This window comes from Microscilla marina ATCC 23134, from assembly GCF_000169175.1.
Taxonomy (GTDB): domain Bacteria; phylum Bacteroidota; class Bacteroidia; order Cytophagales; family Microscillaceae; genus Microscilla; species Microscilla marina.
The window spans coordinates 1-115,343 of sequence record NZ_AAWS01000004.1; the positions used below are offsets into that span (position 1 = coordinate 1).

Sequence of the window (115,343 nt, forward strand, 5' to 3'; positions counted from 1 at the left end):
ACTCTGCGGCATGAGGCAAGATCAGGCAAAGCGTTTACCATCGCGGGTCGGCTGCGAAACGGTCAGCGTGCTTATCAAACCTCCAATATGCTTATCCAGGCTATACAAACCTGATGGTATTTGTTTTCTGGATTCTTTGCGGGTTTGCTACATCCTCATCAAGCGTGAGTATGTTTTCAGAGACTATTTTTGATGCCCGGCTGAACTGCTTCTTTATTCCTGTCTCGCTTAGCTGAAATACATCATTTGCCAGGTCATCTATGACCTCGAATGCATCGCTGGTGTGGTTAAAGGCCGCTTTACGGATTTTGGAGCTTATCTCGATCAGCCGCCGCTTTATTGCCTGTTCTACCAGAATGTGGGCATGGTACTCAATATTGGCGGAGGAATTCACCATGGAGGTCAGCTTCATGACAAAAGTGGGACCTCCTGCCATTTCAAGTTTACCTGTTTGCCTTAGTTGCTGAGTTACCGTGAGCATATCTACTGGATTGGCTTGAGCAAACAGCTCCAGTATTGCCTGATAAACCTCCTTGTGGGCAGGCTTGTAAAAGTAATCGGGTTGCAGCAAGTCAATGACCTGCATGAAGGCAGGTTGTTCAATGAGTATCGCTCCGAGTACCGCTTCTTCTATATCGATTGCTTGAGGAGGAACCTGTCCTTGTACTACCATTGTTTTTTTGGCCATGGGTTTTGATCAGTTTTTGAGTGATTATTTTTTGAGTTTTATGCTAATACCAGTCTGGTCTGGTGGCGGGCTCAAAGTCCTGTTGGTAGGAGGTATACATTATTTGCCCCATTTCCTTCTTTCGTTGATAGTCTTGTTTTTTTTGAACTCTATCGAGGTCTTTCGACCAGTCTCTGCCATAGCCATTTCCTTCAATTGTGAGCCAGTTTTTGAGGCTGTAGTTGGTAGTGACCCCGTGGGTTTGAATAAAGCGTTGATACATTTGCAGGTTTTGCCGCATTTGTTGAATGCTCAGGTCACGCTCCTGTTGAATGTTTGAAATTTGCTGCATAAGGTTTTCCAACTCCTTTTTGGAAGGCAAAATGTTAAAGGCTTCGTAGGTTTCTTGTGCCAGATGATAGGTCTCGTGCTGTCTGGCAGTATCTTTTGCCGCAGTATTTTCTGGTTTTTGCTCTGCCTGATCCGGAGACGCTTGCGTTGTGTCTGCTGGAGCAGCTGACAGGGCATTACGGCGAACCGTGGCTTCACTAATCAAACCTTCCTGAATAAGCGACAGGTTATCACTGAAATATTTTTCCGCCATTGTCACAGTGCTGCCTTCCTCAGTAAATATTTGAATGACTTCTTCTTTGGAAGGTACCGGATTTACCAGGTGTTTTGATTCCTGCTGACCAGATGGTGCGGGTTTGTTTTCGGTCATTTCTGTGGCAACAGACTGATTCTTTTCGCTTACCTGAGTTGATTTTTTTTCTGAATAAACCTCTTCTTTTACGGGCGTAGCCAATGCTTTTTTTTCCAGGACACTTAACCTTTTCAGGAGCGACTCATTGGTTTTAGCGGTTTCTTTTTGCCGTTCCAGTTCCCTGGCTTCCAGGGTTGCCATTCTTTTTTCCATAGCTGCCACTTTGCTCAGGAGCACCTGAGTATTTGCGCTGGCCTCCTTTTGCCGCTCCAGCTCTCTGGCTTCCATTGCCTTTACGTTTTTTTCCAGAGCAGCTAAATCCTTGTTCAGTTTTTCATGGTCATTACCTCCTGCCTGAGTATGTTCTTTTTTTAACAAAACATTTTCCTCCCTCTCTTCTTTTTGCACAGCAGTGAATATTTGTTCTTTACTTTCAAAAATTTCTTTTTCTTCTTTTTCTTTAGAGAGAGTATAGGTTTTAATTTTATTATCATTAACTATATTATTATTAACTATATTATTGGGTGAATCACCGTTCACATCCGGGGTGAACAGTGAAGCATAATCCTGGTGAACTATTGGTCGCCCCTCCAGAAGGTTTTGCACTATAAGGGTGAACAACTGATCACTTGTGGCGTGATCAATGGTTTGCCCCTGACTGACTTCCACTAATAGGGTGATTAGTTGTTCCTTTCGTTTTTTAAGGTTGGGCAAGTCAGAGGCTGCCAAAATACAGGTATTGTCAAACAGTTTTTTTGCGACAGGAGAAAATGCATAGTAAGCCCCTACTTTACTTCGGTTACGGTGAGGGATCAGAAGCCCTTTTTTTACCAGTTTTTCAAACTTCTTCTGCATGCCCCGTTTACTTGCGATTTCCAGTGTAGGCAAGTCATTCCGGCATTTTTCTGGTCTAAGCCAGTAATACATGGTACCATCTTCCTCGAAAGACTTATTTTTACCACTTTTGGCAAAGTCGTATGCCCAGCCAAGAATCGTCTGCTCGTCCAGTTTAAGACTGATGCCTTGCCGGATAACTGCCTCAAAATCGAGGTTGATTCGTTTTTTATAGGTATTATCTGTTTGTTTTTGATTTTTCATTGCTAATTATTTAAGGTAAATTGAGACAGTACATCAGGAGCCTTTGAATAGTTTTTGGGTGATAGGAGAAAAAGCATAATAAGCACCTATCCCCTGCCGATTGTAGTGGGGAACAAGCAGGTCTTGCTTTACCAGTTTTTCGATGATTTTCCGGATTCCTCTATCAGTCTTAATTTTGAGGGTAGGCAGGCCATCCCGAAATCCTTTTGGAGTAAAACAATAATACCTGATGCCATCATCCTCAAGAGGTTCAAGAGTGCCATCCCAGGCAGCTTCATAAGCCCAGGTCAGAACCACATGCTCAGAGAGCTTAAGGTCTATGTTGTTTTGAATAAGCGCGTGAAAATCAAGAGTTAAATTTTTTTTGTAAGGCATTGTTATTTAGTTTGATAAATTAATTTTTATTTGTTTTAGTATTTGTGCAAGACAGCTTTCGCTGCTTTTTCGTCTTCATTGCTGAGGCCTTGCTACGTTGCCGCCTGTCTGCTTTTACCTGGGTTTCCAAGGCTTTTTTTTCCAATAGTTTACGATCCCGGCAAGATAAAAACGCCCGTAACTTACGTTTGCTGCGGGCAATTTTCTTTGGTACATATATCCAGGTATTATGGTCTACCTGTACCTTGATTTTGCCTCGTAACCTCTTTTGACGGATTTGGGCAAGTGCTTTGGCTTTACGTCGATCTTCCCAGGTAATTTCCCAGCTCATGATAAATATTTTTAGTTGGTTACTTAATTTTTCCCGGTTACGCAGAACACCGATAACCGTACTATTACTGTTCTCTGTGTTACAAAGCAATAGTCGGTGGTGTCCGCATACCGATAAAACCTTTGCTTTATGGAGCGAGCATAAAACAAGGTTCATATAGTTACAAGTGATTTTTTTTGCCCAGGAATTTTGGGCATAGTAATACGTCTTATGAGCAATCCAGCCGTGATAACAAGTCTTAGGTCTCCCTTCGTCTTAGATACAGTGAACAGTTCAGATATCTGGAAAGAAAAGGTCGCACCGGGTTGAAACAGTGCTTCCTTTCTTAAGCTCTTTTTTCAGGCATTTATAAATTAAATTATCCCTGAAAAAAGCTTTCGTCATCTTCTTCTGATTTTCCTTCATTTTTTTGGCAAGCTCGTTCACGACGAAAGTTTTCTGCTTTACGTTTAAAATGAAAGAATATTTTTGATCTGATCTTTCCTTCGAAACTTTCGGGAAACTCAAAAAGAGTGAGCCGTTTTCCTTCAAAAACAATGGTTTGGATAGGTAAATCCTCTGCCTGAGGATATCTTTCTTTGAAGTCACGGTAGAACAAACTACCATTTAAGTGCTTAAGGTCAGTAATAGTGAAATCTTTGATATTACTTTCAAAAATCTTTTGAAGCACAGTAGTGCTCTTAGGAGCACTCTTTTGCGGGCGCTTCTTTGGCTTATTCATTTAATCTTACTTTGGATAAACAATTTATTGAACTACTGGCTTGAGGTATCTATCGAGTTCTAAAATTGGTTTTGCCGGGTTGCCTAAGCAGACACCTGACTACATTTATCTTTTTGTTTGAAGTAAGAAATTATCCGGGTTTCTATTTGATGAGCAAAACTTGCCGGGAATTTAAAAAGTCTGATCTGTTCGTTTCCAAAAGTGATCACTTGAACAGGTAAGGAGTCTGGTTCCTGCCACACATTATAGAGTAACCAGGCATTTAAGTTGCGAAGATCACTGGCAGTAAAGTTGTCAATATTACTTTCATAAATTTTTTGCAGTATGGTCACTTTTCTTGCTATACGCTTCCTTGTGCGTTTGTTGAATTCATTCATAATTTGATCTGTTTATTTATTTGTTATTTGTTATTAAGTAAGTTGCTTGTGGGTAAAAAGACAGAACTGACTCAACAGTTTACTACCTGAGCCAGCCTGAATTCTACTTTATAGTATTTTTACAATTAACTCCTATTATTTTTTTGCAGGCGTTTTTTCACGCAATACATTAAGGTCTTTTCCTTAACGAGATGCAAATATTAAAAACAAGATTTTTACTTACAAACATTGTTTAAAATATTTAATAAATTTTTTGAAAATTAATTTTTATCAAAAATGATAGTAATAAAAAATGCGATTAAATTTTGGAATGTAAGGTTAAGTTCATATTATTGCAGGATGTTTGGGTTCTTTCATTTGGGGAGTTATACAACAATTAATGTTTTTGTGTAATTTTCCTTATGCTCTACGAGCGTTAGCTCCACCTATTTTCAATAATTCTTTATATATATTCACTCCAATTTGTTGTCAGTTAGCTTGCTTGACATCAAATTCTTTCTCAAAGAAACCCCACTTTCTTATTCCTTAGCTTAATTCAAAATGTTTCCAAAAAAACATTCAGGGCACTTTTATGCTTTTTTTTTTTGGGAAGATGGCAGAATTATAAGTCTGAACCTCTTTGTTTGCTCTGACAGTAATCAGCTGCACTTCTGTGCAGATATAAGCAAAAGAGGTACAACAACTCTCTGGTTGCCTGTTTGGTAAATTGTATGGGTTTGTTGTAGGCAATCAGACTAAAAATTCGCTCATTTTGAAACAAGGCTTCTATTGCTATTTTCTCATATATGATATTTTGTGGAAGTAAATGGAATTGCTATATTTGCACTAAAATAAAATATATAACAATTACCAACATTAAACATTACAAATGGGAATAGATATAGGTTTTAAAGAAAGGTTACTTAAAATTATACAAGACTTAGGGTATAACAGAAAAACATTTGCTGAAGAAATAGATGTACCCATCACAAGCGTTTATCAATACATCAGAGAAAAAAGCGCTATCAAGCCTTCGCTTATTTTTTTTATTAAGTTTTTAGATCGGTTTCCGAATGTGAATGGCAACTGGTTACTCACAGGTCAGGGAACTCCCCTCCTGAGCATGGATGGGAGCAGGAGTAATCAAAGTGGGCTGGTAAAAAATCTAAGAGAGCAGGTATTGACACAACAAACGCTTATTGATACGTTGTTTCAGGAAAATACTTATTTGAAATCAGAACTGGACGCAGTCAAAAGAGCCAATGAAAATTCTGGCACTCAAATTAAAGGCTAAATTTTGGATGAATAGTTTTAGTTAAAGTAAGTGTAAAACCTTCTCTGCTTCGATCGGAGAAGGTTTTTTTATGAAACTTCTCCTCTTATATATACTCTCGGATATTTTTATGCTTCCTTTGTTTCCAGATTATTCAACAATCTTTCTGCCTCATCAATTTTCTGCTGTGCTTCCTGAAAAAGCTGGCTGCTCTCCCGGAAAAGAGCAATCCCCTCCTTTAATAAAGTTTTTACCTGTCCATGAGGGGCATGGTACTCCATCATTTCTGTCGCGGTTAATTGAAATATTTGAGCAATGCTGGTAATCTCATCGAGGTCGAATGCCTGAGTACGGCCATTTTCCAGTCTCTCATAAGACTGTTTGCCCCAACCCAGCTTAGTCGCCATTTGTTGTTGGGTAAACCCATGACTTTTGCGCAGTTGTTTGACTATTTTCAGTAGTTCCTTTTTTTCCATTTTGCTAAAATACCCGGTTTTTATTTTCTATACATCAGTAATTGATGCTTTTTTATGTGATAAGTAGTCGTTTTATTTGCAAATAGTCTTTAAATGACTATTTTTAAATTATTGACACATAACTAAGTGATGTTTCTTCAAATTCTTGCCTGCATTTGCGGGTAAATCAATACCTGACTAACTATGAATAAAAATACTTTTTTACAAAAAATCAAAAAAGCCAATTCAACTTCTGAGTTAAATACTAAGAATCCTTATGATGAGAAACATAAAAGCTCTCAGTATAAGGAGTATTACCAGAAGGCAGACGCCTACATGACAGGCAAGTCGTACCTGGAACGGCGAGTGGTGTGGTATAAACTAGGCAAAAGCTTTCGCTTGTTTTATCACCCGGTTTCGGTTGTGCTTGCCCTTATTACAGCTGTTTTACTTGCTACCCGCCATCTGGATTTTAAATCGTTGGGGGTTATTACTACCCTGTTGCTACTCCTCACATTGGTATGCCTTATCATAATTTTTGGAGCTTTGGAATGGGGCAAGAAAGAGAAGGCAACCGATGTGTTTTACAAGCGGGCAAATGGAAATGAAGTACCACTAATACAATGGGGGTATCTGAGTTTATTTGTGATTTCATCACTTGTAGTGAGTGCGGTAGGTGGAGCTTTGATTGGAGATTCACAGATTGACCAGTCCAAGGCTATTGCCGCTGCTGAGACCCAAAAAGTGCAGCAGATCAAAAAGAAAAACCAACCTCGCCTGACTCAGCTTAGTAATACCATTGCCGGGCTCGAAAACCTGTCGGTAAATGCCCAACTCAGGCGTTGGGGGCTGACAGTAAAAGAGCAGGAAAACCTGGAGGCGGGCAAAGCAGAAAAAGTGGCGCTGGAGAAAAAACAGCTGGATGAAATCACTCAGGTAAAAACTAAATATGAGGCAGCAACCAGCACCAATGATCATTACCGGACAATGGGCATGGGCATTGGTTTTTCGCTGGTGCTGCTAATGGAACTACTCACGATTTACGCCTATTACTTTCATAGTGTTTTTATGAAACGGGTACAGGAAGAAGGGAACGAATATGATATTTTGAATTCTAAGGAAAGTACAAGTGATGACCCAGGCAGCAAACCTTCTCCGAAACAAATTACCGAGGCAATTGTGGCTGGCATACTTCAGGTGGCAAATGCAGGAAGCAAGGCTGGTTTATACCCTACTGGCGGTGTTACATTACCTGATAACCACCCCAGTCATTCAAGCATTAAAACAACGGCAAGTGACATCAACAGTGATGCAACAGTTGAGGCAGTTAAAACACCTAAGGCAGATAACGCCCCGGTTGACAGTGAAGATGGTGTTGTATCAGTCACACCTGATGCAACAGTTAAACCACCTGAAACAGAGGATAACAGTTGTACCAGCCAAAACAGTTTAAACGGTATTAAAACACCTGTAAACAAAGACGTGAACACTATCAAAACAGGTAAAAACAGTCATGGCAGTCATACCAGTCAAAACAGTGTTAAAACACCCATCAACGAGGGTATGGGCACCGTCAAAACACCTAAAAAAGAGGATAACAGTGATGGCAGTTACACCAGTCAAAACAGTTTAAACGGGACCCACATGCTCACTGGTGTTGTACCCGTTAAAACGGTGTCTAAACACCCTAAATCAAAAACCAGGAAAGCAACTGGTGTAACTGGTACACCTGTTAAGGCAGGCGCAAAGAAAACCAGTAAAAATGGCTATTATATTCCACCGGAGTGTTTTGACAGGTACTACCAGGGACGCGACCGAACCGACGACCCTTATCGGAAATTAAGGTGGTATGAAGAGGTGTTGCCTGATTTGATAAAGGGAGTAAAGTATGCCGATATTCTACAGAAAAAATATAAAGTGTACGACTTTTGTCAGGACAGGTATGTAGTGAAACACATTAGTGATACTACGCTGAGGATTACACTGGTGAAGGGTTTGAAAAGTTTAGCTGACTCTGAATAGTACAAAAAACAACCCTCTTCTTTTTGATTAAGGAAGGGGGGAGCTTAAGAGATAATGACTTTTCGGGGGTAAAGTTATTTAGTTATAGGCAACTGCAAGCACTCCTTGGGAGCTAAGCCCATAAGAGTCACGTAAAACAAAGGTTTTTGCGGTATGATCAATGTTTGCCTGTACCGAAGAATTATCCCTGATGCCAAACCTTATGATGAGTTGGCTATCCCCAAAGTCATAGATTTCGAGTTTTCACAACCCAAATTCGGTGGCTTTGGTATCACTTACTCCACCCCTCAGTTGATCCACATCAATTTGTAAACTCATACGTATTTTGTTAATGATATTAAAATATGATATTTATTCTAGCATAGAATAGATCAAAGTCTTACTTTTGCTACTGAAATTACTATATCTAATGCCTCAGGTTTTAGATATCCTGGCAGGGAGATAGAGGTATATTTTTCTGTCAGGTTTTTGTTTATGCCAGCCCATTAGAGCAATTAACTGCCAGGGCTTCAACCTGAATCCCACCACACCCGCATCTTTTGAAAAATAAGCCGCCTCATTTTTATCACCCTTAATCACTCCATTAAGCCCCTTTACAGCAAATATTACACACTATACCAGTAACCTGTCTGATGTCTCAGTTGTCGGACTTGCCTTCTCTTGTTGCAAAAACACAAAATAATAATCAATTAAGTCTTGGATGTACTCTTTGGTTTTTTGCCCACTAACAAATCTAATTTACAGGTTTTCCATTGTTTGGTTGGTAGTTGATTGGCTTACTTACTGATTTAACATTTCATACTTTTTAGCTTTCTCCTGCGTAGTTTGTATCTGCTGCTTGCCCACCCCCGCTGCGACTGCCTTACGAAGTACTTCTTTCTCGCTGATTTGAAACTCCCTGAATACGGTTTGCCAGGCGTCAGGGTTTTTCCAGTGTTGTCGCTCTTTTTCGCTGAGGTTTTCGGCCAGTAAAATCACTACCTGATTGCCTGCGGCAAACAAGCATTCGATGAGTTGGCGGGTAAAAGCCAGTGGATCAGTGGTAGTTTTGGTTTTCTGAGTGGCTTTGCCGCCACCATCAATTATTGCTTCATTGGCGGCAAGAGATACCACAGGTAGCCCCTGGCAAGTAGCCCAGGATTTTTTCCCCGAAAAGGGCAATCCTACCGTGCAGTACAAAGTAGGCAACGGGGGTTGATCTTGTTTTTTCATGGTGATTTAATTAAATAAAGTAACTGGCAAAAATGCCTAAAAAGTGCATAGTGTCGCTGCCTTCCTGATTGTCTATATCAAGGGCATTTATTAGATTTAACTCTGTGGGTGACATATCCGCCATTACATGGCTTACTGGCTGAAAAGTGCTGATGCGGTCATCAGAACGGTAAATAATCGTTTTAATTCTTTTGGTAGATTGCGGAGCAAAATTGCTTTGTGCAAACCCTGTTAGAAGCTTTGAATATTCGGGTAAGGAAACGAGTGACAAGTAACCAAATAAACTTACTCTAAATGGATAGCGGTTTTCTATAAGTTCCACTTCTATGCAAAGTGGCTGCTTCAGCTTGGCGTCAATTTCTTGCTTAATTGGTAGCCCAATCTTAACCCAAGCTTCATAATTGGTTTTATCAAGGTATTCATGAGTTGGGAAGTATTTGATTAACTTTCCCCCAGTTTTGTAAATTTCAATTTGAATGCTTAAATCGTAATCCTCATGCCCGGCATACAATTGCTCTACATTAGCTCCTATCTGCTCATCAATATCGTACAGGATTGCCTTGCCCAAAAGAAGGGCATTGGCAGGTATTTGCCCCTGGACTACTAAAAACTCCAAGGCATCTTGCCACTTGTTAGGTTGGCAATAAAACTGGAATACATCTCCTTCATAGTTGCCGCCAAAAGGCGGAGGGAAGTTGATCACAATATCCCCTGAGATGCGCCATTTTTTGCCTTGACAGATAATTTCGGTTTGGTCGCTCTGGTTGCCAGTCCGCTCTGCATTGAATATGAGACTGTCACCGAGTGGCTTTTTCAGGTCGAAACCTGCCACTATGCCTTCTTCAGTGCCCAAGGCAACCCTGGTATGCCACAACTCTTGATGCACCACCTCGGCTTGATCCAAAGAAGGATTTACCAACTTAAGTCTTCTAATCTTGTGGGGAGCGTGTGCATTGCCGTTGGCATAAATCACTGGGTTGCCTGGGCGACTGGTTTCCTCAATTGCCCAGCCGTAATTTTCTGCATCCGGGATGCTTTGCTCTTGCACTTCGAACACTTCACTGTTGTGGAGCATCATGCCTGCGGTATTGGTAGCAAACCCTGCGTCATCTTCGCTGATTTCGCAGCCTTTCAAAATATAGGACTTACTCAAGTCAAGCCCTAATGCAGTAAACATGGCTGCCTGCCCTTCTTGCTGAGCTTCCTGCAAATGGAGCAAATCGTCCAGCGAGTCGGGGTGCCCGCCCGTAATGAGGTCTAATATTTTTGCCATAGTGTGTCTCTTACTCTTTGATAATAATTGTGTAGGTCTTATCTGGTAGCTTGTATTTATCGATAAAAGCACTTACATGAAGCTGTTGGTCGGCCGTTAGCGCCGGAGCTTGGACTACAAAATCGAACTCCCCCTGAAACTCGCCCAAAGTGTAGCTAAACTTGGGAAGGAGGTTTCTTTGGGTAATTTCATTCAGCGAGTAACGATAATATTGCAAACTGGAGGCTTCGCTGAGGTAATAGATATAGCGGCGATTTCTCTGATACGTTTGGTTGATGATCACTACCTCCTGACTCAGCCCCAACCTTCGGTTGAGCTCTTCTTCGAGCACCATCGTTTGGTTACTGATGGCGATTTCCAGCTGGGTAGCTACTCTGAACGCCACAAACTGCTCATACAAGGTTTTGATGGGGGTAAGCATTACTTGCAGCCAAGCCAAATGCCGTGCTTGCTCCTTTTTGAGGTACGAAGGCACTAGCCAGCGCACAAACTTGTTCCAGTCAATGGTCATGCTTTTATTTACTTATTTTATAAAGGAGTTTTTAAGGTGAGATGGTCTTTGAGTGGGTGTGCATTGTCCAGTTTGATGTATCCGGACTTGGGTATATACACCCGGTTTACTGGAGTGTAAGTTTCTCCACTTGCCTTTGCTTCAAATAATGTAATGACGACATCTTCTACTCCGGCAACTGCCTGAACTGCATCTACAATTTTAGATTTTAGTATTTTACCGTCAAAGGGCAGGTTGGCTAAGTGCTGTTTGATAGCGGTTTCTATGCTTGTTTTGAATGGAGCAGGTTCCAGCAAGGGATTGTAGTATACTTCCAGGCTAATTTTAATCGTATCGCCGGGCAAGCTGTTGACCACCACATAAGCCCCTGGCGGTTGGAGACGGTCAATGTAGGCTCTGGCCGCTGCCAGTTCGCCTGCCGAAAGTTGCCCCGGCTGTCCGTCCACTGTTTTGGCTACTTTGAGCGTGGCAACGTTGTCATTGCCGCTGGCCACCGAAATGGCGGCTTGGCTGATGATTTGTTTTTCGGGAGATACCTGGGCATAACCCAGTGCTCCGTTGGCATTCCTGATGAGATCATCGCCGTACTGAAATTTCGTTGCCTGTAGCACAAACCACTCTGCTGAGCCAAATATGCTTTGTGCGAGCCGGGCTTCTACTTCTGCCTTGTGTCGATCAAAGAGTTGCTCCAGCGTCCAGACTGCCATGGCCACCACATAGAGCCAGAGTCGCCAGATCGCAAAGTTAGAAGGAGAGTCCAGGGCATCGAGCTTGGGTTCGGCAGCCTTGGCCGCCAAAAGTTCGTTGCGTATTTGAGTAAGAGTTCTTGCCATGCGTTTGCTATCTTAATTTCCTGTTTTTACAATTACCGCCTGGGGCAACTTATTTTGAAAGTATTTGACCAAGGGGTAGTCACGAATGTCTACCTTGTCAGGGTCATACCTGACCTTGGTGCCCGCTGCAATCTCCTCATCCAGCGAAAGCGTGGGGTTATCGTCCAAAAGCACAAAAAATGCCTGGGGGTTTCCATAGAGTTGCAAAGCAAGGTCTATGATATTTTGCCCCTCGTAAGTGGTATAAGTTTGAATCATTACAATTTATCAATATCATCGCTTTGCGCTAACCATTTAACCATTAGCGAAGCGAAACCATTCAACCATTCAATTACTCCACCCCGCTTCAATTCGTACCAACTCGCCTCCTATTTGCTCGTCTATGTCAAAGCGTACAGATTCTATAGTTTGCCCGTCCAGTTCCAGTTGGAGCTCAATCTCAGCCCGCATTTCACTAAAATCACGGTTTTCATCATTTAGAAAAGTGTCCAAGCCAATACCCGCTTGGGGCGCAGCCCGCAAATCGCCCTTGTTTGCCAACAGGTTATGCGCCTGATGCTGTAGGGTGGCATCGCCCAGGGCAAAGTCACCGTTTTCAAACGTGAGGTCTCCATCCACTTCCGAGAGCAGCACATCTATCGCCTTGCGCCACTTATTAGGGTCAGTTGTCGCCATCGCCGTGCATTACTTTTTTGTTGATGATCGAATCTTTTAATACCCCGGTCTGTTTGCCCGCCACAGCTCCCTTGAGGGAGGCTTGCAATGCCGAAGGGCTGCCATTGCCAGGTTCTGGAATGGGTGGTCCCGAAAGTACTTGAACCAAGCCATCCAGGATTGCCTTGTTCTTGTTCCACTCGGTTTTGAGCTCTTTGATTTTGATCAGTCCACCTGCACTGTCTCCATTGAGCGAAAGCTGATCGGCAGCCAGCTTCAGGGTCAAATCACCTACTTTAAATTGGTGGGCATCCTGGCTCAGGTTTACTTCCAACTCACCGTTTTTGTAGCTCAAACCTGCTTCGCTCAACTCGGCAAAGCTGTCTTCGCTAAACCGGATGATTAGCTTTTCTACTTCCCCAAAACTGGTCACATAAGCCTCACTTTCCGAGGCTTCGAGCATCGATACAATCACCGCACTGCCTATTTTGGGAATAAAAACTACCCCGCCAATCACTTCACTGTTTATACTTGCCACCAGACGTACATCGGGCAGGGGAGCCTCATCCCCCAAAGGCTGCACTTCGCAAGTGCGGGCACCTTCGTCTACCTCTATCACCGTACCCCGGATGTTTTTGCTGTCAGTGGGTAAAGCCTCCATAATCCGCCTGATAGAAGCAATAAAAGCGTTGATCTGTTCGTCCATAGTTTAGTTTACTGCGCCCTCCTTCCAATTTTGACGGCTCGCTTGAAGCCCCCGGTTTTGCTGACCGTGGTTTTTACTTCATCTACAAAATACAATCCTTCGCGTTCGGGGTAGTCAGCATCCCGGATTTGGCAACGTGCCGAATGCACCACGTGTGGAATACCCAGGGTTTTGATTCCCCCCTTGTAGCCCTCGTAGCGGTACAGCTTGACCTTCTCGTTGGCAATTTTTTGCAAGGTATCCTTGTCTGCAATAGGCTCAGGCGAAATCCAGGTTCTCAGCTCGCCTTCTTCGCTACCTGCGTACACTTCCAACTTTTGGTTGTTTTTGAGGTAAGAGGTAGCCTTGAGTCTGATCTTGATGTCCTCCTTGCGGCGGTATTCCAACTCGGTAGCAAGTACGTTTCGCTGTAAGTCATACACCACAGGTGCTTCATCTACCCCAGTAGTAGCCGCTACATCCTCTGAATAAGGCAAGCCCACGTACAACTGCTTGCCCCGAAAGTACATCGCCAGCCCGTAGTTGTCTTTGAGCTTTTGCAACACTTTGGCGGCGCTGGCATTGGCCACCCGAAAGGGGGCAAGGGCTACTTCAGGCACCTCTTTGGGGTTCACAAACTCCACCTCAAAGCCCTTGATTGCTTCTTCAATTACTTCCTTCAAAGTGGTTTGCTTCCAGGTTTTGTTGAGGTTGGAGCGCTGCAAATGGTAGACCTCATCCACGCAATGCATCTCGAAGGGTTGGTTGGGGAGCAGCCGGGCAATGTAACCTTTGAATTCGGTATGCAGTTCGCCGTCATAGCCCAGTTTGATTTCTACTCCATCTCCTTCTTTGAGCTGCTTGTTGAACTGACCCCGTAACCTGCCCAACTTCAGCACAGCCATATCACCCAGGTTTTTCCACGAACTGGTGATTTCCAGCGAGGTAAAGCTGTCTAACAGGTACTGCGTGCCACCAGCAGCAGGGGTAAATATGACTTGGGTGTTGAATGTGAGCATGGGGGCAAAAAACAGAACACAGGAGTGAGCTCACAAGAAAAGTTCGTCAAATAGTGGAGTTTGCTCATGTGGTTGCGGAATAGTTGCATAATGATGAAAAGTGTAAAGGTGGTTCCATTCAAAAACTGCATATAGCAAGCAAAAAACAGACGCGCTACATCAATGAAAATCTACGAGTTTGCTCTCAAAATGCGGGACCTGGCAAGTTCCAAAGTGGAAAAGCTACACAAGCTGGCTGGCAATACCAGGTCTAAGGTAGAACAGCTCGGAGCTCAGGCAAGTAAGGCAGCGGGCAAGTTTCAGCAACGCTTCCCGGCGGCAAGTCAGGCGGTCGCTGCTGTAGGCAATGCCACCTCAAGGGTCATCCGCAAAATGGGCAAACTTCGTCAGGTAGTGGCTTCGGGAGTGAGCACTGCCTTTAAAGGGCTCAAAAAAGCCATGCTTGCTATAGGCGTGGCAGCTACCCTTGCTTTTGGAGTGGCAGTCAAAGAGAGTATGGGCTTCAATGCCCAGATGAGCCGGGTGCAGGCAGTGACTGGAGCTGCCGGGGCTGATATGCAAATAATGCGCAAAAAAGCCATGGAAATGGGTAAAAGCACTAAGTTTAGCGCCAAAGAAGCGGGTGAAGGTTTAGAGGAACTGACCAGGGCTGGTTTTACTGCCAAAGATTCGGCGAGTGCCTTGGGTGGAGTGCTTGACCTGGCGGCGGCTTCGGGGGTAAGTCTTGGTAAAGCCGCCAAAACTACTTCAGGCATTGTCAATGGTTTTGGTTTTGAGGCAGGCAAAGCTACTTATGTAGCGGATATTTTGGCGAAAACGGCCAGTTCTTCAGCCACCGATATTGAGGGGCTGACCGAAAGTTTTACTTACCTGATGTCTACTGCTAAACCGCTGGGCATTACTCTGGAAGAGTCAGCTGCGGCCATTGGCATTTTGGGAGATGGCACGCTTACAGGTTCTATGGCAACCACTACCCTTGCCTCAGGGTTGAGCAGACTTGCCAAACCCACCCGCCAAATGCGCACATTAATGAAAGGACTGGGCATTGAAATGTTTGACTCCAAAGGTAAATTTATTGGGCTGGCCAGCATGACCCAGGAGCTTGAACGGGTCACCGCCAATATGACTGACAGGCAAAAGCAAGCGACTTTATCTACTCTTTTTGGCGCCAACGCGCTTAAAAACTTTTCAACTTTACTTGACACCCGAAAAAAAATACAAATTGATGCCACCAATGCCACCCAGGTAGCGCTGATGAAGCGACTCATTGGGGAAAAACGTTTGCAGGCTGCCCTCAAAAATGGAGGAGAGACTGTACTCAAAGGAGCGGAGGCACTCAAGGCGTACAATCTGATTCTGGCAACTTCTGAAGGTACTGCCAAAAAAATGGCCAAAACCATGGAAGATAACCTGGCGGGGGATGTGACCAAGGCAAAGTCGGCTTTCAGCGGCTTGATGATTGAAATTGGCGACCGCTTTGACCCTTTCCTGCGCCGGATGACCCAATCAATGACAGGGGTGCTGAGCAACCTGGGCGAAAACTTCGGAATGTATTACAAAACCCTCAGCGATGCTTTTGCACCTTTACGTAAAGCCTTTGGGCAGTTCAAGCGCGATTTGTTGGGGGCACAAGGTAGTCTGGGCGACTTTGGCAATGCTTCACTTGGCGTAAAAGAAGTGGTACAGGGCATTGCCCAGGCAGTCAGCTTTGTCTCGCCTTTTATTGCCACGATGCTTGCTAATATCTCAGGGTTGATTGGTCGCCTGGTCACTACCTTTGCCCCCATGAAAGATCATATTCAACAGCTGCTTGGTGGGTTGCGCACCAACCTGCTGATGGTCAGCCAGGATGTATGGAACATTGCGGGCAACCTGATTGGGGCACTATCACCCTTGATTGAGGTGGTGCTCAATGTGGCAAATACGATTATGGACAACTTTGGGCACATCTGGAAGGCAATCACCGGGGTGGTAAATATGGTACTGCCTTTTGTCTACCAGCTTGCCGATTCCTTTCGGGCAAACGTGGATGTGGGGGGCTTGCTGGATAGTGTCATGAGGGGCGTCACGGCAGTGATCAATGGTTTGCGCCCAGTGCTTCGGGTGATTTTACGTCTGCTCACTCCTTTGGGCAAGCTCTTTTTGTGGATTGGGGGCATTTTGCTCAAAGTGGTAGGGGTTGCCTTTGAAGGTTTGGGTACCACTGTGGGCAAAGTATTTGGTGGCATAGGCGATTTGTTCAACTGGTTGATTGACAAGTTTAGCTGGGTGTTCAACAAGATCAAACAAGGGCTGCGCCTGATTGGGGTGATGTCGAAAGAGGCAGACAGCGTGAGTCAGAAACAAAAGGATAAAATCCAGCAAGATAAAAAGCCAAAGCCTAAAACTATTGCCGAAGAACAACAGGAAAAGGAAGAAAAAGAGCGTAAAAAACGGGTTAAAAAACTACAGGATGAGATAGACCAGTTCAACGAAGACCGCAAGAAAAAAACGGTGGATACGATGACTGGTGCGGCTTTCAACACCTTGATTGCCCCCACTAAACAATCTGGTAAAACCACCAGGGCAACCCCGGAAGGCAGCAGTGGGGCAAGCACCACCAGTGCCAGTGGCATGAGCAAAATCACAGGCGGAGGCAGCAAACAGGTCAATATCAATATTAATGTGGGAGCGATTAATGGCATTGCCAATATTGAAAACGTGAACAGTTTAGACTCTAAAGGTCAGGAGGTGCAACAATCAGCCGATTTTATTGTACAGGAGATTGTCCGCAAGATCAATGGGGCAATGATGGTGCAGGAGGGGTAGGCCAGCTTTAATAGTGAGCTATGCCTGGTACTTTTCACCTGTAACTTTATTGATAAGAAAAAATGGTATATCAAACAAATCAGCGGTATACAAGTACGTTTGCCGTGAGGTGTGTAATATGTCAACTCTTCGCCCGCATTGGTACGGTCGCCACCTCCTTGTACCAGCGAGGGCTGAAAGAAACAAATGCATTCCCCACTCGCAGAGAATGCATTTTATATAATCTGACTGCTTTGCTGAAAGATGTAAAGCCAGGCAGACTTATTCTTAAAAAAGCCATAGACAAATGATTTGGCTTTCACTTTCTAACAATCAATATTTCGTTTGCTTCATAACCGCATTATTAAATGCTCGTAGAAAAAAGGAACGCATTAAAATGCGCACTAGTGGGGTATTTACCTAGCGTTGTTTGAAATATTAGTTATCATACTAATTTTCGTAATCAAATCTATTTTGTTTTTTTGAGAGTTAACATCTTCATATTTCAACTCTTGAAAGTCGTTATTATCTTCATTGAATACTGTAAGTAGCAGATGATAACAAATCTCATTTAAAGGCAGTATCAATATTTTAACACTGTTTTGCTGGTATTTAAAAGAACAAAACGGAATATGAAGCTCCCAGTCGCTTAACTTAAAGACTTGAAGTTCTTCTTCCAAAAGCATTAACTCTTTATTGACTAACTCTATTTCACTTTTCACAAATTCTTTGCCTGCACTTGTAACTTTATACTCTGCCATTTGATCGTTAGAGTTAACTTGTTCCAAGTACTCGTGTTGTAAAAAATGAGTTAAAAAGAATCCTGGTGATATGTCAGACTTAAAAAGGTATAAAACTGTTCTATCAAACTTATACAGCGAAAAGGAAGAATCTAATGTTATAAAATAGCATAAAATGCCCTTTTCCATTTTTTTTATAGTATCGCTCATCATATCAGTTGAATGGTGGCCTCAACCATACATCTTGACTACTTAGTAAATGTAATGGAGCCTCATCAAGTTCTGCATCATCCTCAAAGTGTTTTACATAAGCATAGTAAGGCATGTTACTCAAATAAAATATATTCGAGGGAACACAGTTTGCTTTTTTGGTAAAGAACTCCATATCATTAATACATGAAAGTTCATTTTTTATACTGTCAATTTCTTGTAAAGCTTTTGCCAACCTAGAGGCATTATGTTTCCAAACATCATACTGTTTGGCTCCTGTCTTAGGATTACAGGGTAAAAATGCTAGATGATTTACATTTATGTCAAAAGATAAACTAAAGGTGCTTTCTAAAATGATAGAAATAATATTATCAAAATGAAATGACTTATTTTGACTGTCATAAATGTAGCCATTACAGGTTATTTTTATTGAAATATCTTTATAAAGGTTTTCATGAAGCTTCAAATAATTTTGAGTAAAGTTTTGCCAATCCTTAACGTCATTAAAACCTTTGGGTTTGCTCAATCTTATGCTATTAGCCAATTCATGATTTTTAAGTATTTTAATTACTTTTCCTAATAGTATAAAATTTTCCTTAGTGTGTTTTTTATTCCTTGTTGGTTGCTTGCTCAAAGGTTTATCAACAGTAAAAGACCAGCTATAATAATCATCAATGTATGGGTTGTCTTTATTCAACAATGTCATAAGTTATGCTATCTTTAGTTCTTATTTTAATAACCACTCCCGAATATCCAGGATCGTTTTTTAACCCTTGTATATTTTTATAATATGAATCACCATAACTATCCAGTTTTTGTAAATCACTCAAGGTGTGATTTCTAAACTCAAGCTTTACCTCCCTGTAATAAGTTCCAACCTTTGTTGCTTCCTTTACTTGGCCAATGGCTTTTTTTACTTTTTTCAGAGTATTAGTTAGTACTCCAAACGATTTATATTGAATAGCATGATCAGTGCCCAAATTATCAAAGTTTCTCATGACAAAATCAAGGTCACCATCTGGGGTATTGACCTCAAACTGTAGTGTTTTTCCCTTGTTTATAAATTGCTTTGTATCCGTCGTAACCTGAACAAAAGAATGGTATGCTGGTATAACCTCAGCTTGGATATTTTTTTTCATTGCCAACTTAGAAATTAAATCATCGTATCCGCTAACACCAATAAAATCGTTTTCTACTATTTTTTGAGCGACAGAGGTTCGAAGAGTTAATGGTATTTCTTCGTTATTTAGGTTATTTATTGCTTGTTGGAGTTTTTTACCTCTCCATTTAAATCTATTTGCCATTGAGTTTAGTTGGTTGGCAGCTTCGTCAAACAAGTCATACCCATTAGCATTATGCACCAACACCCCAGCCTTCCCAACAAAATAGTTGTGGTGCTTGGCGACCGAAAAATTGTAAACCCTGGCATTGGTATCTACCTTGACCAGACTATCCAATGCCAACCTGCGTGAACGGAACAAGTGTAAACTGTCACCCTGGCTCAAATTGCCTGACTTTACCCATTTGCCCGCCAGATAAAATGGGTGGTCAGGCGTAGTTTGAATAATTTCGTTGCCAAAATATAAATTTATAAGTTTTTGGGTCTGCCTTACAAACACTTTGGTTACCCGCTTCAATTCTTGCCTACCTGTTTTTTCATTATGGCTCCATACCCAATCGCCCACTCGGATGTCCTCTATTTTTTTGTAGCCTGTACGAGTGATGAGCTTGTTAATTTTGACGGGAATGTACCTGAAGAAATAACTATAGGAGATAAAAGCCTCACTGAAAAGGTAAAATTGATTGCTTTGCTGGATGAAGACGAAAAAAATGTAGTCTTCAAAATGATTGATGCTTTCTTGACTAAAAAGAAGTTCAAAGAATTTTTTGAACAACAATTGGCTTCTTAAAATAACAAAACCAAGTACAATGGCTTGGCTTTAACTTTCTAATAATCAATGTTTTAATAAGACTGTTTTTCCAAAACAGGAATGCGAGACGCATTCAAAAGATAGGCACAAGTTACGCTTCGCTAAACTTGCGCCAGGTGGGGGGGGGAAATCTATAAACTTACTCTTAAACCTTTTGTTGTTGGTAAAAAATAAATTTTCTTATTTTCTTCTGATTGATATATCAAACCACTGTCAATCAATCTTTTAATGCGTTTTTGAACTTGTTCAATAGCTTCCTTTTCATACAACTTGGTTAAAGATTGTCCATAAACCTCTGTTAATGTTATTTTTTCATTTCTCTTAATTATTCCAAGTATTGTCCCGTCCATCCAAGTTGTTTGACTTATTAAAAAATGTAGTTTGCCCTTGGCAATTACTACTTTTTTAATAAACTCTAACAAGTATGCAAAAGCTCCCATAAGATGATCATAATCACTTACACCATAGATTGTTTCCCCAAAAATTGTCATTTGGTGGGGTATAATTGCTGGATTTATTTCTTCAGGGGGTATAATAGGTCTATTATCTAATAAGGCTTTTAATTTCTTTTCAACAGCATTTTTGAATTGAGACACTTTTTCTTTTTCTAGAATTGAATCTTTTTCCAGAGGCTCTTCAACATTGGTAATACTAACAAGTATTTGATGGAGCATTTTAAAGTACTCAGTTGAACTTGAACCTGAGGGTCCCTCATAAGGTAATGTCACATTAGAATCGATTTGTATTTGCTTTTCTGTGTTCATGCTTATTTAGTCTAATTTTTCAAAAATCACTCTCACATCTGTCTTATCCAAGTCATTTACACTTACAACTTTATACCCATGTCTTTCTGCTATTTTACCTGTAAAGGTACTTCGTGCTGCTTCAACTTTATCGCCGCTTTTAGCAAAATTTTCCAAGTAAGATTTCAAATTCTGAGAATATCCTCCATAATCTTTATATAGTTCAATATTTTTTGTCCAACGTGCCTCAAATTTTATAAAATGCTTTTCTAAGTTTTTAAAAGCATCATCAAACATTTTAGTACCTAAACCTTTTACTTTTAAGTCTTTTACTGCCTGTGGAACATTGAAATTCAAATGTAAAACTCCATCTTTTACATAAGCAGTGCCCATATTTTTTGATACTACTTTGGGACGAAATCCTTTATGTGTTTTAAAAGAATAAATTCTACTTGTAGTATTTCCTCCATTATTCAAAAACAACCTACCCACATCCAAACCATCTCCATTCATTATATGAATTTTGTCAAGCCTTCCTCCAATTTTCATCCATTTTGCATATCCACCTGCTTGTTCAATTTCATCCAAATTGTCTATTACTTTTCTCATCCACCTGGGTTCAGTTCTTATTGCATCAGCTACTTTTGCATCATACAACACCCTCCACCCCTCCACCAACTCAGGCTTTGCCTCAAATTTAGCCAAAACAGCATCTACATCCTTAAAGTCATCTAAAAACTTCGCCTTGTCATTGCCCAAGGCATTGATTTTATCTTTGAGTGGTTGACTGTTGGTGCGGGCAAGCAAATCATCATACCCATTAGCATTATGCACCAACACCCCTGCTTTGCCCACAAAGTAATTATGGTGTTTGGTGACCGAAAAATTGTACACTTTAGCACTGGTATCTACCTTGGCAATACTATCCAGTGCCAACCTGCGTGAACGGAACAAGTGCAAACTGTCACCCTGGCTCAGGTTGCCTGCCTTTACCCATTTGCCCTCCAGATAAAAGGGATGCTCAGCGGTAGTTTGAATGAGTTCGTTGCCTACATAAAGGTATACCAAGCGCTCAGTTTGTCTTATAAAGGTTTGGGTCACCTGTTTCAACTCTTGTTTGCCCGTTTGCTCATGATAGCTCCACACCCAATCACCTACTTTGATGTCTTCTATTTTTTTGTAGCCCGTGCGGGTGAGTATCAAGGTGCCTGCCACAAAACAAGTGCGCTTGCCATTGGGTTGGCAGTGCACCAACTCTTCGCCTGCATTGGTGCGTTGCTTATAAATCACAATGTTCATCTCTGTGCCATCGGGCAAACGAGCTGCTATGGGTTGGGTAGCCTCCCCTCGTGCCCTCAATGCTGCCAGGTCTCCAGCAGGTTGGGTACGCAAAGCCCTGGTTACTTCCAGCTTACCTTCAGAGTTTAATTGGGCAAGGGTTTTATCTGCTTTTTTAATTTTAAAAACCCCACTTTCTTTCACTAATTTAATCGCCTTATTACTCAATTTTTTGGTCACCAGGTTGAGCTTGGTGAGGGTGGGGGCTATTTTGGTAGTCAGGTTATCCAGTTGTTTGCCCGTAAACTCAATAAAACCATTGATTGTTTTAGGAGCCCCTACATAAATAGACAGCAGGTCTACCAACACCTTGCCTTGGGTATAGTTGGTAACAAAATTGTTGCAAGTGGCTTTGCTATACTCTTCTTTTACGAGCTTCCAAACTCCCTTTTTCCTGAGCTTGTTCATCGCTTGCGCCATCTGATTACGTATTTTGGGATCGCTAAAATACCCCGAAATCAGGGAAATCATCTGGGTAAAGCCCTTCAGCTGCCCCAGCATACCATTGTATACCCCGGCAAAAAAAGCAAAATCTTCCTGTAATTTGGTGCGAAGCCTTTGGTCTTCAATCATCCCAAACATATTTTTAAAAGCAGGAGCGTAAGCATATTGGCAAGCTTTACAATCACCCACCTTTGTTTTTACACACAAAGGGTTCCAGTAATGGGGTTTTATTTCTATGCTATCAATAAGTGACGTTACCGCATCGGCAAAGCCTCTTAAATAGAAACAAAATTCGTCTTTGACTGCTCCTGCCGAACCAGCCGCATATTTTGCCCAGGCAAAAATTGCCGAATTGGTACCAAACAAGGCTTTATATTGTTCTTTTACCTCGGGGCTGGATAAGGGAAAGGCTTTGCCCGCTTTTTCTGCTTTGATGATGTTAGGGCTGAGTATGGTGTGGTTATTCGCAATGTATTGGTGGCGCACAATCAAATCCTGTATGCTGTATTGATACTTTGGCGACTTGCCTGTGTAGTCCTTTGCATAGCGATTATAACCTTGGGGGATTTTTTTGGTCTTAGTTGCCCACACAGTATACATTTTACCCGAATAAGCACCTCTTATTTTACCCGGAAGGGTAGTATACTTTCTTCTGAGTTCGGTTTCGCTTGTATAACCTTCTTTGAGTATTTCCTGAATGATATGATAAGCACTGCCGCCCAAATGGTGAGCTCCGGTGTTGTCAAACTTTTGCTCAAAGTTTACCAGGTTGAGATTTTCATTTTTGCCAATGGTGGTAGTAAGCAGGTTAGCAAACTTAATCAGTTTTGCCTTGTGTATGCCAGCGGTTTTGACATATTTAAAGTAGAGCAACATGCCCCAGCCAGCCGCTAAGCGAGGCTGAGTATTTTGGGCACTTGCCAACAGCTTATCAAAATCACAACCTGTTTGCTTGACAGTGGTTCGGCTGTTCTGTACGTCAAAGTGATGGGGGTTTATCGCTCCCTTGATATTGCTGCGATTACTTGGGGTGGCAAGCACGTTGTTCCAGTAAATGTCTTCATAACAAACCGTTTTTACTACTTGCAAGTCTTTTAGCAAACTCCAAAAGCCACTCATATCAGCCGAGTTGATGTAGGCCGAGTTCAAGTAGGGTTTTCTGTATTTACGGGCTCTCAGGCGCTTATTTTTCTCTAAGATAATGTTTTGAGTAGGAAACCAGTTTTCGGGTTTAAATAATGCAGGATTGAGTCTGGCTTTACTTCCTGTTTTTACCCAGACAGGGTACTTTGCTGGGTTTTGTTCCGACAACTTGACGTGCTGAGCTGCCAGTCCTTTCAGATAATAGCCTAAAAACTCGGCACCACTACCACAGCTTGTCCCATTGGCAGGTCTGATAAGTGCCACATACTTTTTGCCATTCTTGCCAATAAACCCTTTGAGACTACCGTTGCAGCTTAACCAAAACTGCAAAGATTTTTTTTGCATATTGCTTACACTAATGGCCTTGCCAGAGGGAGTCATTACCCCGTCATAGGTTTCTTGGGTAAGCGCAAGATTTGCCACTAATTCATTATCAGATACTTCAATGACCCTGGCACTCGCCCAAGCCCCAGTTTGTCCGGTATTGCCCACCCCCAGTACCTCCTCATACTTCGCTATCAGCTCAGAACTGGGGTTATCCAGGGCAACCTCTTTGGCAAAATTGCCCAACGACTGATGTACCCGGTATATCAGTGCCCGCGCATAGTCATCTTTGGTGTTGACATTTGTCGCCTTGTTTTGCAAGTCAGCCCTGAAATCATTCGCCGTAATTTTGTGTTGCGCCAAACTACCACCTACGGAAAGTCCGGTACTTTGCAGATAACTGGTTTTGATGCCCACCTTTTTGCCTTTGATCGACTTCACAAAATTGATCGTGAGCAATACCGTGTTTTCGTCCAACATCGATTGGGCGTACACCTTTTCTGTAAAGTCTTTGGTTTCCTGATTAAACCGGGTGGCGGCGTTGGGCTCTTCTACCATATCGGGGCTGCGGGTAATGATCACATACAGCGCTTTGCCCGTTTGCTTTTTCAGCAAGTCTTGCAGTTGCTCTATCTTGGTTTTGGTGTCCTCACTTACATAGTTTAAGCGGTCAATCAAATAGTTAGAAGCGACAGTCCGTGCTTTGAGGGTGTTGTGGGTAACTGCCCGATTAATTAGTTTGACCGAAGCTTCAATGTGGGCTTTTTGCAACGAATCGCGGTCGTTTGCCCAGGCTATAGTGCTTGCCCAGATGCTTGATAAAACAAAAAGGAGGAGTACCCGATGAAGTTGTTGTTTGAATGAATGCATGGTATGTATATATGCTTAAAATATCGTTGGTTTATTTCTTTGATTCCTTCTCGTAAATCTCTTTTACTAAATCATCAATGATCTTGTTTACTTCAGTCTCTATCTTGGCTTTGACCAACTTTAGCTTGTTTTGTGACAAGTCTTCCAACAGTTCTTCGCCCAAGCTCTCCATACTTTTCTTTACTTTTTCCAACAGTGTTCCAAATTTGCCAGGGTCATTGATATAAACCAGAATTTGATCGAATCGAAGCTTTTCAAAATCAAACTTTTGGTACACCACTAGCAGCGTATTTACTTTTTCGTCAAAGGCTTTGGCTTTCTTGGTTTGGCTTATTGCCACGTGGGTGGTTTCAGGAAACAAGTCATTGTTTACCTCAGTGCCAGTAGTTTGTCCAGAGGGTGCCAGAGTGCTGTCAGTGCCGTTTACCTTGATCCTAAAACCTTGGTCTTCTATGACTACTTCTGCCCTTAGTTTTTGGTAAGCCAGCCAGTCTTCTTTCTTTTGGGCGGCTAGTTTTTCCTTCTCTGCTTTGCTTCTCCCTCGCAAGGCATCGAGTGCCTCCTTCAACAAATCCTTCAAATCTCTCAATAACTTCTCCAACGTATTTTTCACCATTTTAGCCGCGGCACCCAACACCTTCCCACTACCATCCTTGAGTTTTTTTGCCGCTTCAGTTAACTTCCCATCCTTCCAGTCTTTCTTCCCATCCTCAATCGCCTTTTTACCAATCTGGATGGTTTCCAGTAGCTCGGCTTTATCGGGACCATTGTAGTTTTTTACCCACTGTTCTACTTTTTTGAGTACCTGGTCTATTTTGCCCATTGCCTGGTCTATCTTGTCCAGCCCTCTTTCTATCTCGTCAAATAAATTGTTGATTTCGCCCGTAAAGCTCAGGTATTGGTCGCGCCACTCGTCGGGTATGATTTGAGTGCCCGCCCCAGTGGTGGTCAATTCCCCATCGATGAGGCGTTTGTCGGTGTTGATCTTGATGCGGTCGAAGCGGGCAAAAACCCTGGCTCCCTGAAAAAACTTGATGTGGGTGTAGGCTCTGCCCGCAAACCAACCTCCCCCCAAAGGTTTGACTTCTACCAGGGTAAATTCAAAGTCAGCCGCCATGATCTTGTCGCCTACTCGCAAATTTGAGATCGGAGTTTGATTGCTGAGGTCTACCACCAGGGGTTTGCCGCATTGTACTCCGGTAGGCTTGGGAGTGGGCATTCTAAAATCTACGGTGGCGGTTTCTTCGCTGCCAAAGGCGTTGCAGTTGGCGGTAAGTTTGAACGAATAGGATACTCCAGGTTCCATATCGTTGATTTGGGTGCGGTTAGAGAGGGCACGTTGGGTGTACCATTTATAGGCGTCGCCTTCGCGTTTGAAGTGTACGGTATAACCCGTGTGGTCGGGCAAGGCATCCCAGTCGAGTTGTACCTGGTAGGGATTGAGGGCAGTTGCCTTTAAGCGAATCGGGATGGGGCAGGGTTTGCCATAACGAAATACCCGAATCTGGCTCACTCCATCGTTGATAAACAAAGTTCTGCCTTGGGGATCTCGCGCTTGGATGCGAATGGCGTACCATTTGCCCAAGCCCAGGGCAGGTTCGGCTTGCATGCCATAGTTGTAAGTCAGGCTAGTTGTGCTGGCACGAAATATTTCGGGACCCAGACAATTGAATATTTCGCCTTGAGATATTCGGCTGGCGGCTTGGTTATTTGTGTTCAAGTCACTATATTGGTTTTGACAATTGGGGCGTAGCTCATTCAATACTAACTCATACTCAGGATTGAAAGGAGTGTTGGCGGGTCTTGTCCAACTGATCGGAATGGGTTTTAAGCTTTGATTGCTTCGATTGGTCTGACTCATCATTAGCGGAAAATTCAGAATGGGTGGCTGCAAAGCAAATACCCTTAGTGTTTTCTCCGATAAAATATCTACATTGGACACCGACACAGCAGGGCGGTAACGATCTACAAATGAGAAGGATAGCTTGTAAATACCATCAGGGATTCTTTTCGTCTTTAAATACTGTTGCCGAGAATACCCCTGAAAATCTAAATTGTTTACATCGAAGTAATCCGCCAAATCTGAGCCATTCATTGTTTGGCTAGGTCCCAAATCGAGCAAGGGCAAATAGTTAGCCCTGGTTTGAATGACAATTCCCCTCCCATCCATACTTTCCAATTTGATACGTAAATAACCAGAATACGAGGTGACCCCATTTAATATAAGATGCAGGGTAAGGGCGCTAGAATAGCTATAGGAGTGTAAAAAGGGGCTATGAGGCGGACTGACTGTGGCGATTAACTTGACGCTATAGTTTCGTTGAGCAGTGGTGTGACCGCTGGCTCCTAAAAGCAAAGCTCCCACAATCAGGAGGCACTTGAATAAATGGATGCGCATTACCTTGGTTTGGTTTAAGTAGTTGGTTTTGAGCTTTAGCCATTAGCTTTTTTGTTCCTGACTTTTAGGCTCTATCGAACTTTAGTTGTTAGCCTTTTCTTTATCTTGGCTATTGACTGAAAGGCTATCGATTAGATATACCCATCTCAGTGGTGGTTTTGGACAGTTTTAACAAAAAACATTTTGAAAAATATGGAAAGGCAGGCATTACTTGTTCAAAGATAGTCATTTTAAGTAGGTTTACGCTCACAATTTGCCCTTGAAACTGTCGGGGTAAGGTTTAGTTGATTTTCTTAGTTTTTGGAAAATTCCAGACAAAACCAATGCTGTTAAGCAAGTTTATTCGACCTTTAGACAAGGTCCCCTTTTTGAAACAAGCCCTTTGGTAAGCTGCCCAGACGTTTAAACTGCCCAATACTGAATCTCTTTTAGGAATATTGAAATGCCCATGTTCAGCCTTAAATGCCTTCAACTGTTTAAACCTTACTTCCCACGCCTGTTCTAATACAGGGGTTTTTCCTTTATATGACCAAGCAAAATCAATATGGTCAAGCAACGCTTTCCGGTTTGGTTTAAGCTTTCCTTTTTTTAAGAGCGCTCTTTGCGTACCTACCCAATTTCTCAATACTGGTTTGTCTGTAGGTACTTGAAAATGCCCCTCTATGCTCTTAAATTCCTTGAGCTCATTAAATCGTTTTGTCCAACGATTTTCCTCGTCTAATAATTTTGCCTCAGCTCCATCATTTGGACTCACTCCAATCTCCTGAAGAAGATTTACTTTGTCTGAATCCAGCTTGTTTTTTCTAAGACGATGCCTTTGTGTAGTAGCCCAATCTGCGAGCTCTTTTAACTCCTCTGAACTATGAGGTACCCGAAAATGTCCATGTTCAGTATGAAAAGCCTTAAGTTTTTCCAGCATCTTTAGCCAACCTTTCTCAGTTTCTTTACTTTCCCAATCAAAGCCAATGCTGTTGAGTAACTCTATATGTTGTTGGCTTGCCAGGCCTTTTCTATAGTAATGCCTTTGGGTAACTAACCAGGTACACAAGACAGAAAGTTCCTGACTAGTTCTGGGTACCCTAAAATGCCCATGTTCCGCATAAAAGGCTTTGAGTGCCTCAAACCTTTCAAGCCAACGTTTGTCTCTAACCACCGAAGCCCTGGCTTTGTCTTCCCTTGACCACTCAAAACCAAGCCCATCAAGAAGAACCTTGCGATGGGGCAAAATCTTCCCTCCTTTAAACCTCTCTCTCTGGGAAAGAACCCAATGTGCTAAAGTTTTAGTTTCCTTGATTTCTGAAGAAGGGTTACAATGCCCATGCTTGGTCTGAAATGCCTTTAGCTCAGCAAATCTATCATTCCATAAGTCATCATATACAGGCAAGCTTGACCATTTTTCTTTTAATGACCAGGAGAATCCGATGCTATCCAGTAATTCAATACGTTTTTTAGATAGCTTGCCCTGTTTACGGCGCCCGCGTTGTTTGCTCTCCCAACAACTTAGCTTTATCCCTTCTGGAGTTTGACGGCTTGCCGTAATATGCCCTGTTTTTTTAAAATAAGCCGACAGCTTGTCAAAAGTTGTCATCCAACCCCCCTCTTTTTTGGACAGATGACTGTATTTTGCTGAAATTACCTGCTTCTGCACTTGCCAGGTAAACCCCAACTTGTTCAACAACTCTTTTCGCCACGAAACCATTCTCATCTTATTGATTCGTTGAGCAGATACCCAATTTCCCAAGGCTTTGTTTTTCGCCCATCCAACGGGTACTCTACAGTCTCCGTATATTTTTTTGTAGGCCTTCAGCTCCAGGTAACGCACGTACCATTGCTCATCGCGCCAGTCCCAACTATAGGGTTTGTCAAAAGGATAAGTCCATTCTTTATCTTCCATAAGACCTAAAATAAACAATATTTTGGAAACACTCAGGTTTTGGGAAGTGTTTTCATCACTGATTTTAGCTTCAAAAAAAAGCCTGTAACCTTGACCACAAGCTTTTTTTAACTGTATCGGCTGCCAAGAAAAAAGCAAGAAGAAGCAACTGTATTCAAGGAGTAAAACCCCAACTTACTATTCGTTCAAGCTGACACAGTAAAAATTAGTTACTCTTTACTTCACCACCACCTTCAGCATTTTCTGGCTGGTGGGGGTTTGCACCCTCACCACGTAGACCCCCTGGGTCATTTCGGGAATGCGGAGTGACCAATGGTAGTCGGTTTTTCCACTGCCTTTGATCGGTTGCGGGTAACGCCAACGGTTGCCCGAAGAAATATTGAAAATCTCTACCGATACTGGGGCAGCTTGCGCCAAAGAGACCCCAATATTTACCTTGCCACCAGTCACCGGGTTGGGTGATACCTGGGCAGTAATCTTTTGACCTGCTTTGCCTGACTGGGCAAAACGCTTCCCTTCGGGTTTCACCACCGTTACCTGGCGTTCGAACACGTCTTGGCAACCCCCTAGCGAGGCATACAAACGCACCGTGTAAGTTCCTTCTTTGGGAACAAGTAAATTTTGCTTAGGGTTGGTCACGGTACTTTCCAACAAAAACACGTCTTGATCGAGCCCCTCGATGTCCCAAAACAGAGTGGTAGGTGCCGGGCGGCAAATCTCAATGAGCACCACCGTATCGCCTACCACCGCATCGGAAGGCATTAGAAAATCAGCTTCGAAAGCGTTCGCCGAGTTTGCCAACTTGTACTCGCCGCTGCCACTGCAACCTGCGGTGGTAGTCACGGTCAGGAAATAGGTATCCGCCGTGTTTACGGTCACCTGGGGCTCGCTGCTGCTAAAGTTGCCACTCGCCGAAGTCCAGGCGTAGGTGGCAATGGTGTTGCCCGCCGGAATGGTCGGTTTTAAGGTCACACTTTGCCCGGCGCATACCGTGCTGCCTATCCCCAGGTCTACGCTGATTGGCAGGGGATTTTGGAGCACAAAAGCTGCCTGTCGAGTACAACCCTGAGCATCGGTCACTACTACGGTGTAGGTGCCCGCACCTAGGTTGTTAAAAGAAGTGGCTCCCGCAGTTAGCCCCTGGTCCCAGGCAATTTGGTAAGGTTCGGTACCTCCGCTGATGGCAATTGCTAAACCGCCATTGGTTCCGTTGTGGCAAGTAGGGTCCCCGCTCGTTTGACGGGTAATGAGCAAAGGTTCGGGACCCGGCACCAGCACCCGCTCGAAACGGATACAACCCTTGGCGTCCTGGGTCTGAAAATCGTGGTAACCCTTGGCTAGACCACTGAGCTCTAGGGTAGTCGCGTCTTGCCAGGCAATCTGCCCGGTTTCGCTGCTATTGACCCAGCTCACCTGGATAGGAAAGTCACCCGAAACGCTGAAAGTAGCCTTGCCATCTTTGGCTTCGGCACAGCTCACCGGGACAATGTTTTGGTTGGTCACCGTAGCAGCATCGGCGTTGGATAACTGCACCACCTGGGTCACCGAACAACCCAAGGCATCGGTTACAATCATTTCATAGGCGCCTCCTTCGGCATTCGTCAGGCTTGCCGAAGTACTCCAGGTTTTTAAGGTGCCCAAGGTTGCTTCGTATTTTTTCCAGGTGTAACTATAAGGCATCGTGCCTCCGGTCGCTACCACCGTTGCGCTGCCGTTGGGCAAACCACAGGTAGCCGTGGTGATACTCGTAATGTTGGCTTCCAGCTGAGCGGGTTCAGTAATGGTAAAACTCAAGGTTTGCTGGCAACCCTTGTGATCAGTCGCCTTTATGGTATAACTCCCCGCTGCCAAACCCCGCAAGGCAATCTTGCCTTGGCTTGTCCAATCGTACCAGTCGGTTTCGGCATAGGGTGCCCCATTGACTAAGATGGTATAAGGCTGGGTGCCCGCATCGTTGCCCCCTTTGGCTTCAAAAATATATTCCCCGTTGTAGCCTCCCTGACAACTGACGTGGGTAATTTGCTGCTGAGTCAGCGTAAGCGGCAATGGTTCTTTAATGGTGACGGTGGTGCTGATTGTACAGTTTTCACCGTCACGGGCGTACAGGGTGTGATCTCCTGCGGCAAAGCCACTAAAAGCCGCTGATGCCTGGAAGTTAGTGCCGTCTTTGGAATAGGTATAGCCACCCCAGCCCCCGGCTACCGCCAGGCTCAAACGACCATCGTTGCCCCCGTGACAAGACACTGAATCTACTGTAAAAGAAGCGACCTCAAAGGCAAAAGCCACCGCAGGTTCGTCTATGGTGGTAGTTGTTTCATACCAGCCCCCGGTCACAAAATTGTGGCAACCTTTGCTGTCTTTTACCCGGAGCGTGTAGGCACCCGCCGGGCGGTTATCCAAAGTAGCCGTGCCTTCAGTCGCTCCCAAAGTAATTTCTCCGGTAATGGGGGTGCCCGTCCCGTCTAGCCATTGAATGGTGTAGGGCTTGACTCCACCACCAATGGTAGCAGCAATGCTTCCGTTGCTTTCACCTTTACAAGTGACCCGCTCAGGAGTAAGCGTGGTAGTGAGCACGGAGGGTGCCTGTAGTTGAATGGGAAGACTGATATATTCGCAAGTTTTACTGTCTACTACCCGAATGCTGTAATTGATGCTTCCCCCCTGGAAGTTTACCGGGCGTAAACCCGTAAACAAAGCCGAAGTACCCGTTTGGGTGGCTATCTTGGAGCCGTTTTCGTTGAGTTCTATGCTGTAACTGCCGTTGCCTCCCGTCACATTTTCCACCCTGATTTGTCCGTCTTCACCATCGGCACAGGTGACGTGGTAGGTAGCAAAACGGAGTACTGGGGTAATCGTTGCCGTCAAAGTTTCCGGGGCGGTGAGGGTCACACTGCCCAAGACCTTGGCAGGTTGGGGGCAATTGTTTTGGCTGATTTCTACGCTGTACGCCCCTTCGGTAAGTCCGGTGAATACTACTGAGTCGCCTACGGTGACCCCGGTAAGTGAAGTGGTACCAAAACCTATAAAAGTAGGAGCATTGACCACCACTCCTCCTTGTTTGAGTACCAAAGTATAAGCGGTATTGGGAGCGATGGCGTTGCCTGTGGTTACTTTAACACCCAGTCTTCCATCGCTGCCACCTTTACAGGAAATGGTGTGAGTACTGCCCGTTTGTTTGATCCCCGCCAAGGTACCCGCCACGGGGACCAAGTTGGTCAAGGTTTGAGGAGTGGTAATGTCGTAGTTGCCTCCACTACTGCACGAATGACGGAGGGCAAAGGTGTAACTGCCTGCGGGCAAGCCAGTAAAAGTGTGTCCTCCCGAAGCATGGGTAATGCCGTTAGCGGTGGCGTGGGCAGTGCTTGCCCCGTCTTTGTAGGCTTCTATAGTATAGGTACCACTCTCGTTGCCTTGGGTAAAACTCACTCCGATACTACCCGTGCCTCCTTCGCACACAATGGGGCTTGCTACAGCAGAAGTAGCCACCGTAGTAGGCGGATTGGATAAGGTAATGGACCCAGGGTTGGGCAAAGTAACCAAAGTGTTGGCTCCGCAACCTGATTCTCTAATTTCAAAATGGTAGTCTGCCGCATCGAGCCCACCAAAGGTATGGCTGCCCGTTGACAGGTTGGGGCGGGTTTCTACCAAAGCACCGTTGCGGTATTTGAGCAAGGTGTATTCATAATCACTGGATTGCGCAGCAGCTCCCCCACCTGCGGTGAGTACAATTTGCCCATCAGCCGCGCCAATGCAACTGGGGTCGCGTCTTTGGGTGGTTTGTTCAGTCAAGGTAACTGGAGCGGGGGATTTGATATTGATAAGGTATTTTTCAAAACAATAGCGTTGACCTCCAATTACATTTTCTATTGCCAGGGTATAGTCTCTTGAAACCAAACCATTAAAAAACTCATTAGAAGATGGATTTGCAATATTCTGTACAGAAGTTGGCCATGAACTACTAGGCAAATCAGAAGAATTAAAAACTGGTTGATTCCCTCCTGGCACACTATATACAACAAAGTTACCATCGGCTAAACTATAATAATAATTACCTACTACATTTTGATTAAAAGTTACATTAATTTTACCATTGCCTACACTAGCACAAGTGCTGTGAGTAACATTGATTGCCCCCACAGTCACTCCATTGATCTTAAGTGGAATCGTTTCAGTAGGCACCCAAGTCGCACTTTGAGCACTAGCGTAAGAGTCAGGGGCTGCTTGAGAAACATACACAGGCAAAGCAGGTCCAGCGGGAGCCACCAACTTACCATAACGGAAACCCCTTGCCCGGTAAAGGATATTTTGTGCACTCACCACCGTTGGCGCATTGATCACCAAAGAGGGCGTAGTCGTATAAGCTGTCCCTCCGCTGGTATGGGCAGCATCTACCCAAGTAGCTCCGCCATCGGTAGATTGTTGCCAGTGATATTGGTCAATCTTATCATTGTCTCCCATATCTAAGTCCAAGGTAAAACTGCTCCCTGAACACACCGTGTTGTTATCAATTTCGGGCTCATGCATTAATTGAGGCGTCCACCTAAAAGCAAATACCCGGTTGCTACACTCATTGGTATTGAGCGGTACTACAGTTTGATCATAAAGTACTCCAGCATCGTAATCGGAAAGGGTGGTTACTTCGGCAGTATACTCACACCCTCCGTCTTGCACCAAAGGGTCAGGGTAGAAATGCCCTTTAGAAACTCCGGGTAGCTTATTTTCTCCATTGAACACTATAGTATAAGATTCAGAGGCACCTATGCCGGAATTAGTAACGGTAATATTGCCCGCAATTTGGGCTTGGGCAGTGAACTGAATGCCCACGGAGAGTAAAAAAAAGGTGATAAAGTGCCTGAATGTCGTAATTGTAAATTTCATGATAGATGGATTAAAATAGGTAATCGTTGTATCGTTTGATCAAAAAGAAAAAACAGAAGCCAGCGACAAATGCTGGCTTCTTGCTTCTCAATATTTTCATTTATTTGGTAGGGTCAAATTCCCAAAAAGTCTTACCAGTAAAATCGCCTACTCTTATATAAACTTTATCATTTATACTAAAAAACTCAGAATAACTGGGTTTACTAACTAGACCATCTAAGCCCCTTTTCTTATTCCAAACATCATTAGTAGGGTTATACTCCCAAATTACATAGTTACTCGTCCCGTTATCTCCAAAGTATACCTTACCATTTGCCACAACACCTTTGTTAAAAAACTTACCAGTAAAATCTTTAAGAGATGTCCAAGAATCATTCGTTGCATCATACTTCCACAGCTTATTATCTGTTGAAAATATATAAGCAACATTACCAACCACAAAAGTTTCTTGAATTTTAGACGTTGGTAAGGCATTCTTCTTTGTCCAAACACCTAAATCAACCTCCCACAAATCGGTAGAGTTTGTCTTAGCTACATAACCTTTGCCTCCAACAGAAAAACCTACTTGATTGGGATAAGATGATGTACCCCCAAAATCAGTAAACTGAGCCCAAGTGTTATCAGCAGGCTTGTACTGCCAAAAGTCATTTTTATCAGTTGAAGTCTCATCCCTTCCCAAACCGACAAAAGCAATATTCTGAATAACAAAAGATACTGCTGCCGATCTTTTTCCACCAGGATAATTGGCTTTTTGAGTCCAAGTGTCATTAGCGGGGTCATACTCCCATAAATCATCTAAAGTACTGGAAAACCCAGAAGCTGATCTTCCTAAGCCAATATACCCCTTTGTGCCTATACTAAAACTAATACCAGTGATCCTGGCACCTCCCTGAAAATCCTTTTTCTGTGTCCAAGTACCCAACAAATAAGTAAAATCAGTGGTAGAAGCAGCGTCCAATCCCTTGATACTGGCAGTGATTTTATTAGCGCCTTCGGTTACCCCAGCAGGTACCACTACTTTTATTTCAGTTTCGCTTACGCTCAGTATGGTAGTAGCGGCGGTAGTGCCAAATTTAATGCTTGTTTCGGCGGTGGTGGCGTTAAAGTTGGTACCCTTGATAGTGATGGTATCGCCTTGGCCAGCTTCGGTGGGGGTAAACTCAGTAATGGTGGGGCTGTTGGTAGTGGTAAAAGATTTGTCTTCGCCATACACCGTTCCTTGAGCATCGGTGGCGTAGGCGCGCACGTGGTAGGTTTTGCCCTCAGTAAGACCAGTCACGGCGTGCTCAAATGCCCCTGCTTCGGTTTTTGCTCCCAGCGAATGCTTGCCCGCCGAGTTGAGGTCAGGACTGGCTGTTTCACCCCAGACAAAACCGTGGTCGGTAATGCCTCCATCCCCTACCGTCAAAATGCTTCCCTTGAGGGTGACCGATGTAAAATCTACCGAAGTAGGAATAAAAGTACTCAGGCTCGTCTGGGCAGGTTGTTGAGGGTCTTCCTCTTTTTTCTTACAACCAACAGTGAATAAAAATAAGGCTGCCAACAGCAAAGGCAATTGTTTTTGGATTAATCGCATGGAAATTGAATTTATAAATTCGGATTTAAGTGAAAGCTTTCTTGATATACATACCCAAATCATACAAGTGATTTGGACATTTTTTAATAAAAAAAATAAATATAGAGGCAAATATCGCCATTAAAGGGATAGTTGGACAAGGATGAAGGTCTTTTGTGGAAAGGAAAAAGGGTTAAGAGTTCAAAAATAACTCATCGAGGCATAAAATTGAAGCCTTTTTGTACCATAATATGTCAGGCGTAGGTTTTGTTGATTTGTAAAGAAGAGAATAGCCTTATTTGGGGTTGTATGAGTGGCTTTTGCTTTGAAAGTACACGATTGGCAAACAAATTCACAAAATGCAAACACCCCATCAGCTACTCAGAGAGCTCATAGGGTGTTTTTATTTATTACAATGTATTCTCCACCCCCTCAATCCCCCGAAAAATCTCTATGGCCAGCGGCACCACTACCGCGTTTCCGTAGCCTTTGATCGACTCGTTTCGGAGGCGAGGAATGGTAATTCCGTCCACAGGGGCGGGAAACCCATCATCTCCGCCACAAACCGGGGATTGAGTTTGCCAATTGGGGCGGAACCTGTAGTCTTGCCTTGGGGCAGGGTAGGTATATCTCCATTTAGGTTGGCAACGGACAACAGTTTCATTGCTGCCATTCTGCCCAGGTTCAAACTGTAGCTGTTCTTGCCATCTTTGCTCTGCCGTCTGCCGTTGGGGGTAAGGGTACAGAGGCTGCCTGGTTCCTGGGTAGTGGGGGTGGGCAGCAGCGAATGAAACATGGCATAGTCTAGTATACTGTTGGGGCGTAGCTCGCCTGCCATTCGGCTCGTCATGGTTTTGGCTCCCATTTCCTTGAGGCGTGCCACCCGTTCGGGATGATCGCGCTGCACTACGGTGGGTGTAGGCCAAAAACCAGACCCGGTCTCTTCGGTGGGGCGCTTCGATGGCACAAGCCGGAATAACCATCGGTTGGACGCTATAGCCGAGTGCTTCGAAGTCTTCACATATTCGGTGGATAACGGCTTCGGCTTCCATTGTTCGGTGTATTGTTTCGCCCTCAGCATTGGCCCCGCTTTCCAGGTGAGTAACACGCGGCTGGAGTACCATCGAGGCGATTCCAGCAACATTTTCACCCAGCACCCAAGTGGGTCTGATTTCTCGTATAGCGCGAAGCATTTCTGGCCAGAGGTAACGGTCGTCGTTAATTCCTCTGCGTTTTCCGGCCTGGCTGAATGGCTGGCAGGGAAACCCTCCGGTAAGGAGGTCGATTTGTCCGTAGTGGGGGGTAAAGTTGGTTTGTCTGATGTCTTCATAGTGGGTGGTGTCTGGCCAATAGTGGCGGAGAATGGTTTGACAAAAGGGGTTGTTTTCTACGGTGAAAACATTAACCCAGCCCATCCTTTCGGCAGCCAAATCGAAGCCGCCCATACCACTAAAGAGGCTGGCGTGTCTCATAAATAAAAATGGTGTTTATACTATTGGTTTTCAGTATATTACTAGTAGTTTATACGTACACCACAGCTACCAACTATTGACTGAACGCTGTGGACTATTTATCTTGAATCTTCAGGAAGCTGACTGGTATCAGTAAAAGGAGCCGCTTTATCTTGATTGAGCCTCAACTCCACTGCCTCGTCTGAAATACATTCCAGCGTGTAAGGCTTAAACTCAATGCCCCCTTCGGGGTCGCCAAAGCGCGCCGACAAGATGGCAAGCTCCCGAATGCCAAAGGCGCTCAGGAGTTCATTGTTTACCTTGAGGCTGCTGCGTTTTTTTATCAGTTTCATTAGTTTGCGTAGTTCATCCAGCGGAGCACTGCCTGGCTGCTCACTTACCAAAAAGCCCCGGATGGTAAGTTTAAAATTGTCCAGCCCCATATCCTCCAGTACATTGGTTTCGGCATTCACCATTTGGTTGATCACAATGGACTTAGAGGTACTTACCTCAATGAGCGGCTCCAAAGGAAAAGCATAATCATCCAGCTTGAGCGGCATCATAATAGGGGTGCTCAACAAGCTTTGTTTTTTACCCTTGCCCAAAAGTGCCGAAGGAGTATAGCTTTCTACCAGCTTGCCTGGCTTAGTTAATCCTGGGTACACGATAAAACGCCCGAAGGCTCTTTGGTACAATTGGTTTAAGTCGTAGGTCATTTAGTCGGTAGTTAGGAGTCGGTAGCTTCTATAGCCTCAAGCTTTTAGCGACAAGTCCTTAGATACCGATGTATATCGGTGCTTCAAGTTTGAGGCTGCTCTACAAGCAACTTGCTAATTTTGTAGAACGCTGATTTTTAGCGTCTTATAAAATCGGTAGATAGAAGTTTTTTAGCTTATGCGATTATTAAATTTGCAATAGTAGTAGTTATAAAATTAGTGGCTTCTTGAAGAACAGCCTTAAGCTAAAAGCTAATGGCTGTAGAAGCTCCCGACTGACTCACATTCACTGCGGTTTGCTTGCGTTCTTCGTCTCTAATGTATTCCAACAGGGCAATTTGCCGGGCAAACTCGTCGTCTGAAAGCGAATCTATCTCGGTGCTGCTCAGGGAAAAATAGTACCGCAAAAAGCCCTCGTGGATAGCTTCCCATTGCTCCATGTCCACTTTTTCGCCTTTGATGCGGTACTCGGCTACTTTTTTACCAGCTCAACTATTTTCCGGGTTTTAAGTTCCTGAATTGCAGCAAGTACGCCCATATAGGCAAAGTCGTCCTGGCGGAGCTCGTTCAGGTCGCCTTCCTGCCAAATCATTTCCAGCAAGTGCATTTCAGTGCCAAAAGGTTTGTTGGCGGTGTTGCGTTTTTCGGCTTGTTTGCGTTGTTTGCGGCTAGGTTTTGCCACCTTACCCACAAAGCCCTTGACCTTAAGTTCGTAGAGGTTTTCGTCTGCCAGGAAACGGGTTTCGGCATCGGGTATTTCTACCCAGGGCTCAAACTCATTCAGGGCAGCTTCATACAAATCTTCGTTCACAAGCCAGGCTTCATTGCCCGCCAGCCAACAGCTTTTGAAAAGTAAATCTTCAAAATCAATGGTGGTTTTGCCTTTGCGAAACTGGGCAATGGCCACCCGCATAATGGGCAAATCGGGGCGGCGCAACCAAAGTTTGTGTTCCTCGCCATCGTTGGCCACCAGTACTTCGCCAAAGGTAGCCTTCCACTGTGCTTCTTCTTCTACAGTGGGTGGGGTGGTACGGTACTTTTGTTCTTGATGGATAAAGTGCTCTATAGTATTGGTTTCTTGGTTCATTATTATTTTTTGAGAGAAAAGTAAACAATAATGAGCTTGTATTAGGCAGAGTTTTTTGTAGGATTGCATAAAAGCAAAAGCCTATAGTAAAACTGGTATATATAGAGGTTTAGTTTATATGGATAGTACAATGAGGAAGCCAAGAACTTATTTTATTTAGTTCTTTTTGCGGAATAGGATTTTGAGCTACATTTAAATACTTCAAGGCAGGTAATTGCTTAATTTCTATGGGTAGGAAAGTTAGGTTATTCCGGTTCAGGTTTAATTCCTGAAGTGCCTCTAACTTTCCAAGCTCTGCTGGTAAAGACTCTATTTGATTATAGGGTAAGTGCAATGTACGTAGTTTTTTTAACTCAAAGATTTCTTGAGGCAGGTAACGAAATTGATTAAGACTGGCAGATAACACTTTCAGGTTTTGCAACTTAATTATTGTTGATGGTAAAGCTGTTACTTGGTTGTTACCTATATACAAGTCCCTTAAGTTTTGTAAATCACCTATTTCTGGTGGCAATTGATTGAGTTGATTAGCGAATAAAGCCAAATTTTGCAAATTTTGAAGGTGTTTGATTTGCGCTGGGAGGTAATCTAAACGAGTGGAGATTACTTCTAGCTTAGGTTGATTAAGTGCTGCAATATGTCTGGTTTTAACAGGGCTCCTTAAGTTTTTATCAAAAAAACATCTCCATAAAACCAAATAGTCATTCAAGTACTGTTGTAAATCAAGTTCAGGCATACTTTTGCCCATTTCGAAAGCAAGTTTTATATTGACTTCATCGGGTGAATGTAGTAGTTGTAAAAACTTTTCCTTAAGATCGGGATTGTTAGCATGAGTATTCATAAAGCAACATTTAATATGTAAAGGTATTTTAATTTTTTTTGAATAACAGACATTATCATGACTCATTTTTTACTAATATAATTCAGCTAGTAGTCGGGGGGTGAAGACACCATCCGAGACAATGAGATCATTGTTTGTGTCTCAAATACAATCAACTTATATACTCAGTCGTGATAACGTTAATAAAACACCTTTACATCTTACTTGCCTACTGCCTGCTAATCTTCCCAATACTAATGGGCAGTTCTACCTCCATAAAGTCATCGCCTTGTTCCATTGTAAGTTCATACTCAGTTACTTCTACATTATTCAGGATGTGGGTGACTACCAGCCCGTTCTCGGCGTATACCAGGGTAATATCAAAAGGATCGAGGTCGGTCAGGTCGGCTCCACCGTTCTGGATGGCGGCTTTTTCTAAGGCAATCACTTCCCGAAACAAAAGCTTGATACTGCCCTCGTATTCTTTCTTTCCCTTGGCACGGGCAATCGGGTCTTTACCCCGCCCGTGAATGTTTGCCTTGCTCTTAGATACTTTGTATTTAAAGCCGCGAAAGCCATCTACAATTCGTCCAAACAGGGTGATCGTTACATCTTCCCAGCCTATTTCAAAGGGGAGTTGTGAAGAGTTATTCGCCATTTTTTAAATGTTTAAAATTGTTTATTGTAGCGGTGTTGTATTGCACGGCTTTGCCCAACCATTGAACCATAGAGCGTAGCGAAACCATCCAACCATATTTTACTCAGGATTTACAAATCCCAGATCAATGGTGATTTTTTGCGCCATACCCACGGGTTCAATGTCAATTTTCACTTTCAGCTCGGCAGTGGCAATCACGTCCTGGTCAGGGTCAATCAAAGGAGCAACCGAAGACACCTCCCCGTTGTTGGTCATCTGCAAGTCAAGGGCTTTTTTAATGTCCTGCTCAAACGCTTTCACCTTTGCCACAGGCAACTTGCCTTGTTCCAGCTGAAAATCGTCCAAGAGTTCCTGCACATACACATTGTAGGCAATGCGGGCGACTTTGTCGGCAACCCTGCCTCGGCCAATGCTATTATAATCGGTGGTGAGCGCAATGGCCACCGGGTCGCCGTTGAGGTAATAACCCGCTCGGTTGGCAAAAGCCCGTGGTACAATATAGCCGCGTTGGTGCAACAAGTTGAGGTTGCCTTGCCCATACTGTTCTACCGTTTTTTTGGGCGTGGTAGCCGTCACAATATACGCCTGCTGAATGCCCAAGTCGCCGTCTTTTACCCGCCCAATATTGCGTTGCACAGGTACCCCGGCTACCTTGCCCAGCACCAAACCCAACCAACTGCCTTCGTAGCTGTCGTCGTGCCAACCCAAACACACCGACACCCGGTTGGCGGTTTGAGTGCGTAGATTACTCACCGCTGAAGCGTTGCCCTGAAAGTCGCGCCCTTCTACTATTACCTGGACAGGTTGGTGCAATGTCTGTTGGTTTTTTATCAGTATTTGGGCATTTGCCAAAGCTGCCAGCACATCGGGGTCAAGTTCCTCGCTGGGGCTTGCCGTATAAGCCACATCGGGCACCCTGCCCACCCCCAACAGTTTGATGTTGCCCTGCTTTTGATTGAGCAAATCAGGGGCATAGTTGCCTGCGGTGTCCAGCATTTCTACCATGGTCACCGTTTTTGGGGCAAGCATCAAATACAGTTCTGCCCCTTCGCCCGCCTGACGGTAAAAATCTACACAATGGGCGTATACTTTCAGCGAATTACTGGTGTCATACTCGGCGGTAATGCCTTTTTTCTGCACCTCTTTGATCCCGAAAAAGGGACCAATGACCACTCCCAAATCAAACCCTGTATCCCCGGAAAGGGGCACGGCAACGCCCGAAAGAAGCATTGCCGCCACCCCGTCGTTGCTAAAGCCTGCCCCACCGAGTTGCCCATCCAGATAATTGATCGAAACGTCTGGTAAATTACTCATAGTGTTAGTTTTGTTAGTCAATAGTTGGTAGTTTTTAGTTGGTAGTCGGGAGTCGGGAGTCGGGAGACGATAGTTAGTAATGTAGTGCAAAAGTGATGAAGCTTCAACCTGTGAACTTTATACCTAAAAAAATCAACGTGCTATAAAGTTGGTTACCTGCTTAAAAAACAGCCTCAAGCTAAAAGCTAATGGCTAAAAGCTTAAGGCTGTAGAAACTCCTGTCTACCAACTCCCAACTCTGGACTATTTCTACTTCTTTGCTTTCACTCCAGCCGTACCACTTTTGCGTACCGTCGTAGCCGTTTTTTTAGCCTCGGCTGCCTTTTCATCTGCTTTTACTTGCTGGGCAAGGTTTTCAGCAATGTCTCCTTCTTCTTCTTCCTCCTCTTTTTCTGGTGGCAGCTTGCTTGTCCCGGTCTTTTTAGGGGTGGCTTTCGCCGAAGCTTTTGTTGCCCCAGGGGTGGCTTCTTCTTCCTCTACATCTTCTATCACTCCAAAGGCTTGTTCCTGGCGACCTTCGGCATATTCGGGGTTTTGAAACCGAAAAATGCGGGCGTGGAACTTATGCGAGTGTTTGACGGCCAGGCTTCGCCCTCCAGGGTCATCGGCAAAAATGTTGGTATCCGAAAGCACCAATAAAGTTGGGCGTTCGTGATAGCGTTTAAAGGCTTCGGGCAACATTTCCCGAAGCTCTTCTTTGTTGTATTGTTTGATTTGTGTCATGTTTAAGTTTTTAAAAAAATTGTTGAATTGCTGGGGTTGTTGAATTGTTCGCGAAACGCAGTAGAATGGCTTCGCCCAACCATAAAACCATAGAGCCATAAAACCATTTAAAATGGAACAATGAGCGCAGTGATAACAATTGATTTTTACCCCACAATTGCCCCTACTGCACGGTTGGCTTTGGGCAACGCCACAAAGTACAGGCGGAAACCCACTTCGTGCTGACGCAAACGAGGGTTGTTTTCAGAGCGTTGCCAGTACATTTTTACCTCCCGGTCGCGTGCCTTAAACATCTCAGAGTTTACAAAACCCACGCTGGCAATGCGGTCGGTGCCAGGGTTGTACAGACTGCCAAAAGCTTTCTTGATGCCACTGGTGGCATAGTAAGGCAAAGAGGTATATTCGCCGATCATAAAGCCATACAAACGAAGGGGTTGCCCCTCGCGAATGTTTGCGTATTGGTCGCGAAAGCTTTCGTGGGTAGTGATCAAATCCTGGATGTGGGCAGGCGAAAGAATCAATTCTCGGCCTTGCTTGGGTACATTGTTATCATCCCAGCGTCGCTTAAGGTGAGCCACATCGCCAGGCACCATGCGGTTACGGGTAATCCCATCTTCGCTTACGGCTTCGCCACTGGTAACAATCACCGGAGTGCGCGCGGTATTAATTGCCGGGGCAAAAGCGTGAATGGCTTTGTCGCCCGTTGCCTCGCGCATTGATTCGGTGTGTTTGGTGGTGGTTTCGCCCATTTTATCGATCGAAATGGCGTACAAGGTATCGTCCGACACCGAGGTGTTTTCGGTGTCAAACTTGTCCAGGCTGATAGCCACATCCGAGTCTACATCGTTTACCGTAGCAATGGGGTAAGTACTGTTGTTAATGAGCACCTTGGGGTCGGCTCCCAATTCGGTGAGGTGAATCACTTTGTTATTGACCAGATCGCTGCGATCCGGAATGCGATTCATAAATGAAGTATCCTTTCTGAACTTGCGAATTACTTCCCCCGTCCAGATTTCCTTATGAACTCCTGCCATAAAATTTTGAATATTTAGTGTAAATGTTTTGAAATAATCGGAAGTCTGATAAAGCTCCTGACTCCCGACTCTTGACTAAAAAACTATACTAGGATTAAAGTGATTTTAGGATTTATAGGATTAGCTGAAGCTGAGCACAGCAAAGCTGTAGCTTCGGTTGATTAATGTTGGTATTCAGACAATTAATCAAAGTCCATCCTCAAAACCATTTTTGTTTAAGTATAACTTAGAGCACTGGCTCGGTACCGTATTCCTTGCGGAACAGTTCTTTGTAAAGCACTGGGTTTTCGTTTTTGATCAGCATCAGTTTTTCCGGAAACTTGTTGGACAGTTCGCTAAAGCTTAACTCCTCAAAACCAGCATTTGCCCCGGCTTCGTTGCTGGTACCCATAGCCTTGATTTTGTTCACCAGGTTGGGGTGGGTAGGCATATCGGCAAGCGTATCGCGCACCATGTCATAGTTGTCATAGGCGTGGTTAAGCCATTTTTCCTTTTTTACCGGAGCAATTTTCCCTTCTTTGATGGCATTCTCTACCAAGGCAATGGCTTCGTGTTTTTTCATTTCGGCTACCTCGTCGTGTAACCTTTTCTTTTCGTTTTCCAGGTTTTCGACATTGGTTTTGTAGCTTTCAATTTTGAGGTCAAGCGATTTAAGGCGTTTGATCTCGTTGCGAAGTCCTTCGACATGGCCAAGAATACCGTCGCGTCCGGCATCGGTGGGTAGCCCACAGGCATTGAGGACAGCGGTCAGGTCGCCTTTATAGCCCAGCACCTCATTACGAAGTTGTTCTGCCTGTTCAGATGTTAAACTCATAGGGTGATTTGTATTTGTAGGTTCAGGTAAAAATTTTATGGGGTATTGATTGAAAATATCAAAGAGGCTTGCCACATCGTTTTCGGCGGCAGCCACCGATGTAGCCATGCTTTTCTTTTTGGGGTGCTCAAACACTTCATCCACAAAGCCCTGGCGTTTTGCCTCAGCTGCACTCAGCCAGGTAGTTTGATTCATCATGAACGATAAATCTTCCACTTTTTGCCCGGTGCGGGTAGCAAGCAAAGTGAGCAACATTTCTTTGACCTGCATCAAGGTTTCGTGTTGCCCTGCCTCGTTGGGGTCAGTGCTGTTTTTACTTCCAATAAAAGGGTTGTGGAGCATCAATTTGGCAAAATTGCACATGCCTACTTTTTTGCCGCATACCGCAATCAGCCCCGCAATGCTCAGGGCAAGCCCATCGACATAAGTATCAATGCGCACATTAGGCGTACTTTGGTTGATGTTGAGAATGGCAGCGCAAATAGACAAGCCGTCAGTGATTTTACCACCGGGCGAGTTGATGCGTACATTGAGGCGGCGGTACCTTCGGGCAAGCGAGTACAGTTCTTTTGCAAACCGTTGCCCGGAGATACCCTTGCCTTCGTCATCAATGCCGATTTTGTCGTAGAGCAAAATATTGGCAACCTCTCCTGCGGCGTTCCGAATGTCAAAATATTTGTATTCTTCCATACAGTTTCGTTTAGCTCAGTGCCGTAGCCGTATCGGTGTCAATGTTGTATGTAATCGGTTTCCAGGGGGCATCCCCATCTTCCTGGGCGGCAAGCGCGGCAAACTGTGAAGTGCTCACCGCAGCTAATTGCACTGCCCCACCCGTGGCATCGGTCACCGTGGCAAGCAGCCCCGGTGCGAGCGTGCGCACATCAGGATTGCTGCCCGTGGTGTTGGTCCCATTTTTCAAGTCCAGTATTTCGGCGCGACTGCCTGCCACGTGGCAATCGCCTGTGTATCTTAAAGCCATCAGTTTTTTTGCTTGTTTGGTTTGGGCAGCTATTAAGCAAGGAATGAGCAGGCTAAAAAGAGGGGTTTTATAGGAGTGTAGGTTTGCTGGGTTGGGGTGATGGGTGGCAAGGGTGGAGATAAATTATAGCGTATAAAAAAGGGGCAAAAGCCCCCTTCTTTACTCCACAAATAATTCCCTCGCCAAGTCATACGCCTGGGTGATATAGCCCCGGCTTTCTATCCAGGCGATGGGTGTTTTATCGGCTTTTTGGGCAAGGTGGTACAGTTGAATCTGATACCTTATGGAGAATTGACGATAAAAAGTAGCGTACACCTCCTGGGGTGGTATTCCCTTCGCCAAAGCGAAAGACTTGATGAGGTGGTCAAAGGCACGGCGGGTATCTACAAAAAGGGTTTGCGAAGGAGCTTTATTGATGGCGGCAAGATAGGTCTTGGCATCTTCTCTTTCTTGTTCCAAATCGCTGATCCGTTCCTCATGGTCAATCAGGGTTTCCACGCTTTCTTTGAGAATCTGAAGTTTGTTCTTGCCCCTGGTCAGTGCTTTTAGTCGTTTTTCGCACTCCAGAAAATACAGTCTAACTTCGCGCCCTTTTTCAGTTTGGGCAAGCATGGCAAAAGACTTGGCGCAGTCAATCGTCAATTGATAGGTTTTGATCTTGCGGGTTACTTGCCTTTTACCTTCCTTTTGAACTTTAACTTCGCGGTTAAAGTTGAAATCTATCCCCTGAGTGAAGTTTTTCTGCAACATTTGTTCGGCTTTTTGTTTGGTAGAATACCCACACCATTGCCAAAACGCCTCAAAGTCTACCGGAAAGGTTTGATTGCTTTGTAGGTAAAGCGTAATCTCATTCATTAAATCTTTCATTCGTTTTTAGTTTGATTTGTCTTGGTTATTGATCAGTTGTTTTACTTCATTGCCCAGCGCAGTGATTCTATAAATCTCGCTGCCAAACATTTGTAGTTGCCGGGCTTTGCGCCACAAGCTTTGCAGTTGCCCGTGAAGCACCGCCAGGGTATGTGCCGGGTAATCCTTGAAGTTGGCCTGTTGCGCTTCAAGCGCTGACAACTGGTGGCAGATGCTGGTGGTCTGACGGGTAACATTCATCAAATCGGGCTGAGGTTGGGCGCGGGTTCCGGTGCCCTGCGTTTTTTTACGTTTGGCAGTCAGCCACTCCTGGTATTGCTCGCCCGTTTTGGCAAACACCAAACCCTGCCAGCCATTGGCAATCGACTTCCCGATAAGTTCCAGAGCAAAGGCTTCTTCAAACCCCGCCAGCTTGTCCAAAATGCGTTGCACACTGAGCATCGATTTGTAGGGCTTTTTGATCTCTGCGCGGTACTTCAGCCAGTCGCCCCACGCCTGTTTGAAAGTATCCGAAGCAAAAGGCAGCTTGACTTTTGAGGCAAGGCTTGTTTTTTTAGGCGTTGGCTTTTTGGCTGCCTTAACTTCTGCCGTTTTAGGCGCCTGCTTCTTTTTAGGTGGTACAGTCGCTTTTTCTTTTTCAAGCAACCCTTTCTCTTCTATAGAGATATTGTTAGTTGACTCATTACTGATACCATTATGTGGACAAGTTGGCATGGTTGGGGGCTCTTTTTGGCATGGGGGTGTGGTTTGAACCTCGCCAAATTGTCCTTGAACCTTGCCAGTTTGTCCCTCAACCTTGCCAAATTGTCGAGGTTCCAGCCGGGAAAAATTGACCCGAAGCTGGCGGTGATGCCCGTCAAATCCTGATAAAATCAGGTAGTTGTCTTTGACAAGCTCCGAAATATACCTGGCCGCCGAACGCTTGCTAATATTCAGGGTCGCCGCAAAATGTTCATTGGAGGCAATGCAGCCCAACGGACGTTGCTCCAGCAAAGAAATTTCCACGAGCAGATTTTTTGCCACCGGGTTGAGGTGCTTGTCCAGCCAGATGCTGGCGGGATAAAAGAAGCCCTCAAATGCCGGGAGGCGGGCAGGATTCAGTTCTTTTACCGTGGTGAAGTTCTTTGAAGTTGTTTGTTCGCTTGTTTTCATGGAAGTAAGTGGGTCAGTTAGTCAGTCAGTAAATAGAAGTTGTGGTTAAAAAAACTCCCCAACAATGATTCGTTGGGGAGGGATAACAGCATCCTATGCCACCACCATGGCATACGTTTGCCTGAGCTCACTCAGGTACTGCCCCAGACTGCTGCGTTCGTGGTGTTCACAAGGAATCAGATAAGGAATCAAGCCTTCCAGTTCGCCGCTGTATTGCCAGTAACTAATCAGCATTTCAGCTTCGTCGTGGGTGAGCTCGTCGCCCCTGCCTTCCAGGTGCATGGCTTCTGTATAAGCCCTTCGCTCATAAAAAGAAGTACCCGCCCCGGCAAAATCTGCTACTGACCAAATACCCGGAGTGGGCTCAAAATCCATGCGCCAGACTGTTCCCTGGTGCACATAATAAAGCGCGTTGCCATGGCGCCCCACATAATGGTACCTGGCGTGTTGCAAACGATGGTAAGGGTAGAGTATCCCGTTAAAACTCAGGTGATTGATGACAGGCTTTTGCCAACGCTCTACCATACACGAATGACGGTGGGCATCATAACTTTGTACCTGCCCTGCACCCAGTGCCGGGTAAGTCACATCCTCTACCCACAAACCTAACATCTGGTTTGGGTTTCTTGTGGAAATTGTTGAATTTTGCATATTGATCCAATTTTATAGGTCCCCGCTTTGAGTGCTTTCGGTCTGGAAACTAAAAGGCACTTTGGCGGGGATTTTTATTTGTAATTGTGTAGTACAAATATAATCAATTGTAGTGGGTAATCGTAGGGAAACGAGGAGAAAGAGTGGGTGGTTTTTATGAAACTATATTTAATTTAATGATCCCTCTCCACCTGTTTGAAATTGGTGGGCTTTATGTGTACATTTACGCTCTTTGGATTATTTTATTGCGGAATATTACCTTGCGCAGCTTGTACGCCACTGATCAAGCTATTGATCATACAAAAGTCAGATACATTTACATGGAAAGTACCTACGAATCGGACATAGAAAAAAAGTTTATAGAATTGCTCGTTGGGCAAAAGTATACGTACCGCAACGACATTAGAACTAGAGAAGCACTAGATCAAAACTTTAGAAAAAAGTTTAACGCCAACCATTATGTAACCCTCAGCGACGATGAGTTTACCCGCTTAAGAAGCGACCTAATCAGTGCTGACGTGTTTAGGGCGTCTAAGTTTTTGCGCCAGCAACAGTACTTTGAGCGTGACGACGACACGCCTTTATATTATAATCTGGTGAACACCAAAAAATGGTGCAAAAACGAGTTTGAGGTGGTAAACCAATTACAGATGAAAACCACCGAGAGCCGCCACCGCTACGACGTGATTTTGTTGGTAAATGGGTTACCTTTGGTGCAAATAGAGCTTAAGCGGCTCGATGTGTCGCCGCGCAAGGCAATGAAGCAAATTGTAGACTACAAAAACGATCCTGGCAATGGTTACACCAACTCGTTGTTGTGCTTTATGCAATTGTTTATAGTGAGCAACCAAACCAATACTTATTATTTTTCCAACAACAAAAACGAGCATTTTAATTTTAATGCCGACGAGCAGTTTTTGCCTGTATACCAATTTGCCAACGAGCAAAATAAAAAAATAACCCACCTCAAGCCTTTTACCGAACGCTTTTTGAACAAGTGTACCCTGGGCGAAATGTTGAGCAAATATATGGTGTTGGTAGAAGTGGAGCAAAAGATATTGGTGATGCGCCCCTACCAAGTGTATGCCGTGAAAGCTATAGTTGACTGCATTGAACAAAACCGAGGCAATGGCTATATCTGGCATACCACAGGCAGTGGAAAAACCTTGACTTCGTTTAAGGCGTCTACGCTGCTCAAAGAAAACCCCGACATAGAGAAGTGTTTGTTTGTGGTTGACCGCAAAGACCTAGACCGCCAAACCCGTATGGAGTTTAACAAGTTTCAGGAGGGCAGCGTAGAGGCTAATACTGACACGGGCAAGTTGGTGAGGCGGCTGTTGTCTGAAGATTATGCTGATAAGGTGATAGTAACCACTATTCAAAAACTAGGGCTTGCTCTGACGGGTGCCACCAAAAAAGACTACAGGGAGCAACTCAAGCCCTTGAGTCAAAAGCGTTTGGTGTTTATTTTTGACGAATGTCACCGCTCGCAGTTTGGCGACAACCACAAGGCGATCAAAGAATTTTTTCCGAAGGCACAATTGTTTGGTTTTACGGGTACGCCCATTTTTGAAGAAAACGCCACCTACCGAACTATAGAAGGGGAGCAGGCTTCTTATAAAACCACAAAAGATATTTTTGAGAAAGAGCTGCACAACTATACCATCACCCACGCTATAGACAACAAAAACGTGTTGCGCTTTCATGTAGACTATTATACCCAGGAAGGCAAAGATGCCCAACCTGGTAACATATTTAGCCGCCAGGTGATAGCCGATGCCATTTTAGAGAAGCACGACCGTGCCACGGGCAATAGACGTTTTAATGCTATTTTTGCCACGGCGTCTATCAACGATGCCATTGCTTATTATGAGCTGCTCAAGGCAATGCAAATACAAAAACAAGCCGTAGACCCTGCCTATAAGTCGCTCAATATTGCTTGTGTGTTTTCGCCCCCTGCCCAACTTGCCAGCGACAAAAACAAAAAAGATATTCAGCAGATTCAGGACGACCTGGAACAAGAGAAGGCAGACAACCAACAAGAGCCCGAAAAGAAAAAGGCGGCACTGGAGGGCATCATTGCCGACTATAACATTCGCTTTGGCACTAACCACCATATCAACGAGTTTGACTTGTACTACCAAGATGTTCAACAACGGATCAAAGACCAACAGTATAGCAATAGAGACTATGCTCAAGACCAAAAGGTAGACCTTACTATAGTGGTAGATATGCTCTTGACGGGCTTTGACTCTAAATACCTTAATACGCTTTATGTAGACAAAAACCTGAAGTACCACGGGCTGGTGCAAGCCTTTTCGCGCACTAACCGTGTGCTAAATGATACCAAACCCTATGGCAATATTTTGGACTTTAGGGGGCAGCAAAGTGCGGTAAATCAAGCTATTGCTTTGTTTTCGGGTGAGCACAAGCAAAAAGCCAAAGAGGTGTGGATGGTAGACGCTGCCCCCACCGTGATAGATCATTACCAAGAGGCGGTGGCAAAGTTGGGCGATTTTATGGCAGGGCAAGGGCTGTCTAACGAACCCCAAGAGGCTTATAACCTCAAGGGCGACGGGGCGCGCATTGCTTTTGTGAAGAACTTTAAGGAGGTGCAAAGGCTCAAAACCCAACTAGAGCAATATACTGACTTGAGTGAGACACAAAAAACGCAGATTGAACAAATATTGCCTACCGATAGGTTACGCGAATATAAAAGTGCCTACCTGGAAACCGCCAAACAACTAGATAAAAACCAGCGCGAAAAACCCGACAAAGAAGAAGCCGACAGCTGGCAAGAGTTTGACTTTGAACTAGTGTTGTTTGCTTCGGCGATGATAGACTACGACTACATTATGGGCTTGATTGCCGATAGCACCCAAAACAAGCCCAACAAAGAGAAAATGAGCCGCGAGGAGATCAAGCAATTGTTGAGGTCGCAATCTAACTTTATGGACGAACAAGAGGTGCTAGAGGCATACATAGATAGCCTGGATTGGGGGCGTGGCTATAGCCGACAAGAGCTTACCGAAGGCTATGCGGCATTTAAGGCAAGCCAACAAGCCGAAGAGCTGGCGGGCATAGCGGTAGAGTTTGGGCTAGAAGTGGCAAACTTGCGGGCTTTTGTAGACGAGGTAATGAACCGAATGATATTTGATGGCGAACGCTTGACCGACTTGTTGGCTCCCCTAGAGCTAGGCTGGAAAGCACGCCGCAAGCAAGAGATTGCTTTGATGGAGAAGCTAGTACCTTATTTTAAAAAATTAGCCCAAGGGCAAGAAATTTCAGGATTATCGACGTATGAAGATTAAAAAAACAAACCAACCACTAGTGCCCACTTTGCGTTTTCCTGAGTTTGAAGAGGATGGAGAATGGGAGGAGAAGAGGCTGGGAGACATTACAATTCTGGTATCTAAAAGGAATAAAGATAACAAGAAATTGCCTGTTTACTCTATTAATAACAAGGAGGGTTTTCTTCCTCAAGAAGAGCAATTTGAAGGAGTAATTAGCAGTAAAAGAGGGTATGATATTTCATTATATAAAATTATTGAACGAAATACTTTTGCTTATAACCCTGCAAGGATTGATGTAGGCTCTATTGGGTTTAGTGGAGACCTTTACAATATTATTATCAGTTCATTGTATGTATGTTTTCAAACGGAAGATAATATTGACAATCATTTTCTTTGGCAGTTTTTTAATACATATTACTTCAATACGACTGTTAGAAATAATGTGGAAGGTGGCATAAGAAACTATCTTTTTTACGAAAACTTTTCGAGAATACCTGTAGCTATACCCAAGAAACTAGAACAACAAAAAATAGCTGACTGCCTACGCTCATTAGATCAATTGATTGTGGTGCACGAAACCAGACTTGAGAGTCTCAACAACCACAAAAAAGGTTTGATGCAACAGCTTTTCCCACAGGAAGGCGAAAAAGTGCCGCGTTTGCGTTTTCCTGAGTTTAAGGGAAATGGGGAGTGGGAGGAGAAAGAGTTGGGAAGTATAGCTAAAGTTACTACTGGAAATAAAGACACTAAGAATAAAGTTGACAATGGACAGTATCCATTTTTTGTGCGGTCACAAAATGTAGAACGCATAGATTCATACTCATTTGATGGAGAAGCAATATTAACTTCAGGTGATGGTGTGGGGGTTGGTAAAAACTTCCACTACATCATAGGCAAATTTGATTTTCATCAACGTGTATATGCTATCTACGATTTTACTGAGGTAGTTCTAGGTAAGTATATATTCATGTACTTTTCTCAATACTTCTATGATAGGGTAATGAAAATGAGTGCAAAAAATTCAGTTGATTCTGTAAGAAAAGCAATGATTACAGAAATGCCCATTAAATTCCCATCACCCAAAGAACAACAAAAAATAGCCGATTGTCTATCTTCTTTAGACACCTTAATAGCAGCAGAAGCGCAAAAAATAGGGGCTTTGGGCAAGCACAAAAAAGGTTTGATGCAACAGCTTTTCCCTGAAATAAACCGCTAAGTATTATGAGTAATCAATCATCTAACAACAACCCAATAAAGGCAGACTTAACTGAAGTAGCCAAGGCGATTCAACACCGACTCAATAGTAGAGATTTAGTGCTCTTGTTTGCCTACAATGGCACAGGCAAAACAAGGCTGTCGATGGAGTTTAAAAATTTGAGTAAAAATAGACGTCAAAACCCTGAAACCAACACCTTGTATTTTAATGCCTATACCGAAGATTTGTTTGTTTGGAACAACGATCTTGATGGCGATACCGAGCGTTATTTACAAATGAACAAAGATTCCAAATTTTTTGATGGTTTTGAAGATTTGGCGCTAGAGGTGAGGATAGAAAAGTATTTACAAAACTATGTAGACTTTGACTTTAGGATAGACTACGAAGATTGGCGGGTGATATTTAGCAGGAACGAAATAACAGATAACAACGCACAGGAAGAGGGGGAAGAAGCCAACAACAATGAGGAAGTGAATGATAGCGAGGAAGAACAAAGTCAGACAGTAGACTTTATCAAGGTATCGCGAGGTGAAGAAAACCTATTTGTATGGTGTATATTTTTGGCAATTGCCGAGATAGCCATAGAAGACCACGAGCTGACAAATGCCTATAGTTGGGTGAAGTATATTTATATAGACGACCCCATTTCGTCGCTTGACGACAACAATACTATAACCGTAGCTACCGACCTAGCCCAATTGCTTGGAAAAGCCAAAGAACGGGGCAAAGAACAAAGCAATCCAAGTCCTGTAAAAGTGGTAGTGTCTACCCACCATGCTTTGTTTTACAACATCATGGAAAAAGACTTGAGGGTAAGAAAAACCAACTACTTCTTGCATAAAAAAGCAGGGGGCTATCTGCTACAGGGTACCGATCAAAGTCCGTTTTTTCATCATGTGGCATTGCTTGCCGAACTCAAGCACGTAGCCAGCACAGGTAACATCAAAACTTACCACTTCAACGGTTTGAGAACCTTGCTAGAGAAAGTCGCCGCCTTTTTTGGTTATCGACGTTTTCAACAATGTATAGAGTATATGGCACAAGACGAGGACGAAGTATTGTTTAATCGTGCGGTACAACTCATGAGTCACGGGGGCTACTCAGTATATGAGGCTAAAGAAATGGTAGAAGACAACAAAAAAATATTCAGAAAGGTGCTTACCTCATTTTTAGACAAATACGAGTTTGAGGTGCCCAACATATAGGTAAAGGAGACTAATTAGTTGGGAGTCAGTAGTCAGGAGCTTTTACAGCTTTAAGCCAAGTTGGTTAGTCAGTAGTTAAGCCTGTTACTGCAAGTATTGTATTTGCAAATATGATAGAAGCTATTGATTGTTACCTCCCAGCTACCGACCCTCGACTACCAAATTTATAAACAGCTAAAAATCAACGTACTATAAAATAGGGTAGTTGCTTGTAGAGCAAGGTGTAAAAACCTAGAACCCAGCGCCTAGTTCCTAGCACCTTGAAGTAGCTCCCAACTATAAACTAAAAGCCAAGTTTGTAGAAGCTCCCGACTCCCAACTATAGACTAAAAGAAAAAATTATGACACAACAAGAACAACATAACCAATTGGGCAGTACCCTTTGGAAAATAGCTGATGAGTTGCGCGGCGCCATGAATGCCGATAGCTTTAGAGATTATATGCTCTCGTTTCTTTTCTTAAAGTACCTATCGAGCAACTATGAAGAAGCCGCCAAGCGAGAACTAGGGAGCGACTATCCAAAGCTAGACGGAGAAGAAGATACCCGTACTCCGCTCAGCATATGGTATGCTGCCAACGCCGACGATGTGCCTGAGTTTGAGGCGCAAATGCGCAAAAAGGTGCATTATGTGATAGAGCCCATTTACCTTTGGAAGAGCATCTCGGAGCTTGCCCGTAGCCAACACGAAGATTTGCTAAAAACCTTGAAAGAGGGTTTTAAATACATAGAAAACGAATCGTTTGAGAGCGCCTTTCAAGGCTTGTTTTCAGAGATTCACCTCGACTCAGAGAAGCTAGGCAAAAACACCACTGAGCGCAACAAACGTTTGTGTACTATTGTGAGCAAAATAAGCGCAGGCATTGCCGAGTTCTCTACCGATAGCGATGCCTTGGGCGATGCCTACGAGTATTTGATTGGGCAGTTTGCGGCAGGTTCGGGCAAAAAAGCGGGCGAGTTTTACACGCCCCAACAAATCTCTGGTATTTTGTCTGAGATAGTGACCCTAGATTGCCAAAACCCCGCAGCGGGCAAAAAGAAGAAGCTAGAGCATGTGCTTGACTTTGCTTGCGGGTCGGGTTCGTTGCTATTAAATGTGAGAAAAAGAATGGTGCAGGCAGGGGGTAGCACGGGCAAAATATATGGGCAAGAAAAAAACGTGACCACCTACAACCTGGCACGCATGAACATGCTCTTGCACGGAATGAAAGACACCGAGTTTGACATCTTTCACGGCGATACTTTGCTCAATCAATGGGGTGTACTCAATGAAATGAACCCCGCTAAAAAGCCAAAGTTTGATGCTATAGTAGCCAATCCGCCCTTTAGCCTTCGTTGGGACTCTAGCAGCGACCTAGCCGAAGACTTTCGTTTTAGGGGCTATGGCTTGGCGCCCAAGTCGGCAGCCGATTTTGCTTTTTTGTTGCATGGTTTTCATTACTTATCAGACAATGGCACTATGACAATTATATTGCCGCACGGAGTATTGTTTAGGGGCGGAGCCGAAGAGCGCATTCGTACCAAGCTGCTCAAAGACAACCACATAGATACAGTGATTGGTTTACCTTCTAACCTGTTTTATTCTACGGGTATACCCGTGTGTATATTGGTGTTAAAAAAATGTACCAGGGCAAACGATGTGCTCTTTATCAACGCCAGCGAGCACTTTGACAAGGGCAAGCGGCAAAACGCCCTCAACGAAGACCACATTGCTAAGATTATAGACACCTACCAACACCGCAAAGAAGAAGAACGCTATTCGCAGCGGGTGACTATGGCAGAAATAGAAGAACAGGGCTACAACCTCAACATTACCCGCTATGTGAGCACCGCCAAGCCAGAGCCCAAGGTAGACCTCAAAGAAGTAAATGCGGAACTACGGACAGTAAACAAGGACATAAAAAAACATACCGATGCTCATAATGAGTTTTTGAAAGAATTGGGCTTGCCGCCTGTTTAAGCTAATCGATATTTAATCATAGCCTAATAAATATTATTTGAACTGTGAGGAATCAGACTAGTTCATACTCTAACTATCAAGAAGTTTACCTTGGGGAGCAGTAAACCTTAAATATTTGATACTTGCCGATCTTTGAAAATCGGGCAAGTATCAAATGTAAATTACAATGTAAAATGAAAGAAGTAATAAATCGCCTCGTTATAGAGCCTGGGAACAGTGCTTTTCAAGGCTTCGCTCAACTCGTGGAGACACCATCTAAGACGATGACGGTGCTTTTGAAAAAAAGCTGGGTAGAGTAAATATTGAGCATAACTCCTTGTGGGGTCACCACAATGGTATTCCCTCACTCAAAGTGGGCTTGTTTTTACGCTTGTTGTCTTTTACAGCTATTAAGCAACAAAAGATGTAGTTTTTGGATTGAGCATTCGTTGATGCTTTTGATCACATCAGTAAGCCAAACCTGTAGGGTTATTCCTGCCATTTTGCAAAATCCTATCAGCGAATAGAATAAAGCAGTGTGTTTGGCGGAATTTTTTGACCCTCCGCAAAGAGATAGCTCTTGTACATCCCCTCACTGAATAGGATATTTGAAATATTATCTTCGAATTCTCAATGAGTGAATTTTAGTCTAAAGAACTCTGAGCACTCGAATTAAAATTTTGCCCTGTATTACTAAACAAGAATATTAGTAACGAATAACCTTCTGTTTAAGAGTAATTTTACTTACTTTTAAGCATTTTAAAAACCATCCTTCTTTAGTTTTCTACCATGCAAGAAATATTAGATGCTTACTGTGACTCTAACAATGGTCTATTACTCCTTGATCCGCCTACTGGATTTGGCAAAACTTATCATGTTCTTCAATGGATTTATAATAACTACGAAACATATTGTAAAGGGGGGGAGAAAATCTTTTTCGTGACTAACTTAAAAAAGAACTTACCTTACAAAAACTTGGAAGAGCTGTTTACAAAACAAGGTAAGAAAGAAAAATTTGAACAAGATGTTATTTTTATAGATTCAAACCTTGATTTAGTTTTAAAAAACTTTCCATTGGTTGAAAATGAGATTAAAGATTTCTTCGCAGAAGAAAGTTTTGATGAATTGGATCACTTATCAAAAAAAATAAAAATACTAGAAAAACCAGATGTCAACCCAGAAACAATTGCAATTCTAAAACAAGAAATCCAAAAAAACTTAGAGCCAAAGGTACGTAAAGCTATCATTAAACGCTTAAATAATAGATTTGGAAGCAAGAAGAAGAAGCTAAAAGCAATTAATGAAACGAAGAAATATGGCTGGATTAAAAAGCTATACCCACAAGTAAGGAGCTCAGAAGCTAAAATCTTCTTTTTGAGCATACATAAATTTTACCTTAAAAACTCGAGTTTAGTCGAACCTGCTTACCATTTTATAAATCATGATATCACCAAAAATGCACTAGTTTTTATTGACGAATTTGACGCTTCAAAAGATATCTTGATGAAAATTATGATTGATGAAGCTGTTGGGCAAAAAGTAGAAATTATAGAGTTGTTTAATAATATAAAAAGAAATTTAGATGCCCATGAACTTCCTGCCAACTTACTTCAAGAATCAGAATGGCGGCAAGAGTTAATGAACAAATACCCCAATGTTCAACCGCTAACAAAAATGGTCAAAGAACTCGAAGGAGTTGCCACCGAGAACTTTACAAACTATAACCTTGCTTTTAAATTCAAAACAAAACAAACGTCACAAAGAAAAAGAAACCTTATATTTCAAGATTTTGAATATCATACCATTGCTGGAAAAGGCAAGTATTTTAACCTATTTACTGACTCTAGTCATAAATATAACTATTTAGAGTTACTTGTTGATAAGCCAGAATCGTTTGAACATGATATAGTAGCCTTGATTAACAGGTTACGATTTTTTTTGAAATCATTTAAAAACCTTGTGAAATCCTTATCGCATAATCTTTATAAAAATAGAATAGAGAACAGGGAGCAAAATGACAATGAACTTAGTCTCCATTCAGCCATCAGATCAGTATTAGATGCCTTTGGTCTAGAAGGAAGGCAAAGACATTTTTTTGAAAACTACATATTAAATGATCAAGATAAAGACTTCAATGCAATTAATTTTTCAATAGAAGAATATGACCTAACTATTTATTCAAATGGGTTTAGGTATTATGATTTTGTAGATGATGACGATCATGCGTTAAGAACCAAGATTTTGTTTTTCAACTATGAGAAAACACCTGAAAAGTTTCTTCTAAGACTTTGTGAAAAAGCCAAGGTCATTGGCATATCAGCCACCGCCAATATTAAAACTGTAACTGGTAATTATGACATCGATTACCTGAAACGAAAACTGGATGCTAGGTTTCATGAATTATCTGAAACCTACAAAAACTCATTGAAAAGTGCTTTTGCTATACAAAATGAAAATTACAGTAAGGTCAATATTTACGTGGAATTTATTGAAATAAATAAAGATTCACCTTTTGATTGTTTTAAAGAAATATTTATCGATAGAGATACAGCCAAATTTCACTACAGCAAGATACAGTTTGAAATATCGCCAGATGACAATTATTATTTATTAAATAGGTATTATCGTATCCTAAAAGCTTTTAAAGTCTTTGCAGAAAAAGATGAAATCAAAGGTTTTTTATGTCTTTTGAATAAAATCCCTAAAGAAGGTGATACCAAACTTAACCTTGATATTTTACAAGAAGCGTTTTCCGATATAGTTAAACTCCTCAGTAAAGAGTCATTCTTTACCAATAACACTTCCACAAATAATAAGCTCAACACTTGTGTTGTTGCTTATGGCAGCACATACGAAAGGAGTAAACAACTATTCAAGGAAATATTGGAACAAGGAGGAAAGGTATTTGTAATTTCTGCCTATCAAACAATGGGAGCAGGACAAAATATACAATACAAAGCTCCTGATCCTGATAATTTAATGAATGTAAACAGTAGGGCGCTTGAAAACTGGAATAAAGAGTTTGAAACTGATTTTAATGGTCTTTATTTAGATAATCCTACCAATTTGATGCAAAATGTACAAGAGGGGATATCTGAAAACGATTTTGCAAAGTATGTATTTCAATTAGAGTTTCTTTTGGAAGTTGGAGAAATATCTTTTGGTGATATGTTATATGAAATCAAACGAGCGTTCGGCTATTTATTAGGTAAAAATCAAGCTAATACTTACATAAAAAGAATAAAAAACAACGAGTTTTCACAAATCAAAAATCACTGTCGTAAAATAATTATACAAGCCTTAGGCAGAATTTGTAGAACTAACTTGAAATCATCTAAAATTTATATTCTGGCTGATAAAAAAATAGAAGGAGTTGTGGCTGGATTTGACATAGAAAACAACTTAGTCCTTAACGAGTTTAAAGCGTTAGTGGAAGCAGCCCAAGTTATTGATCAACCAACTTCCGAGCTTGAGAATTTGGCAAAAAAAGCGACCAATACTAACTTCAGGGTAAGGAAAAGAATTAAAAAATTTGTAGATCGATATGAAGAGTGGGGGTGGACAACACTTGATATTGCTGAGTGGGAGCAGTTAAGACAAATGTGTCTTCGTTATCCGACACTCACAGAAGAGAATGCATCAAAAAACAAAAAAATGGTTGGTCTTTACATCCAACTTCCAACAGAAAATGATAGTATTTCATATCAACAAAAAGATGATTTTCAAGAAATAGAGGTTGATTTTCAAGGTAATTTAAGTCAAAAAGTATCAGCAGAATCAGCAAGACTTTCTCTGCTTATGCAAATAAATGGAATGAAAGAACATTTTGAGCGAAGTGGATGGGCAACTAGCTTTGCTAGTGGATTATATATTCTATCACCTCAACTTTTCAATAATATATATAAAGGTGCTTTGGGTGAACAGGTAGGTAAATTTCTTTTAGAGAAAGAGTTTGGATTTGAACTAATAGAACTCCCGAAAGAACATTATGAGCTTTTTGATTATCAAATTAAAGATACAAACACTTACATAGATTTTAAACATTGGCAAGAAAGTACCAAAATTGAAGCTGACTTTGATGAAATTTGTCATAAATTGAAGAAAGTAAGTGGTGATAAAGTTTTTATTATTAACATCATTTCAGATGGTTATAAAAAAACAGTGTCTAATAATGCTGGTACAATTCACCAAATCCCCTGCCTTTGGGATTTTTCGAAACAGAAGATATATTCTGAGGCTTTTATTCAGATTAGTAATAATATTGATTTAGAACCCCAAGGCTCATCTATTGACCAATAACATCTCATTAGTTTTTATTTAATATGCAATTAACCCAAACTAAAACTAATCAATTAGCCATAAATATTGATAGAAAAAAACTTTCACAAGATTTTGTAATCATTAGGTTTAAACATAAAAAGGGTTATTTTCTTCAAGGAGCAGGCATTTTGGATAACATCCCAAACCTCCCCCAAGTTAAATCGATTACTATTCGTGAAGATGATCAAGATAAATCTCTTTATGCCCTTTTTGATAAAGCTCAGTTTAATACGGTTCACATACCTACATTTTTACTTAGGCAAGGTTCTGACGCAGAAAATATCACCTATGAAATAATTGATCAAATCTCTGGCTTTAATAAATTACCTGACCATATCATTTGTCAATTACTGATTAATTCTCTTGCTAGTCCTAAAGGTTCCAGATACAGCTTCAATAACCTTACTGGACATTTCTATATTGTGCATCCAGAACATAAGGTACCAGTAATAAAACCTAAGGTCAATCAACCTAAAACAAAGCAGGTAGTAGCATTACAAGTGGTAATTAATAGACACTCTTGTTTGGAAATAAACGTTAAGACATTTACCAATATATATTTTAAAAACCGATTAAGTTTTAGCAAAAAAAGACCCTATACAAGCTATCCAAAGTATGCACTTGAATTTATTACGATGTCTATGAAGCGTCTACCTGGTTTTAGCGATCAAAAAGAAGACGATGATCAAGAGTTGTTTATTATTAAGCAGTTCCCTGGCAAAAAAAACAATATAACGTTTATTGACTTTGGTACATTTGATAAATTTCAAGTTAGCAAATGTGGAACCGTCTCCACTATATTAAAGCTCATCAAACAGGAGTTAAATAGATACTTATTTATTAGCTTTAAAGAATTAAGCCCTCAGCTTATTTGTCAATACAACTCTAAAAATACTGCACTAAAAAAAGTCAGGATAGGTCATCATTTAAGCTACAAGAAAATCAATATTGCAGATGTTATCAATGATGCTGAATCACAAGAACTTGTTCTTCATTTGTCAAATACATTGCGTACACAATATCCCACTTGTACCATTACTCAAAAATCTCGTATTCAAAAGTCATCGTTTAACTTTCGTCTTATTCACGATAAAGAATTTTACGAACACAATAATCTTTCTGATTCATACCAGGTTTACAACAAAGTGCCTGTAAATCACTTAAACCTCTATGAGCTTAAAAAAATAAAAGACAGTGATGATTTAGATAAAAAGGAAACCAAAAGAATTAAAGCAATAGCAGATACACTTATAAAAGAAGTAATTATCAAATACGATATCATTCAAGGCAATATAAGTATTACTGATTGGAAAGCGTTTGGAATAGATGGTGTGTATATATTTGCTTCAAAGATGCCCGCAGAAGAGAAAGAAACAATTGATCAATATTGTTTTTTGGAAATAGATACCACTGGGAAATTAAATTTTAGTCTCCATAAGAAAGATACTTTTTTGGGTGACTCAAGATATGATGAAATCGCTGAATATTTCGAGGATGATAATACCGTTGAAGGCATAGTTATAGATCCCTTGGGGAATATTAATGCTATTAAGAGAACTGATATAATTACTTTACCTGAGATTGTTAAAATTGGGCATATACTGGAAAAACAAGCTCAGAAATACTCATTTAAGAAAAGTGAATTAATTGCATATCTTAAAGAGTGCCGCCCCATAGATAAAATAAAACCATACCTAGAAAAAGTGAATAACTATCCGAACACGAAAATCCCCAAAGATGAAATTAGAGGTTTATTGAAGCAACAAAATTTGACAAAAGAATTATCTAACCTTGTATTTAAAAAAACAAATGGTCAAATTTTAATCAGGGCTTACCTTAAAGGTCAAAAGCCTCGTTATGAACTTCTTTCATCTAGCTTTGATATAAATTATCAAGAACTTAAAAACTATGCTCTTTACCACGTAGGAATCAAAGATGTAAACGGTTATGATATCAGCCGGGCATCAGTTATTAGAGTTATAGAATCGCTCGATAACTCAAATTTATTCTTTGAAAAACTGCTTCCTTTGATGAGTGTCGATTTTGTAAAAAATCATGAGCTTACCGTAAAACCATTTCCATTCAAGTATATTGATGAATGGATTAGAATGAACTGTTAAAGCACTGATTGCCCACTCAAAAAACTACAACTTTTGTTGCCAAATAACCGGAAACTACAACAAATATAAAAACAAGCCCCTGTTAGATAAGGCGATATGATTATATAGCATCACTTTTTAACAATAAAGGTAGTCATTTTCTTGCCACTTATATTTTGCTGTTTATGATGAAAAATTTAGTTTTAGCCATCATCAAATACAAGCCTTCTTATGACTGTAAGCCAATATCTTCAAAAATTTAAATGTGAATCACGCAGAGAAAAACAAAAAAGGCAGCGTTGCACCGCATAAGCCTATTTTGTTGTTGAGTATGATCAGGTTAATTGAAGATAGGGTCATTACATCTCAGCGAATATATCTCACGCCTGAGCTACTGTCAACTTTTAAAGAGTACTGGGAACTACTTGCCAACCCTAAATACCACCGGGAAATTTCTCTTCCTTTTTTTTACTTAAAAAGTGATGGGTTCTGGAAACTCATACCCAACCTGGGACATGAAGAATTCTTTGCATCTAAGAAAACAATCAAGACTTTTCATCAGCTTACTACTAAGGTAGCCTACGCCGAGTTGGATGAAGCATTGTTTCAGTTTTTACAAAACAAGCAACATCGCCAGGATTTTTGCCAAATATTACTAGATACTTACCTTGCCTACAGTAAAAACAAATTTACTGAGCAACTCAACTATAAGCAATATATTCAAGAAGTGGGTAAAAACATTGTAGAAGAAGATTTTGAGACATACTATACACGGTTGAACCAAGTAAAAACAAGGCTCAAAGCTGGAAGTAAAGCCAGGGAACAAGTAGATGAAGAAGAGTTTATACGAACGGCTAAGTTTTCAGAGTTTATTTTAGAAATATATAACTATTCGTGTTGTGTTTCACAGTTAAACATACAAGTAAACCCCAAAGTCAAAAGAAAAATCAGCATGGTAGAAGGCTGCCACATAGAACCCTTTCATATCCATGGTAATAATAGCGTAAATAACGGCATTCCACTTACCTATACCATACATAAGGCTTTTGATAAGGGTTTGATTGCCATTGACGATCAATACCGGGTAATTGTTGGCAATAACTTTAAAGAAAATAAGACCTCACCCTATCATTTGCATCAGTTTCACAAACAAGAGATTCTATTGCCACAAAACCCCAAATATTACCCAAGCCTAAAAGCCCTTCATGCACACAGAGTAAAATTTGGATTTCCCAGGTCATAAACCAAACCCCGCCCAACACCCTCAAAACCAATCCATTATAAACCCTTGCCCCACCCGTTTTTCTTTGGCGCGTGTTGCGCCTGTATGGGCGAAACAGGGGCAAATTCTGGGTTAGGAAGCTACCCTACTAATGAAAAAGAAAAATCCTCTATCTAAGCTACACTATAGATTCACATTAGTTGACTTATATAAGTGACTCATTATGATGCCAAATTGTCAAGGTAAGCTTGCTAATTTGGCAAGGTTCGAGGACAATCTGGCGAGGTAAGCTTGACAACCTGGCAAGGTTCAGGGACAATTTGGCAAGCTTGCAAGGTCGGTAATGCAAGGGCAGAAAAAAAGATAAGAAGCAAAGCATCAGCTGCTTATCTTATCCTTCCAACCTCCAATACCCCCACATCTCCTCCAGCCTTTGCCCACTGGCAAAAAAACGATTATAAAACATGTGGATGTAGCTGCTGAGCAGCGAACGGAGTTGTGTTTCGCTTGCCCCATGCTGTTGCAGGTTGGCTTTTATTTGTTGGGCAAGGGGCGCTTCCTGTTCGGTAAGTTGATCAAACAGTAGGCGGTAAGCCGGAGGCAACCAGGGAGGCAGTGCTTGCTTTGCCAATGCTTTTTTGAGGCGTTGTGCCTGGGGGTGGACATCCAACCCAAATTCGCGGCTAAAGTTTGTTTTACCTTGGCTGGTGATTTGCTGCCTGGTTTCTTCGGGGAGGTCAAAAGCCTGCAACAGGGCTTTGATGCGTTGCAGGGCAAGTGCCGATTTGAGTGTGTCGTTAGTGGCTTCGTCTTTGGCAAGTAGAGCCAAGGCGTGGCATACAAAATCACTATCCAGAGCAAACCATTCTTCGCTTAGCGCCATATTATAAGGCAGATAACGGTTCAGTTCACGTTGGTAAGTATCGGGTACATAGTGGATAATTTTCCCCTGTTGCTTTAGCCCCAGCAACTTTTGCGAAAATGCTTGCACTATCTCGCCAAATTCTTTGGGATAATGGTTGATGTGCAGTCGCCAGCGCAAGTGGGTGCCATAGGCCTCCGGATCGGTATAGCGAATAAAAAACCACTGGTCAATGTGCCCTGAATCTCTCAACTCTTTGCTCAAAGGGTGCAGGTCTTCCGCAATAAGCCGATCGCTACCCAGGGTACCCAGGTAAATTTTAAAGTACACCCATTCGCTGCCAAAGCTAAAGTTTTTTTGTACATCTGGTACCCAGGTTTGGGCATCAAAAGCAGGCGATTGCTTGCTGCTTGGTGCAGCAGTATTAATGATAGGAAAAATCATTTCATTGCTATAGGGCTGGCTGGGCAAGTGTTGTTCTATTACTTCTTCTAATACCAGTTCTTTACGGTCAAACACCTTTTGCAAAAATACTCCTATGCTCAAAGGGTGGGCAAAATCAATGTAGAGCTTATTGTCTGCTTCTACCAAAAGCACCGCTTGAGGCAAACGCAATTGTTGTCTGAGCCTTTCTATTTTGTGAGTCCAGGTACTGACGGCATGCATATCTTCTTTTTTCTGCAACTGTACTGCTTCCAATGCCTTGTAGTTCACCCGCCATTGCCTGGGTGATAGAATCAGGGTACCATCATAGACCAGGCGGGGCAAATAACTCCTTTGCTGCCAGCGCTGCGCCCTAAAAAACGGGGGCAACTGGCGGTACTCTTGTTGGTATTGCAAATCGCACAAAAACTTATAGAGCGGGTGGGCATTGTGGGCGTAGTTATGGGCATTGCTCATCCGGGGTACTACTTGTTTGTTTAGCTTACGCGAGTGCAATACCAAACGTTTGCCTCCATCCTGGGCACTCAACCACAAGTCAGTCACGGGTATTTGGTGAACGTCGTTGGTATTGGCACCTCCCAAGGCAATGCTATAGTCACGCAACCGGGGGCGGATGATCACATTGCCCACTCTTTGCCCTGGCAAATGGTCTATCTCGGCGTATACTACACTGTTATCATCAGGTTCTACCTGAGCAATGGTAGCACTGAGTTGCTGCTGGAGCAAGGGGCTACCGTAGCAAAACCGCCCCAACAAATTGCCCACCACGGGACCCGTGGCGTGGTACAACTGAAAACGAAAATTACGCGGGTTATCCTGTTTGGGGTTGTGTTCCAGGTCATCGGGTGCCTGGTAAAGCAGCTTACCCATCGCCACCATTGCCGGAGGCAAAGACCTTGGTTTTTCTTTGGTTGGTAACTGGCTTGCCTTCAGACTTTGTACTTCGCCTTTGCTCAAATGTATTGCAGGTGCCCCGGTTTGTAAAGCCTCTACATATTTTTGTTCCAGCAAGGCATCCAGCGCTGAGGTCTGTCCTGCCTTTGGGTCAGCAACTTGGGGCATTGCTCCACCTTCGCCAACCACTACACCCAACTCCTGCAAATAGGTAGGTAGCGTTGCTACCCGTTTGCCATAAGGATAACCCACCCCTGTTACCTCGTCCATTGCCAACAGCAAGGGCACGGCTTCGTTTTCGTAACGCTTAAAAAAAGCCTGGGCAAAGGTACTTAAGTCTGCTTTTGTTGTGGGCACCTCACCTACAGTGTCTATCAAAGTGGCTATTTGACGTACTAGGTGGCGGGGAACGGTTTTGCTTAGTGCTTGCCCATTTTCATCCCTAAAAGCATCTACCTGAATAAGTTCTTTTTTAGACGCAGTTTTTTCGTTGGGGTGGGCAGTGATAGCTGTCTCTTGTGCCTGATAAAAAGGCTGTTCACTCAGATAGCCTGCCAATTGTTGATAAAGCCCCAGGCTTTGAGCAGGGTCAGGCGTGGCATCAATCAGCGCCAGCTGCCTACGAATATGATTGATGATGGCGAGGTAGCCTTGGGCAGCAGGCATTTGAGCTATGCTGGCGTGCAATTGTTCCAGGTACTCTTCACCATTCAGACTGGGATACAGTTCAGAAATAAGCAAATGATGGTTAATCAAATACTCCACAAACTCACGGCAATCTGCCTCGGTGAGTTCGGGGCCTGTCATCAGGTGGGCAATCATTTCGCCTATACGCATACCACCCGCTTGCCCGCAGGCAATAAACAACTCCCAGGCTACCTCATGGTATTCCTTCGATGAGGCAACGTGTTGCAAGGTTTGCTCATCGAAAAACGAACACAGCATATCGTCGCCATTGCGGTACAGCGTATTGTTAGGAAAGTAACGCAACTGCTCCCTTATTTTTGGTTCGGCTTCCAGGGAGGCTCTGAGCCTCAGCAAATATACCATATCCAACCGCGACGAGGTACGCATGTTGCCAAGCTTATCCAGCGCCAGGCTGCTGTGTCTTTGCAAACGAAACTCGCCCACGGTAACCGCAGCAAATGTACCAAAGGGGGTACAACGATAAGCCGCCCTTGCCAAAAACATCCACAGCTTTTGCTCCAGGTTTTGCAAATCTTTGCGCTGCTTTTTATTGGGTGCAGGCAACGCTGCCAAAGCGTGCCAACGGTCGAGCTGAGCAAACAAATCGGGGGAGGCAATGTACAAGGCTTGTTGCAAGGCTGGCAGCCTATAAGCCGCTTGTAGGTGTTGGCGTACCGTATCCACTCATCGGCTGGGGTATATGAAAAACGACTTGCTTGTATTTGCTTTGCATCATCAAATCACTAAACACCCAATACGATGAGCAAACAATATGATCGTGCGAAGATATTTAAGATGGTGTCGGAAAGCTATGAGCTAGGACTAACTGCTGCCGAGTATTGCCGCAAGAAAAATTTTTCTTCCAAGATATTCTATCGTTACCGTCAGCAATATATAGAGGTTTATGGGGCAAAGCCAATGCCTACTACACCCATGGCTGATTTTGTGGAGTTAGCGGTAGCTCCTCCTGAAACTACTGGTTTGAGTTTGGAGGTAGGCACCCATATTCGTTTACGTTTTGAGTCTTTGCCTGACCCTGTATATTTATCCCAACTTTTGAGTCAGCTCTCCAATGTTACACTTAAGTAGCGTTCGTCATTATTATTTATATACCGAGGTATGCGATTTTCGCAAAGGCTTCGAGGGCTTGTGTAACTTGGTGATGGAGCGCTTTGGTGAATTGCTCACCAGTGGCTCAGTGTTTATATTTTTCAATCGTCGTCGTGATCGGGTAAAGTTACTATGTTGGGAAGGAGATGGTTTTGCGATTTACTACAAGCGTTTAGAAACAGGTACTTATGAACGCCCTCAGATGAGTTGGGGTACCCGCCCACTGACTGCTTCCGAAGCTCATTTACTTTTATCAGGTATTTCTTTGAGTTCGGTGACTTATCGCAAACGTTATTTGGCAAAAGCGTAGATATTTCGGTTAGATTTAATAGTTTTGCCCTATGCAGGAACAAAAACCTACATATGAGGCACTTGCCAAAGAAAATGCTGATTTGAAGGCGCTTATCTCAAACCAAAATCTAGAGATGACTGAACTCAAAGCCCAGCTTGATGAACTACTTCGTTTGACCTATGACACCAAGTCAGAGTCTCGTGGTAGCAACTACACCCCTGCAAAAAAAAAGCGCAAGTTGAAAATCCCGAACTTGCATTCGGGGAAGAAGTAGTAGATACGGTTAAGTCCGCTTCACCTCCCAAAAAAACATCTAATAAACTTTTAAATGCTGAGGGCAAGTTCCCTGAGCACTTACCACGCAAAGAAGTGGTGATCACTCCTGATGAACCCATCACCGAAGATATGCGTCGTTTGCCTGACCGAATCACCGAGGTACTCGATTATGTACCTGGTCATTTGGTGGTGATTCGCTACATTCGTCATTGTTACATCAAAGATGTAGCAGACGGTTTACATTCTAAAAAAATAATGGCTGCTAAACCTGAACGACCCATCAATAGGTGTTTGGCAGATGCAGCACTACTTGCGCAAATTATTTGTGACAAATACTGTGACCACTTGCCTTTATATCGCCAACTTCAACGCTTTGAGCGGTCAGGAGTTCAGATAGGCTCGTCTACGTTCAATTCTTGGGTTGAAAAAATCGCCCAATTACTCACTCCATTGTACGATTTACTACAAGAAGAGGTGCTTTCAAGCAATTATGTCAGAATAGACGAGACCCCCATCAAAGTACTTGACCGAGCAAAGGAAAAAAACATCCACCAAGGCTATTTATGGTACTATCAATCCTCTAAGGCCTGTTTTATCCAATATCACCGCTCGCGAGGCAGTGAACCTCCTGATGAAATGCTTCAAAATTTCCAAGGAAAAATCCAGACTGATGGTTATGGAGTCTATGATCATTTTGAAGAAAATGAACATATCAAGTTATTCGGATGCTGGGCACACGCGAGGCGCAAAATATTCGAAGTCAGCAAGGCACATCCTTCCCTGACCGAAGCTCCTCTGGAGTTCATCGGAGAACTATATCTTATCGAAAAGCAGATTAAAAAACAAGGATTGGATGTAGCAGAAGCAAGCTTGCTACGCCAACAAAAAGCAGGCACTCCCTTGATGAAGCTCAAGCACTGGATGTATAAAACCAAGCCCAAGCTCAAACCCAAGATGAAGCTTTATAAAGCGATTGAATACATCCAAAAACGTTGGAAAAAATTGATTCGCTACCTCTGGCATGGAGAGGTGCAGATTGATAACAACCTGATAGAAAACGCCATTCGTCCTGCTGCACTGGGGCGCAAAAACTACCTTTTTGCTGGCTCACAAGATGCCGCAGAACGCACCGCACTCTTCTACTCTTTGATTGGTTCTTGCAAAATGGCAGGGGTAAATCCACTAGAGTGGCTTACGGATGTGATCAAAAACATCAATAACCAACCCATCCAAAAACTACATCTTTTGTTGCCTAGTAACTGGAAATCGCAACAAGGTTAGGGTAGCACCCCTTTGAATGAGGGGATACGGCGTACCTGCTCGATGTCTTGGGCAACTCCCACCGGAGGCTCCAGGTAGCTGCGCTCCAGCAATGGAGTACGCAGTACATAAAAATTACCTGGTTCGAATGTATTCATTGGTTAGTTTTTTAGTCAGTAGTCCAGAGTTTGAACCCTCTCTTTGCGCTCATTCGTAATTTCTAAAGCTACGTTTTCTTATTGTCCCCAATAAAGCGAGCCTGACCAGCATGTACAAAACATAAGTCCAAGTGGTGTGGTGCCAAGGTGGGAGCATGGTAATACTGAGCTAATAATGCCATCGGTGTTTTTACAATGCACCTTAAAAGTGTAAGTACTCTCACGCAGGTGAATATATTCTTTCTTTTACTTAATACTCCATTTCAACCAATCCTCATCGAGCCTCATCAGTTGGTGACTATACAAATTTCGCTCATACACCGTCCAACTGTTGTTGGTATAAAGATATCACGATGGCAGGGTAAATACGAAATAAAAAGCTGCTTTTTCTTGTTTGACCATAGGTTTTATTTAGAAACAAACGTCTGAGGGATGCTTTATAAATCTATTTACAGGAGCTTTGATTATTTGTTAGCATTATTTCAATTTATTGAATGCTTTCTCCCAATCAAAGAACTTCAAATTGATCTGATTTCTGGAAACGAAACGTCCTATAGTCTTATATAAATTATTGGCAATAATATACTCTTTGGTGTTTAGCTGACCATTGGTATTCATCATCAAAATGATACCCATTGGGATGTCAGTCCTCATGATAAGTGCAGACTGATACTCTCCAATATGCCCAGTGTGCCCAAAAAACTGTACCCCATTAGTGAAAAATTGGGAATGTAAAAAACCAAAAGCCCGGCTAGAAGCGGCTTCTTCTTTTTTGAACATGATGGTGTACTTATTAGCTGGTTTTTGCACATCTACTTGGTGATAGTATTTTTTGATAATCTTCCAAGGTAGTACCTTATTATAATTGGTAAGGCAATTTTTGCGTTTTCTGAAACTTAAAAAGTCCATAAATTTTAACATATCCATTACAGACGCCCTTATTCCTCCGTGAGCCTCGTGGATGCCATGATTTCGGTCAATTCTTATCTCTTTGATGGAATCATTCCCTGTTTTACGATAACTGCTTGCCAATAAGTTCTGGAATCTCTGAGGGGTTTTGCCATAATGAGTAGTAGTTTCCATTCCTAGTGGTTTAAAAATACGTTTTTGGATGTATTCGGTGAACTTCATACGGGTGACATGTTCTACTACTAACCCTAATATTGAATAACTACCATTGCTGTATTCGTACTTTTGGCCAGGCTTTCTGGATAAGCTCAAATACTTTAAATAAGGCTTGATCATTTTCCAGGTATTAACATACCTGATTTTAGGATACTTGGCTTTCAATGTATCTCTCAAGCTTTGCCATAACAGACCACTGTTGTGGTTGATCAAATGATGTATTTTTACTTGTTCATAGTCGCCGTATGGGGTATTAATAACTTTGAGTTCTGGCACATATTTAGTTACGGGGTCATCTATCTTTAACTTACCCTCTTCTATGAGTTGTAAAACAGCAATGGAGGTAAACATTTTGGAAATAGAGGCCCAGGGGTATATCGTTTGATTGTCTAATTTTAATTGCTGTTTTCTATTGGCGTACCCCATACGTTTGGTAGAGATAATTTTACCCTCCCATACCAAGACTGCATTAAAGGCAAAATCGGGGGCTACCTCCTTTACCCTATGAATAAAAGTATCCAGCTTATTCCACTCTTTGAGCAATGTTGCTTTGATGATTGACTTCTTATTCTGAGCCTGGGTTTTTAGTATAAATAGGCTTAGAATAAGGAGTAATGTGGCTAGTTTCTTCATAAGACACTTATTGATTTTTTTAGTTCATTTTCTTATTTTAGTCTAATGTATCAGTAATTTCTTATTCTTTCTTTACTTCTGCTTCCAGCACCTTCAACTCCCTTAATTTGGCTGCATGCAATCCTATCATTGTATGACTTTTACTAAGTAAACGAGCGGTTTCCTTGGTACTTTTGCCTCCTTTGAAACAGTGAGCTGCTCGCCACTCGTTGGGAGTAATAATTTCGTCGAGCAAAATCGAGTCTAAGTGTAATACAAAATCTGGATGATGCTTCCGAACATGTGTCTGGATAGTAATGTAAGTATTAAGCGTTTCAATTTCACTCCTTAACAGACTCAGACCTGCTTCCAACCCTTCTTTTTGGTATACTTCTTTTATTTTGAGTAATTTAAATGATACGTGCATGATTCCTTCAATATTTATATTTAGTCAATAGCTTCTACAGCCTTAATTCCTTAGATACCGATGTATATCGGTGCTTCAAGTTTGACACTGCTCTACAAGCAACTTACCGATTTTATAGGACGTTCGTTAACTTTTAGCGATTTATAAAATCGGTAGATGGAAGTCCATAGCTTTTAGCCAACCGCTTATACTACAAATGGGACAAAAAACGAAAATATGGATGGCTACACTGATACATTGCGCAACCATCAACACTTTTATAATAAACCTGCCTTGCGCAAGCGAGAACCATACGAATAAATGGTAGAAGGCTTGACATCCAGCAGTGCCGAAATTTCGTTGGCAGATTTACCCAGTTTCAAACATTGTCCTACCTTCCATTGGGTATAGGTAATGTCTTCATCCAATAGTACTTTGTCCAGCTTGGCTATAAACTCAGGGTAAGCCTCGCGTACTTCTGCCTGAATGCTGGCCATTTTGCCCGCAGTATTGAGTTCATTTTCCAGAAAATGGAGCCCTACCTCCAGTCCACGACTCTTAAATATGTCTATCACCTCTACAAAACGCTCGTTAGAGTCAGATACCCGCTGCACATAGTATTTGAGTTTATCTTCTTGTTCTTTTTTGATTTGGGCATTGGCATCCTCTAAAGCCTCGTTGGTGGTTTGTAGTTCCAGGTTGGTCTTGTGCAGTGCTTGGTTGGTGGTCTTTAGTTCCTTTGCCGTAACTTGTAGCTGAGCATTGGCAGCGTTGAGCGACTCATTGGTTACTTTTAACTGCGTTGCCTGTTGGGTAATTTCGGCTTTTTGTCCGCTGATTTCCTCAGTACGCAAAGCCACCGTTTGCTCCAGTTCCCGGTTGCGTTTTCTGAGCTGCCTGCTCCGATATTGGTTATAGCTCATACTTGCACCCACCGTCAGGCTTACTCCTATCAATAGATACAGCGTATAAGCCCACCAAGTACGGTACCAGGGAGGTAAAATAGTAAAGGTGTAAGTATCTACCGAGCTAATGGTACCATACACGTTTTTGCAGCGTACCTGGAAGGTATAAGTGCCTTCTCGTAGGTTAGTATATTCCTTCTTTTGTTCTTTGCTCCAGTTCGACCAAGATTTTTCTAGCCCTTCGAGTTTGTAACTGTACCTATTTGCTTCAGTGGCCACATAATAATTGCTGGCAAATTTGAGGGTAATGCTATTTGTTCCATAGGGTATTTTCTCTACTTTGTGTTGTTGTGTAATCCCCTGATAAATTATTGAATCCTTATAGTTATTTTCAACCAAATCACCTTGGATAGTATCTGATATGTTTTGCTTGAGAGATACTTCCCTGATATAACTATTGAATTTATGTGCCGGAATATTTCCCTTGTTTAAGTTACAGGTGATGATTTTCTTTTGTGTAATGATTTGAATATGGTTAGAGTCAAGTTTTTTTACGTCAGTGGTCACAGTGCTGCCAATTCGCTTAAAATCTCTGGTTTCAAAAGTATACCGACCAGCTTGATTCTTTGATAATACCCCTGGGAAACTCCTTGATTTATCTCCACCTGAATAAACTGGAGTTAAAAAAAAACGATTGTTTGCCAAAGGCTTGGCAAAAGAAAATTTTTGGTGATAAATACCTTGTTCATTGAGGGGGAGATTTTGGAGGTTTGCAGTAAGGCAAGTAATTTTTTCGTGGTTATCTACTTTAAATAGCCCCAATGCATTGACAATGTAAACGCGGTTACCTTTCTCAAAAAAACTAAAACTATAGCGGGTTTTGGCAGGGAAGGCTAATTTTCTTCTGCTTAAAACTGATTTGAAATCTGACGAGAGCCGAATTTGATAGACCTCATTTACCGTAGAATAGTAAATCACTCCATCAGTAGAAATAAAGGTATTATAAATGCCTCCATCTGTGAGGCGTATTGTATTAATCACTTTATATTCTTTATTTAGGACTTGCAGAGTTTGAGTGCCTGCCAAAAGGAATACTTGCTTGGGCAGATAATTTACAACTCTCCTAAACTTTCCATTTAATATTTTTTTACGAAAGCTACCTACAGTATCAATTTTATACAGCCCTTTTGAGGTACTAACCAGAAAGCGGTTGTTGTCTAGTGTAACATCAGAAACGAAACCATCAAATATGATCGTTTGAGATCTTTTGCTATTATTAATTTCAATCTTATGCTCACTTTTCAATAAATACACTTCATAGTTGCCCAATCGTTTACTTTTTCTGATTCCCTTATTATTGGGCTGGAATGTGAATTTTTCATTTAATTCAATGTATAAAACACCGTTGTTGGTAGTCACCCAAATATTTCCTTGTAAATCGAATGCAAAGTCATTGGCAGCTAATTGTTTGAACGTGTACTGAAAACCAATTTCATTATTTGCAAGATTAAGTTTAAGCAACAATTCATTGGTTAAGATCACCAAATATTTTTTTTGTTGCTTCACCTGAAATTTTGCGCCGCCTTTGATTAAAGCAGAAATGCGAGGAATCTCTCGTATATCAGAGGTACCCGTTTTGAGATAAAACTTTTTTTCGCTGGAAATTAATACCAACAAACTGTTTTCAAACTCTTTTAAAAAAATAGGCTGATATTGTTGGATTAAAGAAGGTGGGGCAACGAGTTTTAACCAGTGATTGCCCGAAAGCTTAAATAAATCACCCTTGGCAGAAGTAATCAAAATATCTTGATTGATCTTCAAAGAGGAAAAGCTAACCGTATTGTTTATAGGAGGAACATAGCTTTTTTGCCCCGTTTGTTGATTATAAACAATACACCCCGAAGAAGCACCCAAGAAAAATATCCGCTCATCTTTTTGATAAATATTTAATAGCCGACCTCCTAATTTTTCCTTGTTTTCTTTAAAACTTATAATTTCCTTAAACCGAAACCGATCATTCTTCAAAACAAAAAAGCCGATTTTACTAAGACCTCCTACATAATACCTGTGAGCATTTTTTTCATCTCTTTTGAGTTTATTAAATCTGGGGTGCTTCGGTTTATCCATAAGTTTCATATCCCAGGCATAACCGTTAAAAACGTTAATTCCGTACCCGGTAGCAACCATGACCAAACCATCGTTGGTAACTTCTATATCATGACAATCTCTGGCTACTCGTTCTTTTCTTGTAAAATGTTTAGTAAACTCCTCTAATCTACTCTGAGATTTAACTGGGAGTGCTATGGATAACATCAGAGTCAAAATAAGTGATGTGATTCTGAAGGTGTATATAGTATCAGAACTCATTTTCATTTAGATTTATCAGTTGCCCAAAATCTCCATTGACAGCAAATTTAGTAATAAGCCAGCTTAGTTTGTCAATCAGTTTATAAGGAGTACCCTTGGGATCAGAATAAATATTAGAGGCCATCATCACCCCAAATGGCATTTTTTTATTGAAGATAAAATAAGATATATAAGTAGCTACTTTCCCACTATGACCTATACCGATGTTTTTTTTCTCTACTCTTACCCTAAATCCATTGACACGGTAGAACTTTGTGCCTTTATTTTTTCTGAGAAATACCACATTTTGATTATCAATAATATCTAAATCAGCATCAAACAAGTATTTCTGTAAGGTTGCACGTTTGAGTACTTTTTCTGCCCTTTTATTGCTTTTTCTAAATCGCAGAAAACTCATAAACTTCACCATATCATTGGGCGATGCTCTAATACCGCCATTGGCAGCCAATATGCCTTGCGAATAATTTGAAATATGAGAAAGCTTTTCTCTTTTGCCATCTTTGTCTTGGTCATAATAACCATAGTAGGCGGCAAATTTCTTCATCATCTTTTTAGAGAGGGGACCATAGCTGGTACTTTTCATGCGCAAAGGCTTAAGAATGTTTTGCTTAATGTAGAATTTAAACTTGATGCCCGACACCTTCTCAATGACCAAGCCAAGCAGTGAATATCCCATATTGGAATACTCATACTTTTCTCCCGCTGGAAAGGTTTGTTCGGCCAACTCTAGGTAAGGTAAAAACTCTTCATTTTCGGCTCGCCTAAATTTCTTTTCTTCCTTTTTTATTTTTGCTGCAACAGTTCTGAATGCTTTAGTGAGGCTGAGACCGCTGTTATGGTTAATTAAGTGATGAATTTTAACCTGATTGATTTTTGCAAAGTCCCCCGTTTTTTTGCCCAGGTTGGGAAAATAATGGGTGATGGAGTCGGTCAGCTTGAGTTGACCTTTTTCTACTAATTGTAAGATGGCTACTGTAGTAAACAACTTAGATACTGACCCCCACATGTGTACCATGTGACGGTTCATTTTGACTTTATTCTTAATGTTGGCATAGCCCATTTGCTTTTCAGAAATAATTTTTCCATTATAGACCAATGCTGTATAAAACGAAAGGTCAGGTTGTTTTTTCTTGGCCAAGGAAACAAACCGATCCAGTTTATTCCAATTGTCCAGTAAAGTTCTTTTTTCGCTTTTGCTCTTTTGAGCAAGACAAGGCGAAAAAAGATACATAGAAACAATAATAAATATGGTGGTTTTTAGGTGATTCATGAATATGTTTTTTTAAAATAAAAACTTCAACCAATTTAGCTGTTGTATCTGTATAATGTTCTGTTCGACCAATAAAAAGCTTAAAAGGGACAGACACTGCCCAGTAGCGCCAAATAATAAACCACTAGATTGTCCCCATTCCTGATGCCCTGTAGTTGGGTTTGTACCATAGTGACTCCAGCCAAGAAATTTTTCATCCCAATCTGCTTGACTAAGGCTTTCATTGAGCCAATAAAGGTACGCATCTTTTGCTTCGGGTAGTTGGGTATGTTTGTACAGCAAATAGAATAAAAAAAATGCCCCAAACGACCCATGACAAAGTGTGGTGTCGAGTCTGGTAGCATCTTGGTGTATGCCTGAGTTAAGTTTTCTTACTTTGGCGGTTTTTTTTATGATTGAATTGATAATATCATCAATTTTTTGTGACTTCAAGCATTTGTTGGCGGCTATCAGAGAAAAAACGATTCCCAAATCACCTTTACACCAAGCAAGTGAATATTGATTTGTGTTTAATTTATTTTCATCAACTGATAGTTTATTGGCGAATGTAAAGTGATTGTGGTCACTAGATTTGCGATTAATTAAAAAACTACAGGCCAAAGAAAGGCAAGTCTGAATTTTTTGTTTGAGATCAGCATCTATAAAGTCATAATTGTATGCTTTAGCCAAAAAATTAATAATACTCGCTAACCCGTGGGCTAATCCTGTATTGATGATACCTTCAGGGGTAGCGATGGTTTCCCAAAAAATTTCTGCTTCACCATTGGTATACTTTGCGTTGTCAACAACATACTCAATGCCTTTAATTACATTTGCTTCTATCAAAGACCTGACATCATCCTCAAAAAAATCTCTTACCTCTGTGAGGGCAATAAGTTTCCCAATTAACCCATGCAAAAAATCGAGGTTACAGTTCTGAAAGTCATAAGGGATTGAGTCAAGTACCAAATGCTGCAAAACTTTCATTACTTCCTGTATTTCCTGCTTATCGAGTTGGCCTTCTTGAATGAGAGTACTCAGTGTTAACAAAACCCCTGAGTATCCTGAAAAGCTTGCGTTACCGTCAAGGGTTTGGAGGTTATTAATGCAATGGGTTATAGAGTCATACAAACGATCCTGATTAACAGGAGCCAAGCCACCTTTGTTTAACAAAGAAAATAACAATGCCTGACCTAATGAACCTCTATATACATTTATTTGTGTATTTGCCTCTAAACTTTCTAACAATATATCTTTTACTAACCTTGCTGTTACTTGATTAAGATTTTTGTGCATAGTTTAAAAATATTAATAGGTCAGAACTGAAAAAGCTCTGACCTAGATATAGGAATTAAACTATATGAGTTCTTTCGGTCTCTTTACCAGCTTGCGGATTACAATCACCACAACCATCATAAAAAGATGCCCCACCTGCTGTACCACCTTTAACATTATGCATGTTCATAGGTTTGATGGTTAAAGCTTTGCTCCAATTTTCTTTAATCGTTAGTTTATTTTTCTTCTTCATAATAAGTGTATTTAAAATTGAATATAATTAAGATCATAGCTTTACAAGCTTTGTGTTAGTAGGGCTTAAAATGCCAATCGCTTGATGAAACAATTATCCTCAAGTTTTCTTATGCAAGTAATGCCTTGAGGTGTTTCGGAAAGTTTCACAATAGTAGGGTTTGGTGGTTCAAATATCAAATCAAAACCTTGATCAAACCTTGATTTGCGTGATTTACTGCTTTATAATTATATATTTAATTGATATAATTCAATATTTTGCCCCAAACTGGAACGAACTAAAAGCACGCACTAGCAGAGAATAACGGCTAAACTATTGCCTGGTAACAGTAGACTTCTCCATATAAGCATATTGTTTTCGAAACAAATGAGCCGTGTTGTACTCAAAATGGCTTCGCTCACAACCATACCAGTGGAGGTACTGGTGCATTTCTTCAGCCGAAATGCTATTGCTTGCAGCACACAGTACTTTGTAAGAGGGTGTGGTAAGTGGATTTTGAGCAATTTCCTAAGAAGGAATGGTCTCGAGTGCCTCTGCAAAAGTATCGTCAAATGTTTGCCGACAACGAAAATGGATGAATTTTTCCAACCATTGTAGGTCTTGTAGGTAGTAGGATAGATATCATCAGTTAGTTGAGGATTTATAGTTACTGTAAAGAGTTTTAAAGCTTACTTATATTAATTAATCAGCTTTAGGTTTACTGAATAACTCTTGCCATTTTTATCGGTATTGGTTAAATGCCCTGCCAAATCTTTAAGATTTTCGGGATTTTTAGTGCACAAAAATAACCGAGCAGTCAGGGTATTACCAGTATATTCTTCTATTAATAAACCTTGCTTTAGAACTGATTTATCGTATTTATCAGGATGACAGGGTGCCTGTCCACAATGTCCTGATAATCTATAAAGTCGCTCAGGATGATGATTTACATAATAATAGCTTCCTTTCCATAAAGCACAAGGGTTGCTTTGATCAAATACAAATGTAAATCTTGCTTCAAGTTTACCTACCTTTCCAGCATATAAGTAGGTTTTCAGCTTCGATTGGTTGGTTTGCGCTTTTACCTTCAAGGTGGAACATAAGCTCAGTATTATTATGAGGTAAATGTATTTTTTCTTAAACATATCAAGTTGTATTTATCGTGGAGTAAATAATCATTTTTTTAATCAACAAAATCACTGTAATTCAACAGTGTATAGGTGATTTTACCGTGCCCTGATTGGACGTGTTTCCTGAAAAATGGTAACAGTTTTTTAAACTCAGGCTCTGGAGCGCCTTGACATCCTTGACTCCAGGGAACTCCAGGTGCATTCACTGTACGGCTTGCTATTCCATTGTTACTCATGCGATGCGTGTTTGTTCCGTAAAATCCTTTATATACTTTTCCTCTATCCAATTTTAAGTCTTTAGTGTTATCTCGGTAATAATCCATAGAACCCGTTTGATACAAATAAGGATACTTGAGCCATAAATTTTGATAGTTTTTAGAATCCATAAATGTATAAACATTTTCGTATTGCTTTTCTATTATAGTAGCTGTTCCTGCAACTCCAGTCTGAGTTTCAACTGCATTTAATGGATCAAGGACACCTCCATGAGCAAGCGTACCAGCGGTAGTTGTCCAAGGGATTTCTATTATTTTAGGTTTTCCTTTTATATGTTGAATAGTGAATAGTTTATCACTGAATTTATTATCATAGGTTTCATCCATCCTAATTGCTATCAAGTTGACTTTCCCTTCTTCTTCATAAAACTTATATCCCTTTCGTTTTAGTGTATCTTTTATCCCACTGAGCGAAAAGTCAGGTTTTACCCGTTTTTTGACTTTTTTGGGTGTTTTCACCTTTTTAGGCGTATTCTTTTTATTTACCTTTTTCCCCTCAAAAATCGGTGGTTGATACACTTTGGTATTATCCGCTTGTTGTTCCATCATTTTCAGTTCAAGTGCCCGTAATTTGTCGTTTATTTTAGGCGACGTTTTTTGGGGAGGTGGTTTTTGATTACCAAGATTAACAGTAGAAGGTACTTTAAGCATTTGCCCGGGAGCAATTAAAGCCTTAACGCTCCCTAAATTATTCAACTTAACTATTTTCTGCACTAGTTGGGCAATCTCGGTTATAGGAGCCAAGGGGTTATATTTTTTGGCAATTGTCCAAAGTCCTTCTCCCGCTTGTACAGTGTGTTGGCTTATTTTAGGTGCTTTCTTTCCTAAAATTCGTTCTGGACTGGCTGCTACCAAGGTTCCATAAGGTGGCTGTTGTTTCTGGGTTGGCCACGAGGTTTCTTTTCCCATCAGGCGTTCCAGGCTTGGCTCAACGATTCGTGGTTGTATTGATCCCTCGTGTTGGTGTTGTGGATCGTGTTCGGCATTGGCTTGGCTTGACATAGTAAATAAGGTTAGAATAATATAAAATTTTTAAGAAGTGGGTTAAGTGCGATTGGGCACTTTTTCCGAGGCAAGAGTAGGTGTTTTGGCAGATAAATTCCAAATCTTAACCTTGATCAACCCTTGATTTGCCTGACACAGCAGCTTATATTTTAAATTTATATAGTACATTTACATAAGTATTGCATCAAACTGGAACGAGCCAAAAGCACGTACTAGCAGAGGGCGAATGCTAAACACTGTCTACCGTGGCTTGCCCAATGACGCACTAACTACCTTCAGCCCCCTCATAAGCATATTGTTTTTGGAACAAATGAGCCGTGTTGTACTCAAAATAGCCCCGCTCACAACCATACCAATGAAGGTACTGGCGCATTTCTTCCGCAGAAATGCTATTCGTGCCCTTGGCGGTAGCCTGTAGTACACAGTAAGCATAAAACTGCTCTATCCAGGCGGCACTCACATTGGCGGCTTCGGCCAGTTCCCGAAACCGGGCTTGGCTAATGGCGGGGTCTAGCTGCAAATAACCTGGTTTTTCAAAGAAATGCTGCCATAGCTGGGCGCGGGTATACTTATCAGGGGTTTGGAAAGTAATCCAGGAATGAAACCGTCGCTGAAAGGCTTGATCGATGGCAGTCGCATGATTGGTGGCCAGAAAAATCATTCCGGGGTATTCTTCCAGTTTATACAGCAAGTAGCTTACCTCCTGATTGGCATACCGTTCGTTGCTGCTGCTGCTCCCTTCGCTACGCTTGCCAAACAAGGCATCGCCTTCGTCAAAAAAGAGAATCCAGTCCTGGGCTTCGGCTATTTCAAAAATGCGCCTTAGCTTTTTACTGGTTTCGCCCACGTATTTGTCTACAATATTAGAGATATCGATGCGGTACACAGGCTTGTTGGCAGCTTGCCCCAGTAGAGCAGCGGTCATCGTTTTCCCGGTACCAGAGGGACCTTCCATGAGTAAACGATATCCCTGGCGTTGGTTTCCTTGGGTAGCTTGTTGTACCTGGTGATAGTATTGTACCCATTTACAGGCTTGAGCCAATAGGGTGTTGGTTTCTTCGTCCACAATCAAGTCGTCCCAGGTTTTGGTGGTCGTGAGCAGGGTGGCTGGGAAGTCGGAGGAGTATTGCACAGGCAAAGCGCGTTCAGTGACTAATTGATGTAATACGTTGGAGCTTAATTGGAGAACTGTGCCCAAGGTAGGAAGTAATTCATTAGTAGGCCATTCTAATATGCCTGATGTACGCAAGCGGGTGTCAGCACTCAATAATTGCCATGTTTTCTTCTGTTGGGTTGGGTCGTTTCCTGCTATCAGAAACAGCACCGTACCCACTGTAGCCTGAAGGTAAGGAGTATGGGGAAGTTTTAATAGCCCAAATTGCCCCAAATCTAATTTTGCCTTATTTTCCGCAAAAGCCTGCCATAGCGTTGGATATACCTGGTTGGCTAAAGCACCAAGTATGACCAATCGTTCCACAATGCTAAATGGAGCAATCATTTGCTGGTAATCTTTTTGAAACTCTTCCAGAGGAATGCTCAGGGGCTCAGCCAAGGTAGCTTCTTCTTTTTGGGAGTTACTCCCTTCCTGATCGAGTCGGAAACAGATGTAGTCTTGTAACCATTTCAAGTCTTGGGAGTAGTCTTTTAGCATAATTGTTTGCATATCTGTAGTCAATATTTAATTTTAGCGTTGGGCAAAGCTTCTTGCAATGCCTTTTTATCGGTTGTTGACAAGTGTAAAGGGTTACCTGATAAATTCAAGTGTTTCAAAGATTTGAGTTTATAAACACAATCTGGGATTTTAGTAAAACGATTGTTAGCTATGTTTAAACTTCTGATGATGCGTAGCTTGCCCAATTCGATGGGTAAGTCACTCAATTGATTGTTTTTCAACCCCAAATACACCAAAGGTGATTTGCCTAAGATGGCTGGAATATACGTGAGTTGATTATCACTCAAATCCAAGTCATTTAGCCTGGAAAAATGAGGCAGATCATTGGGCAACGCCTTGATTTTATTTTGCTGTAATTCCAGCGTGCCCAATCTTTGGCGTGCCTGGTAGGTGGCTTTTGGGAAATGGGTCAATTGGTTTGCTCTTAGGTCGAGGATATACAATGACTTAGGCAAACAATTAGGGGGAATGGATTGAATTTGATTATGACCAAGATTCAATACATTGAGTTCAGACATTTTACCCATGCTGGCGGGCAGAGTTTTGAGTTGGTTATGGTCAAGGTCTAATTTTTCTAACTGACCTAAATTACCAATTTCAACAGGAAGTACCCTTAACTGATTCTCGCCTAAGTTTAATACCCACAATCGAGCTAATTGACCAATCTCTTTGGGAAGGGATTTGATTTGGTTTTGCGTTAATGCCAGTCGCAATAGCTTTTTTAGTTGACCAATTTCAGGGGGTATGGTGGTTAGTTCATTATTTGGGAGGTAAAGACGAGAGGTGGAGTCTAGTTGCCCAATTTCGGGAGGCAAGGTTTTCAATCCTACTCCCAGAAGGTTCCATTCACTCACTCTTTTGAGCTTTACAATGTCAGGTGGTAAGGTTGTTAAGTTCTGGCTATGGTCCCCTATCACTTCTTTTACCTGGGTGGCTTCCGCAAGGTTAGTAGGCCAATGTTGGAATTCAGTCCCATCTCTAAGTTCTAGAGTGGGAGTATGTATATTTTCTAATGTCCAGGTTTTGGGAGACGGCTTGGGGGCAGATGGTTGACTTATGACAATGGCCACTACCAACACCACCACCAGGCTCAATAAAAATAAAGTTTTGTGGGCAAGTTTCATATTTGAATAGCTTTTTATAAAATAACTGATTGCTTACAATACTACCTGTAATTGATATTTACCATTAATGTTTTTAGGTCCATAGCTTTTGTGTCCTGCATGACTCAAATCATTAATGGTGAATACAGGTCCAGAAGCAGCGAACAAAAGGTTAAAAGAACGAATGTCTTTAATGTTCCCTTTTTTAGCCGCCAAAATGTCCTGGCGATTGGTATGTACCCATACATCCCCAAAGTTGGTTTGGCTAAAATCGAGGTAAGTTTTCCCTGATTTGCTATAGGTAGGGCTGATGGCTTCGTTGGTAATTCTCTTTATATCTTTGCCTATCATAACTACTGCATCAGGGCGACGAGGAAAGACCATTCCTGGCGCGCCGCCAATCCAATCTGGGAAACTATTATTCATTGTCTGTCTGAATAGGTTAAGATTAGTAACTTTGATTGGTAGTTTCCAGTTCTTTTCCCCCAAGGTATTGCTTTGGCGCAATCCTTTATGAAATCCAGGGGTAAAGTTATAGTCTAAACCCATGTTCTGTAGCGTGGAACGCATATTTTGGTACGCCAAATCATAAGGTCCCTGAGTAATGGTTTCTATGGTTTGGTAGGCATCTTTTTTGACCGAAGTAGCGGCTGTAGTAGGCTTTTTACCTGTGGTTTTACCAAAGTCTGGTTCTTTGTATTCTTTGATGGGCATTTCTTGCAAGGCACTAAGCGCATATTCACTGACTTCGCCTTGAGGCTTATAGCTTTTATGAGTTACTTCACCATCACTATCCAGTTTGGCACCGTAAAAAAAAGTTTCGGTCAAAAATTGTTGCTCAGCAAAACTACTGATGCCAGCATGGTCAGCCTTATCAGTTCCAATAAACCCATATTGAGCCAACTGAGGAAAAACCTGAGCTAAAATGGCATGGTATATAGCCAGTTCAACATCGCTTAGTTGGTCGGGATCACTCAAGTTAAGAGGAGGAGCTTGGGCGGCCTCTTGTGCCATTTGGAGCATGAGGTGGTGAATCGCGTATTGAGCAAGCTCTTCTAACTTAATATTGGCTTTTTCTACGTTTTTTGTCCATTTGCTTTTATTACTTTTCCAGAGTCCTCGTATTTGCCCTACAGTACTAACTATTGCTCCTCGGTAGGCAGTAGCACCAAAAGACTGGATATTTTTACCCCATTGCGGAAGACGAATATTGGTTACCAGGTCAGGGTTGGCAAGCTTTCCTAAATATTTTTGTCTAATTGCATTTTCCAGAGCTTTGGTAAATAAGTTGGCTCCAATCGGAATAAAGGTATTTAATATATTAATAGTAGCCATTAATACACTTTGATGATGCTTAGTGCGGGCTTCTGCGGCTTTGTATTTTTGGGTGAGTTTGCCCACTGCATTTTTTTGTCCTGCCTTGATGCTTTTGAATATTATACCTACTCTTCCTTGTATCTTGTCTATCAAGTTCTCAGCAAAATTATCCAAGCCATAGGCTTTTTTAAATTTGGCATCGGCATAATTTTTTGAACGAATAATTAAATCATCTGATCCATACTTGTACCCTCCTTTTCGCTCAGTCTTTTTTATGCCTTTACTACGATCTAATAACTCCTCCAATAAAACTTTTTCTTTTTCGTCCGTCATTATCGGAGTAGCCAAAAACTCTTTACTTGTACTTAACATATCTAATTCTTGCGAAAGGAGGGTTTGAGGTTGATTCGTCTTTTTTTGTTGGCTGTCAAAAACATGAGACACCGAAAGTAATTGCTCAGGATGAATTTGTTCTACCGCTTGAGACTGTAATAAATCCTGTGTTTGCTGTTGCGGATCGTGTTCAGCATTGGCTTGAGTTGACATAGTAAATAAGGTTAGAATAACATAATATTTCTCAGAAGTGGCTCCAGTGCGATTGGGCACTTTCGCTGCGGCAAGAGTAGGCATTTTGGCGGATAAATTCCAAGTGAATACCTTGATGAAACTTTGATTTGTGTGGTATATATAGTTATAGTTATATAGTAAAACCAAAAAGTGCTATTTAAAAAAAGAGACACTACATAAAAATAGCCCATTAAGATCCAAAATTGCCTTTTGGGGTACTTATAATAGTTAAAAAGGATTTTTATATGATTATTTAAATAAGATATATTGTTATTTTAACTTAAATCAAAAGAATCAAACTTTCATCAAGATCGAGATTTGCCCCCAACCCCTGTACTTTCCTAACATTGTGCCATCAGTAGCTCACAATATGGTGAAGCTTTTTATACTGATTGTTTCATGGTTTCACTCGCAACAATCTCTTATCAAATGATTTATTCTATACTTCAACTTATTCAGGAATCCCTGCAAGATTTCATGGAACTTCAATTTCCTCAAAAAGCGTATGAGGTAGCAGTAGATAAACTGGTGACGCGAGAGGGTAAATCGACCACCGATGCCCAATCTGGGCGGATAGTCATTACTTTATTACATGCGCAGGAAGAACGTACTATGCAAAGAAGTCGCACCAGTGACCTTACTCAGCCTTATCATTTAAATCTCTTGCTGTTGTTTTCGGTGCACGAAAAAGAGCAAAATGCGAGCGGCAATGCTTACCTGGAAGCGATGAAGTACTTAGACATGGTTTTAGGTTATTTTCAACAAACCCCAGTATTTTCACCCCAAACCCATGCATTACCTCCCAATATTCAACACTTGCATTTTGAACTATTCAATGAAGACCTTCGGGAAAGCTCTTATATCTGGACAATGACTGGAGCCAAACATACCACTTCTGTACTTTATCAGGTGCGTAGTGTGACAGTAGGGCAAGCATTGGTTGGCTCGCAGTTCGCTGCCCACAGTCAACAACTATTTGGTACTTGAACTACCCATGATTAAGCATCAATCACAAATAATCAAATACAAAAAAAACTACCTAAACCCATTAGGCAATACAAACAATTAAATCATCTTAAACTCTCTAAAAAAAACGATTATGTATCACAATCATCCACCTACTGTTTCATACCCTACTACCCATAGGCAACCACCATCCTCTCCATTGACTCCCAATACATTGACCTTCGAGCAACCACAGGAACTTACCTTGGAGAGCGGGCTTGTCGTATGGGATATTAAACCAAAAAAGCCGAAGAACTCCCTTCGGGTCACCAAACCAGTGATAGAAAATCCCCAGGTTACCGAGATCAAAATATATACTGAGAAACTTGTATTGGGGGGTGACTGGCAAGGTGAAGTAATTGCCCCTATTACTTCATCAGGAGGGTTAGATGACGCTAAAGCGACCCATTATTTAGTGAGAAATGTTTGGTTAGAATTGATTGGCTATCAGGTTGAGTACTACATTTTTCGTATCCAGGCAGCCTTTATGGTACCCTTGCCCAAAGTGGTATATCTGTACCAGCAAAACAGCCGAATTATAGTAAACAAAAATGTGGTAAAGTGTAATGGTTAAATTAAGAATTGAAAACTCCTAATTCTCAAACAGTGCCTTGCCGCATTTCAATTGTTTACACAGCGATTAAATTTGTTTCCCATAGTGCAAGGTGCTGTTTTTTAGTAAGTCAAGAGTTGAGAGTCGGTAGTCGGGAGCTACCATAGGCTACCAACAATAGACTAATAAAAGAATCAAACTCTAAACCCAACCCAGGGTAGTTCAAGTCATCTACCGACTCCTGACTACCAACTACTGACTAAAAAAAAATGAAAACATTCACCCTATTTTGCGTGCTCCTCTGGAGCCTTGCCCAGCCCTCCTATGCCCAAACCCAACTTCGGGGGCAGGGTACCAGCTTTGCCATTAGTACGCTGACTGCTGCGACTGCTTATATAGAAGAAAGTGCCTCTGCGGTAGACAATAGTCGCCCAACTCCCGATCCAGTGATCATCATCCCTGCCGACCCGGTGACCGCCTGCAATAGAGGCAAGTCCGTGACTCTTTCACCCATTATCATCAGCGAGCAAAGCACTGGATCGTTTGCAGTAGGTAAAGGAGTGTTGGTGTTGGGTTTCGATCATCCCGATTTTGTGATTAGTAAGTTGCCTGTGGTAGTGGTGACAGGAGCTCCTGGCGATTTTCTTGCTCCTACTGTAGAGTTAAAATCAGGCAAACTCTACATAGACTATGATTTTGTGGGTGCCACCAAGGTAGGCGGCATTGTGCTGAGCGGGCTGGAAGTATTGGCTAAAAGCAAGACCGCAGGAGCAGTAGCCCAGTTAAAACCCGTAAGTGGTTACGCCCACTTTACGGGGCTTACTACCAGTGCCGTTTTTGCCACCATAAAAGGCATCAATGCCACCACAAGCAGTGCGCTTCCTGCCCCAACAAATATTGGGGGCTTTGGCGTAGTGTGTGCCGGGGGCAATGGCTTTACTTATACTGCCGATCCGGTGCCCGATGTCACGGGCTATTTGTGGAAGCTGCCAGTTGGCTTTCTTGCCAGCAACGATCCCCAGGCAATTCAGGTATCGGCAGATCAGTATTACACTGCTGACAATATGATTACCCTGGACGTGGCAAATTCGGCAAGCGTGGGAAACAAACTGCTACAGGTCAAAAGCGTAAATGATTGCAAAATAAGTACTACCGCACGCAGCAAAACCATTCGGGTAGCAGTTCCACCCAATCCCAAGGTAAGTTTACCCGCTACGAGTTTTCCCGACAACGATTTTTCTCCGGTAAACATCACCGTGACCAATAGCCCGGCGGGGGGAGTAGGTGTACTTCGGGGCGATGGGGTAGTAGGCAACAAACTCTATCCAGGACTACTTTTTCCGGGCACGGGTTACAAGGTGTATTACGACTATGCCATCAACAATTGCACGGTGACGGTGAGTACCTCTTTCAGCGTGTATGATGCCGATGCCGTGGTATTGGGACTTGCCACAAGCTATTGCAGCAATGTAGCGGCTTCTCAAACCGTGACGATTGCCAATCTAAGTTCGGCGTTGGGGGCAAAGCTCTATAGCCCTACAAACACCCTGATCCCTTTAAACTTGCGGCTGATCAGTGGCAACGATTACCGCTATACTTTTAGCGGTCAAGACTTGTATAAACACTACGGCGCCGGGGCTTACCGTTTTGAGGTCACCCAGGCCGGGGCAAGCGTGCCCATCAAGGTGGCTTTTCAGATTACTACCCCTCCCGCCCAAAGCATTACCGGAGGCACAGGCGCCCAGGTATGCGGCGATGGCAGCTCTATTTATAATTATAGTTCCAGCATTGCCGCCACCACCGACGAATTTGAATGGTCGGCACCCGCAGGGGGGGCTACTTTTGTAGGAGGCATCCACCGCCAGGCGACGGCATCGGTAGTTTGGTCAGGAGGCACCCCTACGGGAACCAGCAAAATCCTGCGCCTTGCCCAAACCCGCAATGGTTGTACTACCATTACCGACTATGCGGTGAAAGTTTTTGCCCTGCCTGCCCCCGGCATTTTAGGGGATTTGACCCCCTGCGCTGGTGAAACGATCACGTATAGCCTAAGTAATGGTGGTAGCACGAGTGGAGGCACCTACAGTTGGCAGGTAGCAAACGGGCAAATTGTGGGAGCAAGCAATCAAAATACGATTGTCGTCAAGTGGGGCAATACGAAGGGTAATCTCAAAGTAACTCAAAGCCTCAATGGTTGCACCAAAAGCGCCGAGATCACCACTACTATAGAGGCGTTGCCCACGCTCAGTATTGCAGGATTCAACGCTGAGCGTAGATATTGCGTAGGAGATGCCACTCCTGTGGTACTTACCCCTGTATTTGGTGGTACTGCAACGCTACCTTCGGACTATTTAACCAAGGGAAGGTTTGAAATTCAACGCATAGCAGGCAACAAACCAACATCAGCTTCCTTTGTTCGCTTGGTGGCACAAAGTGGAGCCCTTACTGATCGCTGGTTGCCTGCTTTTCCTATTATTGGGTCGGGTGAAGCCTCTATTCCAACAGATGCCAACACAAACAAACTCAACCTCAACGCCGGGCAGTACCTCATTCGCTATACTTATACCAATGCCAATGGCTGTGTAAACTACTCGGCGGCTTATACTATTACTATCCAACCCTTGCCTACCCTTAGTTTCACCGGGCTTGCCGACAGTTATTGCAGTAACGACTCACCTGTAATGCTGTCAGCGTTCAAAAACGGGGTACTCACCCCGCTTTTGCCCGGTTTTATTGCGCGAAACCTTGCCACAGGCGAAGAAAAAGCCTTGGGGGGCAACCTACTCAACCCTGCTAACTTCGTGGCGGGTAGATATGAGTTGTTTTTAGCACTTGCCAGCACAGGCAGCACGGGCTGCGCCAACACCTCCAACCGCGATACAACGGTGTATTTTGAGGTCATTGATCCACCCGCGAGCGTGCAGGTAGTAGCCGAAAGGCGTTGGAACGAGGATACCCTCCGTTTTACTGCGGTTGCTGGCACTCCTGTGTCAAGTTGGGCGTGGAATTTTGGTAATTTGCTCGCCTCTACCGCAAGCGTGGCTTATCCGGTACACCCCGATAGGCAAGGAAGCATTCCATTACTGAATTATAGCCTAAACGCTACCAATGCCTCCGGTTGTAGCGAACAAATCAGCCAGGCGTTCAAAGTAGATTTTGATTTTGAAGGACAATATATTGGCGGCAAGGGCGAGTCGTATCCCACCCGGTTTACTGATCTTTCGCTGGTAGTAGGCGATTCTATCCAGGCTTATGTCTGGAACTTTGGTGATGGGGCGACTTCTACAGCAAAAGACCCCGTGCACCAGTACCAACGCCCCGGTACTTATGAGGTAAGTCTGACCATTCGCACCTCAGTGGCGGCTTATACGCTGCACCGCCGCATCGATATTTTTCCATTAATAAAAGTCACTGAAACGACTCCTTACTATAGTAGTTTCGAAAACACCGCAGGTGGCTGGCTTACCCACGGCACTATAGCCAAAGAGAGCACTACCGAAGGCAGCAGCTGGCAACTGGTGAATGATGCCTGGCAAATGCCGGGTGGCTACGCTCATCAGGAACAGTCTTATGTAGCAAGCCCTGCCTTTGACATTAGTGAGCTGACCTGTCCCGTACTTTCGTTCGATTACAAGCTCGATACTGATGCAGGCGCTGACGGGTTGGTACTCCTTTATACGCTTGACGATGGCAAGACCTGGCAACGCCTGGGGGTAGTAGATCAAGGCGTTGGCTGGTACAATACCACCCCCATTTTGGGCAAACCAGGTGATCGTTTTACGACTAGCAACGGTGATGCTCAGGGTTGGTCAGGCAAGTTCAAAGGTTGGCGCACCGCACGCATTGCTTTGGATAGAGCCATTGCTAATTTACCCGCTGCTGCTGCCAATCCCAACATCATCCGGTTCAGGTTTGCTTTTGGCTCCAATGCCGACAACCCACCGGGCAGCACGTACCAAGGGATTACTTTTGACAACTTTGAGCTGCGTAATCGCAACCGGGTGGCACTCCTGGAATATTTTACCAATCAGGGCATAGCAAATGCGGCGATTAAAAGCACTCAATTAGCTCAGGTAATGAGTGCCAGCAGCAACGGCGAAATCGTGAGTATTCATTACCATACCAGCTTCCCTACGGTAGATGAGTTCAACAGCGAAAACTCTAAAGACCCCAGTGGTAGGGCTTTGCATTATGGTTTGCGCAACGTACCCGCTACGGTGGCAAACGGCAGGGTGAAAGATTCCTTGTCAGTGACCCAACTCAAAGACAGCCTACTCAAAGAGACCTTGTTGCCAGCAGCTTTTGCCATCGATATTGCACCTGCTCAATGGCAAAACAAACATCTCGAAATTTCAGCAAAGATCACTGCCTTAACTGCCTTCAACGAGCCTGTTGTTTTTCACGCGACCATTGTAGATAGTAGCCGGGTGGCTAATAACACAGGAGAAACCTACGCTCAGGTACTTCGCAAGATGTTGCCTGATGCAGCAGGGATTTTTAGAGGGAGCGTGTGGAAAAAAGGCGAAGTTCAAAGCCTTGGATTTAGCTACAACGCGGGACCAGGAAGGGTGAACCCTCAAAACTTAAAAGTAGTGGTATTTGTGGCAGACTATCAAAGCAGGGGCATTTATCAGGTAGCTACGGCAAAAGTGCCTGTGAATGCCGGGCGTGATGCTGATGAAAATACGGTCACGGGGTTAAATGGACAGTCAAAACCACATGCTACTAAACTGCTTGCCTACCCCAATCCAGTGAGGGAAGCAGTGACCCTGGTGTTGCCCCAAGGCCTGGTGCCTTCGCCCGACATCCGTTGGCAGGTCATCAGCCTGCAAGGGCAGGTAGTAACCAGGGGGCATTGGGCAAGTCGTACCCACCAGCACCAAATCTACCTGCACGAACTCTCGGCGGGGGTGTATGTAATCAAAGTATATGATGCCACAAGCCCTGGGCGAAGCAGTTTTGAGTGTAGGGTTGAGAAAGTAAAATAATAGCAGTGTAATGTAGTTAATGTGTCCTGTTTTTACCCTCATAGAACTTATGTTGGTTAGTGATGGATGGATAACAGGGATAAACCAAGAAGGCAGGTTTGCTGAACCTGTCCTTCTTTTTTAAAAAGTGCAGACAATAGTCAATGGCGCTTTGCGAACCATAAAACAATACAACCATAAAACAATCAAATGATGATCGATACGATCCAACAATCATTAATCTCAGAAGGCTTGCAGGAAGCAAGGCAACTGGTGCAGACAATGAAGCAAAAAGCATTGAAACTTACCAATACCGATTTGCTCAAAAGAATTGTGGAGTTAGAAGATATGCTGCGCAATATTGACGATGTCAATAACATCTCTACCGAAGCCGTGCACATAGAGAAGTGCAGCCTTAAGGCACTCATTGATACGGCTTACCAAATGTACCACCTCTACTTTAGCCGCAAAGACATTCGTTTTTCGAGCTATGTGGCAAACCTACAAATCAAAGTAGATAAGATGAGCTTTTTTAGAATGTTTTTCAGTTTGGTTCATTATATGGGCAAGCACGCCCACCCCGACGAAGAGCGCTTTATTAGTATTGAAGCGGCTGCTTATAATAGCCAAACTATTGCTATGTATATAGAAGACAATGGTGTATACCCGACCAGCAATACCGATATTTTCGACCAGTCGTTCAAACGACGGATTACCGGGGCAATTTCAGGAGTAGGGCTCGCTGCCATCCAGCAATGGGCTCACTCGGTAGGGGGCAAGGTATGTCCCGTTGACAAAGTAGGTAGCGGCTTAAAGCTGTGTTTTTTGTTGCCGGGCACGGCGAGTCCCCATTTGCGTGAGCAGCCTTTAGGAGAGGCAAGGTTGCCTTTGCAAGGAGCATCTGTAATTTGTTAGTTAAGTCAAAAAACTGGCAGAGCAATTAACTCCACCAGCTTTTTCTGTGCCCATTGTTGGTGTCAAACTCAAAGCCCCGGTAGCGTACGTTGGCTTTCCACCACTCTTCGTTTATTTCAACATCGTATATATAGTGGATGCTGTCTTTGCCAAAGTCACGCTTGCTCTTAAATTGAGGGTTTTGGATGGCGGTACGGGGTACCCACATCGAGCGGTATTTATCGAGCCTGTCTTCAATAAACACCGCTTCTTTGTTCCATTTTTTGATCCAGATATTGCGGGCTGTCCAGGTAGTCTTTGTTTCTATTGTAGTCATTGTTTTAAGTGATTTAGTAAGTCCTTGTTTGAATTATTATATGTCTAAAGACGACTAATTTAGTCCGACTATCAACTCGCTGTTGGTGAGTAGATGATGAGGTAATAAAGCTTGCCGAAAGCGATTTTTTGACGCAGCTTAGGGCACTCAGAATAGTGCAGGTTTTTGGCGGGTAGTGGGCATTTCTTCCAGTAATAGTGCTATAGTAAAAGATTCCTGAAGTTCATTGGGGCAAAAAATGATACAATCAAGGGGGAATTTCGGGCAACCGAGACATATTCAAGGCAAAAAGGGTGGTTTGGAGGCATTATATGCACTTAGGCGGTTTTTCTTATTTGCCCTAACCCCAAAAGGCGAACCAGATAAGATAGGTTCACCTTTTGAGAAATAGAAGCGTACAAGAGAGGACTTAGCCAACCCCTATAAACAAAAACACTTTGCCGTGTTTCCCTTTGATTCCGTTTTTGATCCGGAAGGCACTGGCGGCTGGTCCCTTGAGCCTTAAGCCCAGAGTTTTATTTTCGTCCACCATTGCCTGGGCAAGGCTGAGCACCTTGGTCTGCCGTGCCTTGGGTACAAACAGCAGGTAACGTTTTTTGTCCCACTCGCTGGCATCCGTTTTGAGCGAACAGCAGGCTTGTCTGATCCATTCGGCGTATTTGAGTGGGTTTACTCCGGCGGGAGTGTTGATTTCCTCAAAGGTTGTTTTGGTGTGCAAATCACTGTTTGCCCCGGCTTGTTCCTGGGCTTCTTGATGGGCAGTCCAAAACGCTTCCCCTATACTTGCCCCAAACCCTTGTCTTTCAAAATAAGTCATTTTCATTTGTTTATTGTTTAAATCACTGTCACTCTCACAGGTAGAAAAACCAGCTTTCGCTGGTCGTTCCTTAACATCTGGCACAGCCAAAAAACAGGTACACATTGCCTTGTTTGCCCGCGTAAACTGTCCTCCGGCGAAACTCCTGTGCCTTTTTTCCGGTCATTTTGATGGCCAGCGCTTTGGCACTGGTGTTGGCGTAGTAATTAGCATAAGTAAATACCCTTGCCTGATGCCTGTCAGGAATGGAGCCCAGCAGTTTGTCTTTTTGCTTTTGGCTAATGCCATAGCCCGTAAAAGCCTGATTCGCTTTTTCAATCCAGCTCAGGTATTTGGCAGGGGTCACCCCTTCGGGTACGGCTACTTCTATGCAGCCTGGTTTGGAGTTGAGGTCTCCACTTGCTCCATCAATAATTCCAGTAAAAGCTTCGGCATCTTCGTAAGCCCTTTGGTAAGCTTCTTCCATTGTTTTTCCGAAGGCGTAGCGTTCAAAATTTGTTGCTCCCATTGCATTTTTATTTAATGGTTAATTATTTAATTATAGTGCTAAGTACGAGTAATCTTACCCCCTTACCAACCCACTGTGGGCGAGGTAATTATGATGTAATACTATCTGGCAAAAGCGATTTTTAGCGTGAATTTTTGTGCCCGGAAAAGTGCCATTTTTGGGCGGGTTTCAGGCAACTATGCTGGCAATAATGCAACAGGGAACTACAGGATAGTGGAATACAGGCAAACGTTGAAAAAAGTGGGGGAATTTCAGGCAAACGAAGACAGTTTATGCGCAATCTGGCGGTTCCGGGAGTAGAATATGCACTTTGGTAATTAACCTTATTTGGCTTGTGATTCAGCGATTAAGTACTGGATAGTTCCCCAAAGATTGAGGTACTTAGAGGTATAATAAAAAAGGGCTTGGAAGGTAACAGCTCCCAAACCCGTTGTTTTTAACTTTAAAAGATAAAGCCAATGCAAATGTCAAACAACCTACTGAAAAAAGCAACCCCAACCGACATAAAATGGAGCACCGAAGAAGAAGAGGAAGGGTTTGATCCCTGGGGGTGGGAACCTAACTACGGAGACAAAGACTTTGGGGTTAGCGACCGGGATTTTTATTAGTATTAAAATGATTGAACGAGGCTTTATGTGTTGTAAAGCCTCGTTTTTATCTTGGTTTAGGTGCTCGCTTGTCTAAAAAACTGTTCAATCTTGGGGGCAAGTTGTTCCTGCCAGTCCTGTTTGCCATCTACGAGGATAAAAATATCCTCCATGCCCTGTTCGGCCACGGTAAACAGGGCGTAGTTGAAACAGTCGCCGTTTGGCAGACACATCAGGTACAAATGCCCTTGGGTGTATTCACTAAACTCCTCCAGAATAAACCCTGATGCACTATCTGAAGCCGGAATGACCTCTTTTTGGTATTCCTGCGGCTGCGGTGCCTGGTCTGCCTGGTGGTAGTAGCGGGCACTCAGCATATCATCCAACCGGGTAATGAGGTAGCCTAACTCCTCGTCGGTCAGTTTTTCAGCGGCGGCTATGATGGTCGTATATTTCATTTTTTCCGGTTTAAGTAAAACAAATGATCTACCCAAAAAATGTCCTCCCAATAATCCTGGTTAATGCTGATGCGATAAACCCCTTGGTTATCAGAGGTAACCCCTGCCAAAAACCGGGGATTACGGATAACGGTCACGGGTAGCCAGGCATAGCCGTGGGCTTCATGGCTTATTTTGACAATGCCCTCCTGAATTTTACACAAATCCATTGCCACCTGATGGGTGACTAAATCCTGGTCAAAGACGTTGGCGGGTGGTGATTGCTTGCTCATTTTTTACAGTATTTTTTTAGTGATGATTTGAAACTGACACGCGCTGTGTCAGTCTATAATGCCTTGTTCGGTAAAGCCTATAATAAAGCCTCTGGTAAAACTTATCTTGTCCAGGTTTGGGGTTTTACTGTTACTTGCTTCTTTCAAAGCAAGGGCGTCCAATTCCTGAGCGTTGAGGATAAACTCATCCAGCATTTTTTGTAAAGTGGCTTGGTCTGTTTGGGCTGCCTGGACTGCCCCGGCATTAAATCCGGAGATAAAGTCTGCCTGATCGAGTTGATGTGGTAGTTGCTTTTTGTCAAAATACCTTTGGGACATTTTAAATTTCTCAAGGGCGATATTTTCTAAATTTTTCATTTGTATTGAATGTTTTTGTTTACTGCTTTCATTGTTATGACACAAAGCACGACTAATTGTGTGCCCTTAGCAACTCACTGTTAAACAGAAGGTTATGATGTAATACTATCTGCGAAAAGCGATATTTTGAGGTGTTTTGTGTACTTCTAAAAGTGCCATTTTTAGGCGGGTTTGGGGCAGTTTCAATTACCATAGTGCCATAGAGTAGCGATGCTATGGGCAGATAATAACAAATGGTGAAAAGAGTGTAGGTGCTTTAGGGCAAATCAGGACATATTTGGGGTGGTTTAGCTGGTTTGGAGGGCGTAATGTGCACTTTGGTAACTAATCTTATTTGCTTCGCTATCAGGGGTTTAAGTACTGGCTAGTGGGCAAGGTATTGTCGTTTTTTGTTTTATAAATAATTACTAAATAAAACAACGACATGGACAACGCCATTCAAATTGTAGAAGCCCAAATTGAAGCATTACAACAGCATAAAGCAGCCACCAGTCAGGAGTTCAAAGCCTGTGTAAAGGCAGGCAAGAGCAATGAGGCTGACCGCTGCGAAATTGAACTAAGTAATGTCGATCGGGCAGTATTTGAGTTGATGAAACTCAAATCAAAACTAGTGACTGCTGGTGCCAAAGGCAGTGAATGATTAATACCACCGGGGCGGTTTTGTCCCGGTGTTTTTATACAAACTATAAAACAGAGATCAAATGAATACCCAGGCAGCATTAGCATTGTATACCCTGCTTACCATACGCAGTGAAGAACTCTGCAAAGAGCGACTACTTGCCGAAAGAGCTCTGGAATATGCCAAAGATGCCCGGTCATTGGTAGATGTGGCTTTTTATGAAAAAGAGCTGGAGATCATCGATAGGCTGGATGGAGAACTCAATCTCTTAATGGAACAAGCCGAGCAACTTGCCGAAGCAAATCGTGAAGTAAAATAATCAACAGAAAGCTCCACTAACTTTTATGAAGTTGGTGGGGTTTTGCTTTGGGTAGGTTCAACCAGAAAAAGATAGAATTAACACAACGAACGACAATTATTCAGCTACTTGCGTAAGCACCCAACGCCTCACTTGCCCCTGGGTCTGGGTAGGTGTTTATTTCACAGGCATCGCCTGGGTAAACAAAATCGCTACTGAAGGCATCAAAAATAGCTTGTAGTAAAAGTAAGCGTCATCAAGTAAGACCCAGCGGTAATTCAACTTAACCGCTGGGTTTGGTGCTTGTCTGGCATTACAAATAAAACCCTGACGTAGCGCATAAAAAATACCTGATTATGCTGTATATTTATGGTGTGCCCGCAAAAACGGGCAGTAAATGATAAATCATGTGACAAATGAAAGAAGATCAAGTAATGTTCAAACCGTCAGTATTTTTTGATGATAATAATGAATTAAACGATTCAGGGATTTTATTATATGTAGATGCGCTCAGGCTCAACCGGGAAAAAGAGTTGCCAGGCGAACTTACTGCGCATATTCTTCGCTCACCTCATGATCGAAGAAGAATTCTTGAGTATTATGAGTTTATAAAGGACGACGATATTCGGGAATTGATGCCTCACCCATATTTTGCACAGCATTAACTAACCCAGACAAAATCAAGAGGCTGGTTGGTGATCCATTCCAGCCTCTATCACAAATCAACGCTTTTTATCCTCCCAACTCTTCTTCAAAAAATGCCTCCAGACAAGCCTGATAATCACCTGACCAATTGTCGTCATAGGTACTGAGTGTGCTTTGTACTTCTTGTATTTTTTTAGCAATTGGCTGCTGCCAGGATTCATCCCCGGTATCATGATAAATGACCTTCAGGAAAGAAATATCCGCCCGTTTTATAGTAAAGAGAATACACACGCTGGTTGTGAAGCTGACAGGATGCTGCTGAATGTATAGTTTGCCTTCGTGAAACAGATTGTATCCATTTTTGAAATAACAATCAAAATTAACAGACAACGTGCCATCTGCTTGTATACACAGTCCTTGCACTTGAGCTACAGAATAAGGTACACCTTTAGGCGCGGTAAAAAAATCACCAGAATTAAGAAGTAGAAATCTGGGTTTTTCTGTGGGTATATTGATTAGTTTTAATTGCATAAAAAATTATTTATTTGATTTATAATGCTAAGCACGATCAATTAAGTGCTCTTATCAACTCGCTTTTGCCCAACTAATGGCGAGGTAATACTCTTTGCGAAAAGCGATATTTTGAGGCGTTTTGTACGCCAGGAAAAGTGCCGTTTTTGGGCGGGTTTGGGGCGATTTGGATTGGAGTAGTGCAATGGTGAGCCTACGCAGTAGCTGTATTTGATCAAATCAGAAAAAAAGTAGGGGTGTTTTGGGGTGAACGAGGACATATTGGGGGTGATTTGGCTGGTTTTGGGGCAAAAAGTGCACTTCTACAACTAATCTTATCTTGCTCGCTATCAAGGTATTAAGTACTGGATAGTAAGAGATTGTTTGTCGTACTTTGGTTCATAATTAAACAGTTAAACCACGCATTACTAAATAAAACCGCCATGATTACAAACGAAGCATACTGGGTAATAATAGAAAGAAGAAATGAGTTAGCCATTGAACTATCCCAGGTAAAAAAAGCACTTGAAACAGCCAAAGCGACCAAAGCCATGGAGCAAGTAGTAGCACAGGAAAAACAAGTGGAATTTTTAACCCTGATGATTGAGGAGTTGAGACAGCTCAACTATCGCATCGCAAAAGCAGAAGAAGCAGCGAAAAAAGAGGGGTAGGCTGGCAGTAAAACGAGGTTGGTCATACAGCCTCGTTTATATATTCAGAAAGCAACCAAAAAGTGTTATCTCTTATCTACATTTTTTTGTTACCCCTGCTTTACCGATTACACCGACCAACGAAACCTGATATAGGGTTTCGTTTTTGCTCCTGCCCAAAGCAAGGCTCCCCCGAAAAATCAGAACCTGGAAGCCGACTCATCGAGGGAGGCTCCCGGTTCCTTCCTTATTATTCAAATGCTGTTGCCCCTTTTTCAAAAAACAGTCTGATTTTCGGAGCCAGTTTTTTCTCCCAATCGAAGCTGCCATCCGTTAAGGTAAACAGGTGTTTAATTTCGATATCGTGCAGGGTATACAAGGCATAAATCATTTTATCTCCATAAGGTTCTGCCATCAGCTGAAGTTTTCCTTCATCGTATTCCGGCTCGTCAGTCAGAATAAAACCAAATTCGTTTTTTTCAGACAACACCACACCTTTAGTATGCCCCTGAAGCTTAGGACGTACTTCATCGTATTCCTTCACTTTTTGCATGTGGTTAAGGTCGGCAATTAGCCAGAGTAGTTCGTTGCTGCTAAGTTTATCAGCTTCAGTTAGTATTTTATCGTAGTTCATCTTTAGGCTTGGTTTGTTGTTTTAAAATCATATTTCGGTGGTTTAACCCATCCAAAAAATATCCTTCCAGTAATCTCGGTTTACTTCGATGATGTAGTTTTTGGTGCTGAGTGGTTCTATGTTTCGAACCACACTGATGGGTAACCAGGTGGAGCCAAGTTGTTCGTGGGTCACCTTCAGCAACCCTTCATGAATTTTGCCCATGTCAAGTATTACCTGGTGTTGTTCCAGGTCCCGGTCAAAAACGGTTCTTCCGGGTATTCGAAATCTTTTTCTTGTTTTCATTTTCTTGTTTTCTAATAATTTATATCACGAAGTACGACTAATTGCGTGCCCTTAGCAACTCGCTGTGGCACAAGTGATTATGGCGTAATATTGTCTGCGAAAAGCGATATTTTGAGGTGTTTTGTGTACTTCGAAAAGTGCCATTTGTGGGCGGGTTTGGGGCAATTTAGATTACCATAGTGCAATAGAGTAGCTATGCTATAGGCAAATGATAATAAATGATAAAAACAGTGCAGGCGTTTTGGGGCAGATCAGGACATATTGAGGGTGTTTTAGCTGGTTTGGGGGCAACAAGTACGTTTTTGAAACTAACCTTATTCGCTTCGTTATCAGTGATTTAAGTGCTTGATAGTGGGCAGGGTATTGTCGTACTTTGGTTCATAATTAAAGCTAAACAAACTACTAAATAAAACAAGAATACATGGATCAGATAGCTATTCAAAACCGAAGCATCTCACTTGATTTGTTCAATAAAATAATTGGACGACAGAAAATCTCACGGATTTTCCTGCCAATCATTGGTTGGGAACAAATTCAGGATCAAAACAGAGAAAACATTCTACAAGCTCAGGAGGATTTGTTCGCTCAATTAAATGATCAGTTATCAATGCCCATTGAAGGAACCAACCTTTCCTTGATTATTAAACTGACCACTCTAAAGGTTCGGAAGTTTTGCCATATACTGAGTCTCCTGGATATAAATTATATTGACTCTAAGGTATTCAAGGCTGTAGATCAATATAACTACCCAAGAAACCAGTATTTGTATAAAAATTATTCAACTGGTGCTTATGATTTAACTGACTCACAGGAGAGCGTTAAAACTTATTTGATAAGCCATTACGGGAAAGCATTCTGGGAGAAAAAGCCTTGCATGGCAGTGATTGACTTTTCAATAGAAAGAGTGGATGCAATATAAGCCAACAAAAAAAGCCCCACTGATTTTACACGAAGTCAGTGGGGCATTGCTTTAGAGCAACCAAAAAAGATAAAAAAACGAACGGTCATTAGCAACCTGCTCATAGTTTGCACCAACAAGCAACGCCCCACCTGTAGAGGTAGGGCAAGGGCTTGGTTTTGTCTGGCTTTATATTAATTTCTTGAAAATGGTTACGGGCATTGTCTGGGTGAAAAAGGTAAGAACTCTTATTTCGCTTACCTGTTCAAAATCAATTACTTTCCATTTTTCTTCGCTGAGGCTGTAAAAGGTGAGCTGCTTGCCCTGGTGGTTTTCTTTACCGATTTGCTGTTGCTTTTTAGCTGGGATCAAATCAAGGTTTAAGGTGGTTTTTTCAATCTTTCCGTTGAGGGTAATTTGAACTATTCCGCTGCTTAATGCTACTATTGTTCTTTGTTTTATCTGATTCATCTTTTTTAATGTTTTTGTTTACTTGTTTAATTATTATGATACAAAGAACGACTAATTGCGTGCACTTAGCAACTCACTGTGGCACAGGTAATTATGGCGTAATATTGTCTGCGAAAAGCGATATTTTGAGGCGTTTTGTACCCTTGGTAAAGTGCCGTTTTTGGGCGGGTTTGGGGCGATTTGGATAGGAGTAGTGCAATGGTGAGCCTACGCAGTAGCTGTATTTGATCAAATCATAAAAAAATCAGGGGTGTTTTGGGGTAAACGAGGACATATTGGGGGCAATATGGAAGGTTTTGGGGCAAAATGCACGCTTTTGCAACTAACCTTATTCGCTTCGTTATCAAGGGTTTAAGTACTGGTTAGTGGGCGTTTGTTTGTCGTACTTTGGTTTATAATTAAAGTTAAACAAACAACTAAAACGCTTACTACAATGACCTTAGCAACCGATACAAACACTGCCAACTCCCTCACTAAGGAGGAGTTAAAACAAGATTTAAGAAAAGGCATCGCACAGGTAGCCTACACCAAGTTAGATGGTACCCTGAACGTACGGAAAGCAACTTTAAACTTTAGCTTGATCCCGTTAAAAGATCACCCAAACGGCGCGGAGTATAACCCACCCAAAGACAAAGGCTGGGTTAACTATTACGACCTCGACAAGGGCGAGTGGCGCAAACTGCACATCGACCGTTTAAAAGAATTGAATATCTTATTTGAGTTGAACCCGGTAAATGAGGAGTTTGAATACCACACCCTGCGCTTCAAAAAACTGAGCTATGAGGCAGTGAAACAACAAGCCACAGCTTACTTTAACCAACATAAAATACTTACTACCCTACACCTAAAAAAGGCGTTACGTGAAGCAGGTTATTGGGCAACTCAGGAAAAAGTAAGCGAGCTGATGCAGGAACTGGCAACTCGTGAGGTTGACTGGAACTTTAGCCTGCAAGAGGGCGAATTATTTAGGCTGTATTATCAGGAAGAGGAAGTGGAGTTTTAGACTCCAGTTTTTTTGATTAAAACGTTAAAAAAATCAGCGGCGCTATTTTAAATTATCAAAAAGGAACATACCTTTGTAGCGCATAGCTGGTTGAAGAATCTTGGGGGATGAGTAGATTTGTATCTACTTTCCTTCAGGTTTTTTTTGCTTTAGGGCAACTAACTACTCACTCCTTCTCCACCACCTCTACCGTATACTTCCCCATCACCACTTACTACCTGAAAGTAAAACACCCGGAGTTTACTAGCCGCCTCCGGGTGTGGAAAGGTAGGTACTAGCAGATTCGGTGTGTTGGCAGAGCAACAGGTAAGGAATGAGTTTTTCAAGTTTCTGGGTATGCTGCGTATTGAATAATCATTTCCTTGTCATCAACTGTTAGCAGTTGCCCCTGTGACTGATGCCTTCCTCTGATGTAAGCCCTTCGCGCACCAAAATGTGTATTTGGGTTGTCAAAATCAGCAATAACAGGCAAATGATAAGTGGGCGAAAACTTTACCTGGTATACCTTATCCAAATGAGCGTAATACAGTGTATTGCCGTAACACCCCAGATACAAATGCTCTGCCAGCTGAAGGTGATCATAGGGGTACAGACTATAGCTGTTTATTACTGACTTTTGCCCCGGAGCATCGGAATTTATAAACCAGCTTTTGATAAAACAGGAACTATGGCTTAGATCGAAGCCATGCACCTGTCCGGCTCCGGCAGTTGGGTAGTAAATATGCTCTACCCATAAGCCCAACATCAGGTTTGGGTTTATAGTGGATATTGTTGAAATTTGCATTATGTATCTAATTTAGGTTTGTCCCCATTTTGTGCTTTAATTGTCAAACATGAAGGCATTTAGACGGGGTTTATTGATTGTAATTGTGTAGCACAAATATAATCAATAGCAGCCGAAAGACGTAAGGATACGAGGAGGAAATGGAGGCTGGGAAACCAAAAACAATCAACTTTAATCACTATGTTTATTTAACAGCAAAAACCTTGTTTGAATGGGGAGTATTGAAATAATTCAGGCTCCTATGCCCTGCAAGATTTAGTTGAGCTTGCCAGCACCCTAAACCGTGTTTTAAGCAAGAGATACTTTCACCAAGTGCTGGCTTACTGTTTTTTATCCCAAAAGTCTTCTATTCGAAACATTTCGCTATATACTTTTTTACTTAACTTTTCTACACTTTTAACTTCAGGTTCCTGCCCATAGGCTAATTCAAGCTCGGTATTTACTCTTGCAATTATATTGGCAGCTACGTTTATTTTTTGTTGGATTACCTGAAGCTGCTCTTCGCTTAAACCTTTATAGTCAGGCTCTTCAAACTCTATACTATTTGCGGGCTTATAAAGGTGTATGACTTCAAATTCATTTTCACCTTGCTTTACAAAACCGACACTCCCGGCCAATCTGCCAGATGCTTCAAAATTTACTGAATCAAGTAGTTCCTTACTGATGGTTATTCTTTGTTCAGACCGCTGGTGGCAACAAATCAGGTGATCAAGAATGGTTTGCCTTAAGGCACCTGATAAATAGCCTTTGCCCCTGTATTCAGGTAAGGTAAACCAATGCAAGTCCTGGATCATATCAAATACAGCCGCTACAAATTGATCTGTCTCATTTTTGACGAAATAAAACCGATGGGGATACTCTATTCCAAGTGTGGTTAACGCTCCTGCTGGTAAATCCCAGACGACCGCCAAATAAACATTATCAGTTAATTGTTTTAGTATTATATTTTCCTGATTGCCACTGTTAAGTTGCCTTATCAGATTTTCAAGGCTTTGATCTGTCATTACATTTCAGTTATATGTTCAAAACTTTATATTCTTCATAGTCATAGTGGGAGCACACCCAAGTCATAATATTTCCGGGTTAAAACACTGTTATTCTTGATAGCCAAGGTAGACTTCTTAGCTCTTAAACCCCTCCATATCTCCAAACTTTTCACCTTATAAACAAAGCTGTTTTTAATTATAAAAACAAACAATAATAATCTGGTAAGTAGTTGATATACAGGTATTTGTGTTTTATGTTTGTTCTGTAAATAATGGTATAATAAGAAACCCGCTACTCTCCCCTTCCAAGTTTGAGTAACGGGTTTATAAAACAATTTGAAATGCAATCTATCAATTATTTCAACATTGAACAAATATCCAACAAGCAGGAGCTGAAAATTGCCTACTGGACGTTGTGTAAACAACATCACCCTGACTTCCACCCTGGTATAGATGATACCCCGATTAAAATGATTAATGCCGAATATGAGGTACTTGCCCATTTGATGGAGACTGAAGGACGATTTGAGCAATTCAAAACAGGAGAAGAGCAGGGAGAAATTGATCAAATGTTTATGGAAATGTATCTTAAGGTATGCCATCTTCCCCTTATTTTCGAACTGGTGGGGAACTGGATTTGGGTGACAGGTGATACCCGTGCCCATAAAGAAACGCTGAAAAAAGCAGGCTTTTTTTGGGCAAAGAAAAAGCAAGCCTGGTACTGGCGGCATGCAAGTCAGAAATCCTGGTCATCAGGTAAAAGCTTAGGGCAAATCAAAATAAAGTATGGGGCAAGAAGAGTGTCGCATACTCCCCTGAGCCTGGACGTAAATTAAACAAAATGTCTCTTTATGATTTTTCACATCATTCTAAAAACTAACAAACAATGAAAGCTGATTTTGCCAAACTTATAGTAGAGCACAAGCCTGAAAGCGATGAAGAAGAAGGTGTACTGGATTATTCAGGACGCAGCATGTATGGTCAGAGTGTGCCAGCGGTTCAAGTAGATGACCTAAATCATTTTCACCATTTGGTTGCCGAAATCATAGAGGAAGCGATTGAACAGGCAGATTTTGAATCACTCAAAGTAGTAGTCAGAGGAATCAAAAATTTGAGAACCGACAATATGAGCTACGGCCTGGTAATTTATTAACAATTAGAAAGTGTGGTAATTTTACCGCACTTTTTACTTTTAGATTTTTTTCAAGCATGAAACTTCAATATACGCCTCTTATGTTTGCCAGTGTTTTGTTGCTTGCTAGTCAAGGTGGTTTGGCACAGGGAGCTGCACCAACTGGGATTACTGGGGAGATATTTTTTGGAGGGATTAAGCCTCAATTATGGACTATAGAGAAGCAGTCAACGAAATGTGAAGAATCAAAATATAGTTACAAAACATGGGCTTGCCAGACAACACAGGAAAAAGTAAGTGAGCTCCGGTTACCAGCGACGCTGACTGGAATTTTAGCCAACACGAAGGCGAAGTATTTAGGCTGTATTATCAGGAAGAGGAATTGGAGTTTTAGACTCCATTTTTTATTGCTTGATTAAAATGTTAAAAAAATCAACAGTGCTATTTTAAATTACCAAAAATAAACATACCTTTGTAATACATAGCTGATTGAAGAATCTTGGGGGATGAGTAGGTTTTTATCTACTTTCCTTCAGGTTTTTTTTGCTTTAGTGCAACTCACTATTCACTCCTTTTCCACTACCTTTACCTTATACTTCCCCGCCAACACATCGGTCAAAAAGGCTTCAAACACCTCTGCATTCCAACCCATTTTAAGTATTACCCCATTGCCATCACCCCGGCTTGCCACCTGAAAATAAAGCAAGCGAAGCTGAGACAAAAACACCTGGGCAGTGGCGGCCGCTGAGTTCGGAAAAACTGTGTTGAGCTTGCCTTGCACAGGTATTTGAGCTTTGGTTTCGTAATAAGCAAACAAAATGTCCAGCGACAAACCCAGGGCTTCTATAATCTCCGGGCTTGTCTTGCGCCTGGCAGTGAGTTCTTCTTTGAGTTTGGCTGCCACAAAAGCAAAAAACTGCCCCAGGTCATAAGAAACCACTACCCCCACTTTATCTGCTGATTCCTCTGAAAACCGGAGACCACCTACGGCATACTTATTTTCAATGAGGACAGTTTTGGTGTCGCCCAGGGGCAGTATTTGTCTGGTCTCCACACGGGCAAATGTATCAGGTAGTACCTCTCTTAGTTTTTGGGTGAGCTTGCCCGCCACAAAACGAGGCAGTACCATTTTTTCGGGGCTGAGCTTTTCATCCGGGGCTTTGCTTACCCGAATAATTTTGTGGCAGCCTACGACCAGGCTGGTCCCCAATAACAACAAGCCCAGCATGACTGCCAGGTGTTTGCGTGTGATTTGTTTCATCAATGTATCGATTGTGTTAATTTTGAAAAAGCGAAAGCTAAAAGAATCAAGCGTGCCGTTTTTCGGGCATTTTTTCAGGATAGATACATTTAACTGTATGATAGAGAGTGAATTAGGGTTTGATAACTTTTTTGTAATTTAGTAGGCAAAAACAGCAAAACACCATGAGCACTACATACCCTACCCTGCCTCCCTGGGAGGTGGTAGCCCTGGAAGCAATGATTGAAAAGCTATACCAGGCAGACGAAACCAAAGAACCCGCTGTGCGCCGCCGCGACGATGTATTGGGCAGTTTCAAATACCTGCAACGAATCAAATATGGGTCGATGGAGGTCATTTGCCAAACCCTTGCCTACAAGTATTATTACCGCCCCCGTTCGGTGTATGCGTTGGTTTTACGCAACGCCAATCGGCTCAAAGACGCTGAACTGGAGGAACTTAAAGTGGGGGTGGACGAGTTGATGTACATCCGGCAACAGGTCAAGTCACTTTATTGGATGGAGAGCACGCGCCGCCACGAGGCAGTGCGGGCTGCTTTTAGAAAATGGCAAAACCTGGGCGACATTAGCTTTTTGTGTCGTTTGCTGGGCTACATGTTTTATTACCGCCCCGAAACCGTGCGCCAACTCTTAAAAGAAGTGGATTATAAAAAAGTAAGTCACCACAAGTAGCTATTATTTTACTCATTATTAACCAAAGAATGACACCGCGCATGAATAAGAAGACAGGAGATAAAGATAAAGGCAAACCTACCCCACTTGCCTGCAAAATATGGGGGCACAAATGGCAGGGTGACAGCCTGAAGAGGTGGTGTACCCGCTGTGGCAAAACCCAGGTATCGAGGTATTCGGTAGAAGGGTGGGTGGATGTGTGAGGGTTGGTTTGCCCTCCTTCCACATTTCACCCAGCTACCTAACATTTCACAAAAAAAATGATTTGATCTAGGGGAAATGGGTAAGTTCACATATCCTCGATCTTATTCAACTGTCCACATTTTATACACAAATAAAAAGAGTATATGATCTCTATTGTGTCTCCTTCAAACTCTACCTCTTCCATCTCTGAATAAAGCCAGTGTTGAGTAGATTTTTGATTGCAGTGAAAACAATGCTGATAAAACTCATCCCCTTCGGTAGGTTGACTCATGGCTAAATATAACTTAACACTAATAACTCTTGAAGTACAGGTTTTGGTTTAAAAACCAACTGGAATTGAGACTTTCCACTTGCTCCTTATTATAACGATTCTTTAAATACATACGATACGTAGTACCAGAAGTATCCGGCCGGTGCTTGCAGCGCTACTCCATTCTTACTGTTACCTCATTCCCACCAATCTTCTCCCTTTTCACCTGTGGCGAATAATCCTTGTAACTCATTTCATAGTTTTGCTCCACCCGGTACAAATAGCCGTTGCCATTCACGGTGCGCCTACTCGTTTGGGTAAGCGTACCAAACTTCCCCGATTGCCAACCGTGGAGTTGGGCAGTGATCACTTGGGAGAGCAACAGGATGCCTTTGCCCGTGGTAACTTTGGCTCCGGTGGTAGTAGGACGGTAATCTTTGCAACCCAGGTGCAGGGTAAAGCTGGATTTTACCAGTAGCACCTTGTCCCCCAGTGGACTGGTGTCTTCGCGGGTGATTTCCAGGTAGGCGGCAGGCAAGGGGTAAGGAAATTTTTCGCTGCTATTATCAAATTGACCTTCCCACAAGTCAAAATGGCGGATGCCTACTTCGGGGGTTTTGAGGTGTGTCTCTAATTCGTTGTATAAATTAATCATAAAAATAATGGTTTGATTGTTTTATGGTTGGAGTCAGGTGTAGCCATCAAGAAATAGCTACCTGAACACTTTATCCAGTTCTTTGTTTACAAAATCTTCAATGGCTGCCCAAAGTTCCGGAGGGAGTGGTTCTTTACCTGGAATGGGCATAAATTGTCGTTGGGGCAACTCAGTTTGCCTACGGTGGCTACGTACCCTTACCGAGCCGTTACGCCCCCGCCGGGTATAGGTGCGAACGGTCGCAGCGCCTTTAGCCCCTTCATTGTGGAGCTGGGCAAGGTGAGCGTTGCCACTACTGCCTGCTGTTTGCCGATCACTGCCCACCCTAATTACCCGCCAGTTGGCTTCGCGTACCTTAAAAGAAGCTTTGAGTTTGCCTGTGTCAGTAAGCAAGGGTTTGCGGTTGTTGGTGTTCAGGTTTTGGCGGGGTGGCCAGGCGCTGCCTTGGTACGATTCACTGGCAAAGTTGCGCTCCACATAACGCAGCATGACCCGCCCTACGCCACTGGGCATCTGACGCATGACTTTCTTAAATTTTCGTTCGTTGATCATCAGTATTTAAATTCTATGGTTGTTGTATGGTTTTATGGCGTTAGCGCAAAGCGTCGTTTAGAGTTTGATGAGTGTCTTGTTACCCCTACCATCACTGTATATCGCTTCGCTTAGAGATAGCTTGATTGGTTGCTCAAGTTGAGTCAACGTATATTTCTTTGCTGTTCCCTTTTTAATAAAAGCAATGGTGGCGTGGGGCTGGTAGGTTTCATACTGCAAAGTATGTTTGAGCTCCGCCTTTAATGCTTCGTGGAGTGCTACCAGGGCAGGGCTGGTTACCTCAAACTTGAGCACCTCATAGTCCTTGTCCTTTTGATCAAACACCGAAATCGCGGTAAGTTGTACCTCCATCTCTTGTTGGGTAGAAAGTAAGGCTTCAAGTTTTTTTAAGGCATTGGGCAAAGCGTGTAGCCCATACAGGGCAGTGATATGAGGCGTGTCTTCATAGCCGTAGACTCCAGCCTTGGGGCAGATGTATAAGTCGCGTACTTCAATGTCTGGCAGTAGGCTTGCCCACAGCTTTTTATCTCTAATGGGCAGGGTCACCGATCCATACTTAAAAAAGTCCTGGTTTTTGGCAACTTCGACATTAGTATCAAGATTACTCGTACTATCCACTTGATTGCCTGTTTCCTGATTAGCTTCAGAATCCGTGGCAGTGTTAGTGTTTGTATCATTCTCAGCATTCTTTTTTACTACTGCCTTCATATTTTGGTCTACTGGCAAGGTTGCCTTCTTTTTTACCTTGATTCCCGTAGCTTTTTCAAACTCGGCAGTGCTTACCTCAAAATGGCTCAGGGCAAGTTCCAGGGCTTTCTCAGAGATACTTTTCTTCTGGCGCTGGAGTTCACGCAGGTAAGTATCCAGAAAAATAAACGAATGCCCGGCCAACGGGTAATTGAAGTCCAGCAGGCGGGGAAAAAGTTCTTCATTCACCACTGACTCCACCCTTGCCATATCGTATTCTCTGATTTCTTCGCTGGGCGTTTTGGCAATGCTGTCTTTATTCATGTAGGTTTGGGCACCGCCATCGGTATCATTGCTCAGCTTGACGTGTCCCTGAATGATTTTGAGCAGCTTCTTGCTTGCCTTCTCATCCATTTTGTCAAAGGTATCAACGGTACCACCGCCACCGGAGGGAAAGGCAATCTCTACCTTTTCTTCAATATCAAACACTCCGTTGAGCTCTTCTTCTACATTCAGAAGAGCATCCAATACTTCACGGCGTTCTTCCCCTTCCTTGTCGGTATGCACTATTTTGTAAGGCTTGCCGTAATCCCGATTAAATTCGGCGTGCTTTACCAAGGCATCTCTGCTGAGAATGGCATAAGGAGCCGCGTACAACAGCAAGCCCAGAGGAAAGCGTTTGCTATGGCAGAAGATGTACCAACGCTTCAAATATTCGGCGCTGAAATCAATGCCTTCCTGATAGGCAGAGAAAGGGTAAGGCAGTACCAGCCCACGCCCTGGAATGATGTTGCGTCGTTCTACGGTGTTGATTTCTTTGATTGAATAATCACCATCGTTCAAGGTTTGCCCTATTTCAATCAGCGAGTAGCCATAAAACTCCGCATCGAGCACCGCATTGATGAAATCATCGAACCAACTGCCTCTTAATTTTTTGGTGGCAGCCTCCTGATAATTGCTCTCCGAATCCAGCACCAGAAAAGGCTCGCCCAGTACTTTGTTCTTGCGGTTGTTGATGGCGGTGATCACTTCGGCATCGATGCACACCATATCATAGACTTCCATCAAAGGATAGGTGCGGGGCATTACCGGGCTTTCGGCAATGCGCCAGGCTTGTATCCAGTCGGCAATGGTTACCCGGTCCCTGCCGTATTGGAATACCGAGGCAAAAGTGCTCAGATGATGAGCAGCAGTAGCTCGTTTTTTTGTTTTTTTAGACATTTGGCAATCATTTGTAATGTGTATGTAACTTTTAAACTCTACCACCCTTTATAATCACTCCCCCGGCTATCCTGCCTGTCGTTGCCAGGTTTCACTTTCCCACCCGCAATAAGTATCCCCCGGTCTCCAGGAGGTTCTTGAGGCAACTGTGTAGGACGCTCGTTTTTCATATACACCTTGCACCAGGCAATGGCGTCATCATAGAATTGCCTAAACTGACTGGCAATCTCTACCGGGCTATTGGCAGGAACTACTCTATAAAGAGCAATGTCTACGGCAAAATCACGTACAATGGTACTGCGGGGATCGGTGGTCAGGGGCTGCCAATAAGCAGGGTTATCGCTGGATGGAGTAATGCCTTGGTTAGCTTTGATGGCTCTATAGTATTTCACCTCTGGGGGCAGATGAGTATCAGGACTCATATTCACCCATACCAAATCACCCGCTGCGAAAGTTTGGCCAGTGCCGTTATAGGCAAACAGCCGGATAAATATTTTTGGCAACGAAGACCGGGCAGCCATATACTCCCCCATTTCTTCGATGGCCGATTTTTGGGCTTCGGCAAGCTTGCCCCAATCCCCTTCTATAAAATCAAGCAAGTCCGCCTCGCTTAACCTTCGGCGGTAGTCGTAGCGGTGTAAAAAGTTAGAATGCATCTTTTGATCGTTTTCTTGGTACAGTTTGCGTTTTGCGTTGGCTAGTGCCCTTCCCTCTGAACTTCTTGTATGCTTTCGCAAATTTTGCCACAAAAAAGTAGCGCAAGGCATCTGAAATGTGCCCAAAGGGTTGGTAGCGAATTTTGAGTTTGGTGTCTTCGATCGTTTTCTTGCTGATGGTGCCATCCTCCGCCTCTTTGGTGTATTCAAACTCCCGAATCACCGTTTTGCAACGGGCTTTGTCTACGTGTACCCGAATGCCATAGCTCTGCTTTTCTAAGATCAGGTTGATGAAGTCCCCACTCTCCGAAACCCCTGGTGCCTTGGTCAGCACCATATCACGCAGGCTGGTAAAGTAAGGTTTGAGCTGCTCAAAAATCACCTTAAAATCGGAGCGTTTGTCCCTGGTTTTGGTTTGCTGGTTTTTGCCCGATGGATCACCGTGGATATAGATTCGCCCCTGGTGGGATTGGTATATTTTCAAAAAATCCTCACAAGTATGAGGGGTGGTGTTGCGAGGGGTTTTATTAAGTATCTCGTCTAAAATATACACATCAATCATCCCTTCTTCGGGGCGTACAAATACCTGAATGACTACGCAAGTCACATAAGGGTGCACGTTGAAATCCCATGTAATATCCAGGGGGTGGGCAGGGTCATACACTGCTTCATAATAATGTCCCGTATGCACGCTGGCATCCCACTGTTTCCAAAACTCTCCCCCGCTTTTGGCCAGGGGGTCACCATAAATCAGCATCCCGTGCCGATGGCTGGCAAGGTTGGCTTCCTGTTTTTTGATATAGTTGGAGGGCAGGTTTTTGAGGTTCAAATGAGTCGCCGAAATCACTACAAACTTAGAGTCCCCGCCTACTTTCTTTTTAAAGTACTGAGGCGGATCATAAATCTTTGCCTTGATTTCTTCTTCATACTCGCTCAACTCAAACCAATCATTAATCCAGGGTACTTTGGCCGGAGAAGTAAAAATATACAAAGGATTAAAAGGGAGGTTAGCGACTACCGGGCTTCCTTCATCGTACTCCTCACTGGTGAGTGCCCCCGCCCTTGTCTGGCTAATATACAACCCTTGCTGGCGAAGCCTTCCCAGGATTACTTCCTGCACGGCTTCTTCGCGCGTGTCCTTGGTTTCATCTAAAATCGCCCAGGCAAACTCTTTCCCATCGTGGGCTTTGTAATTTTCCAAAGAACCAATAAATACCACGCAGCCATTCCAAAAACTAATCTTGTTGCGGTAACTCTTAAAAGCGTGCCCTTCCCGGCTAAAGTGCCTGGGGGGTTGGGTGCCCACCACATAGTCGCCCTGCCCCAGGTATTCGTCATATTCTTCCAACCCCAAATCTTTCCAGACCAAAAAGACCCGGTAAAGCGTTGAATCAGTGAGCTGCATATCGGTGTTGGCGCCCATAAAACCAAACACTCCGGGAAAATTGCTAATCAAACGAAACGAGATTAAACCAGCCCCGTGCGTTTTGCCTGCCCCTTGCCCCGCCATAAACAAGTTGACAGGGGTGTCGGATACATAAATATCAAACTGGGGTTTACTGGGGCGGACAGTCACTGCTTGCCCTTTCTTTTTACTGGTCATCTATTTCCCCCTCCCCATTTTCGTTTGCCTCAGCTTCATAAGGGTTGGCAATGGTTACCTGAATATTTTTGGTGGTGATTTCACCCGAATGCTCCACCTTTTGGGTACCATAACCCAGGTGTTGCGCCTTGGCACTCAGCAGTATTTTTGCCGCGTGATAATCAGGCGGCAGGTACTTTTTCACTTCCTTTACTTCTACCCGTTCTTTGTACTTATCTACCTTCACCTTTACCACCACCTGCTCTTTGTAATACATGCCCTGGGTGCGTTGTACCAGGGTACTTTGGGCAAGGTCTACGGTAATGGCATCCCCAATCTGGTTGGCTTCGGCTACTTTTTTGGCAAAGCTTTGGTTGTTTTTGAGCCAGTGATAGACCGAGCTGCGTGATACCTTGACCCCTAACTGTTGGCTGGCGCGTTCACAGGCAAGTTGGCGGTTGCCTCCGGTATGCACTAATGCCTCCACAAAAGCCTTTTGCTTGTCAGGAGTCGTGTAGTGTTCGGTAGCCTTGCTTTTCCTTTGGGGCGATATGTTTTTTTTATCTTTGCTCATTTTCCTTCGCGCGCGCCCGCGCATGGGCGTGTACAATTTGCCCAATGTAAGTTGTTGTTACTTAGTAATAGCCTGCATGCATTTGACAGTAGTTACAAAAGTGCGTAATTGAAAGAGCTTAAACAGCCGTTTGTTATGAGAATGGAGAAATAGGCAAGGCGTGGTGGTATAATTTGCCTAAAGCAAAAAATAAAAACTTGCGGGAGTGGGTAAGCAAAGCCGTGCCTAACTGATCAGGCACGGCTTTAGATTATTTAGGCATCAGAGGGGCAAGGGCTTCCTCCGTCATCAACTCACCATTGCGTGTGATCTCAAAAGGCTTGTTTTCGCTCTGGCAATGATGAATAAAACGAGTTAGAATACCTTGCATATAGTGAGGTTCGTACTCAACACCATAGCATATTCGGCGGGTGCGTTCGGTGGCCATTAGGGTGGTACCCGAACCCAAAAAGCAGTCCAACGCAATGTCTCCCTCGTTGGTGGTATCGAGCAGGGCATCAGCAATCATTCTTACGGGCTTGGGAGTAGGGTGATTTTCCAAAGCTCCCAACTTGCCAAACTCTTTACGTTCTTCATTAGAGAAGTCGTTGGCTGATTTGTAGTCCCAAACATTAGAGCGAAAGCGATCTTTGAGTTCCAAATGAGACAAGTGTTTTGCCTCCCCTGATTTGAAGATAAAACAGAATTCGTGTTTTGCCCGGTAGAAGCTGCCATTTGCCTGAATAGATTTGTTCCAAACGCAGACTTGTTTGGGTTCGCGGCTGCCGTATACTTTGCCTCCAGCCTCGCACATGTGCCAGGCGTGACGAAAGTCCATAAAATTGTAATGAATGCTGCCATCTACGGTGTGTTGTACGGCGTGGCGCATATAGGTTGCAAGAAACTCCACAAACTCCTGGTCACCCATTTCGCCCGCAGCCATAGAAAAGTCTTCGTGCTGTACTTTGCCTAAGCCACCAAATAGACTGTAAGGGATGTTATAAGGTGGGTCGGTAATAAGTACTCTTGCTAGTGTTCCATTCATCAACGTTTCAAAGGTTGCTGCCAAAAGGCTGTCCCCACAGATGAGACGGTGTTTGCCGTTGAGCTCATATACATCTCCTTTTTGTACGACTACCTCGGCTTCTTCGTCAGGCATAAAGTCTTCGTGTTCTTCGGCGTAGGGAGCCTCGCCTCCTTCACTGCCATTACCACCCAGTCCAAAGGTATCAAAGGTTTGCTCAAAGCGGGGCATAGAAAACTCAGGGAGGTTAATTTCAAACTTGAGCTGAGGAAAGTTGAGGTCGTACTGTTCAATGAATTCAGCAAGCCCTTGTTGGGTCACCTCGCCGTAGCCGGAAGAATAAAGGAGCACCAACTTGGCGGCTTCTTCTTTGGAGTCTGCCTCGATGATGAGCGCAGGTAGTTCTGCGGGGATGGTAATTTCATAGAATTGATCCTGCCCGGCATCGGCATCGCGCACTGTAGCCCCACCTTCTTCTTCAATACGCCGCAGTACGGTATCACGGCGTTTGCCGTCTACACACCAGTGTTTGCCTGCTTCGTCTCGCCATACATAAAAAGGGGCTACGAACTGGTTATGACTAACGAGCTGACCACTTTTTGGTACTGTTCGTCGGTAGATACTTTGAAATTATCCTGCTGGATAAACTCCATTGCCTTCCAGTCAATCATTTCTAAACCTAAAATGCGGGAGCGCAGGGCTTCGGAAGTGGGGGTTTGATCTTTTGTCATAATTGAGTTTCGATTTAAATAATGCTTGTATAAGAAGTGTTTATGATTGGTTAATTACAGCACACACTATTTTTTTAGATAAAAAAACAGTGCGCAAAAAGATTGCGCAATGGCAGCTTTACTTTGTAATCAAATAGGGAAGCAAGCGTCAGCAAACAGTCAAAAACAGACTTAAACCAAAAGGTTACCATATAGGTTACTGTATGGTGTGTATATGGTTTTTTGTGTTGATTATCAGTGTGTTATGTTTTTGACTTGAGTCCTGCCCGCTTCCTTTTTAACTCCGAAGCAGTAGCTCAGTCTGGTTAGAGCGCCAACTTTGTTAGTTTTGGCATTACCCGCAAGGGTCAATTAAAACTTACTTCAACTTTTGGGAGTTGGAGGTCGTGGGTTCAAATCCCACCTGCTTCGCCATATTAGGTCAACGGTGGCTTACTTTATTTTTTTACCCGAAAATAGCCACCACATTATCTAACTTTTTTTAACAACATTATGAACACATTACTAAAAGTAAGTTTGAGGCAAAAAGCCGTATTTGTGTCCAACACGGTACACCAAACCGCACTTGCCGAGTTGCGCGAAACCACCTCGGTATTAGTAGCAAACCTGGCCCAACTGGGTTATGGCGTGTCGGAGCCATTGCTAAAAGCCTTGAATCAAACCACCCCTACTTTTCAGGCAAACTTGCTGGAGCAGTTTCGTGAGGTGATGAATGTAAATAAAAACTGGATACCTTTGGTAAAAGGTTGGAACGTGCCTACGGGGGAGTCTATAGTAGACCACATTATGACCTTTTTTGCCAATGTGTTTCAAGCAAAAGGTACGCGTTTGCAATGCGGGCATATCATTCCTGCCGACACCTTTCCATTGGAGCGTTACAATGGTTGCCCGTTTTGTGGAACACCATTCGAAACGGGTGAAATTGAGCACTATGGACAAGGAAGTAAGCTCAAAATATTGAGCTTGTGGACAGAAAAAGACGCAGAGAAGTTTTTTGCCAACTTGTTAAAGTCTAAAACAGCTTTAGACGCTACCCAAATGGATAGCCTAAAACTATTGTTGGCAGAGTTGCCTTTGCCTAAAGCAGACATTGCTATGAAAGAAACCTTGATGGCAGTGATAGATACTTTGGTAGAACTGGAGCATGCAGAAAGAGCACAGGCTTTGTTTAGCTCACCTACCGATATTATGCGCTATTTGTGGTACAAACATACCGGGTTTTTGCAGTTGGTAGCGCCCAAAACTATAGCCAAGCGCAAAGCTAAAAACAATGTAAACTTACGCCCAATGCTCGACCAAAGTGCTGAAGTAGGGGGTAAAGCCAAGCAAGCGCTTAAGCTAAAATACATCCGAAAGCAATGCTTGATGGTGGCTACCTGGTTAAACAACTTGATGTTGCCTGCCG

At 42.7% G+C, this 115,343-nt stretch carries 106 protein-coding genes, 1 tRNA gene and 2 pseudogenes (1 of these 109 running past the window's edge); 34 read left to right on the forward strand and 75 right to left on the reverse strand.

Annotation, left to right across the window (positions count from 1 at the left end; genetic code table 11):
* Positions 1–100 precede the first annotated feature (100 nt).
* The 6 genes from M23134_RS03920 to M23134_RS03945 form a co-directional block, all read right to left on the reverse strand.
* Positions 101–688 (reverse strand): replicative DNA helicase, encoded by a 588-nt coding sequence (locus tag M23134_RS03920; protein WP_002694075.1) that lies wholly within the window; start codon positions 686–688, stop codon positions 101–103.
* A gap of 43 nt (positions 689–731) precedes the next feature.
* Positions 732–2,468: a hypothetical protein gene (locus M23134_RS03925; protein ID WP_002694076.1), complete on the reverse strand. Its 1,737-nt coding sequence runs from the start codon at positions 2,466–2,468 to the stop codon at positions 732–734.
* A 33-nt stretch (positions 2,469–2,501) separates the two neighbouring features.
* Entirely contained in the window at positions 2,502–2,843 is a 342-nt protein-coding gene (locus M23134_RS03930; protein WP_002694077.1) for a hypothetical protein, read from the reverse strand.
* 19 nt (positions 2,844–2,862) lie between these two features.
* Entirely contained in the window at positions 2,863–3,174 is a 312-nt protein-coding gene (locus tag M23134_RS03935) for a hypothetical protein (protein WP_002694078.1), read from the reverse strand.
* A gap of 358 nt (positions 3,175–3,532) precedes the next feature.
* The gene (locus tag M23134_RS03940) at positions 3,533–3,895 is read right to left on the reverse strand and encodes a hypothetical protein (protein WP_002694079.1); all 363 of its coding nucleotides are present in this window, start codon (positions 3,893–3,895) and stop codon (positions 3,533–3,535) included.
* A gap of 83 nt (positions 3,896–3,978) precedes the next feature.
* The gene (locus M23134_RS03945; RefSeq protein ID WP_045112974.1) at positions 3,979–4,272 is read right to left on the reverse strand and encodes a hypothetical protein; all 294 of its coding nucleotides are present in this window, start codon (positions 4,270–4,272) and stop codon (positions 3,979–3,981) included.
* A gap of 868 nt (positions 4,273–5,140) precedes the next feature.
* Here M23134_RS03945 and M23134_RS03950 point away from each other — a divergent pair.
* Positions 5,141–5,545, forward strand: coding sequence for a helix-turn-helix domain-containing protein (locus M23134_RS03950; RefSeq protein ID WP_002694081.1), 405 nt, complete (start codon positions 5,141–5,143; stop codon positions 5,543–5,545).
* Positions 5,546–5,652: 107 nt separating this feature from the next.
* Here M23134_RS03950 and M23134_RS03955 read toward each other — a convergent pair whose 3' ends face one another.
* Positions 5,653–6,000, reverse strand: coding sequence for a helix-turn-helix domain-containing protein (locus tag M23134_RS03955; RefSeq protein WP_002694082.1), 348 nt, complete (start codon positions 5,998–6,000; stop codon positions 5,653–5,655).
* 183 nt (positions 6,001–6,183) lie between these two features.
* On the opposite strand from M23134_RS03955, the gene M23134_RS03960 reads away from it, so the two are divergent.
* Positions 6,184–8,001, forward strand: coding sequence for a hypothetical protein (locus tag M23134_RS03960; RefSeq protein WP_002694083.1), 1,818 nt, complete (start codon positions 6,184–6,186; stop codon positions 7,999–8,001).
* Between the two features lie 780 nt (positions 8,002–8,781).
* Here the strand turns inward: M23134_RS03960 and M23134_RS03965 are convergent.
* The 8 genes from M23134_RS03965 to M23134_RS04000 all read right to left on the reverse strand — a co-directional run bounded on the left by M23134_RS03965 (position 8,782) and on the right by M23134_RS04000 (position 14,188).
* Positions 8,782–9,213, reverse strand: coding sequence for a hypothetical protein (locus tag M23134_RS03965; protein WP_002694085.1), 432 nt, complete (start codon positions 9,211–9,213; stop codon positions 8,782–8,784).
* A gap of 10 nt (positions 9,214–9,223) precedes the next feature.
* Complete coding sequence (locus M23134_RS03970) at positions 9,224–10,486, reverse strand: hypothetical protein (protein ID WP_002694086.1); 1,263 nt, start codon at positions 10,484–10,486, stop codon at positions 9,224–9,226.
* Between the two features lie 10 nt (positions 10,487–10,496).
* Positions 10,497–10,997, reverse strand: coding sequence for a hypothetical protein (locus tag M23134_RS03975; protein WP_002694087.1), 501 nt, complete (start codon positions 10,995–10,997; stop codon positions 10,497–10,499).
* 17 nt (positions 10,998–11,014) lie between these two features.
* The gene (locus tag M23134_RS03980) at positions 11,015–11,830 is read right to left on the reverse strand and encodes a baseplate J/gp47 family protein (RefSeq protein ID WP_002694088.1); all 816 of its coding nucleotides are present in this window, start codon (positions 11,828–11,830) and stop codon (positions 11,015–11,017) included.
* A gap of 12 nt (positions 11,831–11,842) precedes the next feature.
* A complete protein-coding gene (locus M23134_RS03985; RefSeq protein WP_002694089.1) occupies positions 11,843–12,088 on the reverse strand; it encodes a hypothetical protein in 246 nt (81 codons plus the stop codon).
* A 69-nt stretch (positions 12,089–12,157) separates the two neighbouring features.
* A complete protein-coding gene (locus tag M23134_RS03990; RefSeq protein ID WP_002694090.1) occupies positions 12,158–12,505 on the reverse strand; it encodes a hypothetical protein in 348 nt (115 codons plus the stop codon).
* On the reverse strand, positions 12,492–13,190 hold the full coding sequence (locus M23134_RS37495) for a hypothetical protein (protein WP_002694091.1): 699 nt from the start codon (positions 13,188–13,190) through the stop codon (positions 12,492–12,494). Before M23134_RS37495 ends, M23134_RS03990 begins: the two co-directional genes overlap by 14 nt.
* 8 nt (positions 13,191–13,198) lie before the next feature.
* Entirely contained in the window at positions 13,199–14,188 is a 990-nt protein-coding gene (locus tag M23134_RS04000) for a hypothetical protein (protein ID WP_002694092.1), read from the reverse strand.
* A gap of 162 nt (positions 14,189–14,350) precedes the next feature.
* On the opposite strand from M23134_RS04000, the gene M23134_RS37500 reads away from it, so the two are divergent.
* Together M23134_RS37500 and M23134_RS04010 are read left to right on the forward strand one after the other, a co-directional pair.
* The gene (locus M23134_RS37500; protein WP_053337237.1) at positions 14,351–16,996 is read left to right on the forward strand and encodes a phage tail tape measure protein; all 2,646 of its coding nucleotides are present in this window, start codon (positions 14,351–14,353) and stop codon (positions 16,994–16,996) included.
* Between the two features lie 62 nt (positions 16,997–17,058).
* Positions 17,059–17,286, forward strand: a complete 228-nt coding sequence (locus M23134_RS04010) for a hypothetical protein (protein ID WP_045112975.1) — start codon at positions 17,059–17,061, stop codon at positions 17,284–17,286.
* 105 nt (positions 17,287–17,391) lie between these two features.
* On the opposite strand, the gene M23134_RS04015 is transcribed toward M23134_RS04010, so the two are convergent.
* From M23134_RS04015 to M23134_RS42015, 4 genes and pseudogenes are all read right to left on the reverse strand, one after another.
* The gene (locus tag M23134_RS04015) at positions 17,392–17,928 is read right to left on the reverse strand and encodes a hypothetical protein (protein ID WP_002694095.1); all 537 of its coding nucleotides are present in this window, start codon (positions 17,926–17,928) and stop codon (positions 17,392–17,394) included.
* 1 nt (position 17,929) lies between these two features.
* Entirely contained in the window at positions 17,930–18,631 is a 702-nt protein-coding gene (locus M23134_RS04020; RefSeq protein WP_002694096.1) for a hypothetical protein, read from the reverse strand.
* Positions 18,615–19,229 (reverse strand): hypothetical protein, encoded by a 615-nt coding sequence (locus M23134_RS42010; protein WP_232296777.1) that lies wholly within the window; start codon positions 19,227–19,229, stop codon positions 18,615–18,617. Before M23134_RS42010 ends, M23134_RS04020 begins: the two co-directional genes overlap by 17 nt.
* A 78-nt stretch (positions 19,230–19,307) precedes the next feature.
* Positions 19,308–19,610, reverse strand: a pseudogene (locus M23134_RS42015) (polymorphic toxin-type HINT domain-containing protein); the annotation flags it as partial.
* Between M23134_RS42015 and M23134_RS42020 the strand changes: the two are divergent.
* Positions 19,587–19,835 (forward strand): transcriptional regulator, encoded by a 249-nt coding sequence (locus tag M23134_RS42020; RefSeq protein ID WP_232296771.1) that lies wholly within the window; start codon positions 19,587–19,589, stop codon positions 19,833–19,835. The pseudogene M23134_RS42015 and the gene M23134_RS42020 sit on opposite strands and share 24 nt — an antisense overlap.
* Before the next feature lie 152 nt (positions 19,836–19,987).
* Here M23134_RS42020 and M23134_RS04035 read toward each other — a convergent pair whose 3' ends face one another.
* The 20 genes from M23134_RS04035 to M23134_RS04135 form a co-directional block, all read right to left on the reverse strand.
* Positions 19,988–20,620: a hypothetical protein gene (locus M23134_RS04035; protein WP_045112978.1), complete on the reverse strand. Its 633-nt coding sequence runs from the start codon at positions 20,618–20,620 to the stop codon at positions 19,988–19,990.
* Between the two features lie 6 nt (positions 20,621–20,626).
* Positions 20,627–24,718, reverse strand: coding sequence for a polymorphic toxin-type HINT domain-containing protein (locus M23134_RS37505; protein ID WP_002694099.1), 4,092 nt, complete (start codon positions 24,716–24,718; stop codon positions 20,627–20,629).
* Between the two features lie 31 nt (positions 24,719–24,749).
* Positions 24,750–27,116 (reverse strand): fibronectin type III domain-containing protein, encoded by a 2,367-nt coding sequence (locus M23134_RS04045; RefSeq protein WP_002694100.1) that lies wholly within the window; start codon positions 27,114–27,116, stop codon positions 24,750–24,752.
* A 280-nt stretch (positions 27,117–27,396) separates the two neighbouring features.
* Positions 27,397–29,010, reverse strand: coding sequence for a helicase associated domain-containing protein (locus tag M23134_RS04050; protein WP_157558328.1), 1,614 nt, complete (start codon positions 29,008–29,010; stop codon positions 27,397–27,399).
* Positions 29,011–29,226: 216 nt separating this feature from the next.
* On the reverse strand, positions 29,227–33,888 hold the full coding sequence (locus M23134_RS04055; protein ID WP_045112980.1) for a T9SS type A sorting domain-containing protein: 4,662 nt from the start codon (positions 33,886–33,888) through the stop codon (positions 29,227–29,229).
* A 100-nt stretch (positions 33,889–33,988) separates the two neighbouring features.
* Positions 33,989–35,464: an IPT/TIG domain-containing protein gene (locus tag M23134_RS04060; protein ID WP_002694105.1), complete on the reverse strand. Its 1,476-nt coding sequence runs from the start codon at positions 35,462–35,464 to the stop codon at positions 33,989–33,991.
* Positions 35,465–35,853: 389 nt separating this feature from the next.
* Positions 35,854–36,915 (reverse strand): DNA cytosine methyltransferase, encoded by a 1,062-nt coding sequence (locus M23134_RS04065; RefSeq protein WP_002694107.1) that lies wholly within the window; start codon positions 36,913–36,915, stop codon positions 35,854–35,856.
* 98 nt (positions 36,916–37,013) lie between these two features.
* Positions 37,014–37,610, reverse strand: a complete 597-nt coding sequence (locus tag M23134_RS04070; protein WP_002694108.1) for a DUF6046 domain-containing protein — start codon at positions 37,608–37,610, stop codon at positions 37,014–37,016.
* A 245-nt stretch (positions 37,611–37,855) separates the two neighbouring features.
* A complete protein-coding gene (locus tag M23134_RS04075) occupies positions 37,856–38,050 on the reverse strand; it encodes a hypothetical protein (RefSeq protein WP_002694109.1) in 195 nt (64 codons plus the stop codon).
* Between the two features lie 32 nt (positions 38,051–38,082).
* Positions 38,083–38,697, reverse strand: a complete 615-nt coding sequence (locus tag M23134_RS04080) for a hypothetical protein (protein WP_002694110.1) — start codon at positions 38,695–38,697, stop codon at positions 38,083–38,085.
* Between the two features lie 109 nt (positions 38,698–38,806).
* Positions 38,807–39,535 (reverse strand): leucine-rich repeat domain-containing protein, encoded by a 729-nt coding sequence (locus tag M23134_RS04085; protein ID WP_002694112.1) that lies wholly within the window; start codon positions 39,533–39,535, stop codon positions 38,807–38,809.
* 208 nt (positions 39,536–39,743) lie between these two features.
* Positions 39,744–40,172 (reverse strand): hypothetical protein, encoded by a 429-nt coding sequence (locus M23134_RS04090; RefSeq protein WP_002694114.1) that lies wholly within the window; start codon positions 40,170–40,172, stop codon positions 39,744–39,746.
* A gap of 99 nt (positions 40,173–40,271) precedes the next feature.
* Positions 40,272–41,486 carry a DUF2586 family protein gene (locus M23134_RS04095; protein ID WP_002694115.1) on the reverse strand — a complete coding sequence of 405 codons (1,215 nt, stop codon included), beginning with the start codon at positions 41,484–41,486 and terminating at the stop codon, positions 40,272–40,274.
* Between the two features lie 249 nt (positions 41,487–41,735).
* Entirely contained in the window at positions 41,736–42,209 is a 474-nt protein-coding gene (locus M23134_RS04100) for a hypothetical protein (RefSeq protein WP_002694116.1), read from the reverse strand.
* Positions 42,210–42,355: 146 nt separating this feature from the next.
* Positions 42,356–43,243, reverse strand: a complete 888-nt coding sequence (locus M23134_RS04105; RefSeq protein ID WP_002694117.1) for a hypothetical protein — start codon at positions 43,241–43,243, stop codon at positions 42,356–42,358.
* 226 nt (positions 43,244–43,469) lie between these two features.
* Complete coding sequence (locus M23134_RS04110) at positions 43,470–44,747, reverse strand: Clp protease ClpP (protein ID WP_002694118.1); 1,278 nt, start codon at positions 44,745–44,747, stop codon at positions 43,470–43,472.
* 10 nt (positions 44,748–44,757) lie between these two features.
* On the reverse strand, positions 44,758–45,036 hold the full coding sequence (locus M23134_RS04115; protein WP_002694119.1) for a hypothetical protein: 279 nt from the start codon (positions 45,034–45,036) through the stop codon (positions 44,758–44,760).
* A gap of 159 nt (positions 45,037–45,195) precedes the next feature.
* Positions 45,196–45,903, reverse strand: a complete 708-nt coding sequence (locus M23134_RS39650; protein ID WP_002694120.1) for an antA/AntB antirepressor family protein — start codon at positions 45,901–45,903, stop codon at positions 45,196–45,198.
* 6 nt (positions 45,904–45,909) lie between these two features.
* Positions 45,910–47,055, reverse strand: a complete 1,146-nt coding sequence (locus M23134_RS04130; protein WP_002694121.1) for a helix-turn-helix domain-containing protein — start codon at positions 47,053–47,055, stop codon at positions 45,910–45,912.
* A 93-nt stretch (positions 47,056–47,148) separates the two neighbouring features.
* Positions 47,149–47,706, reverse strand: a complete 558-nt coding sequence (locus M23134_RS04135; protein WP_075163989.1) for a hypothetical protein — start codon at positions 47,704–47,706, stop codon at positions 47,149–47,151.
* A gap of 320 nt (positions 47,707–48,026) precedes the next feature.
* Here M23134_RS04135 and M23134_RS04140 point away from each other — a divergent pair, with 320 nt between their 5' ends.
* The 7 genes from M23134_RS04140 (at position 48,027) to M23134_RS04170 (ending at position 63,019) form a co-directional block, all read left to right on the forward strand.
* The gene (locus M23134_RS04140; RefSeq protein ID WP_045113030.1) at positions 48,027–51,017 is read left to right on the forward strand and encodes a type I restriction endonuclease subunit R; all 2,991 of its coding nucleotides are present in this window, start codon (positions 48,027–48,029) and stop codon (positions 51,015–51,017) included.
* Complete coding sequence (locus tag M23134_RS04145) at positions 51,007–52,215, forward strand: restriction endonuclease subunit S (protein ID WP_002694124.1); 1,209 nt, start codon at positions 51,007–51,009, stop codon at positions 52,213–52,215. The genes M23134_RS04140 and M23134_RS04145 overlap by 11 nt, the downstream gene beginning before the upstream one ends.
* A 5-nt stretch (positions 52,216–52,220) precedes the next feature.
* Entirely contained in the window at positions 52,221–53,420 is a 1,200-nt protein-coding gene (locus M23134_RS04150) for an AAA family ATPase (protein ID WP_002694125.1), read from the forward strand.
* 341 nt (positions 53,421–53,761) lie between these two features.
* The gene (locus tag M23134_RS04155; protein WP_002694126.1) at positions 53,762–55,378 is read left to right on the forward strand and encodes a type I restriction-modification system subunit M; all 1,617 of its coding nucleotides are present in this window, start codon (positions 53,762–53,764) and stop codon (positions 55,376–55,378) included.
* A gap of 768 nt (positions 55,379–56,146) precedes the next feature.
* The gene (locus M23134_RS04160) at positions 56,147–59,656 is read left to right on the forward strand and encodes a hypothetical protein (RefSeq protein WP_002694128.1); all 3,510 of its coding nucleotides are present in this window, start codon (positions 56,147–56,149) and stop codon (positions 59,654–59,656) included.
* A gap of 23 nt (positions 59,657–59,679) precedes the next feature.
* A complete protein-coding gene (locus tag M23134_RS04165; RefSeq protein WP_002694130.1) occupies positions 59,680–61,797 on the forward strand; it encodes a hypothetical protein in 2,118 nt (705 codons plus the stop codon).
* A gap of 244 nt (positions 61,798–62,041) precedes the next feature.
* Complete coding sequence (locus M23134_RS04170; protein WP_002694131.1) at positions 62,042–63,019, forward strand: HNH endonuclease; 978 nt, start codon at positions 62,042–62,044, stop codon at positions 63,017–63,019.
* 370 nt (positions 63,020–63,389) lie between these two features.
* Here M23134_RS04170 and M23134_RS04175 read toward each other — a convergent pair whose 3' ends face one another.
* On the reverse strand, positions 63,390–66,569 hold the full coding sequence (locus M23134_RS04175) for a lantibiotic dehydratase (RefSeq protein WP_002694132.1): 3,180 nt from the start codon (positions 66,567–66,569) through the stop codon (positions 63,390–63,392).
* A gap of 75 nt (positions 66,570–66,644) precedes the next feature.
* On the opposite strand from M23134_RS04175, the gene tnpA reads away from it, so the two are divergent.
* From tnpA to tnpC, 4 genes and pseudogenes are all read left to right on the forward strand, one after another.
* Positions 66,645–66,974 (forward strand): IS66 family insertion sequence element accessory protein TnpA, encoded by a 330-nt coding sequence (tnpA, locus tag M23134_RS04180; RefSeq protein ID WP_045112981.1) that lies wholly within the window; start codon positions 66,645–66,647, stop codon positions 66,972–66,974.
* Entirely contained in the window at positions 66,958–67,305 is a 348-nt protein-coding gene (gene tnpB, locus M23134_RS04185) for an IS66 family insertion sequence element accessory protein TnpB (RefSeq protein WP_002694134.1), read from the forward strand. Before tnpA ends, tnpB begins: the two co-directional genes overlap by 17 nt.
* Positions 67,306–67,336: 31 nt before the next feature.
* Positions 67,337–67,561 (forward strand): hypothetical protein, encoded by a 225-nt coding sequence (locus tag M23134_RS04190; RefSeq protein ID WP_002694135.1) that lies wholly within the window; start codon positions 67,337–67,339, stop codon positions 67,559–67,561.
* 77 nt (positions 67,562–67,638) lie between these two features.
* Positions 67,639–68,844, forward strand: a pseudogene (gene tnpC / locus M23134_RS04195) (IS66 family transposase); the annotation flags it as partial.
* Here tnpC and M23134_RS40905 read toward each other — a convergent pair.
* The 12 genes from M23134_RS40905 to M23134_RS04245 all read right to left on the reverse strand — a co-directional run bounded on the left by M23134_RS40905 (position 68,841) and on the right by M23134_RS04245 (position 84,200).
* Positions 68,841–68,981: a hypothetical protein gene (locus tag M23134_RS40905; RefSeq protein ID WP_002694137.1), complete on the reverse strand. Its 141-nt coding sequence runs from the start codon at positions 68,979–68,981 to the stop codon at positions 68,841–68,843. The pseudogene tnpC and the gene M23134_RS40905 overlap by 4 nt on opposite strands.
* A gap of 477 nt (positions 68,982–69,458) precedes the next feature.
* Positions 69,459–70,739 carry a serine hydrolase domain-containing protein gene (locus M23134_RS04200; protein ID WP_002694138.1) on the reverse strand — a complete coding sequence of 427 codons (1,281 nt, stop codon included), beginning with the start codon at positions 70,737–70,739 and terminating at the stop codon, positions 69,459–69,461.
* A 61-nt stretch (positions 70,740–70,800) separates the two neighbouring features.
* Positions 70,801–71,145: a hypothetical protein gene (locus M23134_RS04205; protein WP_002694139.1), complete on the reverse strand. Its 345-nt coding sequence runs from the start codon at positions 71,143–71,145 to the stop codon at positions 70,801–70,803.
* A gap of 257 nt (positions 71,146–71,402) precedes the next feature.
* The gene (locus M23134_RS04210) at positions 71,403–74,396 is read right to left on the reverse strand and encodes a triple tyrosine motif-containing protein (protein WP_157558329.1); all 2,994 of its coding nucleotides are present in this window, start codon (positions 74,394–74,396) and stop codon (positions 71,403–71,405) included.
* Positions 74,386–75,666: a serine hydrolase domain-containing protein gene (locus M23134_RS04215; protein ID WP_002694141.1), complete on the reverse strand. Its 1,281-nt coding sequence runs from the start codon at positions 75,664–75,666 to the stop codon at positions 74,386–74,388. The genes M23134_RS04210 and M23134_RS04215 overlap by 11 nt, the downstream gene beginning before the upstream one ends.
* A gap of 12 nt (positions 75,667–75,678) precedes the next feature.
* Positions 75,679–76,941 (reverse strand): lanthionine synthetase LanC family protein, encoded by a 1,263-nt coding sequence (locus M23134_RS04220; protein WP_002694142.1) that lies wholly within the window; start codon positions 76,939–76,941, stop codon positions 75,679–75,681.
* A 55-nt stretch (positions 76,942–76,996) separates the two neighbouring features.
* Complete coding sequence (locus M23134_RS40910) at positions 76,997–77,173, reverse strand: hypothetical protein (RefSeq protein ID WP_002694143.1); 177 nt, start codon at positions 77,171–77,173, stop codon at positions 76,997–76,999.
* Between the two features lie 677 nt (positions 77,174–77,850).
* Positions 77,851–78,297 carry a hypothetical protein gene (locus M23134_RS04225; RefSeq protein WP_002694145.1) on the reverse strand — a complete coding sequence of 149 codons (447 nt, stop codon included), beginning with the start codon at positions 78,295–78,297 and terminating at the stop codon, positions 77,851–77,853.
* A 38-nt stretch (positions 78,298–78,335) separates the two neighbouring features.
* Positions 78,336–79,466: a LysM peptidoglycan-binding domain-containing protein gene (locus M23134_RS04230; RefSeq protein ID WP_157558330.1), complete on the reverse strand. Its 1,131-nt coding sequence runs from the start codon at positions 79,464–79,466 to the stop codon at positions 78,336–78,338.
* Positions 79,467–79,827: 361 nt separating this feature from the next.
* Positions 79,828–81,225 (reverse strand): ATP-binding protein, encoded by a 1,398-nt coding sequence (locus M23134_RS04235; RefSeq protein WP_002694148.1) that lies wholly within the window; start codon positions 81,223–81,225, stop codon positions 79,828–79,830.
* An 8-nt stretch (positions 81,226–81,233) separates the two neighbouring features.
* The gene (locus M23134_RS04240; RefSeq protein ID WP_002694149.1) at positions 81,234–82,358 is read right to left on the reverse strand and encodes a leucine-rich repeat domain-containing protein; all 1,125 of its coding nucleotides are present in this window, start codon (positions 82,356–82,358) and stop codon (positions 81,234–81,236) included.
* Positions 82,359–82,391: 33 nt separating this feature from the next.
* Positions 82,392–84,200 (reverse strand): hypothetical protein, encoded by a 1,809-nt coding sequence (locus M23134_RS04245; protein WP_157558331.1) that lies wholly within the window; start codon positions 84,198–84,200, stop codon positions 82,392–82,394.
* Between the two features lie 450 nt (positions 84,201–84,650).
* Here M23134_RS04245 and M23134_RS04250 point away from each other — a divergent pair, with 450 nt between their 5' ends.
* From M23134_RS04250 to M23134_RS04265, 4 genes are all read left to right on the forward strand, one after another.
* Positions 84,651–85,208, forward strand: coding sequence for a Pvc16 family protein (locus M23134_RS04250; protein ID WP_045112983.1), 558 nt, complete (start codon positions 84,651–84,653; stop codon positions 85,206–85,208).
* A 112-nt stretch (positions 85,209–85,320) separates the two neighbouring features.
* On the forward strand, positions 85,321–85,800 hold the full coding sequence (locus tag M23134_RS40915) for a hypothetical protein (RefSeq protein WP_157558332.1): 480 nt from the start codon (positions 85,321–85,323) through the stop codon (positions 85,798–85,800).
* Between the two features lie 248 nt (positions 85,801–86,048).
* A complete protein-coding gene (locus M23134_RS04260) occupies positions 86,049–90,767 on the forward strand; it encodes a PKD domain-containing protein (RefSeq protein ID WP_002694154.1) in 4,719 nt (1,572 codons plus the stop codon).
* 189 nt (positions 90,768–90,956) lie between these two features.
* Positions 90,957–91,661 (forward strand): histidine kinase, encoded by a 705-nt coding sequence (locus M23134_RS04265; RefSeq protein WP_002694155.1) that lies wholly within the window; start codon positions 90,957–90,959, stop codon positions 91,659–91,661.
* Between the two features lie 25 nt (positions 91,662–91,686).
* Here the strand turns inward: M23134_RS04265 and M23134_RS04270 are convergent, their stop codons facing one another.
* The 3 genes from M23134_RS04270 to M23134_RS04280 form a co-directional block, all read right to left on the reverse strand.
* Positions 91,687–91,977 (reverse strand): hypothetical protein, encoded by a 291-nt coding sequence (locus M23134_RS04270; RefSeq protein WP_002694156.1) that lies wholly within the window; start codon positions 91,975–91,977, stop codon positions 91,687–91,689.
* A gap of 409 nt (positions 91,978–92,386) precedes the next feature.
* On the reverse strand, positions 92,387–92,800 hold the full coding sequence (locus M23134_RS04275; protein WP_002694159.1) for a hypothetical protein: 414 nt from the start codon (positions 92,798–92,800) through the stop codon (positions 92,387–92,389).
* A gap of 64 nt (positions 92,801–92,864) precedes the next feature.
* The gene (locus M23134_RS04280; protein ID WP_002694160.1) at positions 92,865–93,302 is read right to left on the reverse strand and encodes a hypothetical protein; all 438 of its coding nucleotides are present in this window, start codon (positions 93,300–93,302) and stop codon (positions 92,865–92,867) included.
* A 464-nt stretch (positions 93,303–93,766) separates the two neighbouring features.
* On the opposite strand from M23134_RS04280, the gene M23134_RS41720 reads away from it, so the two are divergent.
* Entirely contained in the window at positions 93,767–93,910 is a 144-nt protein-coding gene (locus M23134_RS41720; protein ID WP_198144980.1) for a hypothetical protein, read from the forward strand.
* A 56-nt stretch (positions 93,911–93,966) separates the two neighbouring features.
* Here M23134_RS41720 and M23134_RS04285 read toward each other — a convergent pair whose 3' ends face one another.
* The 3 genes from M23134_RS04285 to M23134_RS04295 are packed head-to-tail and all read right to left on the reverse strand — an operon-like array spanning position 93,967 to position 94,976.
* Positions 93,967–94,347, reverse strand: a complete 381-nt coding sequence (locus M23134_RS04285) for a hypothetical protein (protein WP_002694162.1) — start codon at positions 94,345–94,347, stop codon at positions 93,967–93,969.
* Positions 94,344–94,619 (reverse strand): NUDIX hydrolase, encoded by a 276-nt coding sequence (locus tag M23134_RS04290; RefSeq protein WP_002694163.1) that lies wholly within the window; start codon positions 94,617–94,619, stop codon positions 94,344–94,346. Before M23134_RS04290 ends, M23134_RS04285 begins: the two co-directional genes overlap by 4 nt.
* Before the next feature lie 48 nt (positions 94,620–94,667).
* The gene (locus M23134_RS04295; RefSeq protein WP_002694164.1) at positions 94,668–94,976 is read right to left on the reverse strand and encodes a hypothetical protein; all 309 of its coding nucleotides are present in this window, start codon (positions 94,974–94,976) and stop codon (positions 94,668–94,670) included.
* 424 nt (positions 94,977–95,400) lie between these two features.
* Here M23134_RS04295 and M23134_RS04300 point away from each other — a divergent pair, with 424 nt between their 5' ends.
* The 3 genes from M23134_RS04300 to M23134_RS04310 all read left to right on the forward strand — a co-directional run bounded on the left by M23134_RS04300 (position 95,401) and on the right by M23134_RS04310 (position 96,558).
* Positions 95,401–95,616: a hypothetical protein gene (locus M23134_RS04300; RefSeq protein WP_002694165.1), complete on the forward strand. Its 216-nt coding sequence runs from the start codon at positions 95,401–95,403 to the stop codon at positions 95,614–95,616.
* Between the two features lie 61 nt (positions 95,617–95,677).
* Positions 95,678–95,914, forward strand: coding sequence for a hypothetical protein (locus M23134_RS04305; protein ID WP_002694166.1), 237 nt, complete (start codon positions 95,678–95,680; stop codon positions 95,912–95,914).
* 395 nt (positions 95,915–96,309) lie between these two features.
* Positions 96,310–96,558 carry a hypothetical protein gene (locus M23134_RS04310; RefSeq protein WP_002694168.1) on the forward strand — a complete coding sequence of 83 codons (249 nt, stop codon included), beginning with the start codon at positions 96,310–96,312 and terminating at the stop codon, positions 96,556–96,558.
* A gap of 67 nt (positions 96,559–96,625) precedes the next feature.
* On the opposite strand, the gene M23134_RS04315 is transcribed toward M23134_RS04310, so the two are convergent.
* Positions 96,626–97,069 (reverse strand): hypothetical protein, encoded by a 444-nt coding sequence (locus M23134_RS04315; protein ID WP_002694169.1) that lies wholly within the window; start codon positions 97,067–97,069, stop codon positions 96,626–96,628.
* Positions 97,070–97,491: 422 nt separating this feature from the next.
* Here M23134_RS04315 and M23134_RS04320 point away from each other — a divergent pair, with 422 nt between their 5' ends.
* Positions 97,492–97,719 (forward strand): hypothetical protein, encoded by a 228-nt coding sequence (locus M23134_RS04320; RefSeq protein WP_002694170.1) that lies wholly within the window; start codon positions 97,492–97,494, stop codon positions 97,717–97,719.
* A 229-nt stretch (positions 97,720–97,948) separates the two neighbouring features.
* Here M23134_RS04320 and M23134_RS04325 read toward each other — a convergent pair whose 3' ends face one another.
* Together M23134_RS04325 and M23134_RS04330 are read right to left on the reverse strand one after the other, a co-directional pair.
* Complete coding sequence (locus tag M23134_RS04325; RefSeq protein WP_002694171.1) at positions 97,949–98,332, reverse strand: hypothetical protein; 384 nt, start codon at positions 98,330–98,332, stop codon at positions 97,949–97,951.
* Between the two features lie 42 nt (positions 98,333–98,374).
* Entirely contained in the window at positions 98,375–98,617 is a 243-nt protein-coding gene (locus tag M23134_RS04330) for a hypothetical protein (protein ID WP_002694172.1), read from the reverse strand.
* A 421-nt stretch (positions 98,618–99,038) separates the two neighbouring features.
* Here M23134_RS04330 and M23134_RS04335 point away from each other — a divergent pair, with 421 nt between their 5' ends.
* Positions 99,039–99,536 carry a hypothetical protein gene (locus M23134_RS04335; RefSeq protein WP_002694174.1) on the forward strand — a complete coding sequence of 166 codons (498 nt, stop codon included), beginning with the start codon at positions 99,039–99,041 and terminating at the stop codon, positions 99,534–99,536.
* A 168-nt stretch (positions 99,537–99,704) separates the two neighbouring features.
* On the opposite strand, the gene M23134_RS04340 is transcribed toward M23134_RS04335, so the two are convergent.
* On the reverse strand, positions 99,705–99,986 hold the full coding sequence (locus M23134_RS04340; protein ID WP_002694175.1) for a hypothetical protein: 282 nt from the start codon (positions 99,984–99,986) through the stop codon (positions 99,705–99,707).
* Positions 99,987–100,419: 433 nt separating this feature from the next.
* Here M23134_RS04340 and M23134_RS04345 point away from each other — a divergent pair, with 433 nt between their 5' ends.
* A complete protein-coding gene (locus M23134_RS04345; RefSeq protein WP_045112986.1) occupies positions 100,420–100,989 on the forward strand; it encodes an SH3 beta-barrel fold-containing protein in 570 nt (189 codons plus the stop codon).
* Between the two features lie 158 nt (positions 100,990–101,147).
* Here the strand turns inward: M23134_RS04345 and M23134_RS40920 are convergent, their stop codons facing one another.
* The 3 genes from M23134_RS40920 to M23134_RS04355 form a co-directional block, all read right to left on the reverse strand.
* Entirely contained in the window at positions 101,148–101,315 is a 168-nt protein-coding gene (locus tag M23134_RS40920; protein WP_157558333.1) for a hypothetical protein, read from the reverse strand.
* Positions 101,312–101,773: a hypothetical protein gene (locus M23134_RS04350; RefSeq protein ID WP_157558334.1), complete on the reverse strand. Its 462-nt coding sequence runs from the start codon at positions 101,771–101,773 to the stop codon at positions 101,312–101,314. The genes M23134_RS40920 and M23134_RS04350 overlap by 4 nt, the downstream gene beginning before the upstream one ends.
* Positions 101,774–102,093: 320 nt before the next feature.
* Positions 102,094–102,777, reverse strand: coding sequence for a hypothetical protein (locus M23134_RS04355; protein WP_002694179.1), 684 nt, complete (start codon positions 102,775–102,777; stop codon positions 102,094–102,096).
* 323 nt (positions 102,778–103,100) lie between these two features.
* Between M23134_RS04355 and M23134_RS41725 the strand changes: the two genes are divergently transcribed.
* Genes M23134_RS41725 through M23134_RS41730 form a run of 3 tightly spaced genes read left to right on the forward strand, consistent with a single transcriptional unit; the run spans position 103,101 to position 104,310 of the window.
* On the forward strand, positions 103,101–103,595 hold the full coding sequence (locus M23134_RS41725) for a hypothetical protein (RefSeq protein ID WP_002694181.1): 495 nt from the start codon (positions 103,101–103,103) through the stop codon (positions 103,593–103,595).
* 50 nt (positions 103,596–103,645) lie between these two features.
* A complete protein-coding gene (locus tag M23134_RS04370; RefSeq protein ID WP_002694182.1) occupies positions 103,646–103,912 on the forward strand; it encodes a hypothetical protein in 267 nt (88 codons plus the stop codon).
* A gap of 56 nt (positions 103,913–103,968) precedes the next feature.
* Complete coding sequence (locus tag M23134_RS41730) at positions 103,969–104,310, forward strand: hypothetical protein (RefSeq protein WP_045112988.1); 342 nt, start codon at positions 103,969–103,971, stop codon at positions 104,308–104,310.
* A gap of 146 nt (positions 104,311–104,456) precedes the next feature.
* Here M23134_RS41730 and M23134_RS04380 read toward each other — a convergent pair whose 3' ends face one another.
* On the reverse strand, positions 104,457–105,152 hold the full coding sequence (locus tag M23134_RS04380) for a hypothetical protein (RefSeq protein WP_002694183.1): 696 nt from the start codon (positions 105,150–105,152) through the stop codon (positions 104,457–104,459).
* Positions 105,153–105,316: 164 nt separating this feature from the next.
* Here M23134_RS04380 and M23134_RS04385 point away from each other — a divergent pair, with 164 nt between their 5' ends.
* Positions 105,317–105,823 (forward strand): hypothetical protein, encoded by a 507-nt coding sequence (locus M23134_RS04385; RefSeq protein WP_002694185.1) that lies wholly within the window; start codon positions 105,317–105,319, stop codon positions 105,821–105,823.
* A 41-nt stretch (positions 105,824–105,864) separates the two neighbouring features.
* Entirely contained in the window at positions 105,865–106,026 is a 162-nt protein-coding gene (locus tag M23134_RS40935; RefSeq protein ID WP_002694186.1) for a DUF1660 family phage protein, read from the forward strand.
* A gap of 86 nt (positions 106,027–106,112) precedes the next feature.
* Here M23134_RS40935 and M23134_RS04390 read toward each other — a convergent pair whose 3' ends face one another.
* From M23134_RS04390 to M23134_RS42025, 9 genes are all read right to left on the reverse strand, one after another.
* Positions 106,113–106,298 (reverse strand): hypothetical protein, encoded by a 186-nt coding sequence (locus M23134_RS04390; RefSeq protein WP_002694187.1) that lies wholly within the window; start codon positions 106,296–106,298, stop codon positions 106,113–106,115.
* Positions 106,299–106,452: 154 nt separating this feature from the next.
* Positions 106,453–106,932 (reverse strand): hypothetical protein, encoded by a 480-nt coding sequence (locus tag M23134_RS04395; protein ID WP_002694188.1) that lies wholly within the window; start codon positions 106,930–106,932, stop codon positions 106,453–106,455.
* Positions 106,933–106,989: 57 nt separating this feature from the next.
* Positions 106,990–107,484 (reverse strand): phage virion morphogenesis protein, encoded by a 495-nt coding sequence (locus tag M23134_RS04400; RefSeq protein WP_002694189.1) that lies wholly within the window; start codon positions 107,482–107,484, stop codon positions 106,990–106,992.
* Positions 107,485–107,541: 57 nt separating this feature from the next.
* A complete protein-coding gene (locus tag M23134_RS04405; RefSeq protein ID WP_002694190.1) occupies positions 107,542–109,392 on the reverse strand; it encodes a phage portal protein family protein in 1,851 nt (616 codons plus the stop codon).
* A gap of 38 nt (positions 109,393–109,430) precedes the next feature.
* Entirely contained in the window at positions 109,431–110,048 is a 618-nt protein-coding gene (locus M23134_RS04410; RefSeq protein ID WP_002694191.1) for a hypothetical protein, read from the reverse strand.
* Positions 110,038–111,651: a hypothetical protein gene (locus M23134_RS04415; RefSeq protein WP_002694192.1), complete on the reverse strand. Its 1,614-nt coding sequence runs from the start codon at positions 111,649–111,651 to the stop codon at positions 110,038–110,040. Before M23134_RS04415 ends, M23134_RS04410 begins: the two co-directional genes overlap by 11 nt.
* Positions 111,641–112,204 carry a hypothetical protein gene (locus M23134_RS04420; protein ID WP_002694193.1) on the reverse strand — a complete coding sequence of 188 codons (564 nt, stop codon included), beginning with the start codon at positions 112,202–112,204 and terminating at the stop codon, positions 111,641–111,643. The genes M23134_RS04415 and M23134_RS04420 overlap by 11 nt, the downstream gene beginning before the upstream one ends.
* Before the next feature lie 250 nt (positions 112,205–112,454).
* Positions 112,455–113,666, reverse strand: coding sequence for a DNA-methyltransferase (locus tag M23134_RS04425; protein ID WP_002694194.1), 1,212 nt, complete (start codon positions 113,664–113,666; stop codon positions 112,455–112,457).
* A gap of 104 nt (positions 113,667–113,770) precedes the next feature.
* Positions 113,771–113,938 (reverse strand): hypothetical protein, encoded by a 168-nt coding sequence (locus tag M23134_RS42025; RefSeq protein ID WP_002694195.1) that lies wholly within the window; start codon positions 113,936–113,938, stop codon positions 113,771–113,773.
* A 285-nt stretch (positions 113,939–114,223) separates the two neighbouring features.
* Here M23134_RS42025 and M23134_RS40940 point away from each other — a divergent pair.
* Positions 114,224–114,352: transfer RNA gene (locus M23134_RS40940), tRNA-OTHER, on the forward strand.
* Between the two features lie 78 nt (positions 114,353–114,430).
* On the forward strand, positions 114,431–115,343 hold the beginning of the coding sequence (locus M23134_RS04430; protein WP_002694197.1) for a hypothetical protein. 1,319 nt of this gene lie beyond the right edge of the window; the window shows 913 of its 2,232 coding nt (coding positions 1–913); it begins with the start codon at positions 114,431–114,433; its stop codon lies off the right edge, out of view.

Excerpts from the sequence above, each read along its gene's own strand:
- M23134_RS04250 (WP_045112983.1), top strand. The coding sequence starts at position 84,651 with ATGATTTATTCTATACTTCAACTTATTCAGGAATCCCTGCAAGATTTC.
- M23134_RS04275 (WP_002694159.1), bottom strand. The coding sequence starts at position 92,800 with ATGAAAATGACTTATTTTGAAAGACAAGGGTTTGGGGCAAGTATAGGG.
- M23134_RS04100 (WP_002694116.1), bottom strand. The coding sequence starts at position 42,209 with ATGACACAAATCAAACAATACAACAAAGAAGAGCTTCGGGAAATGTTG.
- M23134_RS03975 (WP_002694087.1), bottom strand. The coding sequence starts at position 10,997 with ATGACCATTGACTGGAACAAGTTTGTGCGCTGGCTAGTGCCTTCGTAC.
- M23134_RS04240 (WP_002694149.1), bottom strand. The coding sequence starts at position 82,358 with ATGAAACTTGCCCACAAAACTTTATTTTTATTGAGCCTGGTGGTGGTG.
- M23134_RS04300 (WP_002694165.1), top strand. The coding sequence starts at position 95,401 with ATGGACAACGCCATTCAAATTGTAGAAGCCCAAATTGAAGCATTACAA.
- M23134_RS04340 (WP_002694175.1), bottom strand. The coding sequence starts at position 99,986 with ATGAATCAGATAAAACAAAGAACAATAGTAGCATTAAGCAGCGGAATA.
- M23134_RS04070 (WP_002694108.1), bottom strand. The coding sequence starts at position 37,610 with ATGACCTACGACTTAAACCAATTGTACCAAAGAGCCTTCGGGCGTTTT.
- M23134_RS04245 (WP_157558331.1), bottom strand. The coding sequence starts at position 84,200 with ATGTCAACTCAAGCCAATGCTGAACACGATCCGCAACAGCAAACACAG.
- M23134_RS40935 (WP_002694186.1), top strand. The coding sequence starts at position 105,865 with ATGAATAAGAAGACAGGAGATAAAGATAAAGGCAAACCTACCCCACTT.
- M23134_RS04140 (WP_045113030.1), top strand. The coding sequence starts at position 48,027 with ATGGAAAGTACCTACGAATCGGACATAGAAAAAAAGTTTATAGAATTG.
- M23134_RS04220 (WP_002694142.1), bottom strand. The coding sequence starts at position 76,941 with ATGCACAAAAATCTTAATCAAGTAACAGCAAGGTTAGTAAAAGATATA.
- M23134_RS04345 (WP_045112986.1), top strand. The coding sequence starts at position 100,420 with ATGACCTTAGCAACCGATACAAACACTGCCAACTCCCTCACTAAGGAG.
- M23134_RS04405 (WP_002694190.1), bottom strand. The coding sequence starts at position 109,392 with ATGTCTAAAAAAACAAAAAAACGAGCTACTGCTGCTCATCATCTGAGC.
- M23134_RS04410 (WP_002694191.1), bottom strand. The coding sequence starts at position 110,048 with ATGCATTCTAACTTTTTACACCGCTACGACTACCGCCGAAGGTTAAGC.
- M23134_RS04015 (WP_002694095.1), bottom strand. The coding sequence starts at position 17,928 with ATGATGAGCGATACTATAAAAAAAATGGAAAAGGGCATTTTATGCTAT.
- M23134_RS04370 (WP_002694182.1), top strand. The coding sequence starts at position 103,646 with ATGAAAGCTGATTTTGCCAAACTTATAGTAGAGCACAAGCCTGAAAGC.
- M23134_RS03930 (WP_002694077.1), bottom strand. The coding sequence starts at position 2,843 with ATGCCTTACAAAAAAAATTTAACTCTTGATTTTCACGCGCTTATTCAA.
- M23134_RS04155 (WP_002694126.1), top strand. The coding sequence starts at position 53,762 with ATGACACAACAAGAACAACATAACCAATTGGGCAGTACCCTTTGGAAA.
- M23134_RS04055 (WP_045112980.1), bottom strand. The coding sequence starts at position 33,888 with ATGAAATTTACAATTACGACATTCAGGCACTTTATCACCTTTTTTTTA.
- M23134_RS04020 (WP_002694096.1), bottom strand. The coding sequence starts at position 18,631 with ATGACATTGTTGAATAAAGACAACCCATACATTGATGATTATTATAGC.
- M23134_RS42020 (WP_232296771.1), top strand. The coding sequence starts at position 19,587 with ATGGCTCCATACCCAATCGCCCACTCGGATGTCCTCTATTTTTTTGTA.
- M23134_RS04280 (WP_002694160.1), bottom strand. The coding sequence starts at position 93,302 with ATGGGAGCAACAAATTTTGAACGCTACGCCTTCGGAAAAACAATGGAA.
- M23134_RS04095 (WP_002694115.1), bottom strand. The coding sequence starts at position 41,486 with ATGAGTAATTTACCAGACGTTTCGATCAATTATCTGGATGGGCAACTC.
- M23134_RS04295 (WP_002694164.1), bottom strand. The coding sequence starts at position 94,976 with ATGAAAAATTTAGAAAATATCGCCCTTGAGAAATTTAAAATGTCCCAA.
- M23134_RS03965 (WP_002694085.1), bottom strand. The coding sequence starts at position 9,213 with ATGAAAAAACAAGATCAACCCCCGTTGCCTACTTTGTACTGCACGGTA.
- M23134_RS04090 (WP_002694114.1), bottom strand. The coding sequence starts at position 40,172 with ATGGCGAATAACTCTTCACAACTCCCCTTTGAAATAGGCTGGGAAGAT.
- M23134_RS03935 (WP_002694078.1), bottom strand. The coding sequence starts at position 3,174 with ATGAGCTGGGAAATTACCTGGGAAGATCGACGTAAAGCCAAAGCACTT.
- M23134_RS40905 (WP_002694137.1), bottom strand. The coding sequence starts at position 68,981 with ATGAATACATTCGAACCAGGTAATTTTTATGTACTGCGTACTCCATTG.
- M23134_RS04225 (WP_002694145.1), bottom strand. The coding sequence starts at position 78,297 with ATGTTTAAGAAAAAATACATTTACCTCATAATAATACTGAGCTTATGT.
- M23134_RS04165 (WP_002694130.1), top strand. The coding sequence starts at position 59,680 with ATGCAATTAACCCAAACTAAAACTAATCAATTAGCCATAAATATTGAT.
- M23134_RS04350 (WP_157558334.1), bottom strand. The coding sequence starts at position 101,773 with ATGCAAATTTCAACAATATCCACTATAAACCCAAACCTGATGTTGGGC.
- M23134_RS03980 (WP_002694088.1), bottom strand. The coding sequence starts at position 11,830 with ATGGCAAGAACTCTTACTCAAATACGCAACGAACTTTTGGCGGCCAAG.
- M23134_RS04135 (WP_075163989.1), bottom strand. The coding sequence starts at position 47,706 with ATGCAAAATTCAACAATTTCCACAAGAAACCCAAACCAGATGTTAGGT.
- M23134_RS04330 (WP_002694172.1), bottom strand. The coding sequence starts at position 98,617 with ATGAAAACAAGAAAAAGATTTCGAATACCCGGAAGAACCGTTTTTGAC.
- M23134_RS04290 (WP_002694163.1), bottom strand. The coding sequence starts at position 94,619 with ATGAGCAAGCAATCACCACCCGCCAACGTCTTTGACCAGGATTTAGTC.
- M23134_RS04010 (WP_045112975.1), top strand. The coding sequence starts at position 17,059 with ATGGTATATCAAACAAATCAGCGGTATACAAGTACGTTTGCCGTGAGG.
- M23134_RS04190 (WP_002694135.1), top strand. The coding sequence starts at position 67,337 with ATGCAGGAACAAAAACCTACATATGAGGCACTTGCCAAAGAAAATGCT.
- M23134_RS04310 (WP_002694168.1), top strand. The coding sequence starts at position 96,310 with ATGAAAGAAGATCAAGTAATGTTCAAACCGTCAGTATTTTTTGATGAT.
- M23134_RS04260 (WP_002694154.1), top strand. The coding sequence starts at position 86,049 with ATGAAAACATTCACCCTATTTTGCGTGCTCCTCTGGAGCCTTGCCCAG.
- M23134_RS04380 (WP_002694183.1), bottom strand. The coding sequence starts at position 105,152 with ATGAAACAAATCACACGCAAACACCTGGCAGTCATGCTGGGCTTGTTG.
- M23134_RS04315 (WP_002694169.1), bottom strand. The coding sequence starts at position 97,069 with ATGCAATTAAAACTAATCAATATACCCACAGAAAAACCCAGATTTCTA.
- M23134_RS04415 (WP_002694192.1), bottom strand. The coding sequence starts at position 111,651 with ATGACCAGTAAAAAGAAAGGGCAAGCAGTGACTGTCCGCCCCAGTAAA.
- M23134_RS04270 (WP_002694156.1), bottom strand. The coding sequence starts at position 91,977 with ATGACTACAATAGAAACAAAGACTACCTGGACAGCCCGCAATATCTGG.
- M23134_RS41730 (WP_045112988.1), top strand. The coding sequence starts at position 103,969 with ATGAAACTTCAATATACGCCTCTTATGTTTGCCAGTGTTTTGTTGCTT.
- M23134_RS04420 (WP_002694193.1), bottom strand. The coding sequence starts at position 112,204 with ATGAGCAAAGATAAAAAAAACATATCGCCCCAAAGGAAAAGCAAGGCT.
- M23134_RS04000 (WP_002694092.1), bottom strand. The coding sequence starts at position 14,188 with ATGCTCACATTCAACACCCAAGTCATATTTACCCCTGCTGCTGGTGGC.
- M23134_RS04060 (WP_002694105.1), bottom strand. The coding sequence starts at position 35,464 with ATGCGATTAATCCAAAAACAATTGCCTTTGCTGTTGGCAGCCTTATTT.
- M23134_RS04085 (WP_002694112.1), bottom strand. The coding sequence starts at position 39,535 with ATGAATACTCATGCTAACAATCCCGATCTTAAGGAAAAGTTTTTACAA.
- M23134_RS41720 (WP_198144980.1), top strand. The coding sequence starts at position 93,767 with ATGTCAAACAACCTACTGAAAAAAGCAACCCCAACCGACATAAAATGG.
- M23134_RS04285 (WP_002694162.1), bottom strand. The coding sequence starts at position 94,347 with ATGAAATATACGACCATCATAGCCGCCGCTGAAAAACTGACCGACGAG.
- M23134_RS37500 (WP_053337237.1), top strand. The coding sequence starts at position 14,351 with ATGAAAATCTACGAGTTTGCTCTCAAAATGCGGGACCTGGCAAGTTCC.
- M23134_RS03985 (WP_002694089.1), bottom strand. The coding sequence starts at position 12,088 with ATGATTCAAACTTATACCACTTACGAGGGGCAAAATATCATAGACCTT.
- M23134_RS41725 (WP_002694181.1), top strand. The coding sequence starts at position 103,101 with ATGCAATCTATCAATTATTTCAACATTGAACAAATATCCAACAAGCAG.
- M23134_RS04235 (WP_002694148.1), bottom strand. The coding sequence starts at position 81,225 with ATGCAAACAATTATGCTAAAAGACTACTCCCAAGACTTGAAATGGTTA.
- M23134_RS04205 (WP_002694139.1), bottom strand. The coding sequence starts at position 71,145 with ATGCACGTATCATTTAAATTACTCAAAATAAAAGAAGTATACCAAAAA.
- M23134_RS04045 (WP_002694100.1), bottom strand. The coding sequence starts at position 27,116 with ATGCGCATCCATTTATTCAAGTGCCTCCTGATTGTGGGAGCTTTGCTT.
- M23134_RS03990 (WP_002694090.1), bottom strand. The coding sequence starts at position 12,505 with ATGGCGACAACTGACCCTAATAAGTGGCGCAAGGCGATAGATGTGCTG.
- M23134_RS03920 (WP_002694075.1), bottom strand. The coding sequence starts at position 688 with ATGGCCAAAAAAACAATGGTAGTACAAGGACAGGTTCCTCCTCAAGCA.
- M23134_RS04050 (WP_157558328.1), bottom strand. The coding sequence starts at position 29,010 with ATGGAAGATAAAGAATGGACTTATCCTTTTGACAAACCCTATAGTTGG.
- M23134_RS04395 (WP_002694188.1), bottom strand. The coding sequence starts at position 106,932 with ATGATTAATTTATACAACGAATTAGAGACACACCTCAAAACCCCCGAA.
- M23134_RS37505 (WP_002694099.1), bottom strand. The coding sequence starts at position 24,718 with ATGCATTCATTCAAACAACAACTTCATCGGGTACTCCTCCTTTTTGTT.
- M23134_RS04215 (WP_002694141.1), bottom strand. The coding sequence starts at position 75,666 with ATGAATCACCTAAAAACCACCATATTTATTATTGTTTCTATGTATCTT.
- M23134_RS04145 (WP_002694124.1), top strand. The coding sequence starts at position 51,007 with ATGAAGATTAAAAAAACAAACCAACCACTAGTGCCCACTTTGCGTTTT.
- M23134_RS04075 (WP_002694109.1), bottom strand. The coding sequence starts at position 38,050 with ATGGAGCAATGGGAAGCTATCCACGAGGGCTTTTTGCGGTACTATTTT.
- M23134_RS04105 (WP_002694117.1), bottom strand. The coding sequence starts at position 43,243 with ATGGCAGGAGTTCATAAGGAAATCTGGACGGGGGAAGTAATTCGCAAG.
- M23134_RS03950 (WP_002694081.1), top strand. The coding sequence starts at position 5,141 with ATGGGAATAGATATAGGTTTTAAAGAAAGGTTACTTAAAATTATACAA.
- M23134_RS04035 (WP_045112978.1), bottom strand. The coding sequence starts at position 20,620 with ATGAACACAGAAAAGCAAATACAAATCGATTCTAATGTGACATTACCT.
- M23134_RS04065 (WP_002694107.1), bottom strand. The coding sequence starts at position 36,915 with ATGAGACACGCCAGCCTCTTTAGTGGTATGGGCGGCTTCGATTTGGCT.
- M23134_RS04320 (WP_002694170.1), top strand. The coding sequence starts at position 97,492 with ATGATTACAAACGAAGCATACTGGGTAATAATAGAAAGAAGAAATGAG.
- M23134_RS04390 (WP_002694187.1), bottom strand. The coding sequence starts at position 106,298 with ATGAGTCAACCTACCGAAGGGGATGAGTTTTATCAGCATTGTTTTCAC.
- M23134_RS42025 (WP_002694195.1), bottom strand. The coding sequence starts at position 113,938 with ATGACAAAAGATCAAACCCCCACTTCCGAAGCCCTGCGCTCCCGCATT.
- M23134_RS03955 (WP_002694082.1), bottom strand. The coding sequence starts at position 6,000 with ATGGAAAAAAAGGAACTACTGAAAATAGTCAAACAACTGCGCAAAAGT.
- M23134_RS04305 (WP_002694166.1), top strand. The coding sequence starts at position 95,678 with ATGAATACCCAGGCAGCATTAGCATTGTATACCCTGCTTACCATACGC.
- M23134_RS03945 (WP_045112974.1), bottom strand. The coding sequence starts at position 4,272 with ATGAATGAATTCAACAAACGCACAAGGAAGCGTATAGCAAGAAAAGTG.
- M23134_RS04230 (WP_157558330.1), bottom strand. The coding sequence starts at position 79,466 with ATGGGAAAAGAAACCTCGTGGCCAACCCAGAAACAACAGCCACCTTAT.
- M23134_RS04355 (WP_002694179.1), bottom strand. The coding sequence starts at position 102,777 with ATGACAGATCAAAGCCTTGAAAATCTGATAAGGCAACTTAACAGTGGC.
- tnpB (WP_002694134.1), top strand. The coding sequence starts at position 66,958 with ATGTTACACTTAAGTAGCGTTCGTCATTATTATTTATATACCGAGGTA.
- M23134_RS39650 (WP_002694120.1), bottom strand. The coding sequence starts at position 45,903 with ATGAAAGATTTAATGAATGAGATTACGCTTTACCTACAAAGCAATCAA.
- M23134_RS04130 (WP_002694121.1), bottom strand. The coding sequence starts at position 47,055 with ATGAAAACAAGCGAACAAACAACTTCAAAGAACTTCACCACGGTAAAA.
- M23134_RS42010 (WP_232296777.1), bottom strand. The coding sequence starts at position 19,229 with ATGGCAAATAGATTTAAATGGAGAGGTAAAAAACTCCAACAAGCAATA.
- tnpA (WP_045112981.1), top strand. The coding sequence starts at position 66,645 with ATGAGCAAACAATATGATCGTGCGAAGATATTTAAGATGGTGTCGGAA.
- M23134_RS37495 (WP_002694091.1), bottom strand. The coding sequence starts at position 13,190 with ATGGACGAACAGATCAACGCTTTTATTGCTTCTATCAGGCGGATTATG.
- M23134_RS03940 (WP_002694079.1), bottom strand. The coding sequence starts at position 3,895 with ATGAATAAGCCAAAGAAGCGCCCGCAAAAGAGTGCTCCTAAGAGCACT.
- M23134_RS04110 (WP_002694118.1), bottom strand. The coding sequence starts at position 44,747 with ATGGAAGAATACAAATATTTTGACATTCGGAACGCCGCAGGAGAGGTT.
- M23134_RS04160 (WP_002694128.1), top strand. The coding sequence starts at position 56,147 with ATGCAAGAAATATTAGATGCTTACTGTGACTCTAACAATGGTCTATTA.
- M23134_RS04080 (WP_002694110.1), bottom strand. The coding sequence starts at position 38,697 with ATGAACCAAGAAACCAATACTATAGAGCACTTTATCCATCAAGAACAA.
- M23134_RS03960 (WP_002694083.1), top strand. The coding sequence starts at position 6,184 with ATGAATAAAAATACTTTTTTACAAAAAATCAAAAAAGCCAATTCAACT.
- M23134_RS03925 (WP_002694076.1), bottom strand. The coding sequence starts at position 2,468 with ATGAAAAATCAAAAACAAACAGATAATACCTATAAAAAACGAATCAAC.
- M23134_RS04400 (WP_002694189.1), bottom strand. The coding sequence starts at position 107,484 with ATGATCAACGAACGAAAATTTAAGAAAGTCATGCGTCAGATGCCCAGT.
- M23134_RS04115 (WP_002694119.1), bottom strand. The coding sequence starts at position 45,036 with ATGGCTTTAAGATACACAGGCGATTGCCACGTGGCAGGCAGTCGCGCC.
- M23134_RS40915 (WP_157558332.1), top strand. The coding sequence starts at position 85,321 with ATGTATCACAATCATCCACCTACTGTTTCATACCCTACTACCCATAGG.
- M23134_RS04325 (WP_002694171.1), bottom strand. The coding sequence starts at position 98,332 with ATGAACTACGATAAAATACTAACTGAAGCTGATAAACTTAGCAGCAAC.
- M23134_RS04265 (WP_002694155.1), top strand. The coding sequence starts at position 90,957 with ATGATGATCGATACGATCCAACAATCATTAATCTCAGAAGGCTTGCAG.
- M23134_RS04150 (WP_002694125.1), top strand. The coding sequence starts at position 52,221 with ATGAGTAATCAATCATCTAACAACAACCCAATAAAGGCAGACTTAACT.
- M23134_RS03970 (WP_002694086.1), bottom strand. The coding sequence starts at position 10,486 with ATGGCAAAAATATTAGACCTCATTACGGGCGGGCACCCCGACTCGCTG.
- M23134_RS04385 (WP_002694185.1), top strand. The coding sequence starts at position 105,317 with ATGAGCACTACATACCCTACCCTGCCTCCCTGGGAGGTGGTAGCCCTG.
- M23134_RS40910 (WP_002694143.1), bottom strand. The coding sequence starts at position 77,173 with ATGAAGAAGAAAAATAAACTAACGATTAAAGAAAATTGGAGCAAAGCT.
- M23134_RS04200 (WP_002694138.1), bottom strand. The coding sequence starts at position 70,739 with ATGAAGAAACTAGCCACATTACTCCTTATTCTAAGCCTATTTATACTA.
- M23134_RS04210 (WP_157558329.1), bottom strand. The coding sequence starts at position 74,396 with ATGAGTTCTGATACTATATACACCTTCAGAATCACATCACTTATTTTG.
- M23134_RS04335 (WP_002694174.1), top strand. The coding sequence starts at position 99,039 with ATGGATCAGATAGCTATTCAAAACCGAAGCATCTCACTTGATTTGTTC.